The organism is Nocardiopsis chromatogenes YIM 90109 (genome assembly GCF_000341185.1).
Classification (GTDB): Bacteria; Actinomycetota; Actinomycetes; order Streptosporangiales; family Streptosporangiaceae; genus Nocardiopsis_A; species Nocardiopsis_A chromatogenes.
The window spans coordinates 1-111,047 of record NZ_ANBH01000034.1; the positions used below are offsets into that span (position 1 = coordinate 1).

Annotated in this window: 102 protein-coding genes, 1 tRNA gene and 2 pseudogenes; 42 read left to right on the forward strand and 63 right to left on the reverse strand. The window is 71.7% G+C overall.

From position 1 onward, the window contains the following. Positions 1-10 precede the first annotated feature (10 nt). Positions 11-1,255, forward strand: coding sequence for an endonuclease/exonuclease/phosphatase family protein (locus D476_RS0102920; RefSeq protein WP_026123171.1), 1,245 nt, complete (start codon positions 11-13; stop codon positions 1,253-1,255). 62 nt (positions 1,256-1,317) lie between these two features. Here D476_RS0102920 and D476_RS0102925 read toward each other — a convergent pair whose 3' ends face one another. The 3 genes from D476_RS0102925 to D476_RS0102935 all read right to left on the reverse strand — a co-directional run bounded on the left by D476_RS0102925 (position 1,318) and on the right by D476_RS0102935 (position 3,658). Then, on the reverse strand, positions 1,318-1,533 hold the full coding sequence (locus D476_RS0102925; protein ID WP_017622491.1) for an EF-hand domain-containing protein: 216 nt from the start codon (positions 1,531-1,533) through the stop codon (positions 1,318-1,320). A gap of 131 nt (positions 1,534-1,664) precedes the next feature. After that, positions 1,665-2,576, reverse strand: a complete 912-nt coding sequence (locus D476_RS0102930) for a DUF3592 domain-containing protein (protein WP_017622492.1) — start codon at positions 2,574-2,576, stop codon at positions 1,665-1,667. A gap of 152 nt (positions 2,577-2,728) precedes the next feature. Continuing rightward, entirely contained in the window at positions 2,729-3,658 is a 930-nt protein-coding gene (locus tag D476_RS0102935; protein WP_017622493.1) for a DUF3592 domain-containing protein, read from the reverse strand. Positions 3,659-3,907: 249 nt separating this feature from the next. On the opposite strand from D476_RS0102935, the gene D476_RS31900 reads away from it, so the two are divergent. Further along, positions 3,908-4,549: a hypothetical protein gene (locus D476_RS31900; RefSeq protein WP_017622494.1), complete on the forward strand. Its 642-nt coding sequence runs from the start codon at positions 3,908-3,910 to the stop codon at positions 4,547-4,549. Between the two features lie 253 nt (positions 4,550-4,802). Continuing rightward, positions 4,803-6,302, forward strand: a complete 1,500-nt coding sequence (locus D476_RS0102945; RefSeq protein ID WP_017622495.1) for a PepSY-associated TM helix domain-containing protein — start codon at positions 4,803-4,805, stop codon at positions 6,300-6,302. Positions 6,303-6,404: 102 nt separating this feature from the next. Here the strand turns inward: D476_RS0102945 and D476_RS0102950 are convergent, their stop codons facing one another. From D476_RS0102950 to D476_RS0102960, 3 genes are all read right to left on the reverse strand, one after another. Continuing rightward, the gene (locus D476_RS0102950) at positions 6,405-8,771 is read right to left on the reverse strand and encodes an FdhF/YdeP family oxidoreductase (RefSeq protein ID WP_017622496.1); all 2,367 of its coding nucleotides are present in this window, start codon (positions 8,769-8,771) and stop codon (positions 6,405-6,407) included. 244 nt (positions 8,772-9,015) lie between these two features. Beyond that, positions 9,016-10,308, reverse strand: coding sequence for a pectate lyase family protein (locus D476_RS0102955; protein WP_017622497.1), 1,293 nt, complete (start codon positions 10,306-10,308; stop codon positions 9,016-9,018). A 224-nt stretch (positions 10,309-10,532) separates the two neighbouring features. Next, positions 10,533-12,089, reverse strand: coding sequence for an OFA family MFS transporter (locus D476_RS0102960; RefSeq protein ID WP_017622498.1), 1,557 nt, complete (start codon positions 12,087-12,089; stop codon positions 10,533-10,535). Between the two features lie 157 nt (positions 12,090-12,246). Between D476_RS0102960 and D476_RS0102965 the strand changes: the two genes are divergently transcribed. From D476_RS0102965 to D476_RS35420, 6 genes are all read left to right on the forward strand, one after another. After that, the gene (locus tag D476_RS0102965; RefSeq protein ID WP_017622499.1) at positions 12,247-12,783 is read left to right on the forward strand and encodes a hypothetical protein; all 537 of its coding nucleotides are present in this window, start codon (positions 12,247-12,249) and stop codon (positions 12,781-12,783) included. A gap of 166 nt (positions 12,784-12,949) precedes the next feature. Beyond that, complete coding sequence (locus D476_RS0102970) at positions 12,950-14,125, forward strand: FAD-dependent oxidoreductase (RefSeq protein WP_017622500.1); 1,176 nt, start codon at positions 12,950-12,952, stop codon at positions 14,123-14,125. 115 nt (positions 14,126-14,240) lie between these two features. Further along, positions 14,241-14,831, forward strand: a complete 591-nt coding sequence (locus D476_RS0102975) for a mycothiol-dependent nitroreductase Rv2466c family protein (protein ID WP_017622501.1) — start codon at positions 14,241-14,243, stop codon at positions 14,829-14,831. Positions 14,832-15,047: 216 nt separating this feature from the next. After that, positions 15,048-16,400 carry an Nramp family divalent metal transporter gene (locus D476_RS0102980; RefSeq protein ID WP_017622502.1) on the forward strand — a complete coding sequence of 451 codons (1,353 nt, stop codon included), beginning with the start codon at positions 15,048-15,050 and terminating at the stop codon, positions 16,398-16,400. A gap of 247 nt (positions 16,401-16,647) precedes the next feature. Next, complete coding sequence (locus D476_RS0102985; RefSeq protein ID WP_017622503.1) at positions 16,648-17,484, forward strand: LolA-like protein; 837 nt, start codon at positions 16,648-16,650, stop codon at positions 17,482-17,484. Between the two features lie 224 nt (positions 17,485-17,708). After that, entirely contained in the window at positions 17,709-18,842 is a 1,134-nt protein-coding gene (locus D476_RS35420) for a protein kinase domain-containing protein (RefSeq protein WP_051061569.1), read from the forward strand. A gap of 34 nt (positions 18,843-18,876) precedes the next feature. Here D476_RS35420 and D476_RS0102995 read toward each other — a convergent pair whose 3' ends face one another. From D476_RS0102995 to D476_RS0103010, 3 genes are all read right to left on the reverse strand, one after another. Next, positions 18,877-19,692, reverse strand: coding sequence for a pentapeptide repeat-containing protein (locus D476_RS0102995; RefSeq protein WP_017622504.1), 816 nt, complete (start codon positions 19,690-19,692; stop codon positions 18,877-18,879). Between the two features lie 131 nt (positions 19,693-19,823). Then, a complete protein-coding gene (locus tag D476_RS0103000; RefSeq protein WP_017622505.1) occupies positions 19,824-20,033 on the reverse strand; it encodes a hypothetical protein in 210 nt (69 codons plus the stop codon). A gap of 869 nt (positions 20,034-20,902) precedes the next feature. Continuing rightward, positions 20,903-22,222 carry a hypothetical protein gene (locus D476_RS0103010; RefSeq protein WP_020380429.1) on the reverse strand — a complete coding sequence of 440 codons (1,320 nt, stop codon included), beginning with the start codon at positions 22,220-22,222 and terminating at the stop codon, positions 20,903-20,905. A 182-nt stretch (positions 22,223-22,404) separates the two neighbouring features. Between D476_RS0103010 and D476_RS0103015 the strand changes: the two genes are divergently transcribed. After that, positions 22,405-23,262 carry an urea carboxylase-associated family protein gene (locus D476_RS0103015; RefSeq protein ID WP_017622508.1) on the forward strand — a complete coding sequence of 286 codons (858 nt, stop codon included), beginning with the start codon at positions 22,405-22,407 and terminating at the stop codon, positions 23,260-23,262. On the opposite strand, the gene D476_RS0103020 is transcribed toward D476_RS0103015, so the two are convergent. From D476_RS0103020 to D476_RS0103040, 4 genes are all read right to left on the reverse strand, one after another. Then, on the reverse strand, positions 23,259-23,801 hold the full coding sequence (locus D476_RS0103020; protein WP_239648580.1) for a DoxX family protein: 543 nt from the start codon (positions 23,799-23,801) through the stop codon (positions 23,259-23,261). The genes D476_RS0103015 and D476_RS0103020 overlap by 4 nt on opposite strands. Before the next feature lie 246 nt (positions 23,802-24,047). After that, entirely contained in the window at positions 24,048-24,287 is a 240-nt protein-coding gene (locus D476_RS0103025; RefSeq protein WP_017622510.1) for a DUF7683 domain-containing protein, read from the reverse strand. A gap of 33 nt (positions 24,288-24,320) precedes the next feature. Continuing rightward, positions 24,321-25,541 carry a colicin E3/pyocin S6 family cytotoxin gene (locus D476_RS38380; RefSeq protein ID WP_204366953.1) on the reverse strand — a complete coding sequence of 407 codons (1,221 nt, stop codon included), beginning with the start codon at positions 25,539-25,541 and terminating at the stop codon, positions 24,321-24,323. A 350-nt stretch (positions 25,542-25,891) separates the two neighbouring features. Further along, a complete protein-coding gene (locus D476_RS0103040) occupies positions 25,892-26,242 on the reverse strand; it encodes a hypothetical protein (RefSeq protein ID WP_152529195.1) in 351 nt (116 codons plus the stop codon). A gap of 43 nt (positions 26,243-26,285) precedes the next feature. Here D476_RS0103040 and D476_RS0103045 point away from each other — a divergent pair, with 43 nt between their 5' ends. Then, positions 26,286-26,753 carry a hypothetical protein gene (locus D476_RS0103045; RefSeq protein ID WP_017622512.1) on the forward strand — a complete coding sequence of 156 codons (468 nt, stop codon included), beginning with the start codon at positions 26,286-26,288 and terminating at the stop codon, positions 26,751-26,753. Positions 26,754-26,765: 12 nt separating this feature from the next. Here the strand turns inward: D476_RS0103045 and D476_RS0103050 are convergent, their stop codons facing one another. Together D476_RS0103050 and D476_RS31920 are read right to left on the reverse strand one after the other, a co-directional pair. Beyond that, the gene (locus D476_RS0103050; RefSeq protein WP_017622513.1) at positions 26,766-27,671 is read right to left on the reverse strand and encodes a DUF3592 domain-containing protein; all 906 of its coding nucleotides are present in this window, start codon (positions 27,669-27,671) and stop codon (positions 26,766-26,768) included. Between the two features lie 169 nt (positions 27,672-27,840). Further along, positions 27,841-28,500: a DUF1152 domain-containing protein gene (locus D476_RS31920; protein WP_204366954.1), complete on the reverse strand. Its 660-nt coding sequence runs from the start codon at positions 28,498-28,500 to the stop codon at positions 27,841-27,843. Positions 28,501-28,878: 378 nt separating this feature from the next. On the opposite strand from D476_RS31920, the gene D476_RS0103060 reads away from it, so the two are divergent. Further along, entirely contained in the window at positions 28,879-29,538 is a 660-nt protein-coding gene (locus tag D476_RS0103060) for a hypothetical protein (protein WP_017622515.1), read from the forward strand. 42 nt (positions 29,539-29,580) lie between these two features. Further along, positions 29,581-29,982, forward strand: coding sequence for an Imm7 family immunity protein (locus tag D476_RS0103065; RefSeq protein WP_017622516.1), 402 nt, complete (start codon positions 29,581-29,583; stop codon positions 29,980-29,982). A 301-nt stretch (positions 29,983-30,283) separates the two neighbouring features. Here the strand turns inward: D476_RS0103065 and D476_RS0103070 are convergent, their stop codons facing one another. Further along, complete coding sequence (locus tag D476_RS0103070; protein ID WP_026123174.1) at positions 30,284-31,171, reverse strand: hypothetical protein; 888 nt, start codon at positions 31,169-31,171, stop codon at positions 30,284-30,286. A gap of 177 nt (positions 31,172-31,348) precedes the next feature. Between D476_RS0103070 and D476_RS0103075 the strand changes: the two genes are divergently transcribed. The 6 genes from D476_RS0103075 to D476_RS0103100 all read left to right on the forward strand — a co-directional run bounded on the left by D476_RS0103075 (position 31,349) and on the right by D476_RS0103100 (position 37,541). After that, entirely contained in the window at positions 31,349-32,110 is a 762-nt protein-coding gene (locus D476_RS0103075) for a hypothetical protein (protein ID WP_017622518.1), read from the forward strand. 211 nt (positions 32,111-32,321) lie between these two features. Then, positions 32,322-33,872 carry a hypothetical protein gene (locus D476_RS0103080; RefSeq protein ID WP_017622519.1) on the forward strand — a complete coding sequence of 517 codons (1,551 nt, stop codon included), beginning with the start codon at positions 32,322-32,324 and terminating at the stop codon, positions 33,870-33,872. Further along, positions 33,869-34,264 (forward strand): hypothetical protein, encoded by a 396-nt coding sequence (locus D476_RS0103085; RefSeq protein ID WP_017622520.1) that lies wholly within the window; start codon positions 33,869-33,871, stop codon positions 34,262-34,264. Before D476_RS0103080 ends, D476_RS0103085 begins: the two co-directional genes overlap by 4 nt. Positions 34,265-35,114: 850 nt before the next feature. Further along, on the forward strand, positions 35,115-36,497 hold the full coding sequence (locus D476_RS0103090) for a hypothetical protein (RefSeq protein WP_017622521.1): 1,383 nt from the start codon (positions 35,115-35,117) through the stop codon (positions 36,495-36,497). Next, positions 36,494-37,063, forward strand: coding sequence for a hypothetical protein (locus tag D476_RS0103095; RefSeq protein ID WP_017622522.1), 570 nt, complete (start codon positions 36,494-36,496; stop codon positions 37,061-37,063). Before D476_RS0103090 ends, D476_RS0103095 begins: the two co-directional genes overlap by 4 nt. 91 nt (positions 37,064-37,154) lie before the next feature. Further along, positions 37,155-37,541, forward strand: a complete 387-nt coding sequence (locus D476_RS0103100; protein WP_239648581.1) for a hypothetical protein — start codon at positions 37,155-37,157, stop codon at positions 37,539-37,541. A 72-nt stretch (positions 37,542-37,613) separates the two neighbouring features. On the opposite strand, the gene D476_RS0103105 is transcribed toward D476_RS0103100, so the two are convergent. The 7 genes from D476_RS0103105 to D476_RS0103135 all read right to left on the reverse strand — a co-directional run bounded on the left by D476_RS0103105 (position 37,614) and on the right by D476_RS0103135 (position 43,283). Further along, a complete protein-coding gene (locus tag D476_RS0103105; RefSeq protein WP_017622524.1) occupies positions 37,614-38,297 on the reverse strand; it encodes a hypothetical protein in 684 nt (227 codons plus the stop codon). A 23-nt stretch (positions 38,298-38,320) separates the two neighbouring features. Continuing rightward, positions 38,321-39,769, reverse strand: a complete 1,449-nt coding sequence (locus tag D476_RS0103110; protein ID WP_026123177.1) for a C2 family cysteine protease — start codon at positions 39,767-39,769, stop codon at positions 38,321-38,323. 281 nt (positions 39,770-40,050) lie between these two features. After that, complete coding sequence (locus D476_RS0103115; RefSeq protein ID WP_017622525.1) at positions 40,051-40,509, reverse strand: hypothetical protein; 459 nt, start codon at positions 40,507-40,509, stop codon at positions 40,051-40,053. Continuing rightward, on the reverse strand, positions 40,509-41,750 hold the full coding sequence (locus tag D476_RS35425) for a hypothetical protein (protein ID WP_026123178.1): 1,242 nt from the start codon (positions 41,748-41,750) through the stop codon (positions 40,509-40,511). The genes D476_RS0103115 and D476_RS35425 overlap by 1 nt, the downstream gene beginning before the upstream one ends. Positions 41,751-41,918: 168 nt before the next feature. Beyond that, complete coding sequence (locus D476_RS0103125; RefSeq protein WP_017622526.1) at positions 41,919-42,431, reverse strand: hypothetical protein; 513 nt, start codon at positions 42,429-42,431, stop codon at positions 41,919-41,921. A 449-nt stretch (positions 42,432-42,880) separates the two neighbouring features. Continuing rightward, the gene (locus D476_RS0103130) at positions 42,881-43,066 is read right to left on the reverse strand and encodes a hypothetical protein (protein ID WP_017622527.1); all 186 of its coding nucleotides are present in this window, start codon (positions 43,064-43,066) and stop codon (positions 42,881-42,883) included. A gap of 4 nt (positions 43,067-43,070) precedes the next feature. After that, on the reverse strand, positions 43,071-43,283 hold the full coding sequence (locus tag D476_RS0103135; RefSeq protein ID WP_152529196.1) for a hypothetical protein: 213 nt from the start codon (positions 43,281-43,283) through the stop codon (positions 43,071-43,073). A gap of 344 nt (positions 43,284-43,627) precedes the next feature. Between D476_RS0103135 and D476_RS0103140 the strand changes: the two genes are divergently transcribed. From D476_RS0103140 to D476_RS0103150, 3 genes are all read left to right on the forward strand, one after another. Further along, positions 43,628-44,932, forward strand: coding sequence for a hypothetical protein (locus tag D476_RS0103140; RefSeq protein WP_239648582.1), 1,305 nt, complete (start codon positions 43,628-43,630; stop codon positions 44,930-44,932). Positions 44,933-45,100: 168 nt separating this feature from the next. Further along, positions 45,101-45,493 carry a hypothetical protein gene (locus D476_RS0103145; RefSeq protein WP_017622530.1) on the forward strand — a complete coding sequence of 131 codons (393 nt, stop codon included), beginning with the start codon at positions 45,101-45,103 and terminating at the stop codon, positions 45,491-45,493. Positions 45,494-45,621: 128 nt separating this feature from the next. Then, positions 45,622-46,167, forward strand: a complete 546-nt coding sequence (locus D476_RS0103150) for a hypothetical protein (protein WP_017622531.1) — start codon at positions 45,622-45,624, stop codon at positions 46,165-46,167. Positions 46,168-46,215: 48 nt separating this feature from the next. On the opposite strand, the gene D476_RS0103155 is transcribed toward D476_RS0103150, so the two are convergent. The 3 genes from D476_RS0103155 to D476_RS0103165 are packed head-to-tail and all read right to left on the reverse strand — an operon-like array spanning position 46,216 to position 48,985. Then, positions 46,216-47,178: an FKBP-type peptidyl-prolyl cis-trans isomerase gene (locus D476_RS0103155; RefSeq protein ID WP_017622532.1), complete on the reverse strand. Its 963-nt coding sequence runs from the start codon at positions 47,176-47,178 to the stop codon at positions 46,216-46,218. Between the two features lie 11 nt (positions 47,179-47,189). Beyond that, the gene (locus tag D476_RS0103160) at positions 47,190-47,678 is read right to left on the reverse strand and encodes a hypothetical protein (protein ID WP_017622533.1); all 489 of its coding nucleotides are present in this window, start codon (positions 47,676-47,678) and stop codon (positions 47,190-47,192) included. Further along, complete coding sequence (locus D476_RS0103165) at positions 47,675-48,985, reverse strand: hypothetical protein (RefSeq protein ID WP_017622534.1); 1,311 nt, start codon at positions 48,983-48,985, stop codon at positions 47,675-47,677. Before D476_RS0103165 ends, D476_RS0103160 begins: the two co-directional genes overlap by 4 nt. A gap of 535 nt (positions 48,986-49,520) precedes the next feature. Here D476_RS0103165 and D476_RS0103170 point away from each other — a divergent pair. The 5 genes from D476_RS0103170 (at position 49,521) to D476_RS0103190 (ending at position 54,662) form a co-directional block, all read left to right on the forward strand. Then, positions 49,521-50,954, forward strand: coding sequence for an alpha/beta hydrolase (locus tag D476_RS0103170; protein WP_239648583.1), 1,434 nt, complete (start codon positions 49,521-49,523; stop codon positions 50,952-50,954). Between the two features lie 16 nt (positions 50,955-50,970). Further along, the gene (locus D476_RS0103175) at positions 50,971-51,453 is read left to right on the forward strand and encodes a hypothetical protein (RefSeq protein ID WP_017622536.1); all 483 of its coding nucleotides are present in this window, start codon (positions 50,971-50,973) and stop codon (positions 51,451-51,453) included. Between the two features lie 442 nt (positions 51,454-51,895). Then, positions 51,896-53,452 (forward strand): polymorphic toxin-type HINT domain-containing protein, encoded by a 1,557-nt coding sequence (locus D476_RS0103180; RefSeq protein ID WP_017622537.1) that lies wholly within the window; start codon positions 51,896-51,898, stop codon positions 53,450-53,452. Between the two features lie 41 nt (positions 53,453-53,493). Beyond that, positions 53,494-54,138 (forward strand): hypothetical protein, encoded by a 645-nt coding sequence (locus tag D476_RS0103185; protein ID WP_017622538.1) that lies wholly within the window; start codon positions 53,494-53,496, stop codon positions 54,136-54,138. A gap of 56 nt (positions 54,139-54,194) precedes the next feature. After that, on the forward strand, positions 54,195-54,662 hold the full coding sequence (locus tag D476_RS0103190; RefSeq protein ID WP_152529197.1) for a hypothetical protein: 468 nt from the start codon (positions 54,195-54,197) through the stop codon (positions 54,660-54,662). 187 nt (positions 54,663-54,849) lie between these two features. On the opposite strand, the gene D476_RS37210 is transcribed toward D476_RS0103190, so the two are convergent. The 6 genes from D476_RS37210 to D476_RS0103215 all read right to left on the reverse strand — a co-directional run bounded on the left by D476_RS37210 (position 54,850) and on the right by D476_RS0103215 (position 59,235). Then, positions 54,850-55,161, reverse strand: coding sequence for a hypothetical protein (locus D476_RS37210; protein WP_152529198.1), 312 nt, complete (start codon positions 55,159-55,161; stop codon positions 54,850-54,852). Positions 55,162-55,169: 8 nt separating this feature from the next. After that, a complete protein-coding gene (locus tag D476_RS0103195) occupies positions 55,170-56,825 on the reverse strand; it encodes a polymorphic toxin-type HINT domain-containing protein (protein WP_017622540.1) in 1,656 nt (551 codons plus the stop codon). 39 nt (positions 56,826-56,864) lie between these two features. Next, positions 56,865-57,221: a hypothetical protein gene (locus D476_RS0103200; RefSeq protein ID WP_017622541.1), complete on the reverse strand. Its 357-nt coding sequence runs from the start codon at positions 57,219-57,221 to the stop codon at positions 56,865-56,867. Between the two features lie 294 nt (positions 57,222-57,515). Next, positions 57,516-58,079, reverse strand: coding sequence for a hypothetical protein (locus tag D476_RS0103205; protein ID WP_040725088.1), 564 nt, complete (start codon positions 58,077-58,079; stop codon positions 57,516-57,518). A 118-nt stretch (positions 58,080-58,197) separates the two neighbouring features. Next, positions 58,198-58,371, reverse strand: a complete 174-nt coding sequence (locus tag D476_RS35960) for a DUF397 domain-containing protein (protein ID WP_017622543.1) — start codon at positions 58,369-58,371, stop codon at positions 58,198-58,200. A gap of 18 nt (positions 58,372-58,389) precedes the next feature. Next, positions 58,390-59,235 carry a helix-turn-helix domain-containing protein gene (locus D476_RS0103215; RefSeq protein ID WP_017622544.1) on the reverse strand — a complete coding sequence of 282 codons (846 nt, stop codon included), beginning with the start codon at positions 59,233-59,235 and terminating at the stop codon, positions 58,390-58,392. 225 nt (positions 59,236-59,460) lie between these two features. Between D476_RS0103215 and D476_RS0103220 the strand changes: the two genes are divergently transcribed. Both D476_RS0103220 and D476_RS0103225 read left to right on the forward strand, forming a co-directional pair. After that, positions 59,461-59,850 (forward strand): hypothetical protein, encoded by a 390-nt coding sequence (locus tag D476_RS0103220; RefSeq protein ID WP_017622545.1) that lies wholly within the window; start codon positions 59,461-59,463, stop codon positions 59,848-59,850. After that, positions 59,847-60,095: a hypothetical protein gene (locus tag D476_RS0103225; RefSeq protein ID WP_152529199.1), complete on the forward strand. Its 249-nt coding sequence runs from the start codon at positions 59,847-59,849 to the stop codon at positions 60,093-60,095. Before D476_RS0103220 ends, D476_RS0103225 begins: the two co-directional genes overlap by 4 nt. Before the next feature lie 115 nt (positions 60,096-60,210). On the opposite strand, the gene D476_RS31930 is transcribed toward D476_RS0103225, so the two are convergent. The 16 genes from D476_RS31930 to D476_RS0103305 form a co-directional block, all read right to left on the reverse strand. Then, positions 60,211-60,735: an aggregation-promoting factor C-terminal-like domain-containing protein gene (locus D476_RS31930; protein ID WP_017622547.1), complete on the reverse strand. Its 525-nt coding sequence runs from the start codon at positions 60,733-60,735 to the stop codon at positions 60,211-60,213. Between the two features lie 103 nt (positions 60,736-60,838). Further along, positions 60,839-61,369: a hypothetical protein gene (locus D476_RS0103235; protein ID WP_017622548.1), complete on the reverse strand. Its 531-nt coding sequence runs from the start codon at positions 61,367-61,369 to the stop codon at positions 60,839-60,841. A gap of 9 nt (positions 61,370-61,378) precedes the next feature. Next, on the reverse strand, positions 61,379-62,443 hold the full coding sequence (locus D476_RS0103240; RefSeq protein ID WP_239648584.1) for an OmpA family protein: 1,065 nt from the start codon (positions 62,441-62,443) through the stop codon (positions 61,379-61,381). 94 nt (positions 62,444-62,537) lie between these two features. After that, complete coding sequence (locus D476_RS0103245) at positions 62,538-63,677, reverse strand: pilus assembly protein TadG-related protein (protein ID WP_026123185.1); 1,140 nt, start codon at positions 63,675-63,677, stop codon at positions 62,538-62,540. Positions 63,678-63,790: 113 nt separating this feature from the next. Further along, a complete protein-coding gene (locus D476_RS0103250; RefSeq protein ID WP_017622550.1) occupies positions 63,791-64,081 on the reverse strand; it encodes a hypothetical protein in 291 nt (96 codons plus the stop codon). Between the two features lie 167 nt (positions 64,082-64,248). After that, a complete protein-coding gene (locus tag D476_RS0103255) occupies positions 64,249-64,950 on the reverse strand; it encodes a response regulator (RefSeq protein WP_017622551.1) in 702 nt (233 codons plus the stop codon). 89 nt (positions 64,951-65,039) lie between these two features. After that, positions 65,040-66,305, reverse strand: a complete 1,266-nt coding sequence (locus D476_RS0103260; protein ID WP_017622552.1) for a sensor histidine kinase — start codon at positions 66,303-66,305, stop codon at positions 65,040-65,042. A 5-nt stretch (positions 66,306-66,310) separates the two neighbouring features. Further along, positions 66,311-67,219 (reverse strand): type II secretion system F family protein, encoded by a 909-nt coding sequence (locus D476_RS0103265; RefSeq protein ID WP_017622553.1) that lies wholly within the window; start codon positions 67,217-67,219, stop codon positions 66,311-66,313. Positions 67,220-67,240: 21 nt separating this feature from the next. Beyond that, positions 67,241-68,173 (reverse strand): type II secretion system F family protein, encoded by a 933-nt coding sequence (locus D476_RS0103270; RefSeq protein ID WP_017622554.1) that lies wholly within the window; start codon positions 68,171-68,173, stop codon positions 67,241-67,243. Further along, positions 68,170-69,501, reverse strand: a complete 1,332-nt coding sequence (locus tag D476_RS0103275) for a CpaF family protein (RefSeq protein WP_017622555.1) — start codon at positions 69,499-69,501, stop codon at positions 68,170-68,172. The genes D476_RS0103270 and D476_RS0103275 overlap by 4 nt, the downstream gene beginning before the upstream one ends. Positions 69,502-69,540: 39 nt before the next feature. Beyond that, entirely contained in the window at positions 69,541-69,933 is a 393-nt protein-coding gene (locus D476_RS0103280) for a TadE/TadG family type IV pilus assembly protein (protein ID WP_026123186.1), read from the reverse strand. A 59-nt stretch (positions 69,934-69,992) separates the two neighbouring features. Further along, on the reverse strand, positions 69,993-71,663 hold the full coding sequence (locus D476_RS0103285) for an AAA family ATPase (protein WP_017622557.1): 1,671 nt from the start codon (positions 71,661-71,663) through the stop codon (positions 69,993-69,995). A gap of 2 nt (positions 71,664-71,665) precedes the next feature. Further along, positions 71,666-72,442 carry a Flp pilus assembly protein CpaB gene (gene cpaB, locus D476_RS0103290; protein WP_017622558.1) on the reverse strand — a complete coding sequence of 259 codons (777 nt, stop codon included), beginning with the start codon at positions 72,440-72,442 and terminating at the stop codon, positions 71,666-71,668. 65 nt (positions 72,443-72,507) lie between these two features. Then, positions 72,508-73,548, reverse strand: coding sequence for a hypothetical protein (locus D476_RS0103295; protein WP_017622559.1), 1,041 nt, complete (start codon positions 73,546-73,548; stop codon positions 72,508-72,510). Positions 73,549-74,229: 681 nt separating this feature from the next. Next, the gene (locus tag D476_RS31935) at positions 74,230-75,021 is read right to left on the reverse strand and encodes a DedA family protein (RefSeq protein WP_017622560.1); all 792 of its coding nucleotides are present in this window, start codon (positions 75,019-75,021) and stop codon (positions 74,230-74,232) included. Positions 75,022-75,190: 169 nt separating this feature from the next. Further along, positions 75,191-76,912 carry a hydrogenase maturation protein gene (locus D476_RS0103305; protein WP_017622561.1) on the reverse strand — a complete coding sequence of 574 codons (1,722 nt, stop codon included), beginning with the start codon at positions 76,910-76,912 and terminating at the stop codon, positions 75,191-75,193. Positions 76,913-77,153: 241 nt separating this feature from the next. On the opposite strand from D476_RS0103305, the gene D476_RS0103310 reads away from it, so the two are divergent. After that, on the forward strand, positions 77,154-77,381 hold the full coding sequence (locus D476_RS0103310) for a hypothetical protein (RefSeq protein WP_017622562.1): 228 nt from the start codon (positions 77,154-77,156) through the stop codon (positions 77,379-77,381). Between the two features lie 69 nt (positions 77,382-77,450). Here the strand turns inward: D476_RS0103310 and D476_RS0103315 are convergent, their stop codons facing one another. The 9 genes from D476_RS0103315 to D476_RS0103355 form a co-directional block, all read right to left on the reverse strand. Beyond that, positions 77,451-78,614, reverse strand: coding sequence for a phosphoenolpyruvate carboxykinase (ATP) (locus tag D476_RS0103315; RefSeq protein WP_017622563.1), 1,164 nt, complete (start codon positions 78,612-78,614; stop codon positions 77,451-77,453). A 52-nt stretch (positions 78,615-78,666) separates the two neighbouring features. Next, the gene (locus D476_RS31940) at positions 78,667-79,020 is read right to left on the reverse strand and encodes a SelT/SelW/SelH family protein (protein ID WP_017622564.1); all 354 of its coding nucleotides are present in this window, start codon (positions 79,018-79,020) and stop codon (positions 78,667-78,669) included. Next, complete coding sequence (locus D476_RS0103325; protein ID WP_017622565.1) at positions 79,017-80,129, reverse strand: hypothetical protein; 1,113 nt, start codon at positions 80,127-80,129, stop codon at positions 79,017-79,019. Before D476_RS0103325 ends, D476_RS31940 begins: the two co-directional genes overlap by 4 nt. Before the next feature lie 226 nt (positions 80,130-80,355). Beyond that, positions 80,356-80,431 (reverse strand) — tRNA-His (locus tag D476_RS0103330). Between the two features lie 79 nt (positions 80,432-80,510). Then, entirely contained in the window at positions 80,511-81,155 is a 645-nt protein-coding gene (gene orn / locus D476_RS0103335) for an oligoribonuclease (RefSeq protein ID WP_026123187.1), read from the reverse strand. Between the two features lie 177 nt (positions 81,156-81,332). Further along, positions 81,333-83,291 (reverse strand): hypothetical protein, encoded by a 1,959-nt coding sequence (locus D476_RS39605; RefSeq protein WP_026123188.1) that lies wholly within the window; start codon positions 83,289-83,291, stop codon positions 81,333-81,335. Positions 83,292-83,351: 60 nt separating this feature from the next. Next, positions 83,352-84,047 carry a hypothetical protein gene (locus D476_RS0103345; RefSeq protein ID WP_017622567.1) on the reverse strand — a complete coding sequence of 232 codons (696 nt, stop codon included), beginning with the start codon at positions 84,045-84,047 and terminating at the stop codon, positions 83,352-83,354. A gap of 191 nt (positions 84,048-84,238) precedes the next feature. Beyond that, positions 84,239-86,023, reverse strand: a complete 1,785-nt coding sequence (locus D476_RS0103350) for a substrate-binding and VWA domain-containing protein (RefSeq protein WP_017622568.1) — start codon at positions 86,021-86,023, stop codon at positions 84,239-84,241. A 162-nt stretch (positions 86,024-86,185) separates the two neighbouring features. Continuing rightward, complete coding sequence (locus D476_RS0103355; protein WP_017622569.1) at positions 86,186-87,907, reverse strand: substrate-binding domain-containing protein; 1,722 nt, start codon at positions 87,905-87,907, stop codon at positions 86,186-86,188. 256 nt (positions 87,908-88,163) lie between these two features. Between D476_RS0103355 and D476_RS0103360 the strand changes: the two genes are divergently transcribed. Both D476_RS0103360 and D476_RS0103365 read left to right on the forward strand, forming a co-directional pair. Beyond that, positions 88,164-88,703, forward strand: coding sequence for a hypothetical protein (locus D476_RS0103360; RefSeq protein ID WP_017622570.1), 540 nt, complete (start codon positions 88,164-88,166; stop codon positions 88,701-88,703). Between the two features lie 82 nt (positions 88,704-88,785). Next, complete coding sequence (locus tag D476_RS0103365) at positions 88,786-89,691, forward strand: TrmH family RNA methyltransferase (RefSeq protein WP_017622571.1); 906 nt, start codon at positions 88,786-88,788, stop codon at positions 89,689-89,691. On the opposite strand, the gene D476_RS0103370 is transcribed toward D476_RS0103365, so the two are convergent. Next, positions 89,586-90,290: a PadR family transcriptional regulator gene (locus D476_RS0103370; RefSeq protein WP_026123189.1), complete on the reverse strand. Its 705-nt coding sequence runs from the start codon at positions 90,288-90,290 to the stop codon at positions 89,586-89,588. The two genes, D476_RS0103365 and D476_RS0103370, sit on opposite strands and share 106 nt — an antisense overlap. Positions 90,291-90,516: 226 nt before the next feature. On the opposite strand from D476_RS0103370, the gene D476_RS0103375 reads away from it, so the two are divergent. Then, positions 90,517-91,416 carry a 2-hydroxyacid dehydrogenase gene (locus D476_RS0103375; RefSeq protein WP_017622573.1) on the forward strand — a complete coding sequence of 300 codons (900 nt, stop codon included), beginning with the start codon at positions 90,517-90,519 and terminating at the stop codon, positions 91,414-91,416. 204 nt (positions 91,417-91,620) lie between these two features. Here the strand turns inward: D476_RS0103375 and D476_RS0103380 are convergent. Next, a pseudogene (locus tag D476_RS0103380) lies at positions 91,621-92,649 on the reverse strand (FAD-dependent oxidoreductase); the annotation flags it as partial. Between the two features lie 67 nt (positions 92,650-92,716). On the opposite strand from D476_RS0103380, the gene D476_RS0103385 reads away from it, so the two are divergent. From D476_RS0103385 to D476_RS0103415, 7 genes are all read left to right on the forward strand, one after another. Further along, entirely contained in the window at positions 92,717-93,196 is a 480-nt protein-coding gene (locus D476_RS0103385) for a MarR family winged helix-turn-helix transcriptional regulator (protein WP_017622575.1), read from the forward strand. 125 nt (positions 93,197-93,321) lie between these two features. After that, positions 93,322-93,930 (forward strand): Uma2 family endonuclease, encoded by a 609-nt coding sequence (locus D476_RS35430; protein WP_017622576.1) that lies wholly within the window; start codon positions 93,322-93,324, stop codon positions 93,928-93,930. A 169-nt stretch (positions 93,931-94,099) separates the two neighbouring features. Then, positions 94,100-95,278: a C40 family peptidase gene (locus tag D476_RS0103395; RefSeq protein WP_017622577.1), complete on the forward strand. Its 1,179-nt coding sequence runs from the start codon at positions 94,100-94,102 to the stop codon at positions 95,276-95,278. Between the two features lie 470 nt (positions 95,279-95,748). Further along, positions 95,749-97,473, forward strand: coding sequence for an FAD-dependent monooxygenase (locus tag D476_RS0103400; RefSeq protein WP_017622578.1), 1,725 nt, complete (start codon positions 95,749-95,751; stop codon positions 97,471-97,473). Positions 97,474-97,529: 56 nt separating this feature from the next. Next, the gene (locus D476_RS0103405) at positions 97,530-98,699 is read left to right on the forward strand and encodes a homogentisate 1,2-dioxygenase (RefSeq protein WP_017622579.1); all 1,170 of its coding nucleotides are present in this window, start codon (positions 97,530-97,532) and stop codon (positions 98,697-98,699) included. After that, positions 98,699-99,715 carry a hypothetical protein gene (locus D476_RS37850; RefSeq protein ID WP_017622580.1) on the forward strand — a complete coding sequence of 339 codons (1,017 nt, stop codon included), beginning with the start codon at positions 98,699-98,701 and terminating at the stop codon, positions 99,713-99,715. Before D476_RS0103405 ends, D476_RS37850 begins: the two co-directional genes overlap by 1 nt. 41 nt (positions 99,716-99,756) lie before the next feature. After that, on the forward strand, positions 99,757-101,112 hold the full coding sequence (locus D476_RS0103415; RefSeq protein WP_017622581.1) for a fumarylacetoacetate hydrolase family protein: 1,356 nt from the start codon (positions 99,757-99,759) through the stop codon (positions 101,110-101,112). A 235-nt stretch (positions 101,113-101,347) separates the two neighbouring features. On the opposite strand, the gene D476_RS0103420 is transcribed toward D476_RS0103415, so the two are convergent. After that, complete coding sequence (locus tag D476_RS0103420) at positions 101,348-102,709, reverse strand: hypothetical protein (protein WP_239648586.1); 1,362 nt, start codon at positions 102,707-102,709, stop codon at positions 101,348-101,350. A 257-nt stretch (positions 102,710-102,966) separates the two neighbouring features. Between D476_RS0103420 and D476_RS35985 the strand changes: the two genes are divergently transcribed. Beyond that, positions 102,967-103,914 (forward strand): glycerophosphodiester phosphodiesterase, encoded by a 948-nt coding sequence (locus tag D476_RS35985; RefSeq protein WP_083939398.1) that lies wholly within the window; start codon positions 102,967-102,969, stop codon positions 103,912-103,914. Positions 103,915-104,019: 105 nt separating this feature from the next. Here the strand turns inward: D476_RS35985 and D476_RS31950 are convergent. Beyond that, a pseudogene (locus D476_RS31950) lies at positions 104,020-105,600 on the reverse strand (beta-N-acetylhexosaminidase); the annotation flags it as partial. Positions 105,601-105,862: 262 nt separating this feature from the next. Between D476_RS31950 and D476_RS0103430 the strand changes: the two are divergent. Then, positions 105,863-108,046 carry a hypothetical protein gene (locus D476_RS0103430; protein ID WP_026123193.1) on the forward strand — a complete coding sequence of 728 codons (2,184 nt, stop codon included), beginning with the start codon at positions 105,863-105,865 and terminating at the stop codon, positions 108,044-108,046. 82 nt (positions 108,047-108,128) lie between these two features. Here D476_RS0103430 and D476_RS31955 read toward each other — a convergent pair whose 3' ends face one another. Both D476_RS31955 and D476_RS31960 read right to left on the reverse strand, forming a co-directional pair. Beyond that, positions 108,129-109,796 (reverse strand): hypothetical protein, encoded by a 1,668-nt coding sequence (locus tag D476_RS31955; protein ID WP_152529200.1) that lies wholly within the window; start codon positions 109,794-109,796, stop codon positions 108,129-108,131. 196 nt (positions 109,797-109,992) lie between these two features. Next, positions 109,993-110,961 (reverse strand): Lrp/AsnC family transcriptional regulator, encoded by a 969-nt coding sequence (locus D476_RS31960; protein ID WP_449289391.1) that lies wholly within the window; start codon positions 110,959-110,961, stop codon positions 109,993-109,995. Positions 110,962-111,047 lie beyond the last annotated feature (86 nt).

Genomic DNA, 111,047 nt, shown 5'->3' on the forward strand with positions numbered 1-111,047 from the left:
AGAGGTGCGCATGAGCCCCCGCCCCCGATCCGCAGGCGCGGCCGCACTCGCGGCGGCCGCCCTCGCCCCCGTCCTCGCCACCGCGCCCGCGCACGCGGCGCCCGACCCGGCGGGCCCCGCCCCCGGCCCCGAGGGCGTGCGGTTCGCGACCTACAACTCCTCGCTGCACCGCGGCGCCGAAGGCGAGCTCATCGAGGACCTGTCCACGCCGGACGACGAGCAGGCGGCCGCCGTCGCCGAGATCATCCAGCGCGCCGAGCCCGACGTGCTGCTGGTCAACGAGTTCGACTACGACGCCGAAGGGCGCGCCGCCGAGCTGTTCCAGCGCAACTACCTGTCGGTCGGGCAGGGCGGGGCCGACCCCGTCGACTACCCCTACCGCTACACCGCCCCCGTCAACACCGGCGTCGCCTCCGGCTTCGACCTGGACAACGACGGGAACGCGGTCACCGAGCCCGGCGAGCCCGGCTACGCCGAGGACGCGTTCGGGTTCGGGCGGTACCCGGGCCAGTACGGCATGGTCGTCTACTCCAAGTACCCCGTCGACACCGACAGGGTGCGCACCTTCCAGGAGTTCCGCTGGGCCGACATGCCCGGGGCGCTGCTGCCCGAGGACCCCGGGACCGGCGAGGGCTTCTACTCCGAGGAGGAGCTGGCCGAGCTGCGCCTGTCCTCCAAGAGCCACTGGGACGTGCCCGTGCGGGTGGGCCGCGGCAAACCGGTGCACCTGCTGGCCGCGCACCCCACCCCTCCGGCCTTCGACGGCCCCGAGCGCAGGAACGTGCTGCGCAACCACGACGAGATCCGGTTCTGGGCCGACTACACGACGCCCGGCCGGGGCCGCTACATCTACGACGACGAGGGGCGGCGGGGCGGCCTCAAGCCGGGCTCGCGGTTCGTCGTCGCGGGCGACCTCAACACCGACCCCCACGACGGCGACGGGCACCCGCGGGCCATCCGGCGGCTGCTGGACGCGCCCCGGGTGAACGCCGACGAGGTGCCGCGCTCCGACGGCGGCACGGAGGCGGCCGAGCTGCAGGGCGGTGCCAACGCCGACCACACCGGGGACCCCGCCCACGACACCGGCGACTTCAACGACGCGGCGCCGGGCAACCTGCGCGTCGACTACGTGCTGCCCTCGCGCGGCCTGCCGGTGCGCGGCTCGGGCGTGTACTGGCCCACCACCGACGACCCGGCGTCCGAGAAGGCGGCGGCCGCCTCCGACCACCGCCTGGTCTGGGTCGACCTGCGCTAGCGGCCGTCGCGGCGGCGCACGGCCTCAGGGCGCTCCCGGGGCACCGCCCCTGGGGGCGGACCTCAGGAGCGCTCGTTCATGAAGCGGGTGTACTCCTCGAGCGTGATGAGGCCGTCGCCGTCGGCGTCCATGGCGCTGATGAGGGCCTCGGCGCGCTCGCGCGTCACCTTTCCGCCGAGCCGGTCCATCAGGCTGACCAGCTCGTCGGCGGAGATGCGGCCGTCGCCGTCGGCGTCGACCAGTTCGAAGGTGGCGGCGTACTCACTGGTCTCGGACATCGCGGGTGGTGCTCCTGTTCTCGGGTGGAAGCCGCGGCCCCGGGCACGGGCGCGCGGCGGGACGCGCCGGAACAGTACCAGCAGGCCGTCCCGGGGCCGCGGGCCCGGGGCGCGCCGACCCCGCTCCAAGGTCAGCCCGTCTGGGCGAACAGCGCGATCGTATTCCCGATGACCGGGAAGACGACGCCGAATGCGATGAACACCAGGGGCATGAGCTTCATCGAGGAGCCGCCCTCGGCGAAGAAGCGCATGGGCTCGGACGGGTCGTAGAGCACCTCGGTGTGCTCGCCGACCGTGCGCGGCCTGTTGGTCGAGGTCGAGCTGCGCGTGTGCACGTGCCGCCCGTCGGGCAGGACGTAGTGCACCGCGTAGGGGTAGTAGGTGCGCGTCGTCCGGCCGCCGTCGGAGTCGGTGCGGCGGCGGACCTCCATCCACGAATGCGTGATGGTGCCGGTGGTCCGGGCGGGCTCCTCGCGCAGGCGCCGCTGGCCGCGCCAGATGCCGATCCCGGCGAACAGGAAGACCACGCCGACGAGGGTGAAGATGCCGCCGACGGCGACGGGCAGCAGGTTCCGGTCCTCGGAGAGCGCGGACGCCAGCAGGAACGCGTAGAGGGCGGCCGCAGCGATGAACACGGGCGGGGCGGCGTACCGCAGCACGGGGCGGGGCTTCACGGGCTCCGGTGCGCCCGGGACGGGGTGCAGGTAGGGGTTGTCGGTGATCTCCAGGTTGTCCGGGTCGTCCGGGTCGAACAGCACGGGGACCCGCCAGCCGACGACGGGGACGATCCCCTGGAAGCCGCGGGTGAACTCGCGCTCGAACACGCGCCCGTCGGGCGCCTGGAAGCGCAGGGTGAACGGCACCTGCGTCCGCTCGGGCGGCGCGAGCGCACCGGTGGCGACCACCTCGGCCTCGCTGCGCACGCCGCCCTCGACGCGCCTGTTGCGCCGCCTCCGCCTGAGCACACCGCGGACGATGTTGATCCCGGCGAACACCACGGCGGCGACGATGAAGATGATGAGCGGGAGATTGACGTCATCCACCGGGGCGACCGCCCTTTCTTCTGCTCTCGAGGAACGACCGGCCGCGGGCGCGGCGGGAGGTGGCGCCCGATGCTAACAGCGCCTCCACCTGCGGACGGCCGGCGGTCCCCGCAGATGGGACGCCGGCCGCCGGGGTGTCGCCGCCGCGGGGTTCAGGCCTGTACCAGGGCGATGGCCGCGATCAGGAGGAGTGGGCCCCAGGCGAGGGAGAGGAGGAGCGCGGCAGCCCCGAGGGCGAGGCCGGAGCCCAGGGAGAGCACCTGGCGGAGCGCCTTCGGCGTCCCCGCGTACACGATCGTCGGGTCGGAGGGGTGGTAGACGACCGGCCTCACCTGGCCGGTGGCGCTCTGGACGTGGGCGGAGCCGGTGGGGACGCCCCGGCGGAAGAGGCGCCCGTCCGGCAGGCGGAACTCCACGGCGAAGGGGTACCACTTCCGGCCCTTCCGTCCGTACTCCAGCCAGCAGTGTGTGACCACGGCATGGGTCTCGGCCGCCTCGGCCGGGCCCTTCCACAGTCCGGGCCGGGTGTGGCCGAGGGAGAGCCATTGCCTGCCGACGGCGAAGAGCGCCATCAGGCTGAACGGGACGCCGATCAGGACGATCGGCGGCGGCGCCTGCGTGAACGCGAACGGCACCGCGAAGGCGGTGAGGAGCACGGCCAGACACGTGGGGCCGTAGTAGCGGACCAGTGTGAAGGCGCGACCGGGCGGTGGCAGGGCGGGTGCCCCCGGGACGGGGTGCAGGTAGGGGTTGTCGATGATCTCGGCCTTGTCGGGGGCCGCGGGGTCGAAGGCCACGCGGAGTGTCCATCCCGGCTGGGGGACGATGCCGTGGAATCCGCTGGTGAAGGTGTGGCGGTGCACCGTGCCGTCGGGCGAGGAGAAGCGGAGGGTGAAGGGGTGCTCGGTCTGCTTCGGCGGGGCGAAGTCGCCGACCGCCACGACCTCTGCGTCGGTGCGGACCCCTTCGCGCAGAAGCCTGCGCCTCCGCGCCTGTGGACGCTGCACCCAGAGGATGTTCACGCCCGCCATCACGGCTGCCAGGGACGCGACCAGGACGAGGCCGATGGGGCCCGTGAACATGTGAACACCACTTCGCGCTAGGGGAAGGAGATGAGCGGGAACCGGGCCGGATGCAGGGGACGCCGGATGATCCTACTGAGGCCCCGGCCGGACGACGCGCGCGGCACCGATCCGGGCTCCGGGGGCCCAAGACCTCGGACGCCCGGTACGCCGTCCCGGTTTCCGCGGCGAGAAGGCACGGATGCGGGGGACGGGTAAAGAGCGCCACCCCGGTGTCGCCGGCCCCGGTACCCGTGCGAGAGTCCTGCCATGGCAGACCCGTCCCCGCTGCGCACCGCACGCGCCGCCGTGTTCACGGCGGTGTGCGTGGGCATCAGCGCGGCTGGGCACGCGGCCACCTCCGGTCACGGCATCCCCGCGGGCGGCCTGCTCGCCGCCGCCCTGCCGGTCTTCGGCCTCGCCTACGCCGGGACGGCGCGCGAGCGCGGGTTCGGGGCCGTCGCGGTCTGGCTCGGCTGGATACAGCTGGCCCTGCACACGCTGTTCGCCCTGGCCCAGTCGTCGGGCGGGCACCACGGCGCCGCCCCCGCGGCGTCCGGCGCATCCGCCGGGTCCGCCGACCTGGCCGCCGGGGCCGGAGCATCGGTGCTCACCGGCGGCGTTCCGATGATCGCGGCCCACGTCGCGGCCACCGCCGTCGCCGCGTGGTGGATCCGCCGTGGCGAGGCGGCCGCGTTCGCCCTCGCCCGCTACGCGCGGGCGCTGTTCGACCGCGCGGTCCTCCCGGTGGTCCCGGACCTGCCGATCCTGCCCGCGCGCGCCGTTCCGGTGCCGGTCACCACCGCCCGCGCGCTGTACCCGGCGCCGCTTCTCCACTCGGTCCGCCGCCGGGGCCCGCCGGTGGGGTCTCCGACCGGACCTTCGGGCCCCGCGGGTGACGCGCTTCTCTGAGAGGCGGTGCGCCCGCCCGCCAGGAGGGCCGGTCGGCACGACATTCCCCGTCCAGGGCCGACGTCGTCACGACCGCCGGTTCACCGGGCTGTGAAGCCCAGCCCCGTCCAGGCCGACGCCGCATCCGTCCGACCAGGGAGCCCCCGTGGTCGGCGCCGCATGTGCCCGCGCGCTTCGGCCGTTCCCCGGTGCACCGCCATACGCTTCCGCGCCGTCGGCTCCTGGTCCGTGCAGACCCCAAGGAGCGACAGACATGTCCATCGAACCGGGTGTGCGTCCCGACGACGCCGCACCGGAGGCCGAGGCCGGTCGGCCCGACACCGGCCCCGACAGAACCCCGCCGCGCCCGTCGACCGGTGCGGCACTGCGCGCGCTGGTGCTCCGGCTCCACTTCTACGCCGGAATCCTCATCGCCCCCTTCATCGCCGTCGCGGCGGCGACCGGGCTCGTCTATGCCTTCAGTCCGACCCTGGAGCAGGTGGCCTATCGGGATGTGCTCCAAGTCGCGGCGGGCGGCGAGCGGCTCCCCCTCCAAGAGCAGATCGACGCCGCCGCCGAGGCCTACCCCGAGGGGACCCTGGACGCCGTCAGGCCCGCCGACGAGCCCGACCAGAGCACCGGCGTCCTGTTCACCAAGCCCGACGACGACGGCAAGCGGATGAGCGTCTTCGTCGACCCGTACACCGCCGAGGTGCTGGGGCGGTACGACTCCTACGGCAGCAGCGGCTCCCTGCCCATGCGGACCTGGCTCGCCGAGCTGCACAAGGACCTCCACCTGGGCGACCCCGGACGCATCTACAGCGAACTCGCCGCGAGCTGGATGTGGGTGATCGCCGCCGGAGGCCTCGTTCTCTGGCTCACACGGGGACGGCGCAACCGCCGCCCGCGCAAGGTGCTCCTGCCCGAGGGCGGCGGTACGCGCGGACGCAGGCGGACCCTCTCCTGGCACGGGGCGGTCGGCACGTGGGCCGTCCTCGGCCTGCTCGCGCTCTCGGCCACCGGCCTGTCCTGGTCGAACCTGGCGGGGGCGAACATCGGCTCCATGCGCGAGGCGTTCGGCTGGCAGACGCCCAGCCTGGAGGCGTCCTCGGGCGGCCATGAGGGGCACGGGGACTCCGGCGGCGGCCACGGGGACGGCCATGCCGAGCACGCCGCCCACGGCGGCGTGGGGCCCGACGAGGTGCTCGCCTCCGCGCAGGCCGCCGGGATCGACGGACCGGTCGAGGTCGCCTTCCCCGGCGCGGAACGGGCGACCTACACCGTCGCCGAGACGAGCCGCAGGTGGTCGGCCGACCAGGACCAGGTGGCGGTGGACCCCGCCGACGGCCGCGTCGTGGAGGAGCTGCGCTTCGAGGACTACCCCCTGATGGCCAAGGTGACCAAGTGGGGCATCGCCGCGCACATGGGCCTGCTGTTCGGCCTGGCGAACCAGATCGCCCTGGCCGCGCTGGCCTTGGCCGCGCTGACGCTCATCGTCCTGGGCTACCGGATGTGGTGGCAGCGGCGGCCGACCAAGGCGGGGCGGAGCACCGCCTTCGGCCGCCCGGTGCCGCGCGGGGCGCTCACCCGCCTCGACTGGACCGCGCGGATCGTCGTCGCCCTCGTGGCGGTCGCGGTGGGCGTGTTCCTCCCCCTGTTCGGGATCTCGCTGCTGGCGTTCCTGGCCGTCGACACCGTCCTCGGCCTGAGGCACAGGACGAAGGCGAAGCGGGAGCAGCAGAGGAAGGAGGAGGGCCTGCCCCTGGGCGCCTGAGCCGCTGAGCGCCCGACGGGGGCCGGGCGGCGCGGTCCGCCCGGCCCTTCCCTCCCGGGGCCGCCGTTCGGGAGACCGTCCGGGACACCGCTCGGGACACCGTCACTCCGACTTCCGCACCTCCACCCGCATGTGCTTCATGAGCGGCTGGTCGCTCTGCGGGCTGAAGTCGCCCATCGGCAGCAGGGCGTTCATCTCGGGCATGTACCCCGTCGCGCACCCGCGCGGGATGTCGTACGGCACCGCGCGGTACCCGTAGACCGTGCGCCGGGACCCGTCCTTGCCGATACTGGTGACGTCGACGTGGTCGAACTCCCGCAGCCCCCGGTCGCCCATGTCCTCGCGGTTCATGTAGACGGCGGTGCGCAGGTTCCGCAGCCCCCGGTACCGGTCGTCGTCGGAGTACACCGTGGTGTTCCACTGGTCGTGCGAGCGCACGGTGCTCAGCGTGAGCAGCCCCTCCCCGGAATCGGAGTCCGGCACCCCCGCCAGGGAGAACTCCGCCTTGCCCGAACCGGTCAGGAACACGCGTTCGCGCGCCGGCTGGGCGATGCGGAACCCGAGCGGGCGCCGCACCCGGCGGTTGAAGTCCTCGAACCCGTCGAGGACCTGCCCCATCGTGTCCCGCACGGCGTCGTAGTCGTCCGCGTAGCGCTCCCACGGCGTCGCGCTCTCAGGCAGCGTGGCCCGCGCCAGCCCGCAGATGATGGCGGGCTCCGACATCAGGTGCGGGGAGGCCGGGCGCTTCATCCCATAGGACAGGTGCACCATGCTCATCGAGTCCTCGACCGACACCCCCTGCTCGACGCCCCCGCGCACGTCCCGCTCGCTGCGTCCCAGGCACGGCAGGATGAGCGCCTTCTTCCCGTGCACCAGGTGGCTGCGGTTGAGCTTGGTGCCCACGTGCACGGTCAGCTCGCACCCGCGCAGCAGCCGGGCGGCGCGCGCGGTGTCGGGGACCGCCATCGCGAAATTGCCCCCCATGCCGACGAACACCTTCACCTCGCCGCGCTCCATGGCCTCAAGGGTGCGCACCGTGTCCAGGCCGGGTTCGCGCGGCGCGCGGATGCCGCACGCCTCCTCCAGCCGGTCCAGGAACGCTGCCTTGGGGCTGTGGTCGATCCCGCAGGTCCGGTTGCCCTGCACGTTGCTGTGGCCCCGGATCGGGCACGGCCCCGCACCCTCCTTGCCGACGTTTCCGCGCAGCAGGAGCAGGTTGACGATCTCCCGTACGGTGTCCACGCCGTGCTCCTGCTGGGTGATGCCCAGGCACCAGGCGATGATGGTCCTGCGCGAGCCCATGTACACGTCGGCGAGGCGGCGGATGCGCTCCCGGGAGACGCCCGACCCCTGCTCCAGCTCCGCCCACGGGGTCTCGGCGCAGATCCGCCGGTACTCCTCGAACCCCTCCGCGTGGCGGTCGATGAAGTCCCGGTCGATGGCGTACGGGTCGCGCTCGGCGGCCTCCAGCACCGCCTTGGCGACGCCGCGGACCAGCGCGAGGTCCCCGCCGATGCGCGGCTGGACGTTCATCGTCCCGGTGGACGTGGAGGTGAAGGTGGCCATGGCGGCGAAGTCGTGCGGGACGATGGTGCGCCCCGCCGCCGCCTCCACCAGCGGATTGATGTGCACGATGTGCGCCCCGCGGCGGCGCGCCCCGGCCAGGCGGGTGAGCATGCGCGGCGCGTTGGACGCGGCGTTGACGCCCATCAGGAACACGGCCTCGGCCTGGTCCCAGTCGTCGAGCATCACCGTGCCCTTGCCGCTTCCCAGGGAGGCGGTGAGCGCCCGGCCGCTGGCCTCGTGGCACATGTTCGAGCAGTCCGGCAGGTTGTTGGTGCCGAACTCGCGCACCCAGAGCTGGTAGAGGAACGACCCCTCGTTGCTCAGGCGGCCCGAGGTGTAGAAGGCGGCCCGGTCGGGCGAGTCCAGCGACCGCAGCTCCTCACCCACCATGGCGAACGCGTCGTCCCAGGCGATGGGGGTGTACCGGTCGGAGCGGGGGTCGTAGACGAGGGGCCCGACGAGCCTTCCCTGGTCCTCGAGCGCGAAGTCGCTCCACGTCTCCAGCTCGGAGACGGTGTGCGCGGCGAAGAACCCCTTTCCCGCGCGCTTGGGGGTCATCTCCCACGTGACGTGCTTGATGCCGTTCTCGCAGATGTCCAGGTTCAGGCCCTTGCGGTCGTCGGGCCACGCGCAGCCCGGACAGTCGAACCCCTTGTTCTCGTGGTTCATCACCAGCGTCGAGCGCGGGCCCTCGACGGGTTCGCGGGTCCGGGCGAGCACCTTGGCCACGCTCAGGGCCGCGCCCCAGCCCGCCGTCGGGTGGTGGTACGGCTGAAGCGACGGCTCCCCGCCGCCGGGCCCACGCCCCGAGGCAGGGACCCCCGGCGAGCCCTGGCTCAGCGGATCGGCCGCCGTCCCGGCGGCCCGGGGGTCCCGATCGCCGGTGGTCTGGTCAGCGGACATGCGCGCTCCTCCTCCGGTCGGCCCCGCCTGCGGCCGCTCCCCCGGAGACCTAGCCGGGAGCGTCGCGGAGGATGACCACCCGCGCGTCCGCGTTCGGCAAACCCTGCGCAAAGCCGCCCGTGCGGCAGGGCGGGCAGGGGGCCGCGCCCGGGACGAAGCGGAGCGCGGGCGCTCTCCCCGAGGGAGCCCTCAGGAGGGGCGCCCGCGCTTCTTCAGAAGCGGGCGGGAGGACGCTCCGCGTCCGTCAGTGCAGCCTGCCCGCCCCGGCCTTGGCGGGGACCAGGTGCGGCACCGCCCGCGTCGGGTGGATCTTTCCGTGCCGCTCGGGCTCCCAGCCCACGTCGGAGGAGAGGGGCGCCTCCGGGTGCGCCTCGTTGTAGGCGTCCAAGAGGTCGACGTACCGTCCCGCGAAGAGGGTTCCCTCCTCGTACAGCGCCGTCCCGCCCCAGGAGACGACGGTGTCCTCAGGGGCGATCCCCGGGGCCATGTCGAAGGAGTTGTTCTGGGCGTAGATGCCCGACTCCACGCCCGCGCCCCACGAGTACTGGTACGGGTAGTCCGTCCCGGAGCCGTGCGTGTAGTGGTTGTTGTACACGTGCACCTGGCCGTAGCGGACGCGCGGGGCGCGCTGCGTCACGTCGGTGAAGTGGTTGTGGTGCACGGTGACGCGCAGTCGACCCCGGTCCCCGTGCCTGTTGGAGTCCGTGTTCCCGATGAGCATCGTCTTGTCGTGCCCGTCGAGCACGTTCCAGGAGACCGTGACCAGGTCGCTTCCGCGGACCACGTCGACCATGCCGTCGTGGCGGTCCACCTGCTCCCCGTAGACGTGCTCCAGTCCGGAGTCGCGCGTATCGCCGTCGGTGAGCGTCAAGTGGTCCAGCCAGACGTGGCGGGAGCGCGACACCTCGATGTTGTCGTACTCGGCGTCCCAGTCCTCGCCGCGCCACTCGGGGAAGCAGTCGTAGGCGTCGTGCACCCCGAGATCGCGGACGATGACGTTCTCCACGCTCTCCAGCAGGATGCCTCCGTCGGACAGGGAGGCGCCGCCGACCCCGACGATGGTCGTGTTCGACCCCGGGGTGAGCAGGACGTGCTCGCGCTGGGCCCGGTAGGAGCGGTCGCGGGCCTCGGCCAGGGGGCCGTCCTCGCCGCCCTCCCAGTGCCCGGGGTCGAAGGCGTCGACGTAGGCGTCCCAGTCGTAGGCGGGGTCGGCGAAGTCGGCGCACTCCAGCCGGGCGCCGTCCGCGCCGGTCATCGCGCTGATGTCGCCCTCGACGTAGACGATCTTGGGGTGGTCGCCGCGGACCGCCCGCTTCAACGCGTCCCAGGTGCGCACGGTGGACACGTCCGCGTCGTCGGCGGCCGCGCCGCCGGTGGTGCCGCCCTCGGCCGATGCCCATCCGTCGTTCTCGGCGAGCGTCTCCCGGCCGATGTCGCGTCCGGGCGGTCGGGGGTCGGCGGCGGCCGGGGGAGCGGCGGCGGAGGCGGCCAGGACCGCCCCGGCGGCGAGGACCGCGAGTTGGGGTGCTCTCCTCACGGAGGTTCCTCTCTGTCCGGTGGGGGATGCAGGGGAGTAGGGAAGCGATTTCCGGACTTTCTGGGGTGTTCGTGACTGATCATGCTGTTTTTCTGATTCACTGACCGGAAAACGCTTACCGACAACCACGGTCGCCCGGATGGTGCTCCTGAGTCAAGGGGGGTGCGCGGTGCCGGGGCGAGGGGGCCGGGCGCAGCGCCCGCCCCCTCGCCGCTTCGGCCCCTCTACCCCGCGAAGAGCAGCACGGCAGTGGAGAGGACGCGGAAGAGCGCGTACAGCAGCAGAACCGACACGATCGCCCACGACACCACCAGCCAGGTGCCGCGTGCCCGTACCGCGCCGTCGCCGGTGGGTGCGGCGCCCTCCGCCGTGCGTTCCGCGGTGTCGCCGCCCTGGTCCCCGGCCGCCGCACCGGTACCGGCCCGCGCGGGCTCGTGGAACCTCTTGGAGACCGGGCGGATCAGCAGGTTGGCGACGAACCCGACGACCAGCAGCCCCACCATCGTCAAGAGCGGCGCCTGGTACGCGCCCTGTGTCAGCGTCCCCGGCTCGCCCTCGGCGTCGAGGAAGGCGTTCACGATGAGCGGCCCCGCCACCCCGGCCGCCGACCACGCCGTCAGCAGCCGCCCGTGGATCGCCCCCACCTGGTAGGTGCCGAAGAGGTCGCGCAGGTAGGCGGGCGCGGTGGCGAACCCGCCGCCGTAGAAGGACAGGATCAGGCAGGCGGTGGCCACGAACAGCAGCATCGACCCGCCGCCCACGGTGGCCATCAGCGCGTACAGCACCGCCCCGGCGCCCAGGTAGACCATGTACGTGGGCTTGCGCCCGATGATGTCGGAGGTCGACGACCACACGAAGCGCCCGGCCATGTTGAACAGCGACAGCATCCCCACGAAGCCCCCGGCGGCGACCGCCGTGACGGCGGTCCCGCCCCCGTCGCGGAAGAAGTCCTGGATCAGCGGACTCGCGTGCTCCAGGATGCCGATACCGGCGGTCACGTTGGTGAACAGCACGGTCCACAGCAGCCAGAACTGGGGCGTCCGCAGGGAGTTGGCGGCCGATACGCTCGCGGTGGTCACCATCGGCGCCTTGGCCGTGCGCGCCGGGTCGTACCCCTCGGGGACCCAGCCCTCCGGAGGGACGCGGATGAGCAGCACGCCCATCATCATCAGCACGAAGTAGCCCAGGCCGAGCACGGTGAACATGCCCACCAGCGCCCCGCCCGAGGCCACCGCCCCGGCCGTGCCGGGGTCGTAGACGGGGTCGAAGAAGGCCAGGAGCCGGCCGGAGACGGGGGTGGCGACCAGCGCGCCCCCGCCGAAGCCCATGATCGCCATGCCGGTGGCCAGCCCCGGGCGGTCGGGGAACCACTTGATCAGCGTGGACACGGGGGAGATGTAGCCCAGGCCCAGGCCGATGCCGCCGATCACGCCGTAGCCGAGGTAGACCAGCCAGAGCTGTCCGGCGGCGACGCCGAGGGCGCTGACGAGGAAGCCCGAGCCCCAGCACACGGCGGAGACGAACATCGTGGTGCGCGGGCCGACGCGCTCGACCCAGGGGCCGAAGACGGCGGCGGACAGGCCGAGCATGACGATCGCGACCGAGAAGACCAGGCCGACCCCGGTCTGCGAGGTGTCGAAATGGGCGATGAGCGAGTTCTTATAGACGCTGGTGGCGTAGGCCTGCCCGATGGACAGGTGGACGGCGAGGGCGGCGGGAGGGACGAGCCACCGGCTGTACCCCCGGGAGGCGACCGAGCGCTCGCGGTCGAGGACGCGCAACGCGGACAAGGGAGGACCTTCTTCCCGGTACTGGATATCGCATACCGTAAACCTCGGAATCATGGCACGTCGGGACCGGGGTCGGGAAGATCATGGAGCCTCCCGATCGGGTGGGGGGAAAGGGCATCCCCGCGCGCCGCCGGTGCGTCCAAGGGGCATGGCGACGATGGAGAGCGCGGCCCACCGAAGGGCGGGGCGGCGGCTGCGCCGCATACGGCGCGCGGGGTACGCGGTGGTCGCACTCGCCGCCGCCGGGGCCTGCGCGGCGGTGGGCGGCGGGAGGCAGTGCACGTTGACGGCCGCGATCGAGGGGGTGTCCCTCTCGGTCGCCCCGGCTGAGGCGGCGGAGGTCGACGGCGGAACCATGGAGCTCTGCCGCGGCGGCGACTGCGAGGAGTACGACCTCCGGTTCGACCCGGAGACCGCGGCCGTCGACCAGGGGTGCGACGGCGACACCTGCAGCGCCCGTTCGGAGCCGACGGGCGGTCTGGCCACGAGGGTCGAGGTGGAGCACCTGACGACGGATCGGATGGACGTCCGTGTCGAACTCCGGGACTCCGGCGGCGAGGCGCTCTTCTCCGACGAACTCGCCGCCGCCGCGGAGACCTCCTACCCCAACGGCCCCGACTGCCCCGCCGGACCGCCGCAACTGGCCCTGAGGATCGAGGACGGCTCCCTCCAGGAGCGCGGCTGACCCGCCGTCGGCACCGGAGGAGGGGGCCGGGCGCCGCCGCCCCTGCCTCCGCGGTTCCGCGATCTGTCACGGATCGGCCCGCCGCCGTGTCCTCCTTGGGAGGACCGTTCCTCCGGGCGGGGTGCCCGGAGCACGTGCGGTCAGGTGCCGGTGGCAAGGAGCGGACATGCCTTCAGAGATCACCATCATCGGCGGCGGCCTCGCGGGGCTCGTGGCCGCCAACGCCGCGGCAGAGCGGGGGGCGGCGGTGCGGCTGTACGAGGCGCACGCCGATCTCGGCGGCCGTGCGCGCGCCATCGCGGGCCCCTACCTCGCCCACGAGGGCGGCCACGTCTTCTACGCCGACGGCCCCCACTGGACGTGGCTCGCCGAGCGCCGCCTGGTGCAGCCGCTCGCCTGGCCGCCGGTCAGGAAGGCGGCGGGGGCCAGGTGGCTGCACCAGGGGCGCCTGCGGCGGATACCGCCGCCGTCCGTCCTGCGCATGGTCGCCCGGGGACGCCGTCTCAAGGCCCCCGTGGACCAGGACTTCCGAACGTGGGCGACGCGGCTGTACGGCCCCGGCGCCGCCGAGGAAGCGGCGAACGCCATCGCCGTCGCCACCTATGACGCCGACACCGGGCGCCTGTCCGCCGCCTTCGTCTGGGGGCTGCTCACCCGCGTGTACGCCCTCGGCGTGCCCGCCGTCCGGTGGACGGCGGGCGGGTGGCAGGCCGTGGTGGACCGGCTCGCCGCCCGCGCGCGCATGCTCGGCGCGACGATCGAGACCGGGGCCCGCCTCACCGAGATCCCCCAGGGCAGGGGCCCGGCCATCGTCGCCACGGAGCTCTCCTCGGCCCGGCGGCTGCTGGGCGACGATTCCCTGCACTGGGAGAGCGGACACTGCATGCTCATGGACCTGGCGGTGAAGGAGGAGCGGGACGACCCGTTCCTCTGCTTCGATGTGGACGGCGGCGGGTTCTTCGAGAGCTACTCCCAGCAGGACCGCACCGCGGCGCCACCGGGGGAGGGCCTCTACCAGCTCCAGGTGCCGATGCGCCGCGACGAGTCGTCGGAGCAGGGGCGGGAGCGTGCCCGCGCCTTGGCCGATGCGGGCATTCCCGGGTGGAGGGACCGGGTGGCCTGGCAGCGGACGGCTCAGGCACGCGGGAGGACCGGCGCGCTGGACCTCCCGGGCAGCACGTGGCGCGACCGCCCGGCCATCGACCGCGGGGACGGCGTCCTCCTGGCGGGGGACATGGTGGCGGCGCCGGGTATGCGCGGGGAGATCTCCATCAACAGCGCCGTCCGTGCGGCGTCCCTGGCCCTGCGGCGGACCGGGAGGTCGAAGGCGGCCCGCGGCTGACACCGAGGCCCGTACCCGCCCCGCGCCCTTGCCGGGCCCCGCCCCGGGTTTGCCCGCGCGCGGGCAAACCCGGCATCTCCCCGCCCGAGCCCGCGCACTGTGCCAGGATGGGGCGATGGACCGTGTCTGGACCGTTGACTTCTGGTTCGACCCCTCATGCCCCCTCACGCGCAACACCGCGCGCTGGCTCCTGGAGGCATCGGACCGCCGTCCCATCACGATCACGTGGCGGGTCATGAGTCTCTCCGTGCTTAACGAAGGGCGCGACGACGACCCTGAAGGCGATCCTGACGGCTACCTGTGGATCCCGGCGCGCATCTGCGCCGCCGTCCAGCACGAGCACGGGCACGACGCCCTCGGCCGCTTCTACCGCGCCCTGTGGTCGGCCGCCGAGAACGGCGACGGCGACTGGATCGGCGGCTTCGCCGAGGCCCTGGCCGCCGCCGGGCTGCCCCCGGAGCTGGCCGCCGCCGGAGAGGGCACCGACTACGACGGCGTGCTGCGCGCCTCCCATGAGGAGGGCACCTCCCTCGTCGGCGAGGGCACCGGCACCCCCGTCACCGCCGTCACCGCGCCCGACGGCGGCCGGACGGCCTTCTTCGGGCCCGTCGTCCACGAGGTCCCGACCGGTCCGTCGGCGGCCGACCTGTGGGACGGGGCGCTGCTCATCGCCGGGGTCCCGGGGTTCCGGGAGCTCAAGACGTGAGACGCCCCGGCCGGGTGAGCCCCGGCCCCGGGGCGGCGGCCGGGACCGGCCCCGACCTCGGACGATGGGGGACGAAACCGGCGTTCCTCCCCGTATCCTCCCTGGTCGGCGCTTGACATCCGGGGCGGGAACCTGCCTACTACTCATGCGAGACGTGGGGCCGTCCGGAACCCCTGACCTCCGGATACGCCCCGCACCCCCTGGAGAAAGGCACGCATGTCCCCCGCGAGCGAGCCGCTGCACCCCTCGGACGAACAGGAACTGAGGGCCCTGGACGAAGAGGCCGCGTCCCCGCCCGACCTGAGGGGGGTGCGCGCCCTCCGCTACATCGGTCCCGGCCTCCTGATCGCCATGGCGGGCATCGGCACGAGCCACCTGGTCACCGCCCCCGTCGCGGGCGCCAACTTCGAGTACGCGCTGCTGTGGGTGCTGCCGGTCGCCTTCCTGTTCAAGTGGCAGGGCTTCGAGCTGGCGGTGCGCTACACGGCCGCCACCGGCGAGTCGATCGTCGCGGCCTACGCCCGGGTGCCCGGCCCCCGCAAGTGGGCGGTGTGGGCCCTGGGCATCGCGACCCTGGTCATCGGCTGGACCGCCGNNCTCGGCGCCGGACCGCTGCTGCTGTACGGGATCGGCCTGTCGCTGCTGACCGTCGGCCTGCTGCTGTCGGGGCGCTACCGCGCCCTGGAGGCGGTCAACAAGGTGCTCGCCGTCGTGCTGGTGATCGGCACCGTGGTCGCCTTCGTGTTCGCCGGGGTGCGGGCCGAGTCCCTGATGTACATGGTGCTGCCGGTGATCCCCGCCGGGTCGGCGCTGATGATCGCCGGTCTGATGGGGTGGATGCCCACCGACCTGACGGTCGGCGTGTGGGGCTCGCTGTGGATGAAGGACAAGCGCAAGGGCATGGTCCGGATCCGCGAGGTGCTGGGCGAGGACGCGGTCGAGGACCTGCCCGAGCGCTACCGCGCCTACGCCGACGGCTGGTTCAGGGCGGCGCTGTACGACTTCCGCATCGGGCACATCGTCTCCTGGGTGATCGCCACGATGTACCTGCTGCTGGGCGCGGCGATCCTGTTCTCCGTCGAGGAGAAGCCCGAGGGCGCCGCCACGGTGCTGGCGATCTCGGGGATCTTCACCGAGACGGTCGGCCCCTGGATGTTCCCCGTGTTCCTGCTGGGCGCGTTCGCCGCCCTGTTCTCCACCGTGTTCATCATCTACGACGGCTTTCCGCGCGCCCTGGCCGCGTCCGCGACGACCGTCTTCCCGCCGCGCGCCGACCGCCCCTGGTGGACCGAGCGCAACGCCGCCCTGGGCATGATCGCCCTGATGCTGGTGAGCATGGTCGTGGCGCTGACCGTGCTGCCCGACCCGGCCTGGCTGGTCCCGGCCGCGGGCTCGGTCTCGTTCGCGATCAGCCCGGTGCTGTTCGCCATCAACCTGTACGTGGCGCTGAAGTTCATCCCGGAGCGGTACCGTCCCGGCCGCTTCGGGATCGTGTGGAGCTGGATCAGCGTCGCGGTCCTGACCCTGCTGACCATCTGGGTGGTCCCGCAGACGCTCGGCCTGTTCTAGGGCCCGACCCGGGGGACACGCCCCAAGGCATCCCGGGGCGGGCCCCGCCCCGCCCCGCCCCGGGCCCGGCCGCCGTCCGTGCACGCGGCCGACTCCGTCCCGACACCGAAACGGAGCGGAGAGTTTCTCGCCTTCGTGAGGAACCCGGCACCCCGGTCCCGCGTCAGACCGAGCAATGGACCGGAGACAACAGGCGCCCCTCCCACCCCCGCCTGTCATCCCCTTTCGCATGAGGAGTAGCCCTAAGATGCACAAGAAGTTCAGCGCGGCCCTCGCCGGTACGGGCATCGTTCTCGCGACCAGCGGCTGTGGCCTGCTGTTCGGCGGCGGTGGCGGCGGGGGCGCCGCCGGAGGCCCCATGTCCGACCTGAACCCGGTGGACCTGATCGCCGAGGCGGTCAATAACACCGAGTCGGTCGACAGCTACACCGCCACCATGGAGATGGGCGGCTCGATGTCCGGGGTCTCCCTCGACATGAACTCCGACATCGAGTACACGGCCACCCCCGAGCCGACCGTCAAGATGGAGTCCACCAGCAACGGGACCAGCTCCACCATCCTGATGCGCGGCAGCGAGATGGTCATGCAGTCGGACATGCCCGGCGCCGCGCCCGGGGGCCCCGAGTGGCTCCGCATGGACCTGAGTCAGATGGGCGAGCAGGGCGGCAACGCCGGGGCCCAGGACCCCCTCGCCGAGGTCGAGAAGCTGATGGCCGCCAACGACGTCCAGGAGGAGGGCTCGGCCGACGTCAACGGCGTCGAGACCACCCGCTACTCCGGCACCTACAGCACCGAGGAGGCGCTGCAGGAGCTCGACCCCGAGGCCCAGGAGGCGGCCCGCCAAGTCTACGACCAGTCCGGCGTGAGCGAGGTGTCCTTCGAGGTCTTCGTCGACGGCGACGGCCTGCCGCGGCGGGTCACCACCGACGCCGGCGGCACCGTCACCAGCTCCATCGACTTCACCAGCTTCAACGAGCCGGTGGACGTCGAGTGGCCCAGCGAGGACCAGATCGGGGACTTCGACTCGATGATGGACGACATGATGGGCGACCTGCCCGAGACCGGCGACGTCCCCTCCTACTAACCCCTCCGCACCCCGGCGCCCTCGGGCCGCCGGGCCGCGGCCTTCCGGGCGGTGCGCCACCGGCGCACCGCCCTTCGGCGTCTCCGGGGCGCTCCCGACGGCGCCCCACCCGTCGCGTCCTCCCCCGGGGGCGCAGGAATGACGCCGAATCCGGATGAATCGGTTGTCGGAGCCTGTGCGGGCGTGCTGGGGTGGAAGAGCGCAGGGCATGCGTACCGGAGGGGGTGAGGGCGACGGCGGAGGAGACGACGCGCCGGATCGGGCCCTACGGCATCGAGCGCTACCTCGGGCGGGACGGATTCGCCGGACGCCACCTCGGACGCGACCGCGACGGCGTCCCGGCGGTGGTGACGGTGCCGCGCGTCTCCGGCGGCGGAGGGCGGCGCGTGCGGCGGGAGCTGGCGCGCGACGTCGAGGCGGCGCGCATCGCGACGCGCTACGGACCCGCGCGGGTGCTGGCCGCCGACCTCGACGCGGACATCCCGTGGGTCGCCACCGAGTACATCGAGGGGCCCACACTCCTGGAGGCGGTGCGAAGACACGGCCCCCTCGGCGGGGAGGAGCTGCACAAGCTCGCGCTGGGCACGTCGTCGGCGCTCAGCGTCCTGCACTGGTTCGGCCTGGTGCACGGGGACCTGACGCCGTCCAACGTCGTGTTGGCCCCCGACGCCGCCAGGGTGACCGGCGCCGGGTTCGCGCGGGCGTTCGCGGCGGTCCGGCCCGACCTGGCGGCGCGCGCGGCCACCCCCGCCTACACGGCGCCCGAGCACCTGCCCGGGGCCGAGCCCCGCCCGCAGGAGGACGTGTACGCCTGGGCGGCGGTCATGGCCTTCGCCGCCACCGGCAGGGAACCGCACGGCCGCCCGGACATCCCCGCGGACCCGTCGGCCCGGCCGCCTGCGGGGGCGGTCATGGAGAAGCTGCGCGAAGTGGTGCCCCGCTGCATGTCCGGCGACCCGGAGCGCCGCCTGACCTCGGAGCGGCTGATGGTGTCGGTCGTGGCCGCGTGCACCCGGGGGCGTGTCCGGCGTCCCGAAGCCCGCCTGTCCTCGGCCCCGCCGACGGTCCCCGGGCCGCGCACCGAGCCGCGCCGCCCCCTCACCCCGTTCCGGTTCGACGGCTGCCCGCACGGGTCGCCGTACGCGCTGGCCGGGGCCATGCACGTCGCCCCGAAGCGCGCGGCGGACCTCTTCGCCGACGTGCAGGAGCGCGGCCGACTGCTGTCGTGGCTCTCGCTGGAGGTGCGGGACACCTCGCTCGACCGGAGGGCCCTGGCGGCCCGCTTCCACCGTCCGGCCGACGCCGCGGCGATGTTCGTCGCGCACTTCCGACCGGACCTGGCGGCCGGGCTCTCCTGACGCCGCGCAGGCCCGGCGGCGCTCCCCGGCGCGGCTACCAGTGCCCGGGGCGGTCCAGGATCCCGGGCAGGACGGTCGCCGCGTCGCCCTTGGCGGCGTTCACCTGGGGCTGGGTCAGGAACAGCGCACCGGACAGGTCGGCGCCGCGCAGGTCGGTGTCGCGCATGTCGGCGCCGAGGAGGTCGGCGGTGCGCAGGTCCGCGCCGCGCAGGTCGGCGGCGATCAGGTAGGCGCCGCGCAGGCAGGCGGCGCGCAGGTCCGCCTTGCGCAGGCGGGCGCCCATGAGGTCGGCGCCCGCGCGGTCCTTCCCGGGGCCGGGTGCGCCCGTGCGGACGAGTTCGCTCGTGCGCCGGAGCAGGCCCGCGGCCTCGCCGCGCACCGCGTCGGTGTCGACGGCCTTCAGCTCCTCAGGGGTGCCGAGGGACAGGCGCTCGGTCCTGTCGTGGGCGGCGCGCAGGTCCGCGTGCAGGGGTTCGGCCTCGGGGAGCTGCAATGCCTCGGTGAGGTACCACAGCAGCTCGTGCAGGCGCCGCATCACGCCGAACGAGGCGAACATGTCCTGGGCGGAGCCGGGGGCGCCGCGCCAGTCGGCCCCTGAGAACGTCCGCTGCGAGACCTTCTGCCCGGCGCCGAAGCATTCGAAGACCGTGCAGCCGGTGTACCCGCGCTCGCGCAGGTCGGCGTGGACCCCGCAGCGGAAGTCGCCGGAGAGGTTGCGGCAGGGGCTCGCCTCCGGCTTGTCGTAGGGGAACCCGGCCGCCGCCGAGAAGGGCAGGGCCACGCAGCAGAGGCCGAAGCAGTTCGCGCAGTCCGAGGCCAGCTCGGAGCGGCGCGCGTCGCGAGTGTGCACCGGAAGGCGATCTCCTGAAAACGGTGGGCGCGGCCGGACGCCGCGCCGTGACCGGCCCATTCTGCCAGCCGCCGGGGCCGCCCGTCCCATCGGCGACGGGGGCTGCGCGGGGGAGCGGGGGCCGGGGGCCGTCAGTGGCGCTCGAACCGCACCAGTTCGCCGTTGCGCAGGAGCGCGACGAGCTGCGCACCGGCGAGCCGGTCGCGGGGCAGGCCGGTGTCGGCGCTGATCCGGGAGACGGGCACGCGCTCGGTCTCACCGGGCCCCATGTAGGGGGTCGACAGGTGCGCCTCTTCCCCGAAGAGGAGAAGGATGCGCACGGGCATGCGTTCGGTGTCCACCGGGCTCCCTCCGGATGAATCAGGACCTCGCACAGGCGCCGCAGACGGCCCACGGGGTCACTGTAATCCCCGGACCTGGGGGACGGAGCGCGGATCGTGGGATCCGGCGGCCGAGGGCGGACACGAAGGGGCGGAGGGGACGGGTGGCGGAGGGCCCGTGGGGACACGGAAAGGCCCGGGCGGGTGTGCACCCGCCCGGGCCTTCCGAGTGTGCAGGCCTGGTACGGCGGTCGCCTCACGGCGCGGGGCACAACGCGGCTCCGAAGACCGCCGGGGCACCCTGGGGCGCCCGACGCGGTATTCCGCGAAGGCTTGTGAATGGAGCCCGGGGGACACTTGCTACCGCACCGGCCTGCGCGGGGTACAACGGGCGCACCCCGGGAGTTGTTCCAGGGACATCCGGCTCTTCCGGGAGATCCGGGTCACACCTGTCGCCGACGGGGGACATCTCGTCTCGTCGGCGGCAGGAACCCCTTCCGGTGGGAGGGCGTCGAACAGGGCGCCCGCACACTCGGGAGGGGCCGTGGACTCATTCGCATTCCTCACCGGGTCGCCGCCACCGACGACGGCTTCGCGTGCGGTCCCAACGGAGGGCATGCGCCCATGGCCGGTCAGGCACCGGGGCGGGGAACGCCGCCCGTTCCGTTTCACCGGTGGCCACGTGATCTGCTGGGAGGACACGGCGGTGGGGCCCAAGCCCGACCTTGTTCCTGCGGACTTCCTCGCCGACCTCCTCGGGCGGCGCCCGTCCGACACCTGGGAGCGGGCCCGGCGAGCGTGAGGGCGGGGCGCCGGAACCACCGTCCCGCGCCCCCGCCCTGCCCCCGTCGGGCTCCGATGAGCCCCGCTCGGTTCCGTGCGGTCCCGCCTCAGTCCCGCACGGACGCTTCGACGATCAGGGTGGTCTGCTCGGTGATGGAGTCCCGCATCTCCTCGAAGGACGGGTCGGTGACCGCGTCGCTGCCCTCGCCGAAGTGCAGGACCGGTGTGTGGATGTGCCCGGCCGGGATGTCGCGGCCGGTGGCGTCGCGCAACAGGGTGTTGCGGTAGGCGATCTCGTTGGACAGGTAGCTGCCCCCGCCGCCCGCGCGCGCCCGCGAGCCCTCGGTCGGGCCGCCGGGGCGCACCACCGGCTCCGTCCCGCCGGCCGGGATCTCGGTGACCTGCGTGTTGTCGACGACCGGGAAGGGCGAACCCGAGGTGGCCTCGACGATCGCGGGCCGGTCCAGGGTCGAGTCCGACCACTGGGGCTGCGGGGAGACGGTCGGCACGCCCTCGGGGATGGGGACCATCCCCGCCTCGCCCACGCGCTCGTTGTCGTCCGAACCGCCGCGCCAGGCGCCGTTGTGCGCCTCCAGGTCGAAGCGGCCCTCGCGGCCCTGGCTGACGGTGAAGACCGCGTCGGCCGGGCGGTCGCCGGTGTAGTGGGGGACCAGCGCCGACTCCACCATGCCGTCGGTGAAGTCGCGCCAGCGCACCGGGAACACGGCTGTCTGCACGAGGGTGGGCCCGGCCTCGGTCTCGATCACCGTGCCGTCCAGGGCCAGCGCGGCCGCGCCCGAGGGGTTGGAGCGGCGCATGTCGCCGTCGAGCCGGAAGGGGTCGAAGCCGGTGACGACGACGCGCTTCATGTTCGGGTTCCCCGAGAAGGCCATGTCGTCCTGCCCGCGCGAGGCGCGCTCCAGGACCTCGATGAGCCGGGCGCGGTCGGCGTCGGCCAGTTCGTAGGAGGGCTCCCAGCGGCGCAGGGCCGAGGTCATGCCCAGGCGGGCCCAGTAGAGCGGGCGGTCGTCGCCGGCGCTGAGGCCGTCCTCGGAGGTGTCCCGGGAGGCGCCCCGGTAGGGGCCGGTGCCCTGGACGCGCGCGACGGCGGCGCTCCAGAGGCGGTCGCCGTGCCGCCGGACGGCGTTCTCGGCGGCCTTGAGGTTCGGTGCCGAGCACAGGGCGCGGGTGAAGTCCGCGGCCGTGCCGTCGAAGCCGGAGCGGCGCAGGATCTCCTGCGGGACGTCGTCGGAGAGCCGCTGCTCCTCGACCGTGGCGCCGTCGGCGGCGAGGCAGTCGGCGGGGGGCTGCGCGTCGGCCTGTGCGGCGGCGGGCGCGGCGATGAGCGGGGCGGTGAGCAGGGCGGCGGCCGCGGTCCGCAGCGCGGCCGGGCCGGGGAAGGCGGTGGACGGGGAGGGGGTACGCACGGGGGATCGCTCCATACAAGTGATTTGTTCAACAATCCTCATGGAATCTAACACCCTGGTGCGGGGTCCGACCAGATGTCCGGAACGGGAATCTCCGGGCCGCGGCGGCACCTGGTGCGCCCGGTGCCCGGGATGCGATCATGCGCCCGCGGGACCCGTGTGACCGAGCGGAGGGCAGACCCATGGGCCGACCGGAAGCCGCCTACCGGGCATCGGCGGGAGGCGCCCTCGACGTCGACCGCGCCTTCTACGACCGGGTCGCGGCCGCCGGGCGGGAGGAGGTCGGCGCCTTCGATATCCCCATCCGCTCCGGCCGGGCCTGGGAGGTGCCGCGCGGACACCTGTGCCGCCTCGTCACCGTGGAGGGGCCGCAGGTCGGGGACTTGAACCTGTGGAACCGGCACGACCCCCGGGAGCGGCTGTGGGCCTCCCGCACCCGCCAGCTCCAGCGCGCGCACGTGAGCACCTACGACCGCCTGTGGTCGACGCTGCCGTTCCTGCGCCCGATGGTCACCGTCACCTCGGACACGCTGGCCGGCTACGGCACGGACGCCGAAGGGGGCAGGGTGCACGACCTCCTCGGGACCCGGTGCGACCCCTACGTGAACCGGATGCTGACCGGCGAGGACTTCGACCACCACTGCCACTCCAACCTCGTCCGCGCGGTGCAGCCCTACGGGCTGACCGAGTTCGACGTGCACGACGTGCTGAACGTCTTCCAGTGCACGGGGCTCAACGACGAGGACCGGTACTTCATGAAGGCCAGCCCGGCGCGGCCGGGGGACCACTTCGAGTTCTTCGCCGAGATCGACCTGCTGTGCGCGCTGTCCACCTGCCCGGGCGGCGACCTGTCCGTGCCCCTGTGGGGGCCGGACGCGCGCGACCCGGTGGACGTGTGCCGCCCCATCCGGGTCGAGGTGTACCGCCCGGACGAGGCCGCCCTGCAGGGATGGAGCCCGCCGCCCCGGGCGCAGTACGCCGGAGCCCACGGCCTGAGGCCGCAGACCTGGGCGGAGACGGCGGAGCGGGCCGAGGCCTAGCGTTCCCCGTCCTCGGACCCCTTGCCGTCCTCCGCCGCCAGCGTCCTGCGCTTGCGGGCGACGACGAGGGCGACGGCGGGAGGCACGGCGGCGATGGCGGCGGCGCGCATCCACGGCCGGTCGAGGACGTGCCCGGTGGCGTGGTCGACGGACACGCGCCCCGGGCCGCCCGCGATGAGCGAGACGGCGGCCAGCCCCAGCAGGCCGGGGTACTCCAAGCCGCCCTCGGTGTTGAAGAAGCCGTTGGGGGCGTGCATCTCGGCGGCGACGCCCATGGTCCCGGCGACCGCGGCGCCCCCGGCGGGCGTGGCGAGCCCGAGGACCAGAGCGGCGCCGCCGACGGTCTCGGAGAGCCCGGCCACCAGCGCGGTGGCACCGCCGGGCCGGTAGCCCATGGCGTGGAAGCCCTCGGCGGTGCCCTTGAGCCCACCGCCGCCGAACCACCCGAACAGCTTCTGGGCCCCGTGCGCGAACAAGGTGGCCCCGAGCCCGGCCCGGAGCGCGCAGACGGCGACGTCGCCCATATCGACACGTCCCACCGTGGATCCCCCCGATCTCACCATCCCGCCCCGTCCCCCACGGCGCGGTTCCCCCACAGTCCTGTACCCGACCGGGCACCGCCCGAAAATCACCGAAGTCGGAGGGGGAGGCCCACACCGGACCGAAGCGGATGCCCCTCGGTAGGCGGCCCCGCTCGCACGCCTACGGCCGCGGCCGCTCCACGGGCGGTATCCCCGCCCGATTCCTCGTCACGGGGCCACACCCGGGTCTCGTCCACGGCCGGTTCACTCTCCGCCGGAGGCCTCAAGCGTGTAGTCGAGGCCGGGGCGGATCTCGAAGCCGGCCAGGCGGGCGGCCTCGTGAAGGGGCTCGCCCTCCAGGTCGTAGACGAACAGCAGGTCCCCATCGCCTTCGGTGTCGAGGAACCGGGCCAGCGCGCGTGCCGATTCCTCGTCGATGGGCGTGCTCCACACCTGCCATTCCGTCTCGCGGTCGTAGCCGCAGATCTCACGTACCAGGTGCATTCCGGATCCTTCGCAGCATGCCGCACAGCACGGTCACGGTTCGACCTTGCGTTGCGGGTCGGCGGGCTTCGTCTCCTCACCGGTGGTGGCGTCGTACTCGCCCTGGTGTTTCCCGCGCTTGTTGTACTTCTCCACGGTGCCGTGCTGATAGTCCCATTCGTAGATGTTCCCCTCGTCGTCCTTCCAGCGGGCCCGCTTCTTGCCGCCGCCCTGCACCGAGGTCTTCGGCTTGACCTTCTTCGCTTTGGGGAACGCGGACAGGGAGGAGGGGGCCGGGTGGTAGCTGCACGCCGCCGGCTTCTTGTCCTTCTTCTTGCCCGCGGGAACGAAGAAGCCCGCCTCGGCGACGGTACCGGGACCCGACCGGGGAAGGGGGGCCGTGGAGGGGCCGATCGGAGCGAGGCCGGTCGCGGGGAGGCCGTCGACGGGCTCAGCCGCAACGGGATCGAGCACCAGGGTCCCGCCGACCACCGTGGCGCTGACCGGATGGAGGCGGCCGCCGGTCGCGCCGTCCACGGCCGCGTCGGCCAGCTCCTCGCAGGCGCTGAACGCGTCGTCGTACTTGCGCTGTGCCTCGGCGACCTTGGCCTTGCGCGTGTTCCTGAGCTTTTTGGCCTTACGCCAGCGGTTCCAGAGCTTGGTGATCTTGGGGATGTTCTTGACCAGCTTGGCGCCCTTGCCCCAAGGGGAGAACCCGACGACCGTCCACAGGCATGCGACCAGGTCGCCCTCGGTCAGGCAGGCCTTGGCGTCGTTGTAGCCGATGATGTCGGCGACGACGTCGAGGAGTTCGTCCCAGGGGTCGTCGACATCCTCCAGCGCCTGTTCGGCGTCGTCCAGCTCCTGTTCGGCGTCGTACAGCGCCTCCGCCAGAGCGGGGTCCCAGCCGTCATCCTCGTCCTCGGACGGGTCCTCTTCGCCTCCGGACTCCTCCTCTTCGGAGCCCGCCTCTTCGGAACCCTCCTCTTCCGACCCGTCGCCCTCCCCGGAGCCCTCTCCGTCACCACCGTCGTCCTGGGAGCCGTCACCGCTCCCGTCGGCCGACCCCCCGCCCCCGGAATCCGGTCCGCCGCCGAACTGTTCGCAGTCCTGACGTTCGGGGTCGACGCGGCACAGAGCGGCGATGTAGAGCTCCTGGGTGCGCGTGGGAAGCCCGAACGCGAACACGGCCACGACGATCGTGGCGACGAGCAGGATCAGGGCCCCGTACTCGACCTTGAATCCGCCGTGCTCGGCTTTCCAGACCCAACGCATGTCCTGTGATCCCCCGTGGTCACCGTCTACAGGTCCGCCCATATGGACAGGGCGTCGGAGCGACACAACAAACTATGAGGGGGCCGAGCGGGGGAACAGTGTCTGCGGGCCCAAATTGAGGGGGTATGGGCCCAAATCGACGCCCGTGTACGCGGGAGGGCGGGTTCGTCTGGCCGCGGGTGCCGGGCCCACCCGTGCCCCGACGTGGCCGTGGATGCGGAGGACGGGGAGACGAAGACCTCGGCGGACGGGGGACCGGCCTGCCGGTTCACGATCGACAGGTCCGGTCCCCGTGGAGCCGCCGGTCGCGGACCGGCAAGGAGGATCCCGGGGCCCCTCCCGGGCGGAGGTCAGCCCACGTAGGTGAACCGGCAGATGTCCAGGGAGTCCGCCGGTTCGGCCAGATGTTCCAGGGCGAGGCGGATCCGCGCCGGGGCGGCCTCCTTCGGCAGGTCCCAGACGGCGTAGGGCGGGTCGTCGGCGGCGAGGAGGTCGATGGGGCGGACTCCGGCGTCGTACAGGTCGGAGATGAGCCGCACGGTGATGTCGATGAAGCGGTTCTCCTGTCCGGGGCGCAGGGTTCCCCCGGCCCCGCCCTGGACGGGGTGGAAGGGGACCCAGTCCTCCTTCGCGTAGGAGATGGGATAGTCCAGCTCTTCGCGGTACTCGGCGGTGTCGACGCGCATGTCGGTGTCGGTCACGGCCCGAACCTCGGGGCGGGGCGACCGGCGGGGGAAGGAGATCATGAGCTGGACGGGCGTGTGGGCGGTCGGGGCCGTCCCGTTGACGAGGGCCGCTGAAGGCGACGGGGAGGCCCCACCGGGTCCCGGTGCGCCCGGCGACCGCGCCGAGGCGCTGCTGGACCTCATGGGATCGGACGCGGCTGCGACGGCCCCGTTCGTGGCCACGGCGCGCAAAGCGGACCCGGCGGCGGCGCTGGCCTCCGCGCTCGGTGGCGTCCTCCCGGGATCGGGGGGCGACTTCGTCGCCTCCCCAGCGGAGGTTCCCGGGATCATGGCCGCCCTGACGGCGGTCGCCTCCCCGGGAACCGAGGAGCGGGACCGCCTGTGCGAGGAGGCGGGGGCCTGGATGAAGGCCCACGGCGACGAACCGGACCTCCGTCCCGAAGAAGCCGTTGACGGTCTGTTCACGGTCATGGAGGCGGCGATGCGGCACGGACAGGCCGTGGCGGGGGTGAGCCTGCGCTACTGAGGTGCGGCGGCCTCACAGGTACAGCACGATCACCACGCCCACGGCGATGAACACGATGCCGATGAGGAGGCCGAACAGCGGGGCCTTTGCCGAACCGGCGTTCTTCCCTACGGCGATCTCAGCCGGGTCCGACGGGTCATAGGCGATGTCGATCTGCTGACCGGGCGCGTAGCGGGTCGTGCTCGTCGCCATGGGCGCCTTGCGATGGACCTGGCGGCCGTCCGGGAGCTGGAACAGCACCGTGTACGGATACACCGTGACCATTCGGTGGTTCGTGCTGCTCCCCGGATTCTGGCGGACCCACTCCTCCCAGGAGTGCGTCACCGCGGCCACGGCGTGCTCCGGGTTCCGGCGCAGTCCGCTCTGGTCCCTCCACGTCCACGCCGACGAGAGGCATGCCAGCAGCCCCGCCACCGCGAACATGCCGCCGAACACCGGGTTCTCCGCTTCGCCTAGCCGGTCGCGGAACAGGAACAGGACGATCATCGCGACGACGATCACCGTGAACAGCGCCTTCTGCACGACGCTCCGCAGCGGGCTCTCCTCTCTCGGAGCAGGCGCCCCCGCGATCGGGTGCAGGTACGGGTTGTCCACGATCTCCGCGTTCTCCGGGTCGTCAGGGTCGAACAGGACCGTCACCCGCCACCCCGGCACCGGGACGATCCCACCGAACCCGCGGGCGAACTCCCGGACGTGCTCCTGCCCCGACGGTGTCGCGAACCGCAGCTGTACCGCGTGCTCGGTCCGCTGGGGCGGCGAGAGCGGTGCCACCCCGACGACCTCCGCCTCCGCACGCACGCCCTTGAGGTTCCTCGTGCGCCGCCGCATTGCCGAGCGCGCGGACATGAACAGCCGGTACAGGACGTAGGCCCCGACGGCGACGGCGACGAGAAGGGTGGGAAGCGGAATATCGGGCACAGGCCGGTCCTCGGAAAAACGCGGGGGAGACGGGGCCGTCGGTCGAGCGGCTGCCAGGGCGACGAAGCGGGCTGATCCTAACAACCGGTCCCTAAGAGGCGGTATGGGGCGACCTCTGGCCGCGTGCGGCCAAACCCCGCCTCCGGGTCGTGCACCTGTCCATCCGGGATCAATGGGGGAGCGGACGCGAGGGGCGGTGTCCGTCCAATGCGAACAGGTGTGCCTCCACCGCTGCCTGCACCTCCCTGAAGGTCTCGGTCGCCGCGACCCTGTCCAGGTACAGGCAGTGCTCGGCCACGGTCGGCAGCTCGAATGCGAAATAGATCCCCATCAGCGGGTTGATGAACAGCTCTCCGCCCGCGGTCCTGCGCGTGAACCGCACGTCCCCGAACTCGCCGCGCACCGCCGCCGCGATCGACCCGTTCACGATGCTCGCCCTTCGCGGCGTCATTTCCTGGGCGTGTTCCACCGCCTCCAGGAAGGCGGCCCCTTCCTCGCTGCTCTTCGGAACCGAGAATGCCCCCAGGTACCCGCCCGCCCTTTCCAAGGCCGCGACATTCTCCAGGAACAATGCGTGTGAGACTCCGTGGTAGGCGTCCACGCCGAATCCGATGCAGCAGACCAGCCGGACCGGCACCTCGTCCAGTCCCGCCAGCGCGGCCAGGCTGGAGATGTCCTCCTCAGGCGTCCCGAGTCCGGCCTCGTCGCCCCGCATGAGGATGTCGGTCCCGCCGTCGACCAGCACCACGGCGTCCACCTCCAGGCCGCGTACCAGTGCCCGGTAGGACTCCCGGAGGGGGCGTGCCCCCGTGCGACGGAGAGCGTGCACGGTGGAGGGCAGTCCCCGTGAAGCCAGCCACCGGGCCAGCGTCCGTTCGGGGAAGTAGTCCGGGGCCCGGGCGAGTCCGGGGCGACTTCGGCGGCGTCGGGAGCGACCCAGGCCAGCTCGGGATCGAGTCGGCTGAAGCTCAGGTTCGCCAGGTGGACCTGTCGCCCGCCAGCCCGCAGCGCGAGGGCCAGGGGCAGCCCTGCATAGATGTCGAAGCCGCCGCCCGCCCCGGCGATGAGCACCGACCGTGCCCCGGCCAACCGGGCGAACAAGGGGTTCTCGCGCAGAGAAGTCATGGCCCCGGATCCTAGGCGTGGCGAATCGGCCCGTGCGGGGGCTGCGCGCCCTCCGCTGCCGTTGTCAGGGCATCGTGGTCACATGACCGACGAGCCCGGGGGCGACGACGGCTCCACGCTCGCCTTCGGCCGCAGGCCGGGCGGGAACGGGCCTCGGCTGCGTGAGTGGCGTGCTCGGGGAGGCACCATGCGACAAGAGGAATACTCGCCTGTCGGACGCGGCCCGCAGCAGGTCCTCGACGATCTCGGGACACGGTCCCTGAGCAACGGTGAGCTGCTGTCCGTGAACACTTATGCCAAGACCCGCCTCGACTTCGGGGCGGGCGAGGAGCGACGCGCAGCCTGGGCGGAAGTGGCGCTGGCCGCCAGTGATCGACTCCTGTTCCACCCTGATCCGTACTGCGACCGCCTTAAGCGGGCGGCCGAGCAGTGCCGTATCCATCTCGCTGTGCGGCGCAAATGCCCCGAGGACCGTGAAGGGGGTCTCGGGCTCTCCTCCACCATGGCCGACATCGCCCTGCGCGAGCTTCCCGACGACCTCTCCGGGGTGGAACAGGACTGCGCTCGCTGGTGGCAGGATCCACGGGCCACGGTCGACGAGCGTGGGATCGAGAGGATCGCCCTCTTGAGGAACTACAAGAATCTCCTTTCGATGGTCCTGGAAGTCCCCTTGGAGGACTATCCCGACTGGGCTCGGGGCCGGATCGCGCGCTGGGCGGCGCTCCACCGCCGACTGCCGTGACCGCGGAGGACGGTTCCGCACAGGAAGCAGGGGAGAAAGGGCATGTTCGAGTTCCACGGCTGGCTGGCGATCAAGGGGCCGGACACGCCTGACGACGAGCCTGATCCGGAGGTCCTTCACCGCCTGGTGGAGTCCGCGTCCGGGGGATCGTCCCTGATCGACCTCCGATGGATCAACGGGGAGCTGTTCCTCCATGTGGGCGGCCTGCTCAACCGGCGTTCCTCCGAGGCGGACGAGGTGTTCGACCTCGTCGAACATATCGGATCCATCGCCCCCGGTTCCTACGGGCTGCTCTATTACCACGACGATGAGATGGCCAGGGACGACGGGAACGCCTTCCATGTCCTCGCCGTGAGACGCGGGCAGGTCACCGAGGAGAGCGACGGCCACCTGTCCCCGGTCATCCCACGCTTGGAGGGCCCCTCCTCCCCGACAGGCGGCTGACGGAGACGAGGCCCCTGCGCTCCGGCCGCGGAGGAGGGGTATGGGGCCGCCCGCGGGGATCTCCCGGTCGGGGACGGGGACCGGGAGCCCCTCATCCCCGCGGGCGGCCGGGGAGGCACCGGCCCCCGCGGGGAGGCGAAGGGGCCCGTGCACTGTGGCCGACGGGTCCAAGCCTCACCGATCCCGGTGGAGAAGTGGGGGAGGGTTTCGGGCCTGTGGACGAAGAGCTCCACACGGAACAGGGCCGCCCTCCGCTTGCGGAGAACGGCCCCGGGCCCTTTCGGAGACTCTGACGCTGTCGTCAGGCGGTGTCGAGGCTCTCCTGGATCGTGCCCGTGTTGTCCTCGGGCGGTGTGGACACCTCGAGCTCCTCGCCCCATGCGCTGTAGTGGACGGTGCTCACGGCCTCCTCGCCGTCGGGTGTGGCCATCTGGACGGTGAACTCCTCGGGCAGCCCCTTGGGCGTGACGCTGAGTTCCCAGGCCACCTCGTCGAGGCCCGCGTCGGCGGCGTTCTTGAAGTCGTCGTTGCCCTTGTCCGCCAGGTCGCGGGTCTTCGTCGTCCCGGTGAAGCGCGTCACCGGGCCGTTCTCGCCCTCATCGGACTCCGGGCCGCCGTCCAGCTCGCCCAGGGCGACGACGTCCATGCTGGAGCTCCCGGCGGCCTGCTCCAAGGAGGCGTTGACCTCCTTGTGCATGATCCGGAAGATCTCCGCGAAGGGGCCGAGGTCCTCTTCGGCGCCGTCGATCTCCTCGGCCGTGAGCCGCATCCAGTCCTTCTCCCCGACGAGCGGTTCGCCCTCCAGCATCATGTAGACCACGCCGTCGGACACCACGGTGTGCGCCGTCTCGGGTTCGTCACCGCTGTTGTCCACGGTGGTCATCTGCGCCGCCGGAGGGTCGGTCAGCAGCAGCGACATGGTGACGTCCTCGATGGAGGCGCCCTCCTCCTCCGCCTCCTCGGGCTCCACCGTCATGGTGACCTCGACGGAGAGGGCCTCCTGCATGCGGTCCTGGACGAGCGTCGCGAGCTCGTCGGGGGCGTCCGGCAGTTCGACGTCGTCCATCTCCGCGGGCGCGACGGGGGAGGGCTCCGGCTCGGCGGGCTCCTCTTCTCCGCCGCCCTGGCAGGCGGTGGCGAGCAGGGCGGTGGCGAGGAGTGCGGCTGACCGGGGGACGCGAGTTCTCATAGTGCCTGGAGCCTAACCGAGGGCCGTGAACGGGCGGCACCAGGGCGGTGGCCCATCCCGGTCAACGGCCCGCTCGGCCCCCTCGGTCGCCGCACTGGTGTCCGGGCCGGTCGGCGGGGCTGCGCTAGACTCCAGTGCCCCCGCTTCCGAAGCACCGTGAAGGTCGGAGTCCCCCCGATGAACGGATCCCTCCCCAAGGCCCTCCTTCTCCTGCCGGTCCTCCTGCTCGCAGGGTGCGTCAGCCCGCCGGACGGCGACGAGGAGCAGGCCGCGCCGCCCGCGTACGGCGGCGAGGAGGGCCCCGGCCGGTTCGACGGCGTCGCGGCGGACCGGGGAGAGCGCGGTGGGCCCGTCGGGGGCGACCTCCAGGTCGCCGTCGTCCGGACCGAGGCCACCGCCAACGACACCGTCGAGCTGATGACGGGCGAAGAGCTCTCCGAGCCCGCCGGGGACAACGGGGCGGTCGCCATGGACTGGACCTCGCGCCTGAGCATCACCTTCGCATCGGCGGAGCGGTCCGGCGGGGACGTCGTCTTCAACGGGACCGCCTCCTACCTCCACGACGAGGGGTCCTACATCATCCACAGCCAGGACTTCACCGTCCTGGTCCCCGAGGAGGGGGACGCCGAGGGGGAGGAGGGCGGCGACGGGTTCGCCCCGTACACGGCCGGGGAGGACGAGGTCCTCGCCGAGCTGACGCCGGACGAGCCCACCGCGGACTTCTCTGTGGCGATCGCGGACGTCCCCGACGAGAGCGGCGCCGAGCGCTATGAGGGCGGCCTCACCGGCCGCTACATCCGCTACGAGACGCCCGTCGAGGTCTGGGGCCACACGGTCGAGCCGCCGATGGACATCATCCCCGGCCGGCTCTGCTACGCCGAAGGGCCGGACTGGCACGACGTGGAGCTGTTCGAGCAGCCCTCCATGCCCTGCGGGTGAGCGCACCCCGGGGCACCCCGGGCCCACGCGGGTGAACCCCGTATGACGCCGGGGCGGCCGACGGGCGAAGGCGAGTGGGCCGTTTCTGGGCCCAGAGTTGGGTTCTGGGGCTCTACTCGCCCGGGGAGCCCGAACCGTACCTTCGGCCAATGTCTCTCCTCACGAACCACCGACACGGCAGTGCAGGGGCGTCCCGCCAGGGAGCCGTGCGATGAGCGCGGCGCGCGGAGCCCCCGCGGCGCGCCGCAGGCGCCGTACGGTCCGGAACGACCGGGGAGCCGCGTTCACCGAGTACGGCGCGCTCATCCTGTGCGTGGCGGCCATCGCCGGCAGCGTCGTCCTGGTGGCGCCCTCCAGAACGGCCGACCTGTTCAGCACCGCCGTGTGCAAGATCCAGGAAGTGACCGGACTGGGCGGGGAGTGCGAGGAGGCCGAGGACGACCACATCCAGGCCGACCCCGACTACGACTACACCCCGGCCTACTGCGTCAAGGACGGGGAGAAGCAGACCTACGACGGGGCGGTCGACTTCGGCTTCTTCACGATCGGCCAGGACTACACCTATGCCCGGGAGGACCTGTCCAACGGCAAGGTCATCGTCACCTTCATGCCGACCACGCACGGCGGGATCAAGGCCGGGGCCGGCCTCGAGTTCGGCGCGAGCGAGGCCGCCCACGGCGGGGCGGACATCGAGGGCAGCGTCGAGGCCAAGCTCGGCTCGGGCATGACCTACATCTTCGACAGCGAAGAGGAGTTCGAGCGGTTCGAGGACGAGGTCAACGAGGCCATCGCGATGGAGACCAGCAGGCATTTCAACCCCACCGGCGACAGCATGATGCGGTTCGGCGACTGGCTCGGCATCGTCGACTACCCGGAGATCGAGCGCCAGCCGGACGTGCGCACCACGACGGTCGGCATCGACTCCGAGATCAACGGGAACATCGGCTTCTGGTCCGGGCCGCACGGCTCGGACAAGAAGGAGAAGGACGGCGAGTCCTGGACCATGAACCTGGGCGTCGAGGGGTCCGTCAGCTCGTCCGCGTCGCGCGACGTGTCCACCTGGTACTCGAACCCGGACAACATCCAGACCTCGGAGACCTATTCGTGGTCGGCCGAGGGCACCCTCGGCGCCACCGCGTTCAGCCCCCACATCGACGGAACGCTGAGCTGGAACGGCGGCACGCGGATCATGCGCAACGAGGACGGGTCCATCGCCAACATCCGCTACATCGCGGGCGCCGAGGGCAAGTTCAACTACGGGATCGACAAGACCGTCGGCACCAGGACCAATCAGGGCAACGGCTCGTTCGGCCAGGGGCAGACCCAGAGCGTCACGCAGATGGTCCAGGTGGACTTCGAGAACACCCCTGAGGAGCAGGCCGCGGCCGAGCAGCTGCTGGACGAGTACGGCCTGTTCCCGCCGCCGTACATGACCAACGCGATGGCCGAGCAGCTCGACGAGGAGGACTACGGCGGCGAGATCGTCGAAGAGCCGGGGCCGGACGCCGACCCGTGGGACGAGATCTTCTACCGCCGCGGCACCGCGTGGCAGTACGCCTCGGACAAGGAGATCGACAGCGGCTCCTTCGGCGCCTCGGTCAAGATGGGCCTGCAGTTCGGCGCCTCGGTGGAGTGGGAGCTGGAGGAGGGCCACACCAACCACGCGCTGATGCTGGACGCCCCGAACGACGAGGGCAGCCGCAGGTTCATCGACTACGCTGACTGCCTGTCCGACGAGTACACCCAGGAGGAGGGCGAATGAGGGCCGCAGCCGCGATCGGAGCAGCCGCGGGGGCCTGGCTGGTCCTCAACATCGCCATCGCGTTCGTCCCCCTCCTCGTGCCGCTGGAGATGCTCCAGGACGACATCGGCGAGTACGTGTGGTTCGCCCTTCCGCAGGCGCTCATCACCGCGGCGATGGTGCTCGTGGCGGGCCTGGTCTACGGCCGCGACGAGCTCCGGTCGGCCGCCGGCGCGGCGGTCGTGCTCGTCCCCCCGGCGGTCCACCTGGTGGCGGGGGCGGTGCTCGGCGTCACGGCCGGAACCGAGACGGCGATGAACACCGCCCAGGCGGTCTGCTCGGCCGCCGGTGCCCTGCTGGTCTACCTGCTCCTGCGCCCCGCCGAGGCGCCCATGCGGCTGTCCTCCCGCTGACCTGAGCGCCTCCGGGGCGTCCTCCCCTCGGGGGAGGGCGCCCCTTCGCGCGTTCCCCGCCCCGTGCCGATGGGCCGGGATTGGCAGGTTGAGGCCACCGTTCGGGGGTGGTGGGCCCTTCCTGTGACGAATAGGGTCCAAAGGCCCAAGGAGGGCCTAAAAGACACCCGAGTCGGCCATGGGCGGCGGATGGGTGGGTGCGGGCGCAGGGACCCCCGCGTCGGGGGAGCCGGAACCGCGCCGTCTGCGTCGAATCCGGTAAGGACGGCACGAAAGGGAGTGGGTTGTGGGTAGGGGACGACGTCGGACCATAGGCGGGGTCGTTCTGGGCCTGGCCATCGGAGTGGCCCTGGGAGTCTCCCTGGACAGCGTGGCCTTGGGGGCCGGACTGGCGGTGGCCTTCGCGGTCGCCTTCGGGGCCGGGTTCGGAGGCCGTACACGGGGGTGACCGCACGCCCCGGGTGCGGCCGTCCGGTCCCCGTCGGAAGGCGAATTCATGATGAATGGACGGGGAAGGCCTACGGGGGCGGGGGTTGCCCCGCCATTGAATTCCGGACGCGGGGCCTAGTGGGCCCCTGGTCCCGCGTCTCCTTCCAGAGTCCCACTCTTCGCCTGTGACCAGCGGTGATATCGGCAAACGGGGACGTGCTCCACCTGCCCGCGCGTTTCCCGGTCCTACGCGGGCCCACGCCGGTGGTGCATTCCTTGGGACTGATGTCCTCGCCAATCGGAGCCTAATGTCTCTCCCGCTCGGTGATTTTCCGGGAAACGGGGCGGGAGGGTTCCTGTGGGCAGGGGAGTACGGGGTCCGTGCGGGGATGCCGGGGCGTCGGCCACCGAATACGCGGCCGTGGTCCTCTTGGTGGCGTCCCTGGCCGGTGCGGTCGCCCTGGTCGGGGTGCCCGGGCGCGTCGGCGGGCTCGTCGAATACGGGGTATGCCTGATCACCGGGGGCGAGGACTGCTCCATCGGCGGTGAGGAGGCCGACCCGCCGAACGACGAGGCGTACGTGCCCCCGCGCTGCGAGGTGCTCCAGACGCAGGACAAGGCCGGGTACTCGCTCTACGTCGGCATCTTCAAGTTCGGCGAGGAGTACGCCTTCATGGAGCAGCAGATGGCCGACGGCACCTACCGCATGACGATCATGCCGCACAACGCCGAGATCGGCGTCGAGGGCAAGGCGTTCGAGTTCAAGACCGAGGGCGGGAAGAACGTGCAGCTCGGGGCGGAGGCGAAGATCGGCGCCTACCTCAAGGCCGGGGTGGGCGACACGTGGGTCTTCACGGACAAGGCCGAGGCCGACTCCTTCAAGGACGACATCATCGAGAACCAGATGGCCATGGACACCATGGCGCGCAACCCCGGGGCGGGCCTCTACTACGCCCTCAACCCGCCCCCGGAGATCCCCGACCCCGGCATCACCACGGCCACCCTGCGCCTGGAGGCCGGCGCCAACGCAGAGGCCGGAGCGCGGGTCAAGACCTCCACCGCCGAGCAGTACTGGGACACCGGCACCGGACTGAACGGCAAGGTCCGCGTCGGCGGGCAGGTGGCGGTGCGGACCGACGACCGGGACCCGGACAACCCGCTCACCGGGACCACCTACCAGGTCGACGGCCAGGTGGGGGTGGGCTCCGAACTCGGCGGGGCGGGCGCGGAGAACCTGCACGACTGGTCCGGGGCGGTACGGGTGATGCGCAACGAGGCCGGAGAGCCCGTGGAGATCGTGTACACCACCACCGTCGACTCCTCCATCGTCAGCAAGGACCGGCTCGGCAACAAGCGCAAGCAGGGCAAGGGCGGGCTGAAGGACAAGGAGGCCGACGCGCTCCTGCAGGAGACCCGGACCACCTTGAGGCTCGACACCCCGCAGGAGCGGGCCCTCGCCGATCGGTACCTCCAGGAACAGGGCCTGACCGCGATGCCGACCATGGCCTTCAGCCAGCTCTTCGACGACGGGAGCGACCTGCTGAACGAGCCCCCGGAGGGCAGCGGCGAGTTCGAGCGGCTGCTGTACGACAAGGCGACCGTCTCCAACACCGTGCAGGAGAAGACGACCGATGCGGCCGCCTTCGGCGGCAAGATCGCCCTCGGGATGGGGCTGGGACTGAAACTGTCCACCGAGTCCTCCGAGTCGCACACGGTCGAAGCGGAGTACCTGGGGGCGCCGCGTCCCGACGGGAGCCGCCCCTTCCTCGAATTCCCGGACTGCCTGTCGGAGGAGTCCGAATGAGCCGCCGGACACACGCCTTCCTGCGCGCCGCGTCACGCGCCCGCGTCCTCACCGCGGCGGGGCTCGGGGTGCTCGCCGCCGCGGCCTGCGCACCGGGGACGGACCCGCGGCCGGTCGCCGACGGGGTCCCGGTCGCCTTCACCCCGCCGCAGGGCTGGGACGAGGGCAGGCCGCCGGAGGGGGAGGCCGGGGAGGCCGATCCGGTGGTCTACACGGCGTCCCCCGGAGGCGGCGGGGACGGCGGGCTCTACGTCCAGTCCTTCGAAGGGCGGGTGAGCACCGTCGAAGCAGGCGTCGGCATCGCCCGTGCCGCGCAGGAGGCCCGGTGGAGGGACTATGCCGACCAGGCCCCGGCCGAGATCGAGGTGGACGGCGCCGACGCCGCGCGGCGGATCGACTACACCTATACCTGCGGCGGCGAGGAGGACGGGGGCGGGGAGTGCGCGGGCGCGGCCTTCGTTCTGCACCGCGACCGCGACATGTACCTGGTGCGCCTGAGCTGGCGGGAGGGCGACGAACCCGAAGGCGGGGCCGACGGGTTCCAGGAGTCCCTGGCACTGCTGTGAGGGGCGGGCCCAGGGCCCGACAGCTGTGGGCGGGAAGGAGATGCCTGTGCGGGCGTTCGGATGGTGCTCCGCGGTCATCGCGGGAGGCTTTGTGGTGACGCTGGTCGGCTACACCCTGATCGGCGCGGCGGCGGCGATCTCGGCGGTCCCCCAGGACGCCGCCTCGTCGGGGGCGGCACCGGGCGGGGCGACCGGCGGGGCCGCGGCCGTCTCCACCGTGCTCAGCGCCGTGGCGCTGGCGGTGCTGACCGGCGTGGCGGCGGTCCTCTGCGCCGCGCTGGCCCGGCGGAAGGCGGGCACGGGCGCGGTGGCCGCGGCGGCGGTGGGGGCCCTCGGGCCCCTGGCGGCGGTGGCCGCGACGCTCGCGCTGTTCCTCGACGGGGACGGGATGGCGTCGGCGGCGCTGCTGCACGCGGCGGCGGCCCTCGTCGGCTGCGGTGTCGGCGCGGTGGCCGGGGTACGGAGCGGGCCGCGCTGACACCGCGCGGGGGCACCGCGCGGGGGCACGTGCGGTGACGGTTGCGGCCCGTCGCCGCACCTGCGGGGAACGTCAGTCCGTGAACTTCAGGAAGACCGACTCCTTGCGCACCTCCACGGCCAACACGGTGCGACCGGCCACGTCGACCTCGTCTCCGGTCTCGACTTCGATCTCCTCGTCCTCATGCCCTTCGGCGGAGACCAGGATGCGTGCGACGCCGTCCAGGGAGGAACCGAGCGCGAAGGTGACGCCCTCCCTGGTGGTCCTGCGCCCCGGAAGGGCCGCGAACACCGCCGGGTCGTCGAAGGGGCTCCCGGAGGCGGACGCGTCCTCCGAGGGCTCGGGGGAGGGCGATGCGGCCCCGGAGGCGTCCGCCCCCTGGTCCCCGTCCCCGCCCTCGCCGTCGTCGACGGAGAGGGCCACGCCCTCCTCCTCCCGCTCGCCCTCGTCGACGCGGTGCACGGTGATACTGCGGTGCCCGGCCTCCACCGTGTCGCCCGCTCCGGCCCGGACCACCTCGATGCCGTCGATGTCGTCGGCCCCGAGGTGCAGGGCCGCGGTGCCGTCCGAGATGCTGCCGACGCCGATGGACAGGTCGCCCTCGGTGTACTGGGCGCCCTGGGAGATGTAGAGGTAGCCCTCGGGCAGGCCGCCGTCGGAGTCCTCGGGCTCCTCCGTGCAGCCGGCCGCCAGCGCGGCCGCGGCGGCCGCCGCCAGGAGCGCCGAGACGGCGCGACCGAGTGGGGACAGGGCCATGGCGCCACGCCTCCTATCCGGGGTCATCCGAGCTCCGCCGCGTGCAGAGCCTGGAAGTTCTCGTTGACCTCGTCGATGTCCAGCACGATCTCGGGGTGCTCCGTACCCCACGGATTGCGGATGGTGACGGTCCCGGCCTCCCGGTCCACGTCCTCCACGAAGTAGACGTGGGCCGAGACGAGCGTATCCGGTACCTCCTCCCCGTCCTCCCCGGTCCCACCGTTGTCGACGAGCTCGTAGCCGTCACCGTTGAGCGGGGTGGACAGGGTGATCGACTCACCGGACTCGAACTTGTCCGCCAGGCCGTCCATGGTGACGTCCTCCCACGGCGGGACCCAGTCGTCGGGTGCGTAGTCGGCCGTGTCGCCGCCGAAGGTGAGCATCGCCGATCCGGCGTGCCAGTCCTCCAGCCGGGAGTAGTCCCCGCCCTTCATCTGCGCGTACGCCTTCTCCAGGATGGCGGGCCAGATGACGGGCGGGTCCTCGTTGGAGGAGGCGAAGCCCGGGTCGCCCCGGGCGTCCACGGGCAGGTCGGGCGTGACGGTGATCGGGTCCGGATGGCCCGGGAACGTCACGGTATAGGTGCCGTTGACGTTCTCCTCGATCATGTCCTCGATCGCACCGGGGTTCTGGACCGCCATCGCCCCCATGGTCGCCATCACCCAGCAGTCGCCCAAGTCGCCCTGCCTGATGTGCTCCCACTGCACGGGGTCCTCGTCGCCGGAGCCGAACAGCGTGTAGTCGTCCAGCTCCTCGTACTCCAGGGAGGAGGGGGAGTTCCCGGCCGCCGCATCCCCGTTCACCTCGGAGAAATCGGGTTCGGTGAAGAAGTAGGCGTCGGACTCGTTGAGCTTGCGGAGGGTGTCGAGCTGGGCGGTCTGCCGCACGCTCTCCAGCCAGTCGAAGTACTCCTGCTCCATCGGCATCGGGCCGCTCTCGAAGAGCCGGTACAGGTCCTCCTCGGACATGTCCCTGACGACGGCGCCGAACTCCTCGTGGCTCAGGTCCTGGAAGACCTCCCACGCGCAGCCCGACACGAACCACGGGACCTCGTCGTCGGCGCTCCAGGTGGACAGGCACTCGTCCAGCTCCTCGACGGCGGCCTCGACCGCGTCGGGGTCGGCGTTGTCCGGATCGGCCCCCCGGGATTCGGGAGCGGGCGAACCGGCGGGGTGCCCGGGCGGCGGCGCGGGGTCGTAGTCGGAGTCGGAATCCGAGTCGGAGCCGCCGCCGTTCTGGTCGGGGGCGGCCTGGCCCCAGTACTCCGGTTCGTCTCCGCCCTCGTCGGGCGCCGCCGTGCCGTCGGAACCGGGGGCGCCGATGCGTTCCAGCCCGGTCTCGAAGAGGGCGGCCACCCGGGCGGGGATGCCCAGGCCGAAGACTCCGACAACGATGGCCGAGACGAGCAGGATGACCGCGCCGTACTCCAGGAAGGACGCACCGCGGTCGCCGTGTCTCCGTGGGGGGATCAAACGGAACCACCTGTGGGCTCGAAACCGCCGCCCCGCGGCGGTGGTGGAGGATGGTGTGAGTGAACGCTAAAACGTCGGCGAGCGGCGCTCCTAGGGCCCCGGGGCCCAAGTGCGTTCCGTGACGGGACGACTGCGGCCGAACGAGGAGGAAGGCGTGCGGCCGCCGGCCGGTCGTCCGGCTCGGGAAGGCGTCCGTGACCGCGTCGGGGGTGATCCTGCAGAAGGGGCTTCTCCCCGATGAGGCCGCCGGGGGGCGGCGGCCGGCCCTGCCGCGGACCGGCTCAGGCCCGGGTCTCCTGCCATCGCGCTCGGAGGTCGGTGCAGGCGATGGTCACGCGTCCCCATCGGAAGGCGATCTCGTGGGTGCAGCCCCCATCGGCGGGGAGGATCTCGTCGAGCACCACGTCGCCCAGCCCGACCAGGCCGTCCCCGTCGTCACTGTCGACGGTGAAGGCGTCGGCCCCCGTGTAGGTGAGCGTGAGGCCGGTGTCGTGCTTGAAGGGGTTGGGGGCGAAGCGGACGTGCAGCGGCCCGTCACCGTCGAGGGGCAGGTCCACCCGGGCGAGCTTCAGGTCCTTGACGCACCGGCGCGAGTAGTAGTCGTAGTGGTCGGGGTCGGAGGCGAAGGCCCGCGCGCCCTCGGGAAGGCCCGGCAGCAGCTCGGGGAGCCGTTCCAGATACCCCTGGGGATTGCTCCAGAACGAGCCCCCGCCCATCCTGTGCGCCTCCACGTACTTCACTAGCAGCCTCCCCCGAGGCGGTTGCGCTTCCAGTCGTCGCCCTTGATGCTGTCGCCCTCCTTGAGGCGGCCGGTCTTGCGCATGGTATCGACGGCGATGCCCTTGAGGCGGTTCTCCACCGCCTTGGGCACATCGGCGTCGCCCTTCTTGCCGTGCTTGTTGAACCAGCCGTTGCTGCCGTAGATCCCGACCTCTTGCCCCTTGTAGTAGACGTGGATCTCGAAGTCGACGTTCTTCCCCATGGGGAAGACGTCCTGGCGGGCCGTCCAGTCCCCGTCCAGGAGGTTGATGTTGTCGTCGAGGTTCTTCTTCTTGACCGGGACGACGGCGTCGGGCCCACCGGTGAAGAATCCGTCGTCGACGCCGGCGGAGGCGCCGGGGCCCGCGCCCGGGAGGGCGCCTCCGCCCCCGAGGGGGGTGAGGACCGGGCCGCCGTCCTCGACCGCGCCCGAGGCCGGGGTCCACACGAACCCCCGGGCGGGGACCGGGCAGGTGCGCGACACCTTGTTCTTGTCCGCGCGGCCCTTGATGTCGTCGACGGCCTGACGGGCGTTGGACAGGCGGGTCTTGGCCGCGGCCTTGGCCTTCTTGGCCTTGCGGTAGCGGTTCCAGAGTTTGATGATCCTGCCGGTGTTCTTGCCCAGCTTGTAGATCTTTCCGACGGCGGTGAAGCTCAGGGCGGTGCTCAGGCAGGCGATGATGTCGCCCTCGGTGAGGCAGGCCTTGGCGTCGGTATAACCGACGATGTCCTTGAGGATGTCCATCAGGAGGTCGTAGGTGTCGTCGGAATCGGCCGCGTCCATCTCGGCCTCGGCCGCGCTCAGCTCCTCGTACGCCTCGAGGAGGGCCTCTCCGTCCTCTTGCGAGTAGACCTCGACGGTCTTCTCGTCCTTCTCGTCCTCCTCGTCCTCCTCGGAGTCGTCGGAGTCCCCGCCTTCGGTGTCCTCCCCCTCCTCATCGCCGTCCGCGCCGTCCCCGGTCTCCTCCCCGTCCTCGGTGCCGTCCGCGTCCTGGCCGTCGTCGGAGCCGTCGCCCTGCTCCCCGTCGGGCGGGGGCGCCGCCGACGTCCCGCAGTCGTCCCTATCGGGGTCGATGGCGCACAGGGCGTTGATGTAGAGCTCCTGGGTCCGGGTGGGCAGGCCGAACGCCATCACCGCGGTCACGAGCGTGGCGACCAGGAGGATCACGGCACCGTACTCGGCCTTGAAGCCGCCCTGTTCGCTCCTTTGGACCCAGCGCATGAAAAGCCCCCTTCCCGATCGCCCCCGACGGCCGCGGTCGTCGTGACGACCGCGGCCTGAGAACGATAGGAAGGGGAGTCGACGGGCGATAAGAGCCCAGGGACCCCAATCAGGGCCTAATATCGCACAATGTGAATAATGTCCGTTCTCGTCGGCGGACGGGCAGGCTCACTCCTGCTCCATGCCGCCGATCGCGGACCGCACCCTGTCCCACATGCCCGTCACGACGGGGAACCTCTCCGCGGCCTCGGCCGCCTGCGGGTCGAAGCACGGCGAACTCGCGCTGATGGAAAGCCCGTCCTCGTCGGAGGAGCCCCTGAGGGTCATCCGGAATCCGTCGTCGTTGCGGAACAGGACGTACATCTCGTCGGGGCGCATGTCCTTCTGGAGCGTGTACCCCCGCCTGCCCCAATGGTCGACCAGGGCCTCGGCCGCCTCGGCCTCGTCCTCGGACCCGACCGCGACCCGGTAGCTCTTGGAGACCTTCTCCTCGTCGGTCTTGCAGGGGGCGCTCACGGCCGGCAGCAGCGCGTCCTCGTCCATGGCCGATTCCCCAGGCAGGGCCCGGACGGCGGAGGCGATGTACTGCGATGTGCGCTCCTCGGCGCGTTTCTCGGTCAGTACGCCTTCAGGGGCGGGTGCCGCGAAGTAATAGATGCCGGACGCCACCCCCACGGTCACCAAGACGGCAATGCAACCGACGCCCGACGATCGTCCCATCTGCGGGGCCCTCCGAATCCGCTCCTGCCGGGCGCCCTGCCCGCGTGCGCACACCGCACCGCCTCGACCGCAGGGCGCGATGGACCCCTACCCCGAAACGGGGCGGGTCCACGGCACGCGGCCGAAGGGGGCGGCGCGGTCACGCCGACGGATCGCCGACGAAGGAGCGGGGAAGGCGCCGATCCCGGTGGCAGGGGGGCACGATGGAACGCGGCCCTCTGTCCTCCGGCTTTTCAGTACTCGCACCTTCAAGGCTAGGCAGCCGCGCACGACGCCAAGTAGACCCAAGCGGTCCCAAATCGGCGCGCCCGGATTTGGGCCCCATTGGGACCTCGAAGGTGGTTTGACGTGCGAGTTCCCACCTCAGGACGGGTGCTGCAAAGGGGAAGGCCCGGCGCTGGACCGCCTGGTCACAGGGTGATCGCCGCCAAGTCCGCCATGGCGGATGCGCACTGGACTTCGAGCCGGTCCCCGTCCACGACCACGATCGACAGCGTGACCCGACGGGTCGGCACAGCGCCCCCGAGGGACTCCACCTGCCCCGCCCAGACGCCTCCCAGTACCTCGGTCGCCTCCACCGTGTCCCCGCTCCCCACCGGTTCACTTCTTGTACTTGTCCACGATCTTCTCGATTTCGGACAGGGCGTTGCCGTCCATGTCGATCTGGCTCGCCTCGCGGTCGCTCGTGGGGTCGCCGTTCCTGTCGACGGCGCCCTTGTCGCCGACACTGACCCGATAGCAGGTCTCGCCCTCGCGGGCGTTGCCCTTGCTCCCCTGCATCACACGGATCGTGATGTCCTTGCTCTTGCCCATGGGCACCTTGATGACCCAGCCGGTCTCGGCGGGCTTCACCGTGGCATCAAGCGCCGGTGGGCGGGCCCAACCTGGGGAGGGCCGGAGTACGGACGGAAACACGGCTCGGGGTGTGAACGGCGCTGCCCCAAACGCGCGGGGAGACCGTGAGTTCCACGGCCCCCGGGCCTTCCGCGCCCTCCTGGCTCTCAGGCCGCAGGAGACGAAAACAGCTGTGATTTGACGCACTACCGCCCTTATGCGGTTCCCGTTTGGGTCCGAGAAACACGAGATTTGGGCCCCCGGGCCCACGCGGAGCGATGATCATTCCCCATAGTCTCGCAATCCCCCATCCCCCTTGATAAATGGAGATAACTGTGCTCGGCCGCAACCGCGCCGCCGATGAGGGAGCGGGCATCGTCGAATACGGCGGCGTCATCCTCCTGGTCAGCGCGATCGTAGGAGCCGTCATGCTGGTGGGCGTCCCCGAACGGGTCGCCGATCTCTACAGGACGGGCGTGTGCCGGATCACCGACCCCCAGGAGTGTGAGGAGCCCGGCGGGCCGCAGAGCGTGAGCGGCGTGCCGGACGACCAGGACCCGACCGTCGTCCCGTTGGGCGACTACACGCCGCCCTCCCCTGAGGACCGGGTCCCCGAGGACGACACGGCCTGGCCCTACCAGGTGGTGCCCGCGTCGGACCCGGGCCGGGGCGACGACGAGGCCGCCGACCCCGAAGACGAGGACGAAGGTGAGGAGGACCTGGCCACCAGCGGGAACGTGCCCGCGGACGAGAGCCCCGCGTACAACCCGTCCGAGGAGTACGTCCAGATGGAGGACGTGCGGGAGTCCGAGGCCGACTTTCAGAGTGTCGGCGACGGAAAGCCGCTCTGGTGCGGGCTCGGCCCCGACAACTCCATGGAGCACGAGTACACCGGCGAGAGCGTGTGCGAGACCCTGATCGGCGTCAAGAACGCGATCGACGGTGCGCGTATCGCCTGCGCCAACCCGAGGTACTGGTTCTCCGACGAGCAGTGGGCCTACTGCCGTCCCAACGCGGCGGACTACTTCGAGCACTACCTCGGAGCGACGGGCGAGGACATGATCGTCGACATGGACGAGTTCCTGTCCGACGTGCCCGAGTTCGAGGAGGAGATCGAGCGGAAGCAGAACGAGGTCATCGAGGACGTCCTCGCCGATGCGCAGGAGCGGGGGATCGACGGCCCGCTGACCTACCCGATCCACACCCAGCAGGTCGGGTGGGGGTACCCGCCGGACGCGATCAACGGCGGGGACTTCGTCTACGAGAACCCCGACTGGGCCAATGCGATCGGCAGCTTCCACTACTGGCTCGAAGGCGAGATCACCGTCTACCCTCCCGAAGAGCCCGGTGGGGAACCGACCTACTCCATGGACACCAGCATCAACATGGAGAAGTGGTACAGCTGGGAGCGCGGAGACGAGTCGACCCTCGAGGACGACAACCCCGCCAATGACGACAAGGCCTTCGACCCGCTTTTCGAGGCGGACGAGGACAGCGGCATCATCGACCAGCTCAAGGCCGACAGCATGGGCTTCTCCCATAGCGACCTGGCCCTGCTGCACCAGCATGGCGCCGCGCAGGAGTTCTGGGTCCGCGGCGACAAGGACCTGCCCACCGTGGAGGGGTGAGGCGTCCGTCACCGCGGAAGGCGGTGAACAGGCGTACCGGCGGCGCAGTGCCGGGACGGGTGCCGGAGCGCCCGCGCGCCTCGGTCCGTCGGCCGCCATGCCCCCTCGGGCGCTCGACCGCTGCCGCATCCCGTGCAACCAGCCGACCGATACTGGAGATCGCTTCTCATGTACGCCCCATCGGCCCAGGCCTCGGCACCGGCCACCGTGCGATGGATCAGGATCCTTCTCGCCGCCCTGTTCATCGCGGGCGCCTACCGCTCGGTGGGCTGGTACCTGGCTCTTCCGGCCGAACTCGACTTCACACTGATCGCCGCGGTGTTCGCGCTCCCCGGATTCTTCGCCCTCCTGCTGTCCGCGGTGGCGGGCAGGAGGAGCAAGGGCGTCTACACCGCCGTCCTGCTGACGGCCGGAGGCTTCCTCGCGTGGAGCGTTCTGAGGTTCGACGGCTACAGCCTCAGCGGATACCCGGAAGCCGCGCTCCTTCAGATCGTCGCGTCCATCGGGATCATCGTGCTGCTCACCGCCCGGCCGTCCCGCGAACACTACCTGGGCGGGTGAGCCCGCCCGTGTACCCTTACCTGTCGCCGGAGGCCCTTCTCGGCCGAGGGCCGCACGACCGCCGCACCGGACACGGCGCCACGGCCGCTCTCCGGGGACCAGCCTTCCGGAGTTGGAGGAGAACGACATTGAACCGCCTCGCCATCGGCATCGTCGCGGGATTCACAGCACTGGTCCTGAGCGGCTGCGGTGAGTCGCCCGAGGGGGAACCCGGCGGTGGAGACCGTCCGGCCCCCTCGCCTTCGCCGATCGACGCCGATACGGACGAGCTCCAGACGGCCTTCGAGGAACAGAGCGGTCTCGTCATCCCGGACAACGCCTCGGACCTGGAGATCGAGGCACAGATGCTGGAAGGGACCCGTCCCGAGTACACGCTCCGGTTCGTCACCACACGGGGTGGGGCCGAGGTCGTCTGCGACGCGGACAACCTCGGCGTCTATGCCTCCCAGGAGGTCCCGGGGGACGAGGAGCGCCAGGTGTTCGACTACCAGGAGAGCGACGAGGAGATCGGCGACAGCGTCAGGTGCGACGGCAGCAACCCGAGGCAGCCCCGCGTGCAGCGCCTGGTCTCCGTGGTCTTCCCGGCGGACGGGTTCCAGGAGGGGCCGGACGCGCCGGACGGTGAGGACGTCGCCGTCGTCTATGCGCACAGCATCCTGTGGCCGCGGCGGTGACCCCCTCCTCCGAGGAACCCGGGCCGCCCGGGGTCCTCGGAGGGACGGTCACGACGGCGGGACGACGTCCAGCACGTCGATGACGTAGACGAGGGACCGGTCGGGGGCGACGTCCACGGCCGTGTTCCCCTCCGGCCCGTAGGCCAGGTCCGGAGGGACCGTCAGCATGACGCGGCTGCCCGCTCTGACACCCTCCAGCCCTTGGCGCCACCCCTCGATCACCGAGGCCCGGTCCAGCCTGAAGTGTGCGGGGGTCGCCCCGTACTCCCACGTCGAGTCGAACTCCCTGCCCTCCTCCCAGGTGACGCCGCGGTACTGGGTGACGACGGAGCCGCCCGCCTCGGCGGGTTCGCCCTCGCCCTCGATCAGCACGGTCGACGTCGGCCCGTCCGGGGCGGAGGTCCTGGGGACGGTGATCTGCGGCCGACGGCCCTGTGCGACGAACACGTCGGGCAGCTCCCCGCCCCCGTCGAACCGCATCTCCTCGTCCGGCTGGTCCACGACCGTCCCCGCCGGGTAGCGGTCGAGGACGTCGTAGACGACGAGGGTGGTGGCGTCGTCGCCGTCGTCCCGCTCGACCTCCCGGGCCGGGGCGTCCGGCGGGTGGGAGGGGGGATAGGCCAGGGCCAGGCGCGTGCCCACGGACGCCGCGTCGAGCACCTCCACCACCTCCGGAACCGTGTCGGCCAGCGAAGGCAGCGGCAGGAACAGGGGATCACCGCCGTAGCTGGAGTAGGCCTCCCGGGCGGAGCCGTCCGGCCGCCACTCGTAGACCGCCTGGTGCGAGACGACCAGGTCGTTGCCGGTCACCTCGTCGCCGGTGCCGTCGGTGACGACGAGGCTCTCGACCCCGTCGAAGCCGGGACCCTCGGCGAAGCCGACGGACGGGGCCTCGCCGACCTCCCCCGAGATCACGGGGAACTCCGCTGCGCCGGTCGAGCAGGCGGCCGAGGCCGCCAGGACGGCGGAGACGGCGGCCAGCCGGCGCACCGCCGCCTCCCGCGGAGACATGTCCGCCACCTCTACCGCCCGAACTCTTCGGCCACGGCCCAGACACGGACCCTTCCGTCCTCGGGGAAGCTGAACACGACACTGCGGTCGACGTTCTCGCCGGACCTCATGGACGAACACCCCCGGGGGTCGACCAGTTCGGCGTCGCCGATGAGCAGGCGCTCGCGCTCCTCTTCCGCAACGTCGTCGGGGAAGGGGAGGTAGTTGCCGATGTCCCCGCTCGCGCAGAAGGCCGCGGCCTCCTCCTCGGAAGGCAGGGTGAACGTGGCGGCATAGGACTGCAGGCCGCTTTCACCGACGGCGGAGACGACCTCGACGGACTCCGCCGACTCCGGGATCCGAGCCCCGGAGAGGTCCTCGAAGTCGCCCGGCTCGGCGGCGGTGGGGCCCGGCGGGGCGGAAGGGTCCTCGGTGGGGGCGCCGCCGGTGCCGCAGCCGGCGAGGACGACGGCCGTGAGCCCGAACAGGGCAGGGGACAGGTTGCGCAGCATCAGGGTCACCGATCCGTTCCGGGGCCGCTCGCGAAGTCGCCGGTGAGCCCGTCCTCTTCGGTGTAGGTCCCGCCGCGCGCGACCGGTTCTGAGGTTCCGTACATGAGGAACTCCTGCGCCAGTCCGGCCTCGGCGAGCCGGGCGAGCTCCGCGTCCGGAACGATCCCCAGGAGGGGGACCGCCACGCCCAGCCCTTCGTGCCAGTCGTACTGGTCTCTCATGTGAATCTCTGTCTCGATCTGGTAGGACCAGGTCCCGTCCTCATCCTGGGCCACGGTGACCTGGCCGGTCTGACTGTATTCCCAGGAGCCGGAGGCCAGGTACCAGTCGTAGCCGTCCGCTTCCTGGTTCCCCCGGTGCCCTGACCAGTCGGTGGTGACGGGGAAAGTGTAGGGCCCCGTTCCCCCTTCTTCCCGGGCCCGGTCGATGGCCTCCCGCACGAGCATGTTCTGCTGCCCCTCGACGGCCCTGGAGAACCGGTCGACCGTGTCCAGCATGTCGTCGACGTCCTGCTCCAAGGGCTCCCCGGTGTTCCCGAGGTAGTGCTCCATGTTCGCGGCCGCGTTGCCGATACCCATCCGGGCGAGGAAGGCGCGCCGCTCCCAGGCGGCGTGCAGGTCCTCGTCGTCCTCCGTGGCCTCGTCCGAGTCGTACTCGGTCTCCGGTTCCGGCGCCGTCCACTCGGGCGGATGCAGCTCCCCGTCGACGGAGGCGCCCTCGGAGAGCGGCCCCAGCCCGGTGTCGGTGAGGTCGTCCGGGTCGGTACCGGCGGTGCCGTCCTCCGTGGTCTCGGTCTCGTAGGGGGTGAAGCCGTCGCCGCGCCCGCCGTCGCCGTCGTCGGCGACGGTCTGGACGGATGCGTTGTTCGAGGCGGCGTAGGACGCGTAGGTCGGGGTGACGCCGTTTCCGGCCTCGGGCTGGTAGACGAGCGGCTGGGCCTGGGTGCCCTCAGGGGTGTCGGACGCGGTGGGGGTCTCGGGCCGGCCCACGCCTCCGACTGGTGAGGAGGGCTCGTCGGAGCCGGCCCGGGGATCGGATCCGCTCTGCGAGGAGGACGGGTCGCCCTCCGTATCGTCCAGGCAGTCCCCGCCGGTGACCGCGCAGATGCCGCTGTCGATGAGCCCGGCGGTCCGGTCCGGCATGCCCACCAGGAACACCGCACCGGCGACGGCTGCCACCAGCAGGATGACGGCGCCGTACTCGGCGGCGGATGCGCCCGCGTCCGGGCGGTGGAGAAGACGGCCCTCGGCAGAGTCCGCCCCAGGAATGTCGGACGCGCGGGCCCGCGCGTGTGGTCGGCACATGTCAAGGCGCATGACGACTCTTCGGTTCGATGATGGGGGAGACGCTGCCCCCTCTGCCCGGGAAGGGAACGCCGACATCGGGACGGCAGCAATTCAGAACGGGACTATACAGGGCCCAGGGGCCCAACTTGAGGCCGACAGGGCCCATTCCAGGCCCGGTCCGCGCAGATATGGCCGATCGAAAGCGTTCCCGACCAGGGAAGCTTAGAGCGGGCTGAGAAATGCGTATCCCTGCTCTGAAGGGGGTGTCCTTCGCGGTGGACCGTTCGAGTTCGGCGGCGCCCTCAGCCCTCCTGGGCAGGCCGGATCCGGCTCTGGGCCCCGGCGGGCCGGAAAGGCGAGTCTCAGGGCGACGCGTTCACGATTGGGTCCGTAGGCCCTAGTGGTCGAAATCCCCCGCCCATTACCCTTCGGAGGGTCGAGGCCACTCCGCCGTCCCGGCGGAAGAAGGTGTGGTGCGCCTCATGCCATCGACCGGCCCCCGCTCCGGTATTCGTGTCGGGAGCCGCCCCCAATTCCCCGTGCTCGCCAACCGGAAGAGGAATGCATGCTTCGACTCGTGCCGAGAGGAGAGCGGGGCGCATCTTTCATCGAATACGGCGCCACGGTCCTTCTCGTGGCCGGAATCGTCGGCGCGGTCTTTCTCGCGGACGTCCCCGCCCGGGTGGAGGGCCTGATCTCCCACGGTGTGGAGTGCGTCGCCGACCCCCGCACCGAGGCATGCGAAGGCGGCGGGGGCGGCTCCGACGCACAGCCGGACCAGGAGGACGGCCCCCTCGACCGGCGTGCGGCTCCGCAGGCCCCCCAGCGCGGCTCCGATCCCGGCGAGGACACCGGTCGGCCCCAGAACGCCGACCTGCCGACCGAGGAGAACGCCCCCCAGGACGCCGACGCACCGTCCGCCCCCGAAGAGCAGACGCCGACCCGGGTGCAGCCGGTGGGCTGGTTCGGAGGCGACGAGGGGCCGGAGCTCGCGCCTGACCCCGAGACCAAGCCCGACCAGGTGAACGACTGGTGGGAGGGCCTGAGCCAAGCGGAGCGCGAAGAGGTGATGGAGGAGGAGCCCGAGCACATCCGCAACCTGGACGGCATCCCGGCCGAAGTCCGCGACGAGCTCAACCGCGAATTCCTCGACGCCGAGGTCGAGCGGATGCTGGAGGAAGAGGGGCTCAGCGCCGACGAGGTCCTCGACTACGACCTCGACCAGGTCCGGGACAACCCCGTCCCCGGGGCACCGAGTCTGGAGCTGTGGGAGATGACCAAGCTGCAGCGGACCGTCGGCCAGGACGGCTCCGACCACTACATCATGGGCCTGGACCCCGAGGAGGGGCGCGCGATCGTGTCCGCCGGCAACCCCGACACCGCGGACAACGTCGCCACCCTGGTGCCGGGGACCGGGATCGAGTGGACGGCCATCAACGGCCAACTGGGCCGGGCGGAGAATGTCCGGGGCGCGGCCGAGCGGTTCGACGAGGAGGCCGACCACGCGGTGATCTCCTGGATCGGCTACGACAGCCCGAACCGGCTCCAGGCGCCATGGGGCGGTAAGGCCGACGACGGCAAGGACGATCTCCAGGACTTCCAGTACGGTCTCCGGGTCACCCACGAGGGCGGGCCGTCGAACAACACGCTCATCGGACACAGCTACGGTTCCGTGGTCGTCGGGCACGCCGCGCAGAACGACTCGGGGGCCTACGTCGACAACATCATCCTCGTGGGCAGTCCCGGCGTGGGCGGTCCCGTGGAGGAGCTGAACTTCGACGGCGACATCGAGGACATCCATATCGCGATGTCGGACGAGGACTGGATCAACAACAGTCCGCTGAAGGGGTTCCACGACTACGACGGCCTGGACCACCCTGACGTGTCGCGGATCAGGACCGGAGACGATACTGAACATGACGCGTACTTCAACCAGGAGAAGAAGGACGAGGACACCATTGAGTTGCGCCAGTTCGGAGAGATCGTCGCGGGCGGGTGAGACGGGCGCGGGATCCGTGCCCCCCGGTGGCCGCCGGTCGGCGGCGGTCTGCCTCGTCGCCGCGGCATTCCTGGCCACCGCCTGCGGCGGCGGCCAGGACGCCGAACCGGCCAGCCCGCTGGACGAGGCGGAGGCCGGTGAGCGCGTGGCCGCGCACATCGAGGACGCGGTCGCGGCGCTGCCCGGCGACGTGGAGCTGGAGGAGGTGGGCAACGGCCGCGTCAGCGCGGCGTGCGACACCGATCCCCTCATCACGGTGAGCGAGGCGTACTTCCTGCGCGGGCTGCCCGAGGAGGACAACGAGGAGAACGTGGACCTGCTGGTCGAGCACTGGGAGGACAGCGGGTTCACGGTGACGGACGACCTGCGCCCGGACGACGTCTTCGTGACGGCCGCCAACGACGAGGACGGGTTCACGATGTCGGTCGCGATGAGCAAGCAGGGAAGCCTGTCGATCGACGCCACGTCCCCCTGCATCCACCCGTCCGGAACGGACTGACCGGACCCCGGGCTCCGGCCGGGGTCCGTCCTCGGGATTGGAGAAGTACGTGTCCTTCTTCTGGTCGAAGCCGCGGCCCGTGAGCTGGAAGCGCACGTTCGCCGACCCGGGCTTGTCCGGGTAGGGGTTCTCCACGTCGACGCGGAACTGCCCGCCCTGGGACTCGCCGTTCTTCACGGTCTCGCTGCCGAACCGGGGCGCGTTCTCGCCCGAGGGCCCAGTTTCGGGCCCAACCTGCGGGGATATCGGCGCAGCGTGGCTGAGAAGCGCGAAGCACGGTGACCGCTGGGGTCTCGGTCGTGCCCTGCCGACGGTGCGCGATTCCGTCGGCCGCACGCCTTCCGATAGCGTTGTCCGGCTTCCCAGGGGTTGATCGGTTTTTGGCTTCCGGTCGCAGCCTCTGGAGGATCGTGGTCGTTGCGCGTTGAGGAGGACCTGAGCAGTGCGGTGGGTGTGGAGGGCCGAGGCCGGCGGCTTCAAGGTCGAATACGGCGCATTGGTCCTGCTGGTGGCGACGATCGTCGCGGCGGTCTTCGCGTTCGGCCTGCCCACCGACATCCAGCGCTTCTATGCCTCTGCCCTCTGCCAGGTCTCCGGTGACGAGGACTGCGAAGAGCTCGAAGGCGGCGACGCGTCGCCGGAGGCGTCTGCGAGCCCGGACACCGAAGGCGCGGACGGGAGCGACGGCGCGGACGGCGGCGGGCCGTCGGCCGACCCGAGCGCGGACCCCGGGGCCTCCCCGGGAGCCGATGGCGAGGACTGGGTGAACCCGGCCGACGCGCTCCTGGCCCAGTACGATCCCACAGCGGCCCAGGACTACGCCGATGCCCAGGCGGACCTCGAGGAGGCGCAGAGCGACCTGGACGAGGCGGGGTTCGACGATGTCCGCGATGAGCTGTTGAACCTGGTCGGCGACATCATCGGCTACAACGACGCGCGGGACTGCGTCACCAAGGGCGACATCATGGCCTGCCTTTGGACCGTGGTCGGTTTCACCCCCTGGGGCAAGGGCGCCAAGCTCCTGAAGAACTCCGCCAAGATCGTCAAGCTGTGGAACCGCTTCCGCAAGGCGAAGAAGGCCAAGGAGGCGGCGGAGCGGGCCGTGTCCACGGCGCAGTCCAAGCTCGACGACCTGGTCTCGAAGGTCACCTCCTCGTGCAAGCTCAGCAGCTTCCTGCCGTGCACCGAGGTCCTGATGGCCGACGGCAGCACCAAGGCGATCTCGCTCGTCGAGGTCGGGGACCTGGTGATGGCCTCGGACCCCGTGACAGGGGAGCGGTCACCCCAGCCGGTGACCGCGGTCATCGGCTCCTACGGCGACAAGGAACTGGTCTCGCTCAGCTTCCGCGCCGGGGGCGGAATCACCGGCGCCGGCGGGCTCACCGCGACCGGCGGCCACCCCTTCTGGGTCGAGGACGAGCAGACCTGGAAGGAGGCCCGCGAACTCGCCCCGGGGGACGAGGTCATCGGCCCCGACGGGCGGGTCTCACGGGTGACCGCCGCCAGCACCGAGCGGCGGGCGCAGCAGGTCAACAACCTGAGCGTGGCGAACTTCCACACCTACTACGTGTGGACCGGAAGCGGTGCCGCGCTGGTCCACAACTGCAAGCTCAAGCAGCTCAACGGTCCGGGGCGCCCGTTCCAGACCCCGAAGGGGCTGATCTTCCGGGACCGGACCTACAAGGAGGGCGACCAGCATGCGCTCCAGCACGTCCTGGAGCACAGCGCCGACAGCTCGCCCAAGGCGATCGAGCGGATGAAGAACGGGCAGCCGCACACCAAGTTCAAGCAGGACGGGAACGCGGTACAGACCCTCAACGACGCCTGGGGCAAGCGGAAGAAGAAGGACGTGCGCAAGTCCAAGAACAACGGCAGGACGACCTTCTGGATCCCGATGGAGAACACCATCGGTGACGACGGTGAGAAGATCGTGAAGATCGTCGTCGAGAAGGGGAACGAGGTCGTCACCGCCTACCCGGTGAAGAACATGGGCGACTGAGCCGTTCGACGGTACCGGGTGGAAGGGGGGCGGCAGGGGNGATGCAGCGGTGCAACGAGTGCGGGTCGATCGACCTGGGCAAGGAGTGCGCGGAGCGCACAGGCGAGTGCCTCTGGGTGTGCGGTGAGTGCGGTTCCATCTGGCGCGACGGTGAGGACCTGGCCGGGTCGGCCTCGGCGGAGACCAACTCCTACGCGCCGCCGCCGGGTGGGGCGGGGCTGGCCGAGTTCACCCCGGTCCCGGTGCCGCCGCACGGGCGTTCGGCCTACCCCAAGGCGGTCCGGGCGATCGCGGAACTGGTCTCCACGGGTTTCTACGACCCCTTCATGCTGGGCATGCCCGCGGCCGAGGCGGCGGCACTGACCGGCCATGAGGCCGAGGAGGGCTGGACCTCGGAGGAAGGCCCCGTCCGCGTCAGGGCCGCGGCAGGACAGGTAGCCGAGATCGCGATCGAACCGCCTGGCGGGCCGGTGCCCATGCCCGGTGACCTTCCTCCGGGAGCCGACCTGTCCCTGGTCAACGTCCCCCTCGCAGAGGAGGCGGTCGGCAAGGCCGGAGGCTCATGCGAGAAGACCGGAGAGTTCATGGGCAAGGTCCGCCTGGACTTCCGGACGCCTGACACGGCGGGGGAGCTGCACTTCGTGCGCTACCGCCTCATCCGTGCCCACGTCCGACCGGCGGGTTAGCGACACCGGAGCCGAGACCGGTCGACTCCGATCAGAGACGGAGGGGGATGACGCCGATGGACGGTACTCGGCTCGCCGTGTTCGCCCTGAGCGCCTGCGGGGTGCTGCTGCCGCTCGCCGCCGGATGCTCCGACGGAGGGGGAGGGGAGGAGCCGCCAGCTCTGTCGACGGTGGACTCCTCCACTGAGGAGCCCTACGACCCCAATCAGCCGCCGCCGTCCCCGAGCCCGGGCGCTGAGGAGACGCTGACCATCGCGCAGGGAACTCAGGGGTCCGCGGTGGGGCAGCGCATCGGTGTGCTGTCCATCGACGACGGGACGACCCGGCTGTCCTTCGCCCCTGAGGCCGACGCCGGAAACTCCGACGCCGAGGAGTACGTCGAGGGCGAGGCGGGTGACACCTTCACCCTGGAGACCGGCCACACCGGCACCATCGAAGAAGTGACCGTCTCCGCCCCGGAGTCACCAGAGGAAGAGGGCGCCGCGACGGGCGCCGTGCGGGTCAGCGTGACCGCTCCGGAGTAGGGGCGAGGAGGTCTTTCTTCGCCGCCCCAATGTCCGAGAACCCCTCGGCGGAAGCGCTTCTTGGTGCCCCGGAATAAATACGGTGTAGTGGAGGAGTTGCTCGACTCGTCATGTCGAAACAGGGAATGAGAGAGCGAGACGTGATGGGGCGTGTCGCCTTTGACGGGTTTATCGGCACCAAGCCGTCTCACTTCTTAGCCCAGTAGACCATTCGACCACAGGGTTTTACCTTATCAGAAGTTTGGTAGCCGGAATTAATTGTTATTTTGATGTATGGAGACTCCCCGCCATAAAGGGCGTCTAGGTCAAATATTATTTCTTCGATATCATCTTCTAGTTCATCGGTTTTCTCGTGCACCCAGAATATTAGTTCAAGTGAATCCTCTTCTTTTTTGGCCCGGAGTGCTACTGCCACAATGTTCTTCGAGATCAATCCTAGTTGTGCTTGTACAAGGTTGAGTGTTGCCTCGTTCTCGAATTCCAGTTCGTCACTATTCATGAAGCTACCTATGGGGCCGTGGGGACGATACTGGGGCTTTTGGTCCCTTTGATGAGGAAGGTATGAGTGGGAACATCTTTTCGCCCCATGCGCGGGTTGTTATCGTAACCGGTGACCGACTTAACTTCGATCTTGATGTGTCCGGCCTTTGTGGTGCCGATTACCCTGGCATTTCCGCTGTGGTAGGCATCAAGTACCGCCTGGGCGTCGGCGTGGGAGTTCAAGTAGCCGCCATTGCTGTGTCCTTTTCCTCCCAGGATGTGTCGATTTTGCTTTTGGGTGCTAATCTTGGTATTTACTTGGGGGAGCTTGACCGTGTTGCCTTGAGGGTCGGTAGTGTGGGTCGGCGGGCACCCCGAGTTGTGTGTGAGCACTGATGCTGAACCGAACACAGTGTAATAGGTGCTCAGGCCGTCTACTGTGAGGTTGTATACGCGCTGCCCTTCAAAGACTTGTTCCCGAGTTCTACTTACCTGTGTCCAGGCGCCCGCTGAGGTGCGAAGCCGGTCGCCGGACTGCAGCTCGGTGGCATTGACCCACTCGGCTCGGGCGGGGGCCCAGAAGGGGTGTCCCGCGGTCGCGGTCACCGTTGCGGCTGTTCCGTCCTCGTTCTTGACGGTGATGTCGACGAGTGTCTTCTCGCCCTGGCCCTCAATGGTGGCCGTGACGGGGCGTGGACCCTCCTCCGCTGTCAGAGGATCGAAGGCCCAGACCTCGTCGCCGACCTCGATGCTCTCGATCGGGGCCGTGGAGCCGTCGGCCATGAGGACACCGGTGCCCGGGGCGAAGCTGTTGGACTCGCAGGGGGAGTCCTTCTCCTCCTTCGACTCCTCGTCCTTGCTGCCTTCGTCCTTCTCTCCACCGCCTTGGTCGGAGCTGTTTCCCTTGTCTGGTGAGGAATCGGGGGTTCCAGGAAGTTTGCCGCCGTCTGGGACTTTGCTCAGTACTCGGAGCATCTTGAGCGCGATCCCGGCGCCCACAGCGAGCAGGGTACCGAACTCCCACAGCCCATAGCCGAGTACAAGGGCCCAATCGCCTTCAGAGAACGCCTCCCGAAGCTCCTGGCTGACCAGAAGCCCCCAAGGGTCCTCCTGGATCGACTGGATGAGGGTGGCAACCGCCTGCGGAGCGTCTGTTACGAGGGCCCACAGGCCTTCGATGGCCCCAGCCATGTCACCGACGACGGCGGTAATCATGGCGTCCAGGAAGCGCTCTAGAAATGGGTCATCGGGATTGATCTCGCCCAGCGGTTCAAGCGGTTCAGGGGAAAGTTCATCGCCCGGCGCCAGATAGAGTCCGTCGTCCGGTGGTGCGTCACTCAGGACGTACTCGTAGACCGGGGACTTCCCATCCCACAACGCGTTGTCGGAGTCGGCGCCGTCCGTTGGATGTGCGGAGGAGCCGTCGGTTTCATGGGGGGCGGTGCTCGTCGGGACATTCATGTCGTTGGAGTCCTCGCCTGCGAGCGACGGCGTGGCGTCATCACCACCTCCGTCGGCCTGGGCGTCGGAGACGCTGTCCACAGAGTTCTGCAGGAGCGACGCGATTCGGTCGGCCGTGCGCAGATCCATCAGCACACTGAGGATGGCGGCGATGAGCAGGATGACAGCGGCGTATTCGACCGCGTTCGCGCCGCGTTCGGGGTTGTGGATTCTACGTAGCACCAGAGCACCTGAGGGGATGGGAACCGGGGCAGCAGGGGATCAGGAAGACAGGTGGTTCCGCGAGGACCTGCGGAGCATGAGGACCAACACCGCGGTGGGGAATACGAGGTTGATCAGGCCCTGGGGGTCGCCGAAACCGATCCGGCCCAGCGCCCCCAGGATGAGGAGGGACATGAAGACCACAGAGATGATCAGTAGTAGGCGGCCGCCCTGCGGGATGCGCAGGGCCAGGGTGAGGGCGATGATCCCGGGTATCGCGACCCAAGTGAGCACGGCGAGGATCTCAGGGCTCAAATGGCTGATGATCAGCCCGCCGACAACCTGCAGCGCGACGACGGCGGCGTAGAAGAACAGCAGGATGCGAGCCGCCTTCAGGGCACGGGGGAGAGGGCGCACGGCTGAGAGGTCTCCTGGTGATCGGCGTTGGTGCAACAATGCAGGACCTGGCAAGGAATCGTCGCCAAGCGTCCTGGAGACGCTACGGAAGGTTGACGGCGCAGGCTTGGGCCCTGGGGCCCAATCTGGGCCCAGGGGGCAATTGGTGGCCGTTCGACCAGTGGGGACGCAGTTGGCCGTTTCCGGTCGTGTGTGCACAGATGCCGTCGGTGACCGGATCAAGATGGTGGAATCCAGGAAGCCTGGTGAGCTTCGCGTTCGCCCCGGCGAGCGCGAGAAACCGACTCGCTGAGCTCAGTGCGCGTGGGTAGGAGGGATCCACTCCACTTGGCGGTGCAGGCTCTCGGGGTCCTCATGCAGGTATTCGGTCCAGCGGTCGAAGGCGCCGTGGGTGCCGATGCTGAGGCCGTCCCACTCTGAGGCCACGAACAGACAGCAGCAGTCGTCGAAGATAAGCTCCAGGCAGTCGACCACGCCCTGTTGAGGGCTGGAAGCCGGTCCCGCCGCGTACCTGGCCCGGGTCAGGGTGTTGAAGTCGCGCCCGTCGGCGAGGAGCTGCCACTCCAGGGATACAGGCATGAACTCCTCCCCGTACTCCCTGTTCAGTACGCGTTCGTCGAGGTCCTGTTCGGCGTCGTTGAGGTCGTCGGTCCTGGACACGTGAAGTCGGCCGTGCGCCCGCCGGTCTTCGATGCGCAGCATCCCATCGTCGGTGACCACGTACAGGCTGGTGTTCCACACGTTGAGGAATGGCTTCTCTTCGTGGAGCGTCCGGTCTATGTAGCCGGGGATGACGATGTCCTCGACCTTCCTCGTGGAAAGCCAAGAGAAGAGCTCCTCGGCGGATGATGTGCCCATCCTCAGCACCGTACTTGTTCGGGGGAGCTAACTGAGGTCGCATACCTGCTGGGCTCGAGTGCGTTGAACGGACAGCCTGGGGCCCGGCCGGTAGGCCGGGCCCCAGGGGGTGAGTGGTCTAGTGGTCGAGGTCCAGGGTTCTTAGGAACGCCGTCCATTCGGCGCTCGGGAACTCCAGGTGGCCCTGCTGCCGGTTCATTGTGTCGCGTACGGCGCACGCCCCAGGGGTGTCGGCGATCTCGACACATGCGCTCTCATTGACGCTGTAGCTCGACTTTCGGAAGTGAAGCATCGGATCCGTCCTCCTCGCCTATTCGATGAAGCTTCGCAGGTACGCCGCGGAGTCGGCCTTGGAGAGGGCGTCCATACAGACGTGCTCGAAGGCCGTCCGATACCCCGCCACCTGCGCTGGCTCCTCCAGATACAGCCCTTCCGTACGGGTCTCCAGGTACACGATCGACGGGTCGAGGTCCTCGGCGTAGTCGAGGATGACCATGGATCCGTGCGTCGAGGCGTGGAGTCCCGCGGAGATCGGCAGCACTTGGACCGTGACAGTGTTGACTGCTTCGGCCTGCTCGATGAGGTGGCGGAACTGCCCCCGAGCGACCTTGGGCATCGCCGCCAGCCTCAGCAGGGCGCTCTCATCGATGACGGCTCTGAAGTCGGGGGCGTCGCCACGCTGCAGGATCTTCTGGCGCTCCAGCCGGGCGCTGACCGCCCGGTCGATCTCGGCCTCGGTCCTGGCAGGGACGACCCGGGCGGTCGCCGCGGCGTAGTCGGCCGTCTGCAGAAGCCCGGGGACGACGATCGGCTGATACGAGGAGATCACCGACGCCTCGGCCTCGAAGGCCACGTAGAGATCATTGAAGACGTCCCCGTACTCGTGCCACCAACCGCGCTCCTTGGACTGACGCCCCAGGGCGAGGATGGCCTCGCGGCGCTGATCGTCGTCCACCCTGTAGAGGTTCATGAGGTCCCGGAGCGCCGAGGCGTCCGGGCGTGAGAGCCTGCCGCCCTCCATGTGGTTGAGGCGCCCCGACGACCAGCCGAGCTCCTTGCGCGCCTGCTCTACGGTGTAGCCTGCCGCCTCCCTCATACGGCGAAGCTCCAGCGCCAGACGGCGCCTGCGGATCGTTGGGCTGTGCCGGTTGGTCATATCCGCCTCAGGCTCCTGCTCGTCGCTGCCACGCCGATCATAGGGCGCGGCCTCGCAGATCGGGATAATTTTGTCAGATTGACGAAACCAGGTTGACGAGTCAATCTGACAGAGTCAAACTCGGAGGCGTCTCACATCACCGCCGTCACACGGCGGCCCGACCTCCCTTGGGGGAGCCATGTCCACTCCGGCTACGACCGCCGCCCGCCCCATGGGGGCACTCCGATGAGCGTCACCTACGCGGTCCCTCGCCTCGACGGCGACTCCTACTCCCGCTTCGTGGAACTCGCCCTGCGTTACACCCGCTGGGGCCTGGGCTATACCTCAGACGGCACCGCGCTGCTGTTCACCGCCGCGCACTCCTGTCACGACGTCGGATTCTCCTGCCGCGACCTCGACGACTTCGCCGCCCTGCTCGCCGCCACCGACCAGTACCTCGCACGCCTCTCCCGATCCCGCGCCCGGCCATTCCTCGCCGCACACGAGCGTGCGGCGGCCCGCCGCGAGGCGCGCGACGTCCACGCTTTGATGGCCCTGTCCAAGTGCCTGGGGCGCGGTGAGGTTCAGGAGGAGCTGGTCCGGCACGCCGTGTACCGCTGCGGGTGGTCCCGGTGAACGGACCCGTGCGGATCACCGACCCGACGCCGGGCATGGCACGCCTCGACCACACCGACGACGGTGAGCTGCTCCTGACTCTGGCCCCGGGCGTTCACGTCGTCCTTCGGCTCGGCCGTCACGAGAGTGCCGACCTGCAGTACGCCTACCTCCAGCGCCTCATGCGCCAGATCGGCGCCGCCCGCCGTCTCGTCCACAGGCCCGACAGCCTCGTTCGGCCCGACTCTCGAGCGACGCACAGCTGAGAACGTGAGCGCGCCGACGGATCCACGGGCAAGGAAGGGCGAGGTCCGATGCCCCGACACAGATGAGGCCGGGGAGAAGTCCCCGGCCTCACCGGCATGATTCTGGATGGCGCCGTCAGTACCAGTTCGCGCTGGCCCCCGAAGGGCTGTTCGTGGGGTTCTGCCAGAAAGCCCAGGCTTCGCAGGGAGTGTTGTAGCGGCCCTCGATGTAGTCGAGGCCCCACTCGATCTGGATCTCCGGGCTGTCCATGAAGCCCGCAGGAACATTGTGCACGCTGGGCAGAAGCTGCGGAATGCCCGCGGCGCCACTACTCGGGTTCACGGCCTTGTGGTTCCAGCCGCTCTCGTGGCTCCACAGCGTCTCGAGGCACTCCCACTGGCGACCGGTGAAGCCGCGCTCGGCGGCCAACTCCTGGCCGATCTTCTTGTTGGCCTTGTTGTCGCCGGGCCGTCCCCCCGTCGGGGTGCCGAAGGAGTACTCCTCCGGCTTCTTCGGCCGGTCAACCTCGGTCCAGGTCTTGCCGTCGCACTCGGGGCCCTCGACGAGACACACCATTTCGCGGACCAAGTTGTTGAACCGGCCGCTGGGGTCCGTCTGGACGACGGCGGTGATGATGGTCGCTGCGAGCAGGCCGAGCACACCGACTTCCAAGAACTGGACAGCGCCGTGGTCATTCTTGGTTCTTCGTTGGAGAAGACGAACGACGTCCCGCGTCATGATGCTTTACCGATCTCGGAGGGGGCTACTCGATGGGGATGTCCTTGGCAGGGGCGAAGCCGGGAACACTCAGTGACACCTTCTCCGTCTCCTGGGGGATCATGTAGGAGTTCCAGAAAGTCGCAGGCTGCCCCTCCTCAACGTCTTCGATGGAGTTGGACGGGTAGAAGTTTCCAGTGCACAGGCAGAAGCCGTCGGTGTCCTGCAGCGGGTGGTACCGGACCTCTGAAGCCTCGTCCGTGACCGTCACGGAGGAAACGCTCCGGTCGTTGTATCTGTAGAGGTTGTTCGAGTTGTGCTTGGCTTCGAACACGGCGTCGCCGGTGATCGTCATCGTCCACGTGATGGTGACATAGTCGGAGTCACCGGAACGCTGGGCCTGGTTGACCTCGATCTTCGAGCCCTCATAGTCGCTGGTGTCGGAGGCCTCGGATGTGGCGACGACCGGGAGCCCGTCCTCTTCGGCTTCATCGGCGTAGGAGGACGTCGGTAGCAGTGTGCACGTCGTCAACACCGTTGCGGCCGCGACCGAAGTCTTCTTCCAGTGCTTCTTCATGGTCGGTACCTACTTCTCGAAGGTGATGGTGACGCGGCGGTTCTTCTGGCGGCCTTCCTCGGTGTCGTTGTTCGCGACCGGGTCGCTCGAACCGTGTCCGGCCGTCTCGAAGGTCAGACCGCTGCTCTCCGTGTACTCCTCAAGGCGTTCGCGTACCTCCTCCGCGCGGTCTTCGGACAAGGGCTCGTTGATGGAGTCATCGCCGGTGTCGTCCGTGTACCCGTCGATCCTGACCGACTCGGTACCGCTGGCGTCGATCTCCTCGGCGACCTCCTCCAGAGCCGAATCGGCGTCGGATGTCAGCTCCGATTCGTTCACTTCGAAGAGAACGTCGGACGAGAGCATGATGGAGGTCTCGTCGCCGGTCTCCTCCCGCGAGGAGTCGCCGCCGAGATCGTCCTGCAGTGATCTCAGGCCGAGAATGAGCGGGTCGTCGACGGGAGTGTCGACGATCTCCTGGTCGACCTCCGCGGCCTCGCTGATGGGCACGGCCGGCATGTCGGGCGTCACCGTTGTGTTGACCGTCATCTCAGTGACGTCCTCAGGCGGGGCAGGAAAGGCGACCCAGAAGTCCAGGCTGTCGCCGGCCTCGATTCGGCGAACATCCCCCTGCCAACTCTCGCACAGGCAGTCCGTCTCTCCTGCGCGCATGAGCGGCCGGTAGCGCTGGTAGTTCTTCGTGTCGATAAGGGACACTCCGCTCGCCGAATACGGTGCACCGTCCGCGCGTGAGGGATAACGGAGGATATCGATACCCTTGACGTCTTCTTCGCCGTTATTGGTGAGCGTCATTCTGAGGAGCGCGACTTCGCCTCCATGGCGCTCAAGGGAATTCACGTCGAGTTGTAGGTCACTTCCGAGGGTCGTCGAAGAGGCGATCGACGACGCGAGTGGTCCGCCATCGGCGTTCGGCGACGATCCACCGCCGTCCTTTCCGCCTCCGCCTCCGCCGTCGCCGGATCCGTCCTCGCCCCCACCGGCGACGCATGATGTCGTGATCAGCGCAGCCGCAGCTAAGGGGAGGACGCGGTGAAGCCTGTACGAGCGATGACCGCTGGTGCTGCTCAGGCGCATGGTGTAGCCCTTCTTGCGCAAAGCTGTGAGACCAGCTAGAGGCTAGCGGATGGGGTCCGACGGGGATAGAGGGAGGTGGAGTGGGCGGGCAGGGCTAACTTGCGACCGACACGTGGATGTGGTCAATGTGGTTCACGGTGTTTCCGCCCCGTTCAGGGACCCAACGCTTGACCTGGTCCCAGTCACCGACCGGGTCGCGGCTGGGGTTCCAGATGTGGTGGTCCCACATGATGTAGAGGATGTCGAGCTCCTCGTGGTTATCGATCATCCACTGGGCCGCGGCGTCCGAACCCCGCTTGAGGTCGTCGCTGGGAACATTCCCGTTGGCGGAGACCATGTAGTCGCAGGCCCTTCCGCGCGGATGCTCGCCTCCGTCTTCCTGCGAGCGGTAGCAGCCGACGCCGTAGCGTTCGAAGACCGCACCCCACTCGCCCATGATCGCTTCGTGGGTCGCGCACATCTGGCGGGTGATGTTCTGTCCGCCTACGGCGTCGCAGGGGTAGCGGCCGCTGCCGGGACCACCGGTCAGTTCCGAGTAGATCCACTGCCCCTCACGGTCCACAAGGTCAATGTCCGTGAGGGCCTTGGCCTGTCCATAGGTCCAGATACGCTTGTAAGGGCCACCGCTGTCGGCGGCCCTGCAGGCGATGTAGCTTCCGATCTGAACCCCCAGGAAATCGAATATGGGGACGAGCTGGCAGTCGGGTATCTTGACGCGCGCGATCGCGGCGGCGTTACCGGTTGTAACGGGGATCGTCTCACCCCGCTCCTCGGCCTCTTCGATCTCCTCCTTGTCGGGGCACTCACGGAAGTTCCAATGGACGCTGCCGTCGTCCTGCAACTCGCGCTGACAGGCGTTTCCTCTGACCTCGACGCGGACGAAGTTGCCCAGCCGCCCCTGATCGTTGTCGCTGGCGCGGATGTCGGTGAGGTCGGCGTTGTTCTTGTCCGCGTACTTCTCCGCCTCACTTTTTCCGCTGCTGGCCTGCCAGCCCACGCCCCAGGGCAGGTTTCCGCCCGCGATGGTCTCGGCGACCCGGTGTTGGATGTCGCCGGCCGCGGCCAGGGCTGCCGCGTCCGCGGCGGACTGGGCCGAGGACCGCATATTGTTCGCCTCACCGAGACGGATGAACAGGACGGCAAGGGCGGTAAGGGAAAGCGCTAAGCCGACGAGGAGGTACAGGCTGGCCTGTCCTCGCTCGTCGGCGAAACGCGACGTCTGAATGAGTCTCATCGCGAAGCATTCATATGTCGGGGGAGCGGGGGTGGGGCGTCGGCCCCACCCCCGTTTGACGTTCCTTGTCGTCGATCCGATGCCCCGGAAGGCGGGAGAGCGATCCCGAGGGCTTAGTTCTCGGTCGGGTTCTCCGGGTTCTCAGGGTTCTCGGGGTTCTCCGGGTTCTCGGGGTTCTCCGGGCCGCCGCCACCGGGCGTGTTGCCGGCCTCTTCCTCGACGCTGCCGACGGCGTCGTCGATCATCGTGGCGATGGTGTCCGGGACGTCCAGGGTCCAGATCGCGGCGACGATGCCGGCGACCAGAAGGATGATGGCCCCGTACTCGACGAAACCGGCACCCTTGTCGTCCTTCTTCTCCTCGCGCTTGGCGCGGATCTCGTCGAGCTTGGTGCGGAGGCTCATTCTGATTCCCCTTCTTGTTCCGCCGTTTTCTCCGGCGGGGCTTTTGCCCTTGCGACGCTCATAAAGTTACGGGGTGGGGCCGTCGGGAGCCTAGGGCCTGCGGGCCCAACTTCTCGGCGGCGCGGGCCCAGTCCCGGCGGGGGTCCGTGGGCCCAACTCCAGGGGGCTCATCGAGGGGCCCCCGTGTTCGGTCCGACACCGTTCCACCTGGCGATCGCCTCCGCACGGGTAGTGACGCCGAGTTTTCGGAAGATGCGGTTGATGTGGTTCTTCACGGTCTTCTCCGTCAGGAACAGCTCCTGCGAGATGACCCTGTTGTTCAGCCCGCGCGAGATGGCTTCGAGTACTTCGGCCTCGCGTTCCGTCAATCCGAGATCCGAATGCGATACCTGCGCCGGAGAATCCTCTTGAGCGGACCTGACTGCCTGCAGGGCCGCCGTCGCCGCCACGGGCGACAGGGGGGTACCCGTCCCATGCGCGACCTCGGTGAGTGCGCGCTCAAGCTCTTCTGCGCTGAAGTGCCCATGGACGAGGTAGCCGGCGGCCCCCTTGCGGAGGGCGGTCCGGATGATGTCCGCATCCTCGGTGTGGGTCAGCATGATGACCTTGGCGATCTCGGCGAGCTCATCGATCGTGCTCACGCCGTCCCGCACCGGCATCCGGACGTCCAGGAGCACGATGTCGGGGTTGTGTTCTCGAGCGCGCTCCAGGGCCTCTGCACCGTTGGAGGCTTCCGCGACGACGGTGATGCCGTTGGCGGCCTCCAGAAGCGAGACCAAGCCCGTCCGCACGATGACGTTGTCATCGACGGCGAGGACGGAGATGGCCCCGGAGGAGGAGACCGGGGTGTTGGGGGAAGTGGAGGTCACGGGGACTCCTGCTGGTGATGTCAGGTTACGCCGATTGAGATGCGGGAGGGGGATCGCCGGTTCCGGTGGGGGCCGAGACGAGGCGGCGGTCACATGGTCGCCTGTGGTGCGGGGGAGGGGTCATGGCCGACCGAGGCGGGGACGGCCAGGGTCACCGTGGCCCCGCCGCCGTCCTCCGGGGAGGCGAAGACGAGTGAACCGCCGACGCGCTCAGCGCGCTCGACCATTCCGAGCAGGCCGTAGTGGCCGTTGCCGGTGCGTTCGGCGCGGATCAGGTCCTCGGGGGGTGTCCGGAACCCCACGCCGTCGTCGGTGATGGCGATGCTGTACGTCGATCGCTCACCGCCATCGGGAGCGGTCCCGATGGTCACTTCGACGGTGTCGGCGCCAGAGTGGCGCTCCACGTTGGTCAGGGCCTCCTTGACGATGGCGAGCGCCTCCAGACGTGCTTCCCCCGAAGGTTCCACCGCCGGGGCGGGGTCACCGGAGACATGTGCCCGGATCCCGCACGCCCTCGACCACTCACCGACCACCCCTCCGACCGCCTGGGCGAAGGGGATGCCGGTGTCGTCGTCCTCATGGTCCCGGAGGTCGCTGATCAGCTCCCGTGCCTGCGCCGCCGCGGCGTCGGAGGCGGCGACGATCTGCTTGGCCACGACCTCGGCGCGTTCCGGGTCCTTCTTCAGCCACAGGGGCAGGGCCTGAGCCGCCATGGCCGCGCCACGGAGGGTCTTGGCGACCGAGTCGTGCATGTCCCTGGCGAGCCGTTCCCGCTCCTCCGCGGCGGCCGCTGCGCGTTCGGCGCTGTGCCGGGCGACCTGTTCGCTCGCGAGCTCGGTGAGGATCCGCCGGATGAATATGCCCATGTAGGCAGTGATGGCGTAGAGGGCAGGATGGACGATCAGCGCCTGGTAGGTGAGGACTTCGACATGGGCGTCCATGCCCGAGACCGCGGCGTAGCCCAGCAGCGCGCATGCGTAGCTGAAGATCTGGAAGGCGACCACGAGGGCCGCATGCCGCCACTCGAAGAGGATCCCGGCGACCGCGGACGAGATGAGTGTGGTGAGGAAGGCCGGTCCCGAGGGGCCGTCCAGGACGAGGATCGCCGCTGTGCCGAGGATGTCCAGGACGGATAGGAGAGGGTGCGAGCGCAGGTAGGGGACGAATCGCTCCCAGTTGCGGGCGGCCAGCCCGGACAACAGGGCGACCGCGACCACGAGCACCAGCGTGCCGTTGGTGACGCGTTCGGCGGGAATCAGCAACAGCGCCATGGCGCACAGCAGCATGCGCAGCTGGAGCAGGAATCTGACCAGTGCCGCGAGACGGGGGAGTGTGGCGGGTACGACTCCGATCACGGGCCTCACCCGCCTCCGAACATGCTGAAGTCGGCATCCAGCCCCAGGAACATTCCGCCGCCGATCACCAGGATCAGACCGGGAAGCATGGTCGCGGCGGTGACACCGGTGACGCGGGGAGCGACCTTCTGGGCTTTGCGCCGGAGGAACTGGGCATCGTCACGGCGGATGTCGTTGCTGATCGTCATCAGCGCGTCGGTGAGCGGGGCACCCAGTTCCTCCGCCTGCTGGAGGGCGGTGACGAAGCGGCCGAGGGATTCGTTGTTGTTCCGCTTGCGCAGCTCCTTGAAAGCGTCCCGGCGGCTCGTACCCAGGTCCATCTGGCGCAGGGCGTTCTGGAACTCGTTGGCGAGGAGGCCGGGCATCGACTCGCACACGCGCGCGAGGGCCTGCCGGAACGACAGGCCGGAGCCCACCGTGACGGCGAGCACGTCGAGGAAGTCGGGGAGCTGCTTTTGGATCTGCTCCTGGCGCTGGGCCCGGTCGGCGATGATGCGCATCTCCGTCATGAAGGTGAAGGCCAGGACCAGGAGGGCGAACAACGTGGAGCCGCGGATGAGCAGTGCGATGGCCACACCGCCGTACAGGATCACCTCTCCGGCCTTGCGGGAGAGGTAGCGGTCGACGTTGAGCCCCTCGGGGCGTCCGGCGCTCTCGATCCGCTGGTGCAGCTTCTCCAGCTGAGTGTCGCTCAGCCGGGACTTGATGGCCGGCAGCAGCGGCGCCCCGATGCGCTGGGTGATCTTGTGGAGGATGAAGACGTCATCGTCCATGGGCTTCTTCGGGGCGCCGGTCGTCAGATCGGCCGCTACCTGCGCCTTCGCGGTGAGGAGGTGCACACCCCAGACGAACACGCACACGCACAGCGCCGAGGCGAGTCCGATCAGCAGGATGAGGGGGAGGGAGAGCGACATCGGGGACTCCGTGGGCAGGGGCTAGAAGTCGAGCTTGGTCATGCGCAGGACGGCGATGAATCCGATCGTGAACAGCGCCATCGTGACCAGGATGATGACGAGGCCGGCCGTGCTCTGGGCCATGGTCGAGATCGCGCCGGGCATCAGGGTGTTGATGAGGAAGTACGACCCCACGCCCATGCCGAGCATGGCGTACGCGGTCGACGTCGACTCGCCCAGGATCGTCTTGATCTCCCGCCGGGTCTCCTTCCGGCTCTCCAGCGTGTTCGAGATGTTGCGCAGGGAGCTCACCAGGGCACCGCCGGACCGGGAAGAGACGAGGAGCGTACTGATCAGCACGCCGATCTCCCGGGACGGCATGCGTTCGCGCAGGTCCGTGATCGCCTCTTCGAAGGGCTGGCCGAGCTGGATCGAGCGCGCGGTGTAGCGGAGTTCCGCCCCTGCCGGGTCGTCGAGCTCCTCCGCGGCCATGTCGATGGCCGTGGGCAGGGCGAGCCCCGCCTGTGTGGCGTTGGACAGCACGCGGGCGAGCTCGGGCAGCTGGGCGGTGAACGCCTCCTTGCGCCGCTCCTCCTGCCGCTTCAGGTAGCCGAAGATCCCGGCGACCACGGCGAAGATGGCCACGATGCCGAAGACGGGGGCGAGGGCCCTCCACAGGAACACGACGGACACGACCGAGGCGATGCCGACGAAGAGGACGAAGGTCGACACCTTCATCTCCAGGCCGGCGGTGCGCAGGCGCCGTTCCAGCTTCACGCCGAACTCCGCCGTACGGAGCATGGCGTCGAGGCGGGCCATCGGGGAGCGGCGGCGCCGCTCCAGCTCCTCCTCCAGGGTGCCGCGGGAGGCCAGCTCCCTGCGCTCGAGGGTGCCGACCCCCCATTCACGGAAACCCCAGACGCCGATGGCCAGGGTCAGTGCGGCCAACAGGAGGGCCAGAACGTCGAGACTCACTTCACTGCTCCATGGGCGACGGTGTGTGCGGGCTCGGTGAACACGGAGGGGACCACCTCGCCGGCGTTGACGATGCGCTCGATGACGGGGCCGGGCAGGGGGAAACGGTGGAAGTAGCCGTTGACCTTGCCCTGGGCGTCCATCGGCTGCGGGTCGAAACGCAGGACCGGGGTCAGCCGGAACTGCTCCCGGCGGCTGGAGGTGACCACGCCGATCTCGCCGACCCTGCGCGACCCGTCCGCGTACCGGGCGAGGTGCACGATGACGTCCACCGCCGCGTTGATCTGGTCCTGGATCGCCTCGAAGGGGATCTTGACCTCGCTCATCGAGGCGAGCGTGAGCAGGCGGTAGACGGCGTCGTCCGCCGAGTTGGCGTGCACGGTGGCCAGCGAGCCGTCGTGGCCGGTGTTCATGGCCTGCAGCATGTCCAGGGTCTCGGCGCCGCGGACCTCACCGATGATGATCCGGTCGGGACGCATGCGCAGGGAGTTGCGGACGAGGTCGCGGATGGTGACCTGGCCCGCGCCCTCCATGTTGGGGGGCCGGGACTCCAGGCGGATCACGTGCTCCTGCTGGAGCTGGAGCTCGGCGGAGTCCTCGATGGTGATGATGCGTTCGCTGTTCGGCGCGAATGCGGACAGGGCGTTGAGGAATGTGGTCTTCCCACTGCCGGTGCCGCCCGCGATGATGACGTTGAAGTGCGCGCGGACCAGCGCCGCCAGCAGGGCGCCGGTGTGCTCGTCCAGGCTCCCCTTGGCGGCGAGCTGCCGGATGGTGAACGGCTTGGGGAAGCGGCGGATGGTGATCGTGGCGCCGGTCAGCGACAGCGGCGGAATGATCACGTTGACGCGCTCCCCGGAGGGCAGGCGCGCGTCGACCATGGGGCTGGACTCGTCGACGCGGCGGTTCACCTGGGAGACGATGCGGTCGATCGTCTGCATCAGCTGGGCCTCGCTGGCGAAGGTGGTGCCGATCCGTTCGACCCTGCCGGCGCGCTCCACGTAGATGGTGTCCGGCCCGTTGACCATGATCTCGGTGACGCTGTCGTCGGCGAGGAGCGGTTCGAGCACGCCGAGCCCGAGCGCTTCGTCGACAACACGGCGGATCAGCGCACTCCGCTCCCGGTCGGACAGGACCGGCCCCTCCCGGGAGAGGAGGTGGCCCACGACCTTCTCCAGGCGGATCCGCCGCTGCTGCATGCTGAGCTTGGCGAGATCCTCCAGGTTGACCTCGGTCAGCAGACGCTGGCGCCAGTGCGTGACGCTGTTGCGGTCGTCTCTGACATCGGTGGGGCGGGAGTTCTCATCAAGGCGGTTGCGCAGTGCCATGCGGTGGCTGCTCCGTGGTGCTGGTGCGGGTCGGGCGGATCAGAGTGTGGGCATGTCGACGCGGCGCGTGATCACGAATCCGAGGTCGGCGGCGGGGAACATGAACGGCGGGGCGGCCGTGGCCTGGACGTACCGGGATCCGTCCTGCGAGCCCGAGGTGATCTCCGCCTGGTCGAGCCATGGGGGCAGGGATTCCCGCGCGGCGTCCGTGCCGGCTTGCACCCCCTGATCGGCCGCGACCCGTGCCCCGGTGCGCGCGGCGTTGTTCAGGCGCTCCATGGCCAGGAACGAGGCGAAGAGTTCCATCGCGATGACCACGATGATCAGCAGGAGCGGGAAGATGCCCGCGAACTCGAGGAACTGCGAACCGCGGTCGTCCCTTCTGCGGCGGGGGCCGCGGAGGAGCGGGGGGCTCGACCGGAAGAGCTCCATGACCATGCCTTTCTTGGGTCCGTCACCGTCGGTGCCGGGACAGTGCGCCCCGGCGTCGGTCACCGTTCGTAGATGATTCGGGACTCCCCGGACACTTCCCAGGAAGAGGTCGTGTTGGGGAGCACGACCGGCATGGCCAGCACCGCCTTGGCGTACGATCCGTTCTCCCGGTGATCGATCTCGACATGGAAGGTGTCGGAGTTGTCCCAGGGGGCCCGGACCCGCTTGGATGCCTCCCCGGTGATCTTGCCCAGGTCGTTCGGGGTGACGGCGGCCTGCCGGGCGGCCTCGTTGGCCGCGTGGCCCGCGTACATGCTGGTGATGCCGTACAGCACCACCTGCCACACGAGAAGGGCGGACATGAGGAGCAGCGGGGTCAGCGCGGCGAATTCGACGAACTGCGCGCCCTTGTCCCCCGTCTTCTGCTTCTTCTTCCGCTCCTTCTTCTCCTTCTTGGGCTTGGCCGCCTTGTCCGCCTTGCCCTTTCCGAAGAGGCCCTTCTTCCGGGGGACCTCGGGCATCTGGTCGGCCTCGGGGGCGCCCTGCGGCGCGACCAGGTCCGGCTCGGGGGCGGCCTCCAGGACGCCCAGCTCGGCGGCGATCCTGCTATAGGCCTTGAGGAGGTTCTGGTCGGTGATCCGGCGCGGGTCGCCGGTGTTCGACGCCTCCTCGAGGCTGCGGAAGATCGACGGCACGGGCGTCGGCACGAGGTCGACGCCGATGAGCTTGCGCGCGAAGTCCGGCTGGATCTCGTTCTGCCGGCTGTGCCGCAGCAGCAGCGCCTTGACGTTCTTCTTCTCCCGCACCTGCAGCCGCTCCCACATGGAGATCAGCCGCTGGCCCGCGCGCAGCGCGGGCAGGTCCGGAGTGGCCGTCACCAGGCACGTGTGCGCCAGTTCGCAGGCCATCGCCGTGGCGTCGGTCATGTACGAGCCGCAGTCCGCGATCACCAGCTCGTAGCGCGAGTTCAGGCTGGCGAGGATCTGCCGGGCGACGGTCTCGGTGACCTCCTCGCCGCGTTCTCCGTCCCGGGGCGCCAACAGGATGTGCATGCCCTCGGGGTGGACGTAGAGGGTCTCGCCGAGCATCGACCCGCTGATACTGTCGGCCGCCTGGACCAGGTCGACGATGCTCCGCCGGTGGTTCAGGTCCAGGTAGCCCGGGATGTCGCCCTTCTGCAGGTCCAGGTCGACCAGGCAGACGGACCGCCCGGCCTGGGCGGCCGCACGGGCGAGCTGGATCGTCAGGGTGGTGGTGCCGATTCCGCCCTTGGCCCCGGTGAGGGTGATGATGGTGCCGCGCCGACCGGAGGCCGGGACGTCGGCGTTGGCCTCCTCGAAGTGCCGGCGCAGCGTCTGCGACCACTCCGCGGCGTGGCCGACGCGCGCGTCGAGCTCGCCGATGGTGCAGTCCTGCAGCATCACGCCGCGGGCGCCCGCCTCCATGACCCGGGTGAACTCCTCCGGGTCGGACTCCTCCACCATCAGCAGGATGGCCAGCTGGGGGTGGTTGCGCGCGACGTCGCGGATCAGCTCCACCGCCGGCAGCGGCCCCAGGTCCTCGTGCACGATGAGCACGTCGAGGTCGGGCATGGACCGGAGTGTCTCGCTGAGCTCGGCATAGGACCGGTGGATGCTGACGATCTCGCAGTCGCCGAGCTCGTCGAAGCGAACCGTCAGCGACGTCTCCAGCTCCTGGCTGGGGACGCCGATCATGACCTTGTGGCTCATGGCTAGTTCGTGTCTCCCTGCGCGCCCTGCTGCTGTTCCTCGTCGGAGTCGTCGGCCTGGGCCTCCTCTTCGAGGTTCTGCTGGTCGCTGCTGCAGAACTGGATGTTGCCCGGGTCGCCGGCGCCCTCAGGGCTGAGGAGCGCGAGCCGGAGCGAAGCGGAGAAGGCCTCGGCGTAGGTGAGCTGGAGGCTGTCGTCGGGGTTGAGCCGGAAGGTGACCGGGACGGTCGCCGAGGTCATACCGGATTCGTCGGTGCTCTGGCCGACCTGGCCGACCTCCAGGACCTCGACGTCGGTGAGCACGCGGGTGGCACAGCTGTCGCCCTCCCCGTCGGAGGGGAAGGTGGCGTAGATGTCCACCCGGGACTGGCGGCTGACCTTGCCGGCGACGCCGGTCTCGGCGTTCACCATGATGGCGATCTCCCGCTCGCCCGCCTCCAGCTCGGGGGCGGGGATCACCATGCTGGTCTGGAGAAGCGACCCCTCCGCGATGTAGGTGGAGGAGACCGGGGTGCGGCCGGGCTGGTCCAGCACCTGGTCCAGGTTGGAGATGAAGGTCTCCTCGTCGAAGAAGCGTGCGGGGACCTGGTGCTCCTCGACCATGTCCTCGGTGATCGGCTGGTACGGCGACACGTCCTGGGTCAGCCGCAGGGTCGAGCGGTAGGTGCCCAGTTCCCGGTTGATGCCGTTCACGTAGGAGACCACGGTCAGGAAGACCGCGACGGCGCCGATACCGGCGACGATCATCAGCAGGAGGCCGCGTCGCTGGCGGGGGTTCATACGCTTTTCGTTCCTAAGGGAGAGGGGGCAGGGACTCGGATTCGTGCGGGCGGGTCGTGCCGCGCTCAGGTGCTCGGCGGTCCGGTCGGTGACGAATGCGGAGGGGCCGCGGTGTTCGGCGGCCGTCCCGGCGGGGAGACCGGGGCCTGCGGGCCGCTGGGGTGGCCCGCTCCGGGGGGTGCGGGCCGACCGGCGTGAGGCGGCTGCGGTGCGGCTCCGCGCCGGGGCTGCTGCGGTCCGGTCGGGCCGCCCTGGCGCTGGGCGCCGACCCAGGCGGGGCGGATGTGCTCGCCGGTGCTCTCGGTGGGCGGGGCGGGGACGTCGGCGCCACGTGTGGGCGGGCGGCCGACCGAGGGCTGGTTGACGCTCCCGCAGTACGGGCACAGAAGGCCTGCCACGAGCTCGCGGCACCACGTGCAGGTGGAGGGGCGGATCGCCCGGGGGGTGCTGGTCAGCGCCTGGGGGTGGGCGCTGAAGACGATGAACTCGATGTACTTGCGCACCCCCCAGTACTTGGAGCCGAGCGGCTGCTCGGGAAGGGCGTTCAGGGACACGGCCTTGAGCGCGGGCGTGAGCTGCTCGTTGAATTCGTCCAGGCTGTAGCCGTCGGGGCGGCAGACCAGGACCTGGACGGGGTCCAGCGGCCGGCTCGGCAGGTTGGGGCGGGGGTCGCGCTTCCTGACCCGCCCGACGCGCTTCACCGGGGCGTTGAACGCCAGGAACGTGGTGCGCGGGATGAAGGAGCCGAGGTGCTGCTTGAACGTGATCGGAATGGTCGCCAGGTTGTTCACCCGCTTGAGCCACGCGCCCGCGAGCACGTGCCCGCACAGCTCGTCGGCCAGGGCCGCCGTCACCCCCGCCGGAAGGTAGGGGGCCATGTACGAGAGCTGGTCGGCCACCAGGGAGAGGGCCAGCGGGGAGATGTCGAGGGGGATCTGCCCGATGTCGTCGGTGAGCAGCGCGCCGCGGGCGAAGGCGATCACGCGTTCGGCGGTTTCGGCGTTCCATTTGGCGTACAGCGCCGTGACCTTGCGCCCCTGCTCCAGATTGGCCCGAGCGAAGTCGATGAACGCATCGGCCTGCTCACCCTTGTCCTGGCCGGCCATGGGGAAGCGCTCAGCCTGGTGCGCCCCGAGCAGGCCAGTGCTGGGGTAGTCGCCGAGGAGGGCGACAGCGCTGACACTCCTGGAGGAACGGGTGGTCACTTCAGCGAACTCCCATGAATCGAGGGGGATGGGGACGTACGGCGAGTCGGGATGGTCGCGCTGTTTGGGAGGAATCCGTGGTGGAATAGCCTACTGCGCTCGTCTGGGCCCGTGTGTTCACCGCGGTGCGCTGTGTACGGACGGTCCTGACGGTGGTCCCTTCTGTCGAGCGGCCGGCTGCTCCGGGGGCGACCGGTGCTCCGGTCGCGGCCGGGCGGGTGAGGTGAGCCTGAACTGCGGCGGGCCGTTCCCCCGGTACCGGGGTAGACGCCGGCGGCGGGGGAGCGGTTCCGTCCTGTCGCGGAACCGCAGGTGAACCCTCTGCGTACCGTCGCCGTGCGGGGAAGGGGTGCTCCTGGCCGATTCCGGCCATGAGGGGGCGGTTCCGGACAGGGTTGAAGGGGGCGGGTCCCGGGCAGGCACCGTCGTCCGCAGAGGCGCGTGGAACCGCTGCAGGGGGCCGGTGAAGCGGGTCAGCCGTCCAGGTCCGAGAAGGGGACGCTCACCGTGAAGGGGAACTCCAGCCCGAGGGCCCCGTGTGGGTGTCCGCCGGGCGGTAGGTCGGGTCCGCGGGGACCGCCGTCAGTCGGACTTCGGGTCGGAGGCGGTGGCCTCCTCCGTAGGGTCCGGAGGGGGACTCGTCGCTCGGCCCGCCCTTTTGGCGCCCAGGTAGGCCATCACGAAGATGATGCCCAGGCTGATCCACAGCGCGTAGCTGTCGATCGCCGTGATCAGCTCCACCCCGGCCTCGCCCGCCGTGTAGCCCGCGGCCACCACGACGGCCGACATGGACATCGAGCCGAGGACGTTGAACACCAGGAACGTCCCCAGGCGCATTCCCGTCCAGCCTGCCAGGGCGTAGACCAGGGCGGTCGGCACGCCGGGCAGGACCGCCAACAGGACCGCGCCCTTGAGGATCCACGGGTTGAACTCGTGCGCCTTGGCGGCGAAGGCCTTGGCCCGGTCCCCCTGGGCGAACATGTTCACGATGCCCTGGCCCCACTGGCGGCCGGTCCACCAGAACAGCCAGTCGAACTTGGCCATGCCGACCGTTCCCGCCACCAGGGCCAGCCACAGCGGGTACTCGCCCACGGACGCGAAGGCGGCCACCGCGCCCGTCGCCGCCTTGCTCCCCGTGACGAACGCCAGCGCCACCGGGGCCTGCGCGATCAGGAACGGGCGCGCCGGCCATAGGGCGAGCATGAGCAGCATGATGCCGAGGATCGTTCCCGCCAGCGCCTTGTCCGTGCGCGTCGCCTTGCCGCGCCAGGGGAGGTAGGGGCGGTCGTCGGGGGCCGTTGAGGGGCGTGGGGCGGGAGCGGGCTCCCGGGGGCCGGCTTCTTCCTGGCCGTCGGCGGCCGGGGTGTTCGTCATACCGGAATCGTCTCGTGAACGGCGCACTCCCGTGTAGGCATTCCGGTCATGGACGGCCGGTGACAGGTGGCAGCGCTCTCGTCTGACATCTGTCATGGGGCGCTCCGGCGCCCCGCCGGAGCGCGGCCGGTCGTCGGGGGAGCGGGCGTCGACGACCGGCCGCGGTCCGTCAGACCATCACGTCGCGCATGATCGGCGCCCGGTGGTCGGCCAGGTGCGCCGGGGTCGCCTCGGCCTTGAGCTTGTGCACGAACGCCCTGCGGGCCCCGCGGAACCCGCTCCGGTCGTCGAAGATGTCCCGGCTCATCTCGGCCAGCTCGGCCACCCGGTAGGTCTCCAACGGGCGGCGGCGCTCGTCGGCCTCGCGCAGGTCGTTCTTGGCCTGCAGCACACGCTCGTAGTTGCCGCGGTCGGCCAGGCGGCGGGCGTAGGCCAGCGCCGCCTCCTCGAACTCGCCCCGGGACCCGCCCAAGGCCGTGTCGGCCAGCCCCAGCTCCACCGCCTGCTCGGCGCCGATGGGATGGCACTCGCCGGTCAGCGCGGCCGCGGCGGGGTCCCCCACGCGGCGCGGCAGCACGTAGGTCCAGTACTCCGAGCCGAACAGCCCCATGGTGGCGTAGTGCGGGTTGAGCACCGCCCCCTGCCGCACCAGCACCCGGTCGGCGCCCAGAGCCATCATCACCCCGCCGGCCCCGGCGTTCCCGCCCACCGAGGCGACAGTGAGCTGCGAGGAGCAGGTGATGATCTCGTAGCACACGTCGTCGATGGCCTGGATGTTGCGCCACGCCTCGCCCTCGGGGTCCTCGGCCGCCTCGATGACGTTGAGGTGGATCCCGTTGGAGAACACCTCGCCGCCGCGCAGCAGCAGCACACGAGTGTCCTGGCGGGCCGCGTGCCGCAGCCCCGCGGCCAGCCGCATGCACTGCTCGGTGGCCATGGCGCCGTTGTAGAAGTCGAAGGACAGCACGCCCACCGCGCCGCTGCGCCGGTAGACGATCTCGCCGTCGCCGTAGCCGCGGTCGGAGGGCTGCACGCTCGGGTCGGCGTTGGGCACCCGGTCGATGAGCGCGCCGAGCGCCGTTGCCGCCGGAAGCTTGATCGCGCCGGGTTCGCCCGGCGCCCCGACCTTCAGGTGGCCGATCCACAGGCTGCCGTCGCCGGTGGCCACGAGCACCCGGCCGTCGCTGCGCGCGGCCACGGTGCCGGGCTCGGCGGAGATCCGCGGCCCCTCGTCGGCGTCGAACACCCGCACCTCGACCCCGCACAGCTCCGTGCGCACGCCCGGCGCCCCGTCGGCGGCGCGGACCTTGCGCAGGATGCGCGCGGTGGGGTCGCTCCACGCGAAGGCGCGGTCCTCCTGGCGCATGGTGGGGCGCAGCCGCCCCGTGACCTCGGGCCGTTCGTAGTCCAGGGGCTCCGGCAGGAACCACGGGTCGGCCGCTTTGGCGACGACCTCGTGCACCAGGGCGATGGCCGCCTCGGTGACCGGCCCGTTGTACACCGAGCTCTTCTTCGGCGGCTCCGCGGGCAGCGGAAAGGTGCGCGACCCCCAGATGGGCCCTGCGTCCATCTCCTCGACGGCCTGGAGGGCGGTCACCCCCCACTCGGGTGCGCCCTCGTCGACGGCCCAGTCGAGGGAGGAGGGGCCGCGGTCGCCCGGCGGACCGGGGTGCACGATGACCGTTCTGTGGTTCTTCCATATGCGTTCGGGCACGCGTTCCTTGAGGAACGGGCAGATGATCAGCTCGGGCCGGGCCAGCTCCACGGCCTCGACCATGGTCTCCTCGTCGATGGCGAGCTCGACGGACACGTCGTGTCCTGCGCGTCGGAGCTCGATCCAGGTGCGCTGGCTGAGGCCGTTGAAGGCCGAGCACAGCAGGAGGATTCGCACGGAGGGCTCCCTTCGGGGGCGGGGAAAAGGGGAGGCGGACGGCGGCCCGCAAGGGGCGAAGGTCACAGAATGTGCCGTCTGAGGCCACTGTTCCGGACCGCGACCATTGTGGCGGAAGTTCCGCCGTGGCCATGCCATCACAGTCTGTGGGGATCCGGCGACGGGGGAGCCCGGTCGGCACCGCCGTTCCTGAGCGCGCAGCGCGTTTGCGCCGCGCGTCCGCGGGGGCAAGGGTGGGGGCATGATCGACGACGAGCCGCCGCTGCGCTGCCCCCTCTGCTCGTTCGGCTTCGTGGAGGACTACCTGGTGCCGATGCCGCTGGACGGCTCCCGATTCCGCATGTGCGAGGAGTGCGAGGCCGTCTGGGAGGACGGCGAGGACGTGGAGGCGGCCTCCGCGCAGAACCTCCTCTGGTACCTCCAGGACCGCGGCCTCCAACCGTGGCTGGAGGACGTGCAGCGCGCCTAAGGCGTCATTCTCGGCCCCCGGCCCTACGGTGCGACGCCCCCACGGCCCTCGCCGCGTGCTCATCGGTCGTCAGCGTGTCGACCGGCGGGCCTGGCCGAGAAGCGCGCCCCAACGGCTCTGAGGGGACGCACGGAGCGCGCGCTCCACGGGAGTGCAGTCGTCCGCCGTGAGAACGCCCGGCCCGGTCACGGTGAACGCCGGTACGGCCGCGATCGCGTGCATGGCCGCCTCCCTGCGCTCCGCACCGGACGCGGTGCGGTCCGGTACGACTCCGTGGCGGAACGCGTCGGCGGCCGTGAACGCCGACTCCAGGAACGAGGCGGCACGTTCGGCGTCATGTTCTGTCGGCGCGAGCACGGTCCGCTCGCCGGGGCCGATGTCGGGGTAGACGACCGCCCGGACCGGGGCCCGTGTCCCCACGGGCGGGGGCGGGAAGCGCCGCCGGAACCCCTCGGGCGGGACCGCGTACTTGCCCAGAGGGGAGAAGGCGTGCGCCGGGTCGGGCCTGTGGCCCGGGTCCAGCCCTGCGGCCCGCATGAGATCCGGATACTTCGCCAGGGTGCCGAACCCCAGGTGCGGGTAGTCCGGCCACCCGGAGCACAGTGTGGGCCCGCCGTCCGCCCCCGGGTGCGCGACCGTCTTGTCCCCGCTGAGCACGCGGGCTCCGAGGGCGTCCGCGAGCTCCAGGGCGACCGTGCTCTTGCCCGCCCCCTTGGCCCCGGCGACCAGCACGGCGCCGCCGTGGGTGTGCACTGCGGTCGCGTGGAGCACGGCCGCGCCCTGGTTCTCCTGGTGCTTCTGTACGGCGTCGCGCACCAGCTCGATCAGCTCCAGCCCCGGCTTCCGGCCGAGCACGACGTCGATGCGCGCGCGTGCGGCGTCGAGGGCGATGAGCGTGCCGGAGCGTGTGCAGGTGAGCATGTCGACGGGCCCTGAGGGGCCGCGGCCGGTGCGGTGGAGCGCGCTGATGGTGAAGAACTCGGCGGTGCTCTTGCGGAGGAACACCTCGCGGGCGGGCGAGTCCGGAACGGTGGTGCCGAGGTCCTCGGCGCGGGCCGCGACCCGCAGTTCGGCGAAGGGGGCCGCCGCCTCCGGATCACCGTCGGGCTCGATGCCGAAGTGTGAGGACAGGAAGCTCAACAGGGGATCGGCGTCGACGCCGTCGTAGAGGCGCAGCGCGAGGCGGCTGTCGAGGTAGCGCAGAACGAAGGCGGCAGTGGGCCGCGGGGCCATGCGTGCTCCAGGTGCTCGTTCGGGGTGCCGCGCGGGCGGGCGGCGGAGGCCGTCAGCCGGTGCGGTCGGAGTGGCCGAGCGCGCGGCCGGGCGCGACACGGTCCCGGACGAGCTTCTTCAGGTCGGCGGCGTCGGTGAAGGCCGCGTCGCTGGTGCGCGACCAGATCACCTCGCCGTCCAGGCGCACGTCGAACACGCCGCCGCTGCCGGGGACGAGCGCCACCTCGCCCAGATCGGCCTCGAAGGTCGTCAGCAGCTCCTGCGCCATCCACGAGGCGCGGGGCAGCCAGCGGCACCGGGTGCAGTACTCGATCTCCAGCCGGGGGCGCGCGACGGGCGCGTCCTGCCCGGTGTTCTCTCGTTCGGACCCCCCGCCAGTATGGCGGGGCGGCCCGGGGGCGGTCACTCCCGGGGGTCCTCCGAACCCGTGAAGGGGCTGGGCAGGGGCGTCCCGTTGGGGGCGAGGGGCAGCCCCTCGGGAGGACGGGGCCAGGCGGCCGGTCGGCGCGGGGCCGGAACGGCCGGTACCCGGGACGGGGAGGCGGCGGGCGGCGCCGCGGCACGGCGGTCCGGCGCGCGCGGGGCGGGAGCGCGGTGGCGGGCGGCCTGTGCGGAGGACGCGGCGGAGGGGAGCGTGTGGGCCCGCGAGCGGCAGAACGGGCAGACCTCACGGTCCACCGGCTGGCCGCACCAGCGGCAGCGCACCGTGCGCAGGGCGCCCAGCGCGCGGGCCAGGGCACGCGGTCCGCTCTCGAAGGCGGCGAACTCGGTGTAGCGGCTCGTCCCCCAGAACAGCGCCCCCAGCGGCTGGGAGGGCACCACGTGCGCCGTCGCGGTGCGCAGCGCGGGCATCAGGTCGTCGTCGAAGGCGGGGGAGCCCGCGGTGCCGGAGCAGGCCGACACCTGGAGCGGGGTGTCCGGAGGCGAGGGGAGCGCGGGAAGCGACTCGCCCAGCTCCCCGTGGGGAATCCTCAGGACCTCGCCCCCGGGGCAGCTCAGGGCCAGGAACGCGCTCCGGGGGAGGTAGGAGGCCGCGCGGAGCGCGGTGGACGTCGGCAGCGCGCTCAACCCCGCGACACTGTGCAGGCACGCCCCGGCGAGCATGTGCCGGGGAAGCTCTCCGGCCGCTGCGGCGACGGTGCCCGGCGGATGGAACGGGGCGAGCCCGGCCAGGCGGTCGGCCAGCACGGAGAGCGCGAGCGGGGAGAGGGGCAGCGGGATCCCCGCGATCTCGTCGCTCAGTGTCCGGGAACGCGCGTGGACGAGCGCGTACCGGGCCGCGTGGGGCCGCCAGGCGGGGTAGAGGGCGACGATCGCCCGTCCCGCCCGTGCCTCTTCGACGGCGAACTCGATGAACCGCCCGGACCGCTCGGAGTGGGAGCGCCCCCGAAGGGCGAAGCGCCGGGCCCGTCCGCCGTCGGTGCGGCCGGTGGCGGGCGCGTCCGCGAGTAGCGCGACGGTGCAGGCCCGCGCGGCGGGCGCGGCCGGGTGAGGGGCCGGACGGGGCAGCGTCACCGGCGGACTCCCAGAGGTCGTGTCGACGTTCGCGGGGAGCGGGCCCACGTGCCCGAATGGTAACCGAGCCGGGCCCGGCGCACCCGGTCCGCTTCCGGCCCGGGGAAGGAGGGGAGGGATCGCCCGGAGCGGGGTACGCACACCCGGGCCCGTCGGCGTCCGTCCGGCCCCCGCGGCACAGCGAAGGGCCCCGGCCATCGTCTCCGATGACCGGGGCCCTTTCACCTGGGGTGAGTGAGGGGACTTGAACCCCCGACTTCTTGGACCACAACCAAGTGCTCTGCCAACTGAGCTACACCCACCATGGGTGCGGGTTCCGCCGGTTCGACCGGCTCTCCGCCCGCACAGGTAGAGTCTAGCGGACTCCGGCGGGTGCTTCGGTCATTTGTCCCGGCCGCCCTCGGAGTCCGACTCCTGCCGCAGTCCCGTCCCGCCGCCGGCGATCTCGGCGGACAGCGACCGGACCGTGGCGGTGTCCGGTCCCGGCGGGGCGACGAACGCGGCCGCGCGGTAGTAGCGCAGCTCCTGGATGCTCTCGGTGATGTCGGCGAGCGCCCGGTGGCCGCCGTGCTTCTCCGGGCTGTTGAAGTACACCCGCGGGTACCAGCGCCGCAGCAGCTCCTTGATGCTCGACACGTCCACCATGCGGTAGTGCAGGAAGCCGTCGATGCGGGGCATGTCCCGGGAGATGAACAGCCGGTCGGTGGCGATCGAGTTGCCGCACAGCGGCGCCTTCTTCGGCTCGGGCACGAACCGCTTGATGTACTCCAGGACCCGGTCCTCGGCCTCCTGGAGCGTCACACCGTTGTCGAGCTCGTCGATGAGCCCGGAGTCGGTGTGCATCTTGGTGACGAAGTCCCCCATGTGCTCGAGTGCCGACTGCGGAGGCTTGACGACGATATCGATGCCCTCGTCGAGCACGTTGAGCTGCCCGTCCGTCACGATGCACGCGACTTCGATCAGCGCGTCGTGCTCAAGGTCGAGTCCTGTCATCTCGCAGTCGATCCACACCAGGGAGTCATTCATACCGGACAGCTTAGGCCCATACGCGACGTGCGGTTTTACAGCGGCGTCTCGTGCGTGCCCGCGGTCGGGCGGCGAAAAAGGGAGGGCCGGTCCCTTCCAGGACCGGCCCTCCCCTCGGGCGGTACCGCCTCCCCGGCACGTCCCGCGCCCCTTCGGGCACCGGACGTCAGGCGGGGATCAGACGCCGAACAGCAGCCACACCACGTCGACCGTCCCCGACAGCTGCAGGGCGACGCCCGCGACGACGAGGATCAGCAGCAGCACGACGAGGACCGTGCCGCAGCCGAAGCAGCCGCAGCCGCCCTTCTTCTTCTCCTTCTTGCGCCTGCCGCCCCGGCCCTGGGGGGCCTGGGGCGCGCCGCCGCCCGCGGGCCCCGGCGGGTGCCCATAGGGTGCCGGGGGGCCGCCGTAGGGGTTCGCCGGGTCCGGCGGCATCGGGCCGGGGCCGGGTCCGGGGCCCTGCGCGTGCGGGGGCGCCATCGGGCCGCCGGGACCCGCGTGCGGCGGGGGCGCGTCGGGACCGGGACCCCACCCCGGCGGCGGGCCGGGCGGGCCCGGATGGGGCGGATGGGGCCCGGAGGCGCCGGGGTAGGGGTGCTGTGGTCCGGAGGGCGGGCGTCCCTGGTCGGGGCCGGGGCCCATCGGGGCGCCCGGGTACGGCGGTGGCCCCTGGCCCGGTCCGCCGGGCATGCCGGGACCGCCGGGGCCACCGGGGGCGCCCATCGGCCCACCGGGTCCGGGGTACGGCGGCGGGGGCTGGTCGGGCCCGCCGGGTGCGCCCATGGGGGCGCCGGGGTAGGGGTGCTGCGGTCCGGAGGGCGGGCGTCCCTGGTCGGGGCCGGGGCCCATCGGGGCGCCCAGGTACGGCGGCGGCTGGTGTCCGGCGCCGGGCTGGGGCCCCGACGGGGGCATGCCCGGGTCGGGGGTGCCGGGGCCGCCCATCGGTCCGCCGGGGCCGGGGTAGGGCTGCTGAGGGCCGGACGGCGGACGGCCCGGTTCGGCCGCGGCCGCCGCGCCGGGGTAGGCTCCGCTCGGCCCGCCGTAGGGCTCCCCGTAGTGCTCGCCGGGGGCGCCGGGAGCCCCGGGCGTCCCGTCCGGGGCCGGGTTCCGGGCGGCCTCCTGCGCCTGCTCGGCGAGGCGTTTCCGCTCCTCCTCCTGGCGCTTGGCCTCCGCCTCCTGCCTCTTGCGGTTCTCCTCCTCGGCCTTCTGCCGGGCCTCCTCGCGCTGCTGCCTGCGCTCCTCGGCGATCTCGGAGAGGCCCTCCTTGAGGTCGCCGAAGAAGCGGTTGAAACCGCCGCGCTTCTCATCGCCCTCGTCGACCCCGCCGGACTCGGCCAGCGCCGGATCGTCGGGGTTGAAGACCGCCGTGCGGGGCGCTTCGGCCTCGCCGGGCTGGAACACCGCCGTCCGCGGCCCCGAGACCTGGTCCGACAGGTCGTCGGTGCGGTCGGGGAGGTCGCCGGTGAGGTCGCTCGTGCGCTCGGTGTCCCCCGCGGACGGGTCGACCCGCATGGTGGAGTCGATCGGCTGGTCCTGCCCCGGGGAGGAATGCGAGGCGGTGTAGGAGGCGGCTTGGGCGGGGTCGATGCGCATGGTGGACCCGCCCAGGTCTGCCGTGGGTTCCTCGTTGTCCTGGGGCGGGGGTGGGGGTGTGTTGTGTGAGGCGGTGTAGGAGGCGGCTTGGGCGGGGTCGATGCGCATGGTGGACCCGCCCAGGTCCGCTGTGGGTTCCTCGTCGTTCTGGGGCGGGGGTGGGGGCGTGTTGTGCGAGGCGGTGTAGGACGCCGCTGCCGCCGGATCGATGCGCATCGTCGACGGCTCGTCCCCGATGGCGCCGCCCGTGTCGAAGCCGCCCCCGGTCGGGATGGTCGACTCGCCCGGCGCAGGGGTGAACGAGGAGCTCTGGGAGGTCGGGATCGTCGCCTCGTCCGGCGCCGGGCCCCGGCCCCCGCCCAGGTCGGCGGTCGGTTCCTCGTCTTCGTTCGCGGAGCCCGCGGCCGCACCCCCCGACGCGTCCGGCCGCAGATCCGCCAGGTTGCGGACGTGCTGCGTCCACTCCTGACCGTTCCACCACCGGAGCCGGCCGTCACCGCCGTGCGGGTCCTGGTACCAGCCTGGCTCGATCGATCCACCCATGGCCGACAGACTAAGGGGTACGGCGACCTTGCAGGTCCCCGCCGGTGGCCTCCCGGGGACTCAGCGGCCGAGCGCGTACGACTCGGAGAGCGCCCCCTGGGCGGCCTCCGGGTGCGCCGTCCCTTCCTGTCCCTCCTGCAGCGGCGCCGGGCGCCCGCGCGGGCCGGACAGGCGCGCCCTGGGGCGCTCCCGGGCGGCGTCCAGGAGGCGGTGGACGTCGATCGCGCCGGGGCCGTGCTCGGCCGACCCCGGCACCTGCGATGCGCCGAAGTGGCCCGAGCGCCCCCAGGCCCGCTCCGCGGCCGGGTCGCGCACCGGCGTCGCGAACGGCGGCGGGGGACCGGGCGGCCACGCGCGCGCGACCTCCCAGACCGCCAGCCACCTGAGGATCGCCTCGACCCCGGTCAGCGGCCCGTCGGTGAACGGCTCCTGCGCGCGGCCCACCACGGCGACGATGACGCACGTGCGCCCTTCGTGCGCGTGGTCGGTCCCGTCCCCGGGCAGTTCGCCGCTGGCCGGGGCGGTGGCCGGGAGGAGCTGAACGGTCTCGCCGGTGAGGGGGTTCCACACCAGGTGCGCGGTGCGTCCCTCGGAGTCAAGGCGCTCGGCGGTCGCGCGCGCGGTGAGCGCCGCCGGATCCGACTCCGTGGTCCGCCATACCGCCCGGGGCGCGCCCCCGTGGAAAGGCCCCTCCGGGGTGAAGGAGCACTCCACCCTCCCTGCGCCCGGCATCCATGCGTCGGCCACGGCCGCCACCCTCCGTCGCACAGCACAACCACTCTTCTGAGTACGCGAGGCGGGGCGATTAGTCCATAGGTCCCGGTGGGTGGGGAACAGGGATGTATCGGTCACGGGCACCGGGTTTCGGTCCGAATATCCGGACCGCCCATGGCCGAATCCGGCCACGGGCGGTCACGGGTGCCGGGGACCGGCGTCGCGGTCCGGGATCAGGTGCCCTCCTGCCCCTGCTGGTTCTCCAGGCGCTGGGAGAAGGCCTGCAGGAAGATGTCGCCGATCTCGGCGGGGTTCTCCGTCTTGTAGGCCTCGCCGCCGGTCAGCTCGGCCACCTTCCGCATCGGCTCCAGGTCGATGCCGGGGCCGAAGGCGATGGTGAACACCGGGATCGGGTGGTGGGGGTTGGACTCCTCCTCGATGGTGGAGGCCAGCTCCTTGAGCGAGACCCCGTCCGGGTCGTCGTTGTTGCCGTCGGTCAGCATCAGGATCGCGTTGACCTTGTCGGACTTGTAGGAGGCGGCCATCTCCCGGTAGGCGGCCAGGTAGGTGTCGTACAGCCCGGTGTTCCCGTCGGGCACCGGCTCCAGCCCCGCCAGCTCGGCGGCGACGTCCTGGCGGTGGGTGGCGGTCTCGGTGCCCTCGCCCGCCAGCTCTTCGACCGGCAGCAGCTCGCGGTGGTCCTGGTCGCCGTCGAGGGTGGTGGAGAACTCCCACAGCCCCAGCTCGGTGCGGTCGTTGAACAGCGACAGCCCCTGGTCGGCGGCGGCCGTGGTGACCTGCATCCGGCTCATCCCGGTGCCGGGGACCTCCTCCAGCATCGACCCGGACACGTCCACGATGGTCAGCAGCCGCGTCCCGAGCTTGAACTGGTTCCAGGCCTGGGTCAGCCGCTCCACCGTCTCGTTGTTGGGTGTGGGCAGGTTCTCGGGGATGTCGGCCTGGAACCCCTGTTCGTCGGGGAGCGCCTCGGAGTCGGCCTTCCCGTCCGCCGTGCGGAAGCCCTCCCGCTGGAAGCGCTTCTGGGCCGCGTCCTCCTCCAGGGCGCCGCGGAACACCTGGGCGGCGCGCGTGGTCAGCGGGTCGTCGGTGCGGGTGACGTACGGGTAGTCGAGGCTGTAGGAGCCGCTGTCGGGGTAGCGCACGCGCGCGGGGGCGTCGGAGTGGTCCTGGTTGTAGCGGGCGGCGGCCTGTTCGGACAGGACCAGGACGGGGGAGGCGCCGTCGCCCGCGCTCTGCTCGGCGAACGCTTCGAAGGCGGCCTCTTCGCTCGGGGTGGCGCCCTCCTGCAGGGCCTGGATGGCCGCCACCAGCTGGGCCTGTCCCTCCTCGTCCCCGCCGCCGACGGCGTCGGAGACCAGGGCGAGCGTGGCCAGCCCCGAGGAGCTGCGGACCGGGTCCACCAGCCGCACGTCGGTGGCGTCCTCACCTTCGCCGGGGGCGGCGGTGGGCACCAGCGCCTTCCAGGAGGCGTCCCCGTCGTCCTCCTCGGCGACCTTCTGGGGCTGCGCCAGGACCAGCGGAGACGTGGCCACGGAGGTGCCGGTGTCGTTGACGACGCCGTCCCCGGAGTTCTCCGTGACGAAGTTGACCCACAGCGAGGAGTCGGGGATCCACACCTGGGATTCGGTGTCGCCCATGGTGGGGCCGCCGCCGGTGATGCCGTAGGCGACGTCGGCGGAGGCGACCCCGCGCGCGCTGACGCGCACGCACTGGCCGTCCACCGCGTAGTCCTGCTCGTTGAACTCCTGGGCCACCCCTTGCACGGCGGTGGTGAGCTCGGGGCTCACGGCGACGTCGAGGGTGATGTCCTGCCCGCTGCAGCCGCTCTGGTTGAGGAAGATGTAGGTGCCGGTGAGGCCGACGGCCAGGATGATGGCCGCGGCGGAGGAGAGCGCGGCGACGGCCCCGCCGCGGCGCCGGCGCCGCCGGCTGCGGCCCTCGGCACCGCGCGGGTCGGCGTCTCCGTCGTCTGCGTGATTACCGCGGTGGCGTCCCAAGGTGGTCCTCGATGTGGTGTCGGGGGTGGGGTATGGGGGGTTTGTGACGTGTGCCTCGTAAGGTTAGCGAAGTCCGATTACCGGGTGATGGCTGGTCATGGCCGGAGGGCGAGTTCCGGTCCATCTCGGTGACCCGGTTTCGGTTGTCGGTTCCCGGGAGGCTCAGGTGCCGCAGTCGGGCACGCACAGCCGCCGCGAGATGGAGCTGAGGAAGATGTCGCCGATCTCCCCGGGGTCGTCGGTGACCGACAGGGTGCCGCTGGTCGCGTCGGCGATCCCGGCCAGCTCCTCGCGGTCGGACTGGGCGCCGAAGGCGATGATGAACAGGGTCACCGGCCGTTCGGGGTCGAAGCGGTCCTGCAGCTCGGCGACGAGCTCGTCGTGGGAGATGTCGCTGGAGCCGCCGTCGGACCCGGCGGTGAGCACGATGACCGAGTTGATCCGGTCCTCGTCGTACCCGGCCTCCACCTCCCGGTAGGCGTCCAGGATGTTGTCGTAGAGCCGGGAGCCGCCCCCGGCGACCTCGATGTCGCGGGCCACCTCCTGAAGCTCCTCGCGGCGGGTGGCGCCCTGGGCGCCCACCGCCTCCTCCAGCGGGCCCGGCGGGGCGGTGACCTCGCGCCCGTCCGCGCCGAACTCCTCCGACATCAGCCACAGGCCCATGTCGGTCTGGTCGGGGAACAGGGCCAGCCCGGTCTCGGCGGCGCCGCGGGTCACCTCCAGGCGGCTGGGCCCGCCGTTGAGGTCGTCGGCCATCGCCTCGGACACGTCGGCCAGCACGATGGTGCGCGAGTGCATGGACAGCCGGTTCCAGTCGTCCAGCGAGGTGAGCAGGGCGTCCCCGGTCAGGTCGTCGTGGGTCTCGGGGACCTCGGCCTCGATCCCGGCGGCGCCGGCCAGCGGCCGGGCCGCCGTCCCGTCGGGGTCGCGGAAGCCCATCTCGCGCATGCGCTCCCGGTAGGCGGGCCGCTGCAGGATCTCGTAGAGGTCGTCGGCGGCCCGCCGCATGCGCGGGTCGTCGCCGGTGGCCACGAACGGGTAGTCGAGCATGACGGTGCCCTCGGGCGGATACAGCGCGTTCAGCGGCGTGTCCGGGGACCCGGCGTTGTAGGCCGCCACGGCCTGCTCGGGCAGGACCGCCAGCGGCGCGGCCTCCGGGTCCGCGGAGGCGGGGAAGAGCCCGGCCGGGTCGATCTCGCCGAACGCGGTGTCGAGCTGGACGTCGCGCACGAAGTCGGTCATGGCGGTGTCGGCGTCGTCCCCGGTGCCCAGCTCCCGGCGGACCGCGTGCATGGCGGCCATGCCGTCGACCCCCCGGTTGGGGTCCACCATCACCAGCGGCCGGTCGGGGTCGCGCCCGTCGGGCAGCAGCAGGTCCCAGGCGGTGCCACCGGACCCCTGCACGCCCTCCGCGCCCTCGGGGGCGGCCAGTACCACCGGGGAGGCGGCCAGGGAGCGCGGCTCGGTCTCCACGGTCTGCGCGCCGCTCTCGGAGACCCGGGCCAGCTCCACCCAGGCCGAGGACTCGGGCACCCACACGTCCGGGCGGACCGTGGAGCCGCCCGGCCCGCCGGACAGCTCGGTCATGATGCGGTGCGGGGCGGTCTCGTCGGCCTGGGCCAGCACGCAGACGCCGTCGTAGGAGTTCCGGCGCCCGTTGAACTCGTCGGCGGCCTGCCGCATCAGCGGCGCCATGCTCAGCGTGCTGGAGATGCGCAGGTAGCGCGTCTGTCCGCAGTCGGCCAGGCGCAGCGCCGCGGGCACGGCGAGGCTGGCGGCGGCGATCACCGCCACGGCGATGGCGGTGAGGCCCAGGGGTGAGGTCAGCGCTTTGCGGGTGCGGGACCCGCCGCGCCGTTCGATGCGGTGTCGGCCGCTGGACACGGGGCTTCTCCGGGGGTGGGGCGTGCTTGGCGCGACCTTACTGTCTAGTAGGGGGCGAGGAGAAGGGGCGGCCGTGCGCGGGCCGGGTGGCACCGGGTCCGGTGGGAGTGGCTAGTATGCGTGGTCGGTGATCGACGCGTGCCGGACGCACCGGGGAGGGCCCCGGAGCGCAGGGGGGATCCGGGGCGGACGGGCGAACCGCCGTCTTTCGCGATCACACCGGAAAGTAATCGTCCGACTACGTAGAGTGGCATCCATGTCCAAGCAGAACCCCCGGCGCCGGTCCCCCCGCGCGATCGGCCCTGCCGTGCTCGGGGCGGTGTGCGCCGGCGGAGCCGTCGCGTGGGTGCTCGGCGCGGTCCTGTCCCTCCTGCCGACCCCGCCGGAGACCGGGGCGTCGGCCGCCGGGTCGCTCGACACCGTCAGCGAGTCCGTGCAGGAGGACCCCGAGGCGCCCACCGGCCGCCTGCAGGTGCGGCTCACCACCGAGGAGCGCGCCTACATCCAGAACTTCACCTGCACCGGCGAGGCCTCCGAGGACCCCGGCGTCTGCGCCGACCTGGCCCTCGTCCAGGCGGAGACCGCCGAAGGGGACGGCATCGGGCTGTTCGACGAGGTCCCCGAGGACGCCGTGTGCGAGGAGGACCACGACTACGGGCCCGGGCAGGCCCACGTCGTCGGCGAGTGGGACGGCGAGGAGATCGACACCGAGGTCACCCGCGCCGACTCCTGCGAGGAGGTCCGCTGGCAGCGCCTGCGGCCCCTGATGGACGCGGTGGCCGAGACCTCGCCCTGACCCGCTGCCGTGCCGCGGGCGCCCGCGGCACGCCCGCCCGGACCGCGCCGGGGCCCAGGGGCGTGGGCGACAATGGTGGCCCATGGACGCCATCGAGGTCACCGATCCCCGCGACCCCCGCCTGGCCGACTATGTCGGGCTGCGGGACGTCACCCTGCGCAAGAGCCTGGAGTCCGAGAACGGGCTCTTCATGGCCGAAGGGGACAAGGTCATCCGCCGCGCGCTGCGGGCGGGGTACGCGCCGCGGTCGCTGCTGCTCACCGAGCGCCGCCGCGAGGCCCTCGGCGACCTGCTCGACGGTGTGCTCGGCCGGGGCGACGCGCCCGTCTACATCGTCTCCGAAGAGGTCGCCCGAGGCCTGGTCGGATTCCACCTGCACCGCGGCGCCCTCGGATCGTTCCACCGGCGCCCCCTGCCCGCGGCGGGGGACGTCCTCGAAGGGGCGCGCAGCGTCGTCGTCCTGGAGGACATCGTCGACCACACCAACGTCGGCGCGATCTTCCGCAGCGCAGCCGGGCTCGGGGTCGACGCGGTCCTGCTGTCGCCCCGGTGCGCCGACCCCCTGTACCGCCGGTCGGTGAAGGTCTCCATGGGGTCGGTGTTCACGCTCCCCTACGCCCGCATGGACGACTGGCGCGAGGGGCTGGGGGAGCTGCGCGAGCGCGGCCTGCGCATCCTCGCCCTGACACCGGGCGAGGACTCCGTCCCGATCGGCGAGGCCCTGGCCCAGGAGGCGGGGCGGCCGACCGCGCTTCTGCTGGGCACCGAGGGCGACGGGCTCTCGTCGCGCTGGTTGGACCAGGCGGACGCGCGCGTGCGCATCCCCATGGCCGGGCGCGACGTCGACTCCTTCAACGTCACCGCGGCCGCGGCGATCGCCTGTTACGAGTTGGTGCGCTGCTCGGCCCGGGAGGGGTCCGAGGCGGACGCGCCGTCGGCCTCCCGTGAATCGTCGGAGCCTTCGGTGTCCGCGTCCCCGGGGGTGTAGAGCAGCTCGTCCAGCTCGGACAGGACCTCCTCGGCCAGGTCGCGCTCTGCGGCATAGCGCCGTTCGGCCCACGAGGTCACCAGGGTCGCGTAGCGGTGCCGGGTGTAGTCGTGCTCGGCGATGCGGTTGGACGCCTCGGCGGAGGCGCGCATCTCCTCGGAGCGGTCGCGGTGCTCGGAGACGATGTCCCGCAGCCGCTCGGGATCGGCGTAGGCGCCCAGCCAGACCCGCAGCATCGCCCCGTTGCGGGCGGTGGGGTACTCGACCGGGACGTCGCGGATCCACGCCGCCAGCGCCTCCCGCCCCTCGGGGGTGATCTCGTAGCCGCGCTTGGCGCGGGCGTTGCGCGTGCCCACAGGGGCGTCGGCGACCGGGACGCTGCGGTGGCGCACGTAGCCGTGGCGCTCCAGCCGCTGGAGTTCCGTGTAGATCTGGCTCATCGCCGGGACGCTGTGGAAGTAGCCGAGGATGTTCTCCGCCCACTGGCGGAGCTGGTAGCCGGAGAGCTCCGTCCCGAAGGAGAGCAGCCCCAGGATCGCCCAGGAGTTGACCGGGAGCGAGGGGCGGGGGACGCTGCGAGCGGTATCGGTCGTCGGCATGGCGATCACCCTACGTCACGAAGCACAGGGGCGCTCTGGGGCCAAAGGGCCGTGATCCGGGGCCCTGACGGCCCTGTCGGCCCTGGTGCCTCCGGCGTGCGCACGGCTTGGATCGCAGCGCACCGGCGCACCCCCGCCCCGAACGCCCCTGATAGCGTCCCACCTCGGACGGACCGGGCCGCGTCCGGCCCGGTCGGCCCGCCGCTGCGCGCCCCGAGGAGGAGACATGCCCGACCGGGTCCTGGTGCCCTGGGAAGAGAACCTGTCCGCCGTCCCCGAGGGGTTCGACGGCGCCGTCTTCGACGGGCGGGGAGAGCCCGGGGACCTGTCGGACGTGGTGTTCTACGTGATGCCCTACGGGCGTGACCAGCGGGTCGACCTGCTGTCCCGCATGCCCCGCATGCGCGTGTGCCAGCTCCTCACCGCCGGGTACGAGACCGCGGTTCCGCACCTGCCGGACGGGGTGGTGCTGTGCAACGCGCGCGGGCTGCACGACGCCAGCACCGCCGAGCACGCGCTCGCGCTCATCCTCGCCGACCGGCGGGACCTTCCCCGGTGGTCCGCGGACCAGCGCGCGCAGACATGGAACCCGCACTACACGCGGTCGTTGGCCGGATCACGTGTCTTGATCGTCGGCCACGGCAGCATCGGCCGAGCGCTGGAATCGCGCTTGGCACCCAATGAGTGCGACATCGTGAAGGTCGCCCGCACGGCCCGGCCGGGGCAGGGCGTCCACGGGATCGGGGACCTGCACGCCCTCCTGCCGGAGGCCGACGTCGTCGTGCTGCTCACCCCGCTCAGCGAGGAGACGCGCGGCCTGGTGGGGGAGAAGGAGCTGGGCCTGATGCGCGACGGTGCGCTGGTGGTCAACGTCGCCCGCGGGCCGGTGCTCGACACCGCGGCGCTGCTGAAGCAGGAGGGCCGGATCCGGGCGGCGCTCGACGTCACCGACCCGGAACCGCTCCCGCAGGACCACCCGCTGTGGACCGCGCCGAACGTGTTCGTCACGCCGCATGTGGCGGGCGGCTCGGACACCTTCTATCCCCGCGCGCGCAGGTTCATCGATGAGCAGCTCCGCAGGTGGGGAAACGGTGCGCCGCTGGAGAACGTGGTCCTGGACGGCTGAGCGGCGGGGGTTCCTCCGCGCTCACGCCGCCGCGGGCGCGACGGGCTCGTCGAAGTCGATGCGGTGGTCGAAGATCCAGGAGTGCCCCTTCCTCTTGGCGATCATCGGTATGACCACCGACATGAACGCGTCCCGGACGAAGGCCTGCACCGCCCCTGTGGCGAGCTTGCTGTTCCCGCGCTTGCGCCCCTCGGCGACGATCCGCTCCACGCGCCGGCGGCGCAGGGACTCGTACGTCGCGAGCGCGCGCGCCGGGTCGGGGATGTCCCGCAGGCATCGGGCCACGGTGACCGCGTCCTCCATCGCCAGCGACGCCCCCTGGCCGCTGGAGGAGGACACGGCGTGGGCCGCGTCCCCGATCAGCCCGATCGGCCCGTCGCACCAGCGGGGCAGCGAGGCGATGTCGTAGACGCCGAGAGGGAGGAAGTGCTCATCGGGTGAGGCGTCGAGGATCGCGGTGATCTCGGGCAGGTCGTCGCGGAACAGGCCGGTGACCAGCGGGCGCCAGTGGCCGGGGCCGAGCGCCTCGGCCTCGCGCCGTCCGACCTCGGCGTGCGGGGCGTTGACGAACCAGAACGTGCGGCCCCGGTCGTCGGTCTGGTGGCCGAAGAAGGCCCGGCGGCCGTAGACCATGCGGGTGGTCTCCGGCGGTGTGGGGGCGACCGCCGCCCCTTCGGCGAGGCCCCCGACGTTGAGGAGGCCGGTGTAGGCGGGGCGCGGCGCCGCCGGGTCCACGTCCGTGCGGACGGGGGAGTGCAGGCCGTCGGCGCCCAGCAGGACGTCCCCCTCGGCGGTGGTGCCGTCGGAGAATTCGGCGACGACCCCCGAGCCGGTGGTGCGGCACGCGGTCAGGCGCTTGCCGTAGACGATCTCGGCGCCCTGTGCGGCGGCCGCCCCGGCCAGGCGGGCCTGCAGGGTGCCGCGCATGACGGAGACGCTCTGCAGCCCGGGGGCGAGGTCGTGGGAGCCGTCGGACAGGCGGCCCAGGGGGCGGCCCCGGCCGTTGCGGAACTCGATGGCGGTGCTGCGGGCGAGCGCGGCGTCCAGGACCGGGTCGAGCAGGTCGAGCGTGCGCAGCACGGCCAGGCCGTTGGGGGCCAGGCTGAGGAAGGAGCCGAGGTGTTCGGCGGGCGAGGCGTGGGCCTCGTGGACGACGGCGTCGATTCCGGCCCGCCCGAGTGCGGCCGCGGCGACCGGTCCGGCGATCCCGGCCCCGCTGATCAGGACACGCATGGGGTCCTCCCCGTGGTAGTATTTCGTTCGCTCGAACGAAATATATGCGCGGCGGAGAGGGGCGTCAATGGCCGACCGGGACGAGGTGCTGGAGCGCGTGGGCGCGGCGGGGCGCCGGATGAGCGACGCCGCCGTCCTCTACCACGGGGTGCTCAGCGAGCGCCTCGGACTGGGGCCGAGCGACTGGAAGGTGCTCGGCCTGGTCCAGACGGGCGGCACGGTCACCGCGGGGGAGCTGGTCCGCCGGTCCGGGCTCAAGCCGGCGTCGGTGACCGGCGTGCTCGACCGCCTGGAGAGGCGCGGCTACGTACGCCGCGTCCGCGACGGGCAGGACCGGCGCCGCGTGGTCGTGGAGATCACGCCGGGCCTGGTCGAGGGCGGGCGCGAGCTGTTCGCCGGGCTCATGCGCCGCCTGGACGGGCTCTTCGAGGGCTACAGCGACGAGCAGCTGGAGATGATCGCGGGCTTCCTCGAAGAGGCCGCCGAGCGGCAGATCGAGGCCACCGCCGAACTGGAGGCCGAGGGCGGGGCCGAACGGGGCCGCTAGCATGCGGAGGCGGGCACGGGCGGGGCAGCGGTGGAGGTGGCCGGAGACGGCCGCCTTCGCACATGCGGTCTTGTGGAGATGCGGGCCGCTCTAACGTGACCTCGACAGTGAACAGGGGAATGCCCATGACCATGGAACTGTGCGAGCGTCCGGAGCGGCCCGGAGCCGGTCTCCGGGCCGCGGCCGAGCACGTCGATGTTCCCGAGGGCTACAAGGTCGAGGTCCTCGGAGGGACGATCTACGTGACGCCCGCGCCCACGCCGCTGCACAATCTCGCCGTCGAGATCGTCTACGACCAGCTCCGGGACGCGCTTCGAGACGGTCGGCGGCCGCATGCCGGGTCCTCTGTGGCCCCCGAACCCGAACCGGGGGAGCCGGAGGCATCCGAATACGCCATCCCCGACCTCATGGTCGTCGACCGTAAGGAACTCCTCCGGCCGCGCCCGATCCTGCCCGCCGCCGTCGTGGACGCGGCCGTCGAGGTGGTGTCGCCGAGCACGCCGCGCAAGGACCGGGAGGTCCTTCCCGAGGTGTACGCGCGTTGGGGGATTCCCCTGTACATCGTCATCGACCCCCGCTGCGGCGCCGTCGCGGTCCATTCCGGCCTGGTCGAGGGGGAGTTCCGGCTCAAGAGCGCCTACCGCTTCTCCGAGGCCGTCCCCCTGCCCCCGCCGCTGGAGGGCATCACCGTGGACACGTCGGAACTCCCCAGGTACCCGGGCCACTGGGGGTGACCCGGGTGTTTCGCCGTCCCGGGGCGGGCGGCCGGTTTCGGGTGCGGGGCGGGGATTCGGTTCCCCCTGTGTTCACCCGTGCACGGCTTGAAAACGGGGCGCCGTCCGCCCATGCTTATACGCGATGTCCGCCCACCCTCCGTCAGGCGCGGGAAAGCGAGGTCGATTCGTGCGGGACCGGCTGAGAACGTGTGCGGGGACCACCGTCGCCTTCGCGGTGGCCTTCTCCGCGCTGGGGGCGCCCGCCTGGGCCGAACCCGAGCCCAACGTCACCGACCGGCCCCCGGTCGGGGCGCCGCGCCCCGGCGCCGCGCCCGCACCCGAGCCCAGCGGGGGGCAGGCCTCCCCGCCCGTGGCCGACGCCGCTGCGCTCCAGGACGGTACGGACGTCGCCCCCATGGGCGAGCCCCGCAGCCGCGAGTACTTCGCCGTCATGCCCGAGCCGCTGTCCGACAAGGCGGTCCGCCGGGTGCGCGGCCTGGACGGCGTCGAGGCCGTCGAGGTCGTCGACGCGGCGCGGGTGAGCGTCGAGGGCGAGGAGACCTCGGTCCTCGGCGTCGACCCGGGCGGCTTCCGCAACTTCGCCCCCCGCCCCTCCGCCGAGTCCGACGAGATCTGGCAGGGGATCGCCGAGGGCCGCATCGCCCTGTCCGACGACGCGGGCAAGCAGCGCGGCCTGGACGTGGGCAGCGAGGTCGACATCGCGGGCGCCGAGGGCGACCGGTCCGCAGAGGTGTGGACCCACGCCACCTCGGGCGTCGCCGGCATCGACGTCCTGATCTCCCGCGACCTCGCCGCCGAGCTCGGTTTCCCCGAAGGCAACGGCCTCATCGTTTCGGCCCCCGACGCCGACCTGTGGAAGCTCAAGGACCGCCTGGAGGAGGCCCTCGGAGAGGACGCCTCGCTCCAGCTCCTGGCCGAGGACCCCGAGCCGCGCCCGGCGGGCGCGCGTGGGCAGGCCGTCCCCGAGGACACCATGGAGCGCGTCATCTCCAACGCCGAGTCGATGGTCGGCGTGCCCTACGTGTGGGGCGGCGAGTCCCTGGACGAGGGCGGCTTCGACTGCTCGGGGCTGCTGCAGTGGGCCTTCGCCGAGGAGGGCATCGCCATCCCGCGCGTCACCCACGACCAGTGGTACGCCGGGGAGCACATCGAGTGGGAGGACGCCCGCCGCGGCGACCTCATCTTCTGGCGCTCCGACCCCACCGCACCCGACTACATCTCGCACGTGGCCATCTACCTCGGCGGGGACAAGATGCTGGAGGCCCCGCGGACCGGCCTGGACGTGCGCGTGACCGACGTGCGCATGCCGAAGATGGCGGGTGTCGTCCGGGTGCAGGTGGACTGAGCCCGCGTCCGGCCCCGGGAACGCGAAGGGGCGGTGCCGCGCCGGCACCGCCCCTTCTCATCTCCTGGCGCCGAGGCCAGCCGGGAGGGGAGGGCTGGACTCCGCAGGAGGGGAAGCAGGGCGCGTCACTGAGGGAGGGGGAGTCAGCGATACCGGCCCTGCGTGTGGCTTATTCGGCTATCGAACACACGGCTCTCGCCGAGCGGCGTTCGCTACCCGGTCAAGGTAAGCAGCGCGGGGGCGTTTTGGCAAGAGCGGTAACGACCTCCGCATCACCGTCATGGCTCCGAAACCGGCGGAAAACGCCGGGGCCGCGGCCGTTCGCGGGTCAAGGCCGGGTATCGCCGGGTTCAACATCCGGCCCAGGGGCGGCCGCCGTCCAGGGGTTATCTTTGGTGGTGGACGTCACATCCGCGGTGCGCGGGTGCGGCGGTCGGTGGCCGCGTAGTTCGACCCCGGAGGGCGGACGCATGAGCAGCCGTGACGGGACCGGCGCGGGGGCGCGCGGACGCCCCGAGGGCGCGCATCCTCCCGTGATCGTGGCCGGGGCGGGGCCGGTGGGGCTCACCGCGGCCCTGGCGCTCGCCCGCGCGCGCGTCCCCTGCACGGTCCTGGAGGCCGAGGACGCGCGCGGCGCCGCCTACTTCCGCTCCACGGGATCCAAGGCGATCTGCTTCCAGCGCGACATCCTCGACGTCTTCGACCGCTTGGGGGCGGGCCGGAGCGTCATCGCCGAAGGGACGACGTGGACGACCGCCCGCACCTACTACAAGGGCCGCGAAGTCCGCACCGTCACCTTCCCGGCGGGGGCCGGCGGCGGCGAGGGCCTCCTGCCGCCGTGGATCAACATCTCCCAGGCGCGGGTCGAGGAGGAGCTGCTCGCCGCCGCAACGGCCCACCCCGGCATCGACCTGCGCTTCGGGCACCGCGTGGTGGGGATCGCCCAGGACGGCGAGCCGGACGGGGACGGCGCCGGGGCCTGGAGCGGCGGAGGGGGCGACGGGCTCCTCGTCGAGGCCGAGACCCCCGGCGGGACGGTGCGGATGCGCGCCTCCCACCTCGTCGGCGCCGACGGCCCGCGCAGCGCGGTGCGCACGCTGACGGGCGTGCCGTTCCCGGGCGACTCCTTCGGCGACCGCTTCCTCATCTGCGACATCCGTGCCGACCTGCCCTTCCCCAACGAGCGGCGGTTCCACTTCGACCCCGAGTGGAACCCCGGCCGCCAGGTGCTCGTGCACCAGTGCCCCGACTCGACCTGGCGCATCGACTGGCAGGTGCCCGACGGGTACGACCTGGAGGCCGAGCGCCGCAGCGGGGCGCTGGACGAGCGCATCCGCAAGATCGTCGGCGACGGCGACTACACGCTGGTGTGGTCGTCGGTGTACCGCTTCCACGAGCGGTGCGCCGAGCGCATGCGCGTGGGGCGCGTCCTGCTCGCCGGGGACGCCGCCCACCTGTACGCCCCCTTCGGCGCGCGCGGTCTCAACAGCGGGGTGCAGGACGCCGAGAACCTCGCCTGGAAGATCGCGTGCGCGCTCAGGGCCCCCGACCCCGCGGCGGCGGACGCGCTCCTGGAGACCTACCACTCCGAACGCTGGGCGGCCGCCCGGGAGAACCTGCGCGTCACCGGGGACACGATGCGGTTCCTCGTCCCGCACACCGAGGAGGACCGGCGGCGCCGACGCGAGGTGCTGGAGCGCGCGCTGGAGGATCCCCGCGCGGGGGACCGCATCGACTCGGGCAAGCTCGCGGAACCCTTCCGCTACGCCGACTCGCCGCTGACCACCCCCGCCGGGCCGGTGCCGCCCCAGGCCCGCCCCGAGGCCCCCGCCCCCGGCGACATCTGCCCCGATGCCCTGTGCACGCCCGCCGACGCCGCAAAGGGGCCGCGCGTGCGCCTGCGGTCGCTCTTCGGTCCGGGGTTCACCGTCATCGCCCACAAGGAGGCCGACGCGGCCGCAGCCGCACGCGAGTGCACGGGCCTTCCCGCTGACGTGGCGCCGCTCGCGCTGGAGCGCGTCGACACCTCCGGGGCCGCAGCCGACGCGCTCGGCCACCCGCAGGGCACCGTGTTCGCCGTGCGGCCCGACGCCCACCTGTGCGCCGTCCTGCCCCCGGGAACCCCGCCGGGCCGGGTCCGGTCCGCGATCGAACGCGCCTGCGGCGCGCGGGCACCGGCCCGGCGGGGTAGGTGAAGGTCAGGGACCGAGGAGGCGCCAGGGGGCGGACGGCCCCCGGAAAGGACGGCGAGATGCCCTTCTACAGAGCGGTCGGAGAGCTTCCCCGCAAGCGGCACACCGTCTTCCGCCGACCGGACGGGGGCATCTACGCCGAAGAGCTCATGGGGGAGGAGGGCTTCTCCTCGGATTCCTCGCTGCTCTACCACCGGTACCTGCCCACGGCCATCCTGAACTCCGAACCCGCCGAAGACCTGCGCGCGCCGGGCGAGGCCCGGCCCAACCTTCCCCTGGCCCCGCGCCACTTCCGCACAGGCGAGCTTCCGGTCAAGGGCGACCTGGTCACCGGGCGGCAGCTGCTGGCCGGAAACGGCGACGTGCACCTGTCCTACGCGGCGGTGGAGGAGGAGAGCGGGCTCTACCGGAACTCGGTCGGGGACGAGACGGTCTACCTGCAGTCGGGCAGCGCGCGCTTCGAGTCGACCTATGGCGTGATCGAAGGGCGCGAGGGCGACTACATCACCGTGCCCACCGGGACCATCCACCGCTGGGTCCCGCACGGCCGCGTGCGGGCCCTCGTCATCGAGGCGTCGGGGCACATCCGGCCGCCGCGCCGCTACCTGTCCTCCTTCGGGCAGTTCCTGGAGCACGCGCCCTACTGCGAACGGGACCTGCGCGGGCCGACCGAGCCGTTCACCGCCGAGGGGCCCGAGGGCCGGACCGCCACGCCCGTCCTGGTCCGCACCCGGGCCGGGCTCAGCAGGATGACCTTCGCCCACCACCCCTTCGACGTCGTCGGGTGGGACGGCTGCCTGTACCCCTTCGCCTTCAACATCGAGGACTTCGAGCCGATCGTGAAGAAGACGCACGCACCGCCGCCGGTGCACCAGACGTTCGAGGGGCCCAACTTCGTGGTGTGCTCGTTCTGCCCGCGCCCGCTGGACTTCCACGAGGACGCGGTGCCCATCCCCTACAACCACCACAACGTCGACTCCGACGAGTTCATGTACTACGTCGCGGGGGACTACGCCGCGCGCAAGGGGTCGGGCATCGGCATCGGGTCGGTCTCCCTGCACCCGGCCGGGTTCACCCACGGCCCCCAGCCGGGCGCGGTCGAGGCGGCGCTCGGGGCGCCGTCCACCACCGAGACCGCCGTCATGGTCGACACCTTCCGGCCGCTGGACATCGGACCCGCGGGGCGTGCCTCGGAGGACCCCGCCTACGCCTGGAGCTGGGCCCGCTGATGCCGGGCAGCGGCTACACGGACCCGCCGGGGGCGATCCTGCTGCACGGGCTGGTCGACGACGCGGGCCTCCTGCCGCCCGCGCCGCTGCCGCTCTTCCAGGCGCTGCAGCGCAACCGCACCGACCGCATCATGGCGCATCCCCTGCTCAGCCGCAGGCTCCTGTGCCCGTCCGGGCTGCTGCCCGAGCTGGCCCGGCGCACCTGCCGCGGCGACGGCGCCTCCGCGGAGGCCGCCTTGGACGGCACGGTGCAGGGCGAGGTCGACCGTGAACTGGAGGCGGATCCGGTTCCGGCGACAGGGCGCGGGACCGGCCCCGACCGCGGCCGCCCGGTGCCGCCCCCGCCGAGCCGACCGGAGACCCCCTTGGACGTGGGGGTGGTGCTGGACGGCGACGGAGGGGCCGTGCCCGTGGACGTCGCCGGGTTCCCCGGCGTGCGGGTGGTGCACGTGGAGACCTGGGCGCTGCCGGAGGAGGTGCGCCGGGCGGCGCTCCTCGCAAGGGTCGGCGGCTCCTTCCGGCTCCGGACGGTCTACTTCGAGATGCCGCGCGGCTCGCGCCGCGTGGAGTCGGTCGCGGCGCTGAGCGGCGCCCGCCCGCTGGGGGTGCGCATCCGCTGCCACGGAACGCGCGCCTGCCCGCCGCCCGGCGTCACCGAGCTGGCCGACACCATCGGCGAGTGCGTGTTCTGGGACGTGCCGTTCCGCGTCGCCGCCGGGCAGCACCGGGCGGTGTCGGCCCCGGCGGTCGGCGGGCTTCCCGTCCGCCACGGCTACCTCAACGTCCTGCTGGCCACGGCGGCGGCGGTGGAGGGCGCGGGCTCGGGGGAGGTGCGCGAGGTGCTGCGCACCAATGATGAGGAACTGATCGCGGCCCGGTTCGCGGCGGTGGGGTGGAGGACCGCCGTGCGCACGCGCCGGGTGTTCACCGGGATGGGCGCGCGCAGCACCGGCGAGCCGCCGCGCGACGTCGAGCGCTTGGGACTGATGGGAACGGTGGGGGAGGGGGTCGCGTGACCGTGGACACGGATCGGACGAACGGGACGAGGACGACGTGGGTGTCCGGTGCCGACGAGGCCGGATACGGCGCGGACAACCTGCCCTACGGGGTGTTCCGCGAACGCGCGGGCGGGGCCGCCAGGGTCGGGGCGCGCATCGGCGGCATGGTGCTCGACCTCGCGCCGCTGCTGAGGGCGCCCGAATTCGCCCGGCCGTCGCTGGTGCCGTTCATGGCGATGGGGCCGATCGCCTGGCGCTCGGTGCGCGCGCGCATCAGCGGGATGCTGGCCGACGAGGCGGGGCGGGCACAGGCCGAACCGCACCTGATCCCGTTGGAGCGGGTGGAGATGGCCGCCCCGGTCGCACCGCGCGCGCATACGGGCTATCTGTGCTCGCTGGAGTACGCGAGCAACGCGGCGCGGATTCTGGCCCCCGGAGAGGACGTCCTTTCGGGGCCCTGGGAGGACCGGCCGCTGGGCGGCGGGGGACGACCCGCGTCGGTGACCGATCCGGGTGGCCCGGTACCGCGGCCGAGGGGGCGGCGGGCCGCCCGCCCCGCCCGGAACGGGACCGCCTCAGGGGCGCTGAACGGGGGCGGGGAAGGCCGTGACGCCGGTGCCCTGGGAAGTGCGTGGCTTCCTTCCGAGTCCGAGTCCGGGGCCGCCGGTACACCGGGGCCCACCGGCACCGCCGGGGACACGGGGCCTTCCGGGAGCGCGGCCCGGCCGACCGAGGACGACCTCGGCCCGAGCAGGCGCCTGGACGTGGGCGCCGAGCTGGCGTTCGTGGTGGGCTCACCGAACACGCCGGGCAGCCGGATTGCGGTGGTCGACTTCGCGGAGCACGTGTTCGGCGCCGTCCTGATCGCCGCCTGGTCCGCCCGCGACCTGCCCGCCGAGGACGAGCCGCCGGGGCCCCTGCCCGGCCGGGCGGTCGCCACGTCGGTCTCGCCGTGGGTGGTGCCGCTGGACGCCCTAGGGGCGGCCCGCATTCCGGCCCGGGACCGCACCCCGCCGCTGCCCCACCTGCGCAGCATCGCGGACTGGGGGCTGGAGGTGGCGTTCGAGCTGAGGGTGAACGGCCAGACGGTGGCCCGGCCGCGACTGGGCGGGGCGTACTGGACCCCGGACCAGATGGTGGCGCAGCTGACGGCCGACGGGACGGCGCTGGAGACCGGCGACCTGGTGTCGACGGGGACGGTGTCGGGCGCGGGCCCCGCCCGGGAGGAACGCGGAAGCCTGTTGGAGCTGGGCGGGGGAGGAGAGCATCCGCTGGTCCTGCCGGACGGTACGGAACGGGCGTTCCTGGAGGACGGGGACCGCGTGTCGGTGACCGCCACGGCACCCGGCCTGGGAGGCGGCTTCATCGGCCTGGGCGAGGCCGAGGGGACCGTGGCCCCGGCGACGCAGGAGTAGGGCGCCGGGCAGGCGTCGGGAGGGCCGTCCGAGCACGAGGAGGCGGCGGCGGAGGCGGGCCCTTCTCGCCGCGGTGCCGTCGGCGGTGTGCGCGGCCGGGACGGCCGGGGGCCCGCCGGGCGCAAGCCAGGGCAGGGACCGCCCCGCCTCCGGAACGCCCAGGGCGCCGCCGTGCGAGCACGGCGGCGCCCCCGGTGCGGGTCGGTCGTGCGAGACGGCCGCGCGCACCACCTGCTCAGTCGCCCATGCGCTGGGCGGGCAGGGTCCACGGTGCCTGGTGCCACGCGCCCGCGTAGCGCGCGGTCGCATCCTCACCCTTCTCGGCGCCTTCCTCGTACCACCACTCGTCGGCCTTCAGCCGCTGGATGCAGGCGTCCACCGCGGTCCTGCGGTCGGCGATGGCGGTCTCGCCCCAGAACTCGGTGAACTTCTCGGCGTCCCGGGCGGTCTCCCGCATCTCCCCGTCCAGCTCGCCGCCGGTGATCTCCTCGGCCAGGCAGGTCCGGACATCGACGGCGGTCGCCCCTTGGGGAAGGCGGATGCCCACGGTCTCCCCGTCGGTCGCGGCCTCGGCGCCCTCCTCCTGCGCCGCGGCGTCCTCGTCGGCGGCGGGCTCCTCGGAACCGTCCGCGTCCTCGGCGGCGCCCTCTTCGGTGCCCTCGGTGTCCTGCTGAGCGGCGTCGTCCGCGGCCGCCTCGGAGCCGTCCGCGTCCTCGGCGCCGGTCCCGGCGGCCTCGTCACCGGTCTCCGGGGCGGCCCCGTCGCCGTCTCCGGCGGGCTCGGTGCCCTCGCCCTCGGCGTCCTCGGCGGGCTGTTCCCCGGGGGCCTCCTCCGCAGGGGCCTCGGCGGCGGGCTCCTCGGCCGCGGGCTCCCCGGCATCCTGCGGGGTCTCGGGCTCCGGCTCCTCCGCGGGCGCCTCCTCGCCCGGCTGGGCCTCGGCCGGGTCCTCCGCTGCCGGGTCCTCGGGCGCAGGGTCCTCCTGCGGCGCCTCCTCCTCCGGCGCCTCTTCCTGCGGCGCCTCCTCGCCGGGCTCGCTCGCGGCCTCCGACACCTCCGCGGCCTGCGGCCGGACCGAGGTGGCGAACTTGGCCAGCTCCTCGGCGTCCCACTTCTCGGGCTGCAGGTAGGCGGCGACCGCGACGCCCTCCTCCTGGAGGAAGAAGTAGTCGCCCGTGGCCTCGGAGACGTAGGCCTCCTGCCGCTCGGACTCGGCCTCCACCCGCTCCAGGGACGCGTCCTCAAGGTGGTCGTAGCGCCGGCTGCGCAGCACGTCGAGCGAGGTCAGGTCGGCGTCCCTCAGGATCGCGACCTTGCCGTAGGTGGAGTCGGGCCCCTGCACCCACGCGATGTGCGAGGCCCGCTCGCCCTTCTTGCCCGTCGCCGATTCGGCGCTGATCCCGTACCGCTCCAGCTCCGGCGGCAGGTACCCGATCTCGAATCCGTCGATGGCGTAGGTCGAGGCGCGCTGCTGGATAACCGGCCAGCGCAGCCCCTCGTCGTCGGCGGCGGCCGACGCGCCGCCCAGCAGACCGAACCCGGCCAGACAGACGGCGGTCCCCCCTGCCAGCGCTATCCACCGCTTCTGGTGCTTGCGCATGTTTCGACCTCTCGTTTGACTACCTAGCGTGGTATTGATGGCACGTAGCGTGGTGCAAAATGCCATCACCATCAAAAGTCGCACACGACGTAGTGAAACGGTCACAAGGAGTGCATCGTGTCGAGATTTCGCTCCGTCTCCCGCCGGGGTGTTCCCAGGGGCGGCATGGGCGCCTCGCTTCGAGGTCACCCGGAGGTAACCGTCCGAGTCGAGTCTTGAACGGTCGGTGAGAACCGGTCTCGATGAGAAGGAGTGTCATGATCCGACGGCTCGGGTTCACCGCGGCCACCCTGGCGCTCGCCTTGGTGGGCGGGGGTTCCGCCGTGGCAGCAGACGACACCGAACTCCGTTACTCCCCGCTCGGCCCCGCGAGCGGCCCCGCGGCGCTGTCGGTCCTCGACGTCGCCCACCGGGGCGCCTCGGGGTACGCGCCCGAGAACACTCTCGCCGCGATCGACGCCGCCAAGGTGCGCGGCGCGACGACCGTCGAGATCGACGTGCAGCGCACCAAGGACGGTGAGCTGGTCGTCTTCCACGACACCACGCTGGAGCGCACCACGGACGCCGAGGAGGTCTTCCCCGGGCGCGGTTCCTACGACGTCGCCGACTTCACCCTGGAGGAGATCCGCAGCCTGGACGCCGGGTCCTGGTTCGCCCCCGCCTTCGAGGGGGAGAGGGTGCCGACCTTCCAGGAGGCCCTGGACCGGCTGCGCAAGCACGGCCTGAACCTGCTCCTGGAGATCAAGGCGCCGGTCCTCTACCCCGGCATCGAGGCCGACATCTCCGAAACGCTGGCCCGCAACCCCGCCTGGCTGGTCCCGGTCGGCAAGCGCGGCAAGCACCGCCTGGTCATCCAGAGCTTCGACTGGGCGTCGGTGGAGCGCTCGCACGACCTGCTGCCGACCATCCCGCACGGGCTGCTCGGCCAGGTCCCCGAGAGCGAGATCGACGGCTACGCCGAGTGGGCGGACCAGATCAACCCGAGCCACAAGACCCTGACCGCCGACTACGTGGACGCGGTGCACGACGAGGGGATGGCCGTGGTGACCTACACGGTCAACGACGCCGACGCCATGCGCACGGCGCTGGACAAGGGCGTCGACGGGCTCATCACCGACTACCCGGACATCGCCCGCCAGGTGATCCGCGAGTACGAGCGCTCCGAGGCCGCCGAGGCCGCCGAGGCGGCCGGGGCGGCGGCCTGAGGCGGGCCCTCCGCCGCAGGAGCGATCGGCCGACGCGGCCCGGCCCCGCACGGGGCCGGGCCGCCGTGCCCGGTCAGCGGCGGGGGGCCCCCCCCCCCCCGNGCGGCCCTCCACCCCCGGGCGGCGCTGCCACGGGTGCGGGCCCTCCAGCGGCCTGTACTCGACGCCGACGGCGTCCAGGCGCTCCAGGTGCGCCTTCAGACGCGGGAGGAACTCCTCGAAGGAGCGCTCGTGCGAGGACCACGCCACCTCGGCGAAGGCCGTCAGGCGGGGGAAGGCCATGAAGTCCACGGTCCTGGGCGAGTCCATGTGCTCGGTCCAGATGTTGACCTGCGCCCCCAGGACGTGCTCGGCCCCCTGCTCGGCCAGCTCCGGCGGGACCGGCTCGGAGCCGTAGACGTCGGCGACCGTCAGCAGGGTGCCCACCGGGATCGGCTCGTCCGGCCCGTCCGACTGGCGGTAGTCGAGGTAGGAGGTGGCGGTGGGGCACATGACGACGTCGTGTCCGGCCCGGGCCGCGGCGATGCCGCCCTTGGTCCCGCGCCAGGACAGCACCGTCGCCCCCTCGGCGAGGCCGCCCTCCAGGATCTCGTCCCATCCGAGCAGGCGCCGCCCCTTGGCCGCGAAGTAGGAGTCGAAGCGGCGGATGAACCAGCTCTGCAGGCCGTCCTCGTCCCCGAGCCCCTCCTCGGCGATGCGGGCCTGCGCCGTCTCGCTGGAGCGCCACTGCACCTTGGGGCACTCGTCCCCGCCCACGCAGATGTAGGTGCTGGGGAACAGCTCCATGATCTCGTCGAAGACGTTGCGGTAGAACGCGATCGTGTCGTCGGTGGTGTTGAGGACCGTCTCGATGATCCCCCACTCCCGGCCGACCTCGACCGGCTCCCCTTCGCCCAGCTCCGGGTAGGCGGCGATGGCGGCCTGGGAGTGGCCGGGCACGTCAACCTCGGGCACGACGGTGATGTGGCGGGCGGCGGCATAGGAGACGATCTCGCGGATGTCCTCCCGGGTGTAGTAGCCGCCGTGCGGGCGCCCGTCGAAGGCCGCGGGGGTGCCCGCGCCGACCTGGCTCTCCGTGCGCCACGCGCCCACCTCGGTGAGTCTGGGGTAGCGCCGGATCTCCACCCGCCAGCCCTGGTCGTCGGTCAGGTGCAGGTGCAGCACGTTCAGCTTGTGCATGGCCATCAGGTCGATGAAGCGCAGCACCCCGTGCTTGGGCATGAAGTGCCGGGCCACGTCCAGCATGCAGCCGCGCCAGCCGAACCGGGGGCGGTCGGTGATGCGCACCGACGGCAGCCGCCAGACCCGCTCGCCCAGGGCCGAGCGGCGGTAGGCGGCCGACGGCAGGAGCTGGCGCAGGGTCTGCGCGCCGTAGAACACCCCGGCCGGGTCGTGGCCCACGACCACGGCGCCCTCGTCGTCGGAGATGAGGCGGTAGCCCTCGGGGCCCAGCCCGGCGTCCGGGTCGACGGTGAGCCGCAGCCGCGCGTCCTCTCCGCGCCCGGGCGGCAGCGGCAGCCCGGTGGCGGCGCCCAGCTCGGTGCGGAGCCACGCCTCGGTCCCGGCGGCCTCGGGGTCGGCGTCGATGCGGGTGGAGGCGTCCAGCTCCAGGCCGTCGGCGCTGTCGCCCGCAGCGTCGCCCGGCAGCGTCTCGGCGGGGAGGGGGACCAGGGGGAGTGCAGGCACGGAGGCTCCTCATCGGTCTAGACCAGTGACTGGGGCCATCGTGCCACGCGGCGGCCGGAGGCGCACGGAGCGGGGAGAGCGGGGTGGGCGGGCCGGTGTCCGGGCAGGGCAGGGGGTGCTCCGGCCGGGCGCGGACGGGGCGCGGTCCGGACCGGACGCGGCCGGAACGGGACACCGCGGTGCGGCGCGGCCGGGCGCGGGAAGGCCGAGAGGATAGGGTTTCCCGGCATCGGCCGGGCCGCCGCCCCCCAGGAAGGTTTCGATGACCCCGATCGACGACAACAGCCCCGACCGCACCGGAGCGCTCGCAGGCGGCGTGTGGAACAACGCGGTCGGCGTGACGGGGACCGTCGTGCAGGCGGCCGCCATTCACGGGGGATTCCACCTGAAGGTCGTCGACGACCGGGGCCGCAGAGCCGTGTACCGCCCCGGACAGGACACGGCGCTCGCCGCACCGCCGTTCCAGGGCTGGCACCCCGAGGCCGAGCAGCGCGCGCTGGAGCTGTGGGAGGGGTGGCGGCCCCATGCGTCACCGGTGGCGGTGTTCCGCGTGCACGGCGAATCGGGGAGCGGCCTGACCGCCACAGCGCGCCTGATGTGCGGCGACTGGCTGGCGCGGCCCGCCTCGGGCCGTGAGCGTGTCGCCAGGACCGTGAACCTGGGCTTCCTCCCGGTCCGCAGGGCCCTTCAGGAGCTGTTGCGCGACATGGGCGTACCGGACGAGATGCTCGGCACCGACCCGTCGTCCCTCTTCCGGGCGATCACGCGCGACCAGGGGCCCACCGCGCTGATCGTGGAGAACCCGCGCAGCGCGCGCGACGTCGAGCGGCTGATGCCGGGCGCGCGCGGGAGCGTCGTCGTGGTCGTCGGCGGCGCCGGGGGCGACACCCTGCGCCACCCCGACTTCGGCACGTTGGACGTCCACCCGGTGCAGGTCGGCCCTCTGAGCGAGAAGGACGCGCTGACTCTGCTGGGGATGGAGCTGAGCGCCCTCGGCCTGCCGGACGCCTCCCTTGGGGTGCGCAGGGAACTTCTCGGCAGGCACGGGCGCACGATGCGCGGCGTCCGCAGGGCCGCACTCGAACACCGGCGCACGGTCGCCACCGGCGAGGAGGACGCGTTGGAATCGGTGGACGCCGCCTACGAGGCGCTGGGGCCGACCGACAGGATGCTCGTGGGGTTGCTCGCCCTGGTCGGGCGGCCCGTGGGGCGCAGGGTGCTGGCGCTGGCGCTCGACCGGGAGGATACCGACGTCCGGCTGCGGTCGCTGGTGGACCTCGGGCTGGTCGAGGCCGACGCCGGCGGGGACGGCCCGCGCTTCCGCCTCCACACCGACCTGCGCGAGATCGCCGAAGCGCGGTGGGCGGGGTTCGACCGTGACCACGGGCGCGACCTGCTCGTCCAGCGGTACTGCGCCGCCTGTCACTCCCTGGCCTTGGACGCCCACCTGGTCCTGATGCCCGGACGGCGCCTGATCGCGGAGGAGCGCAGCGAGTCCCGGTCGTTCACGCGGGAAGCGGAGGCGAAGCGCTGGCTCAGGGAGGAGCGGCTCGCCCTGGAGCAGGCGGTGTACCTCGCCGCAGAGGAGGACGGGCCGGGCTCGCCCCGGGGGCTGATGCTCTGCCAGGTTCTGTGGGCCCTGTACTTCAAGGACTCCCTCTTCCACGACATCATCTCCACACACGAGCCGGTTTTGGAGAAGGCGCGGTGGGACGCGGGGCCCATGCTCGCCCCGCCCCTGCTGGTGGCCAAGGTGCGGGCGCAGCTCGTCCGGGCGCTGCTGGAGATGAGCGACACCGACCGCGACAGGCTGGACGACGCCGATGGGCAGGCGCGCCGGGCGGTGGAGGAGGCGTCGGGCGACGCCGGAGCCGTGGTCGCCCAGGAGGACAAGGCCCTGTTGATGTCGACCGCCTCGGAGATGCTGGCGGAGGTGCTCGCGGCCAAGGGCGATGTGGCCGGGGCCCGCGAGGAGCAGGAGCGGTCGCTCGCCCTCGCCCACAAGAGCGGCGACATGCGCGCCGTGCTGGTCGAACGCCAGAAGCTGGCGCGCTACCTGCACAGGGCGGGCGAGGCGGACGGGTCCAGAAGGGAGCTGGAGGCGGCCTGGGCCGAGGTGCGCGCCCTTCCGGACAGGGATCTGTACAACGAGGGGCGGATCCTGATGTCTCTGGCCGCGCTGGACGCGGCCGAGGGGGAGTACGGCGCGGCGGAGGACCGCTTGGCCGCGGCGCTGGAGGCGTTCGGGGAGTGCGATTCGCGGCGCCGCATCGCCGACGTGGTCGCCCAGCGCGCGGAGTTGCGCGTCGTCCAGGGCCGTCAGCCCGACGCACTGCGGGAACTGGACGAGGCCCGGCGGATGTACGAGCAGCTGGGGCGCGGGGTCGACTTTCTCCGCGCGGATGAGCGCATCAAGGCGCTGCGGGACGGAGACGTCGATTCGTAGGACCGCGACCCCGTGTCGATTTCGGAAACCCGGTCTGGTGGAGGCGTGTGGAGGGCCGGATTCCCGAAAGCGGCACGGGGGCTCAGTCGACCGGTTCGATCCGCACGGTCGCCGTCCGTTCACCCAGGTGCAGTTTGACCGTCAGCGGTCGCCACAGGTCGCACCCGTCCGCGTCGGCACGCCACAGCGCGGCGAGACCGGCCTCGACCGGGGTGCCCGCCGTAGCGTCCTGAAGGCGCACACGCACGGTCAGCGGACGGTCCTGCGCCGCCGTTCGGGGGCTGCCGGGAATGAGTGAGGCGACCACCGCGCCGTCGGAATCGAGGGCCGCGGCCATGCGCAGGCCGGTCTCCGTCGCGAGCGTCCCCTCCGACCAGGCGCGCGCCCCCGCAGTCGGCTCGCGCCGGATCAGCACGTCGGCGCTGTCCCGCCACGCCTCGTCCGGTTCGGACGCGTCGACCAGCAGGTGGCTCCGGCCGGGACCGCCGCCCAGCGCCCGGTACATCTCCGCCGGGAACCGGCGCACCCGTACCTCTGAGGTATCACCCTCGGCCCCCACCAGCAGGGGGCCGACGCGCGCGGCCCGCGGCCAGTCGAGCGCCAGGGGCTCCGGCATGTCCGGAGGCGTCACCCGCGCCGGAACCGCGGGCTCGTCCAGGTTCATGAGCCCGTAGAACAGCGCGCGCAGCGCCGCCCCGGACCTGCCCGGCAGCGAGGTCAGTCGGCTCGTCTCAGGGGCGAAGCGATCCGGGCGGTGCGCGGCGGCGTCGTCGAGGAGCCGGCGTTCGATCGAAGCGGTGTCGTCGAGCACGCGCGCGCTGCGGCCGAACGCGCCGACCGGGGAGTCCGGGTCCAGCTCGTCGTGCGGGAACGTCCCGAGCATGGTGTGCGTGCCCAGGGCGGCGCCGTAGAAGGTGACCGAACCGTGGTCTCCGATGACGTGGTCGGCGGCGGCCAGCGCGGCCTGCCAGCCCGCGCGCGGCGGGAGCACGGTCAGGCCCGCCCGCTCGCAGGACGCCAGCCAGGTGCGCATCTGCCACACGCCGTGCCCGTACCAGGCGTTCGGGTGCGCCACCAGGACCACCCGGTACTCGTCGCGGGGGAGCTCCCGGAGGACCCGGCGGATCAGCTCGGGGCGGCGCCCCAGCAGTGACGAGGGGCCCCAGGTCGAGGTGAGCAGGACCAGGCGGCGGCCGTCGTCGGCGCCGAGCGCGCGGCGGTAGTCATCGCGCCAGCGGCGTCCGGCCAGGATGCGGTCGAAGGTCGGGTCCCCGGCGACGACGGCCGCGGGCAGGGCCTCGGGGCAGGACCGCCCGACGCGGTCGCGCTGCTCCTCGTGCGAGAGCACGAGCGCCGAGGGGATGAGCACGCCGTCCCGGACGAGCGTCTCCCGGGATATGCCGAATACACCGGGCGCAGAGTGCGAATGCGGATCGGTTTCCGGTTTCCGGTTTCCGGTTTCCGGTTTCCGGTTTCCGGTTTCCGGTTTCCCCAGCTTATTGTATCCGGCACCGTGGGAGACCGTGACCACGGGGGCCTTGATCAGGTGCAGATCATCGCCGAGGCTGGCGGTCACCGCGAGGTCGAATTCCTCCCCGACGGCCTGCTCCCACGGGGCCACCGCGACGCCCAGGTCCGACAGGTACTCGGTGACGCCTTCCCGGAAATTCGAGGTGCGGGCGCGGGTGAACACCACCTGCACGCGGAAATCCGATTCGAAGAGCGGAAGGACGTCCATCAGCCGGGTCACCGCGGTGACGGTGTGTGCGACCGCGAGAACGCGGCGGCATCCCGGGCGCGTCGACCATTCCTCAGCCACACGTCCGATCGGCACGCTCAGCCGCTCGTGCACGGACAACCGCGATCCCGCTCCCTTCCGGCGCTCCGAATCCGGCGCGCATTCGGCCCCGGCATCCCCTGTGCCCTCCCTGTGCCGTCGCACAACGCTACCGGACGCCGCCCGCACCGCCCCGCCCAGCACCCCGGCCCCCTCCGGGCCCATCCGGCCCGTGAGACGGAAAGCGTGCCGATCCCGCCTGGCCGGATGAGGACGGCCGCGGCGACGTGCCGGGATCCGCAGGGCCGGGTCCGGCCAGCCGCGGCGGCGCCTCCGGAAGCCCCTCCGGCCGCGCCCCGCACCCGCCCTTCGCCGCTCGCGGCGGGCGCCCCCCGGCNACCCGGTCGAGCCGCAGCCAGGTGTCGCGCAGCTCGACCCCGGGCAGCAGCCGGAGCCGCTCGTGCACCCCCCGCACCGCCTCCGGGTTCTCCACCGCGACCGCCCCCACCAGGTCGCTCCGGCCCAGGCAGCGGGTCAGGAACCGGGTCTCCTCCCAGGACGCGACGGTCGCGGCGACCCTCTCGGCCCCCGGTCCCAGCGTGAGCGCGAACCCCCCGTGGCACCCCTGTCCGGCCGCGGCCGGGTCCAGCAGCGCCGTCACCCGCAGTGCGCGCCCCTCCAGCAGCCGCATCACCCGGCTGCGCACCGCCCCCGGGGACAGCCCCACATACCCGGCCAGCTCGGCGAAGGAGAGCCGCCCGTCCCGCTCCAGCAGCCCCAGCAGGCGCAGGTCGACCTGGTCGGGCTCGGCCTCCGGCGGCGGGGCCGACGCCAGGTAGGGGTCCTTGAGCACCCGGGTGTACACGGCGGTCTCGACGCACGCCACCCCCTCCATCCGGCGCACCCGGTCCACCACGGCCGTCAGCCGGTCCAGGCCGCCCCCCGCGACCTCGGCGACCACCGGGGCGCGCCCGGCGGCCAGCTCCGCCCGGTGGCACTCGGGCAGCTCGGCCACCGCGGCGGCGACCGCGGCGGCGGTGGCGCCCCGGACCGAGACCGCCAGCTGTGCGCGGGCGGTGATCCCGCGCACGGCCGGGTGCACGATGCCGACGACGCGCAGGCGCCCCGTCTCCTGCATCCGCCGCACCCGCAGGCGTGTGGCGGCGCGGGAGAGGCCCACGCGGCCCGCGAGGGTCTCGAACGGCAGGGGGGCGGCCGCCCCCC

Excerpts from the sequence above, each read along its gene's own strand:
- D476_RS0102920 (WP_026123171.1), top strand. The coding sequence starts at position 11 with ATGAGCCCCCGCCCCCGATCCGCAGGCGCGGCCGCACTCGCGGCGGCC.
- D476_RS0102925 (WP_017622491.1), bottom strand. The coding sequence starts at position 1,533 with ATGTCCGAGACCAGTGAGTACGCCGCCACCTTCGAACTGGTCGACGCC.
- D476_RS0102935 (WP_017622493.1), bottom strand. The coding sequence starts at position 3,658 with ATGTTCACGGGCCCCATCGGCCTCGTCCTGGTCGCGTCCCTGGCAGCC.
- D476_RS31900 (WP_017622494.1), top strand. The coding sequence starts at position 3,908 with ATGGCAGACCCGTCCCCGCTGCGCACCGCACGCGCCGCCGTGTTCACG.
- D476_RS0102945 (WP_017622495.1), top strand. The coding sequence starts at position 4,803 with ATGTCCATCGAACCGGGTGTGCGTCCCGACGACGCCGCACCGGAGGCC.
- D476_RS0102950 (WP_017622496.1), bottom strand. The coding sequence starts at position 8,771 with ATGTCCGCTGACCAGACCACCGGCGATCGGGACCCCCGGGCCGCCGGG.
- D476_RS0102965 (WP_017622499.1), top strand. The coding sequence starts at position 12,247 with ATGGCGACGATGGAGAGCGCGGCCCACCGAAGGGCGGGGCGGCGGCTG.
- D476_RS0102970 (WP_017622500.1), top strand. The coding sequence starts at position 12,950 with ATGCCTTCAGAGATCACCATCATCGGCGGCGGCCTCGCGGGGCTCGTG.
- D476_RS0102975 (WP_017622501.1), top strand. The coding sequence starts at position 14,241 with ATGGACCGTGTCTGGACCGTTGACTTCTGGTTCGACCCCTCATGCCCC.
- D476_RS0102985 (WP_017622503.1), top strand. The coding sequence starts at position 16,648 with ATGCACAAGAAGTTCAGCGCGGCCCTCGCCGGTACGGGCATCGTTCTC.
- D476_RS0103015 (WP_017622508.1), top strand. The coding sequence starts at position 22,405 with ATGGGCCGACCGGAAGCCGCCTACCGGGCATCGGCGGGAGGCGCCCTC.
- D476_RS0103025 (WP_017622510.1), bottom strand. The coding sequence starts at position 24,287 with ATGCACCTGGTACGTGAGATCTGCGGCTACGACCGCGAGACGGAATGG.
- D476_RS38380 (WP_204366953.1), bottom strand. The coding sequence starts at position 25,541 with ATGCGTTGGGTCTGGAAAGCCGAGCACGGCGGATTCAAGGTCGAGTAC.
- D476_RS0103045 (WP_017622512.1), top strand. The coding sequence starts at position 26,286 with ATGAGCTGGACGGGCGTGTGGGCGGTCGGGGCCGTCCCGTTGACGAGG.
- D476_RS0103060 (WP_017622515.1), top strand. The coding sequence starts at position 28,879 with ATGACCGACGAGCCCGGGGGCGACGACGGCTCCACGCTCGCCTTCGGC.
- D476_RS0103065 (WP_017622516.1), top strand. The coding sequence starts at position 29,581 with ATGTTCGAGTTCCACGGCTGGCTGGCGATCAAGGGGCCGGACACGCCT.
- D476_RS0103070 (WP_026123174.1), bottom strand. The coding sequence starts at position 31,171 with ATGAGAACTCGCGTCCCCCGGTCAGCCGCACTCCTCGCCACCGCCCTG.
- D476_RS0103075 (WP_017622518.1), top strand. The coding sequence starts at position 31,349 with ATGAACGGATCCCTCCCCAAGGCCCTCCTTCTCCTGCCGGTCCTCCTG.
- D476_RS0103080 (WP_017622519.1), top strand. The coding sequence starts at position 32,322 with ATGAGCGCGGCGCGCGGAGCCCCCGCGGCGCGCCGCAGGCGCCGTACG.
- D476_RS0103085 (WP_017622520.1), top strand. The coding sequence starts at position 33,869 with ATGAGGGCCGCAGCCGCGATCGGAGCAGCCGCGGGGGCCTGGCTGGTC.
- D476_RS0103095 (WP_017622522.1), top strand. The coding sequence starts at position 36,494 with ATGAGCCGCCGGACACACGCCTTCCTGCGCGCCGCGTCACGCGCCCGC.
- D476_RS0103105 (WP_017622524.1), bottom strand. The coding sequence starts at position 38,297 with ATGGCCCTGTCCCCACTCGGTCGCGCCGTCTCGGCGCTCCTGGCGGCG.
- D476_RS35425 (WP_026123178.1), bottom strand. The coding sequence starts at position 41,750 with ATGCGCTGGGTCCAAAGGAGCGAACAGGGCGGCTTCAAGGCCGAGTAC.
- D476_RS0103135 (WP_152529196.1), bottom strand. The coding sequence starts at position 43,283 with ATGGGCAAGAGCAAGGACATCACGATCCGTGTGATGCAGGGGAGCAAG.
- D476_RS0103140 (WP_239648582.1), top strand. The coding sequence starts at position 43,628 with ATGGAGATAACTGTGCTCGGCCGCAACCGCGCCGCCGATGAGGGAGCG.
- D476_RS0103145 (WP_017622530.1), top strand. The coding sequence starts at position 45,101 with ATGTACGCCCCATCGGCCCAGGCCTCGGCACCGGCCACCGTGCGATGG.
- D476_RS0103155 (WP_017622532.1), bottom strand. The coding sequence starts at position 47,178 with ATGTCTCCGCGGGAGGCGGCGGTGCGCCGGCTGGCCGCCGTCTCCGCC.
- D476_RS0103165 (WP_017622534.1), bottom strand. The coding sequence starts at position 48,985 with ATGCGCCTTGACATGTGCCGACCACACGCGCGGGCCCGCGCGTCCGAC.
- D476_RS0103170 (WP_239648583.1), top strand. The coding sequence starts at position 49,521 with ATGCTTCGACTCGTGCCGAGAGGAGAGCGGGGCGCATCTTTCATCGAA.
- D476_RS0103185 (WP_017622538.1), top strand. The coding sequence starts at position 53,494 with ATGCAGCGGTGCAACGAGTGCGGGTCGATCGACCTGGGCAAGGAGTGC.
- D476_RS0103190 (WP_152529197.1), top strand. The coding sequence starts at position 54,195 with ATGGACGGTACTCGGCTCGCCGTGTTCGCCCTGAGCGCCTGCGGGGTG.
- D476_RS37210 (WP_152529198.1), bottom strand. The coding sequence starts at position 55,161 with ATGAATAGTGACGAACTGGAATTCGAGAACGAGGCAACACTCAACCTT.
- D476_RS0103205 (WP_040725088.1), bottom strand. The coding sequence starts at position 58,079 with ATGGGCACATCATCCGCCGAGGAGCTCTTCTCTTGGCTTTCCACGAGG.
- D476_RS35960 (WP_017622543.1), bottom strand. The coding sequence starts at position 58,371 with ATGCTTCACTTCCGAAAGTCGAGCTACAGCGTCAATGAGAGCGCATGT.
- D476_RS0103215 (WP_017622544.1), bottom strand. The coding sequence starts at position 59,235 with ATGACCAACCGGCACAGCCCAACGATCCGCAGGCGCCGTCTGGCGCTG.
- D476_RS0103220 (WP_017622545.1), top strand. The coding sequence starts at position 59,461 with ATGAGCGTCACCTACGCGGTCCCTCGCCTCGACGGCGACTCCTACTCC.
- D476_RS0103235 (WP_017622548.1), bottom strand. The coding sequence starts at position 61,369 with ATGAAGAAGCACTGGAAGAAGACTTCGGTCGCGGCCGCAACGGTGTTG.
- D476_RS0103240 (WP_239648584.1), bottom strand. The coding sequence starts at position 62,443 with ATGCGCCTGAGCAGCACCAGCGGTCATCGCTCGTACAGGCTTCACCGC.
- D476_RS0103245 (WP_026123185.1), bottom strand. The coding sequence starts at position 63,677 with ATGAGACTCATTCAGACGTCGCGTTTCGCCGACGAGCGAGGACAGGCC.
- D476_RS0103250 (WP_017622550.1), bottom strand. The coding sequence starts at position 64,081 with ATGAGCCTCCGCACCAAGCTCGACGAGATCCGCGCCAAGCGCGAGGAG.
- D476_RS0103265 (WP_017622553.1), bottom strand. The coding sequence starts at position 67,219 with ATGTCGCTCTCCCTCCCCCTCATCCTGCTGATCGGACTCGCCTCGGCG.
- D476_RS0103275 (WP_017622555.1), bottom strand. The coding sequence starts at position 69,501 with ATGGCACTGCGCAACCGCCTTGATGAGAACTCCCGCCCCACCGATGTC.
- D476_RS0103280 (WP_026123186.1), bottom strand. The coding sequence starts at position 69,933 with ATGGAGCTCTTCCGGTCGAGCCCCCCGCTCCTCCGCGGCCCCCGCCGC.
- D476_RS0103285 (WP_017622557.1), bottom strand. The coding sequence starts at position 71,663 with ATGAGCCACAAGGTCATGATCGGCGTCCCCAGCCAGGAGCTGGAGACG.
- cpaB (WP_017622558.1), bottom strand. The coding sequence starts at position 72,442 with ATGAACCCCCGCCAGCGACGCGGCCTCCTGCTGATGATCGTCGCCGGT.
- D476_RS0103295 (WP_017622559.1), bottom strand. The coding sequence starts at position 73,548 with ATGGCCGGCCAGGACAAGGGTGAGCAGGCCGATGCGTTCATCGACTTC.
- D476_RS31935 (WP_017622560.1), bottom strand. The coding sequence starts at position 75,021 with ATGACGAACACCCCGGCCGCCGACGGCCAGGAAGAAGCCGGCCCCCGG.
- D476_RS0103310 (WP_017622562.1), top strand. The coding sequence starts at position 77,154 with ATGATCGACGACGAGCCGCCGCTGCGCTGCCCCCTCTGCTCGTTCGGC.
- D476_RS0103315 (WP_017622563.1), bottom strand. The coding sequence starts at position 78,614 with ATGGCCCCGCGGCCCACTGCCGCCTTCGTTCTGCGCTACCTCGACAGC.
- orn (WP_026123187.1), bottom strand. The coding sequence starts at position 81,155 with ATGAATGACTCCCTGGTGTGGATCGACTGCGAGATGACAGGACTCGAC.
- D476_RS39605 (WP_026123188.1), bottom strand. The coding sequence starts at position 83,291 with ATGGGTGGATCGATCGAGCCAGGCTGGTACCAGGACCCGCACGGCGGT.
- D476_RS0103360 (WP_017622570.1), top strand. The coding sequence starts at position 88,164 with ATGTCCAAGCAGAACCCCCGGCGCCGGTCCCCCCGCGCGATCGGCCCT.
- D476_RS0103365 (WP_017622571.1), top strand. The coding sequence starts at position 88,786 with ATGGACGCCATCGAGGTCACCGATCCCCGCGACCCCCGCCTGGCCGAC.
- D476_RS0103370 (WP_026123189.1), bottom strand. The coding sequence starts at position 90,290 with ATGCCGACGACCGATACCGCTCGCAGCGTCCCCCGCCCCTCGCTCCCG.
- D476_RS0103375 (WP_017622573.1), top strand. The coding sequence starts at position 90,517 with ATGCCCGACCGGGTCCTGGTGCCCTGGGAAGAGAACCTGTCCGCCGTC.
- D476_RS0103385 (WP_017622575.1), top strand. The coding sequence starts at position 92,717 with ATGGCCGACCGGGACGAGGTGCTGGAGCGCGTGGGCGCGGCGGGGCGC.
- D476_RS35430 (WP_017622576.1), top strand. The coding sequence starts at position 93,322 with ATGACCATGGAACTGTGCGAGCGTCCGGAGCGGCCCGGAGCCGGTCTC.
- D476_RS0103400 (WP_017622578.1), top strand. The coding sequence starts at position 95,749 with ATGAGCAGCCGTGACGGGACCGGCGCGGGGGCGCGCGGACGCCCCGAG.
- D476_RS0103405 (WP_017622579.1), top strand. The coding sequence starts at position 97,530 with ATGCCCTTCTACAGAGCGGTCGGAGAGCTTCCCCGCAAGCGGCACACC.
- D476_RS37850 (WP_017622580.1), top strand. The coding sequence starts at position 98,699 with ATGCCGGGCAGCGGCTACACGGACCCGCCGGGGGCGATCCTGCTGCAC.
- D476_RS0103420 (WP_239648586.1), bottom strand. The coding sequence starts at position 102,709 with ATGCGCAAGCACCAGAAGCGGTGGATAGCGCTGGCAGGGGGGACCGCC.
- D476_RS35985 (WP_083939398.1), top strand. The coding sequence starts at position 102,967 with ATGATCCGACGGCTCGGGTTCACCGCGGCCACCCTGGCGCTCGCCTTG.
- D476_RS0103430 (WP_026123193.1), top strand. The coding sequence starts at position 105,863 with ATGACCCCGATCGACGACAACAGCCCCGACCGCACCGGAGCGCTCGCA.